Source organism: Streptomyces humicola (assembly GCF_024436035.1).
Lineage (GTDB): Bacteria > Actinomycetota > Actinomycetes > Streptomycetales > Streptomycetaceae > Streptantibioticus_B > Streptantibioticus_B humicola.
On the sequence record NZ_JANFNG010000021.1, the window covers coordinates 1 to 109,602 of the forward strand.

The following is a 109,602-nucleotide window of genomic DNA, read 5'->3' on the forward strand; positions in this document are numbered from 1 at the left end:
GGAACGGAAGCTTCCATCGAGACCGTCTCACCGGCCCCTCCGGGCTTTCCCTTCGTTTCTCCAGCTTATCAGACCTTTTCAGGACCGAATTCCACTGGCATCTCCACCGACCCCGATTTCCCGACAGGAAAACGCGACCCTGTCGGGAATCGAAGGTAATGGTTGTCCGCGATCGCAGGGGCCCCGGGCGACGTGATCGTCGCACCGTGCGGCGCCCTGTTCCAGCGGCTCGGACTACGTTAGGCGCTCGGCGGGCCGGAGTCAAACCACCGACCCGCCGAATCTGAAGTTCCGTGAACTTCCGTCGCCCGGACGGCCGTCAGGCCCGTTCGACCTCGATCGCGGCCAGGTTCTTCTTGCCCCGGCGCAGCACCAGCCACCTGCCGTGGAGCAGGTCGGACGAGCTCGGGACATCGTCCTCGCTTTCTACCTTCGCGTTGTTCACGTACGCGCCGCCCTCCTTGATGGTGCGGCGCGCCGCCGACTTGCTGGGCACGAGCCCGACCTCGGTGAAGAGGTCGACGACCGGGCCCAGCGTTGCCACCTTGGCGTAGGGCAGCTCGGAGAGCGCCGCACCGAGGGTGGACTCGTCGAGTCCGACCAGTTCGCCCTGGCCGAAGAGCGCCTTGGATGCTGCGATCACGGCGGCGCACTGGTCCGCGCCGTGCACGAGCGTGGTCAGTTCTTCGGCGAGTGCCCGCTGAGCGGCCCGTGCCTGCGGGCGCTCCGCGGTCTGCCGTTCCAGCTCCTCGATCTCCTCACGGCTCCTGAAGCTGAAGATCCGCAGGAACTGAGAGATGTCCCGGTCGTCTGCATTGATCCAGAACTGGTAGAAGGCGTAGGGCGTGGTCATCTCGGCGTCGAGCCAGACGGTGCCGCTCTCGGTCTTGCCGAACTTGGTGCCGTCCGCCTTGGTGATCAGCGGCGTGGCGAGTGCGTGTACCGACGCGCTCTCGACCCGGTGGATCAGGTCGATGCCGGCCGTCAGGTTGCCCCACTGGTCGCTGCCGCCGGTCTGCAATGTGCACCCGTACCGTCGGTAGAGCTCCAGGAAGTCCATGCCCTGGAGTACCTGGTAGCTGAACTCGGTGTAGCTGATGCCGGCGTCGGAGTTGAGGCGGCGGGCAACCGCGTCCTTGGTGATCATCTTGTTGACGCGGAAGTGCTTGCCGATGTCGCGGAGGAACTCGATCGCCGACATGCCCGACGTCCAGTCCAGGTTGTTGACCATGATGGCCGCGTTCGGTCCCTCGAAGGACAGGAACGGCTCGATCTGGCCCCGCAGTCGTTCGACCCATGCTGCGACGACACTCGGGTCGTTGAGCTTGCGTTCCGCCGTCGGCTTGGGGTCGCCGATCAGCCCTGTCGCACCGCCGACCAGGCCGAGGGGACGGTGGCCCGCCTGCTGGAGGCGGCGAAGGGTCAGGATCTGCACCAGGTTGCCCAGGTGAAGGCTGGGCGCGGTCGGGTCGAAGCCGCAATAGACCGTGACCGGGCCGTCCGCGAGAGCCTTGCGCAGTGCGTCCTCGTCGGTGGACAGGGCGATCAGCCCGCGCCACCGCAGCTCGTCGACGATGTCCGTCACGGTGTCTCGTTTCTCCTTCGTCCGTGTACGCGACCTTCGCGTACAGACAGCGTGTCCGAGAGTACGCGGTTCCGGCCAGCCGTTTGTTGCCGATGAGGCCGGGGAGGTACTAGCGGCGCTTCTTCGGAGCGTGGGCCCGGTAGGGGCTGACGGTGGGGTCGTGCTCGATCCAGAACCGCCAGGGGTGAGCGGCGCCCTCGCCGCCGACGCCGGTGCGGGGGCCGTTGCGGACGGTGGCCGGATCGGCAGGAGCGCCGGTGAGGATGCGGAAGGGGGAGGCCGCCGGGTCGGAGGGGAAGAGGTCGCTGCCGTCGAGGGAGCGGTCGACGTCGAGGGCGGTGGCGAGGCGAGCCGGTCCCTGAGCGAGGTCGGCGAGGCGGCGCGAGGTGGTCCGGCGCTTGCGGGCCAGGTCGGCTCCGGTGATGATCTCGCCGGCGCGCAGCAGGACGGCACTGGCGGTGTCCTCGGGGCCGCAGACCAGATTCATGCAGTGCCACATCCCGTAGGTGAAGTAGACGTAGACGTGGCCGGGCGGGCCGAACATCACGGCGTTCCGGTCGGTGCGTCCGCGGTAGGCGTGCGAGCCGGGGTCGGCGGGACCCGCGTAGGCCTCGACCTCGGTCAGGCGTAGCTCGATCGGGCCATGTTCGGTATGGCGGACCAAGATGCGGCCGAGGAGGTCCGGGGCGACGTCGAGGACCGGTCGGTCGAAGAACGACCGGTCGAGCGGTGCGCGTTGCGATGCGGCGATCATCGCTCTGAGCCTACTGGACGTGGCGGTGGCGTCACGGTGACCGAATACCGACCACGGGGGCCCGTGGTTCTAGGGTGACGGGGCAAGCGACAGGCGCGATGCAGGAGGTAGCCAGGTGACCGAGCAGAAGAGGCGGCCGCTCCCCCACGACTTCCACCCGCCGGTGGCGTCGTTCACCGTAGTCAGCGACGATGTGGCGCCGGATGCGGTGCTCGACGACAAGCAGGTGTACGCCAAGGGCAACACGTCGCCGCATCTGCGCTGGGAGGGCTTCCCGGCCGGTACGAAGAGCTTCGCCGTGAGCTGTTACGACCCGGACGCGCCGACCGGCAGCGGATTCTGGCACTGGATGGTGTTCGACATCCCGGCTTCGGTGACGGAGCTTCCGGCCGGTGCGGGCTCCGGTGACTTCGTCGGGCTTCCCAAGGGCGCGATTCACGTGCGGAACGACTACGGGACGCGGGATTTCGGCGGTGCGGCGCCGCCGCCCGGGGACCCGGCGCACCGGTACGTCTTCACGGTGTACGCGGTGGACACCGAGAAGCTCGGGCCGGATGCGGACGCGACACCGGCGGTGGTGGGCTTCAACCTTCGGTTCCACACGCTGGGCCGGGCGCAGCTGATCGGTCTGTACGAGGCGCCTGCGGCCGACGGCTGAGCGAGCGGTCCTGCTGACCGGGACGTCCGGAAATTCCGTTGCGCCCCGCGGCCTGCGGCCGCACAGTGGTGTCTGTCCGGTGGCTGGACCACCGTCACCGGGCAGTCGGCACCGCAGTGGCGGAGGCGGCGGGGCGTTCGCGTCTGCCGCTTGCCGGAGCCCGGTCGTCAACCGGGTGGCCGCGCCGGCTGCCGTACGCTCCGGGTGGCCCTTTGTCTTGACGGGGGAAGGGCGCCCGGAGCGATCGGCTCCCTCCATTCCGATGACACCCTCGCAGCCTTTCCGATGAGGCGTCATATCGTCGTGGAGCTGCGGATATTGCGTTGTCCGCCGGGTGGCCGAGCGGCCACAGTGGTGCCACCTCGCCGTGGGGCGGGGAGGGACCCGGGAGGTGGACGGGATGCGCGAGACGTTGGTGCTCAACGCGAGCTTCGAGCCGCTTTCGACGGTGTCGCTTCGACGCGCCGTGGTGCTGGTGATGCAGGACAAGGCCGTGGTCGAGCAGGCGCATCCTGGGCTGCGGCTGCGTGCGGCGGCGGTCGACATACCGGTGCCGCAGGTGATCAGGCTCTGCCGGTATGTGAGGGTGCCGTTCCGACAACGGGCGCCGTGGTCGCGGCGGGGTGTACTGGTGCGTGACCGTCACCGGTGCGCGTACTGCGGACGCCGGGCGACCACGGTGGATCACGTCGTACCGCGCTCGCACGGTGGTCGGGACACATGGCTGAACACGGTGGCGGCATGCGCTGCGGACAACCACCGCAAGGCGGACCGTACACCGGAGCAGGCGGGGATGCGGCTGCTGTCGCAACCGTTCGAGCCGACTCCCGCGGATGCGCTGCTGCTGGCGCTGGGGTTGGGGCCTTCGGACGGCGTGAAGCTGCCCGAGTGGCTCGCGGTTCGTGCTGCGTAAACCTCTAGTCCTTGTCGAGGCGGGGGGTCTCACGTCGAGGCCCCTCGCCTGCGCTGCCGTTGTCGCCGGTGGCCGGCGGTCCTTGCGGTGCCCGGAAGTTGCCGATGGCGCCGCCGAGGCCCTTGAGCGCCTCGCCCAGCTCGCTCGGCACGATCCAGAGCTTGTTGGAGTCGCCTTCGGCGATCTTCGGGAGCATCTGGAGGTACTGGTAGGCGAGGAGCTTTTGGTCCGGGTCGCCGGCGTGGATGGATTCGAAGACCGTGCGGATCGCTTGTGCTTCGCCCTCTGCGCGCAGTGCGGCGGCCTTGGCCTCACCTTCGGCCCTGAGCACGGCCGATGCCTTCTCGCCTTCTGCGGTGAGGATCTGGGACTGCCGGATTCCCTCGGCGGTGAGGATGGCTGCGCGCTTGTCCCGGTCGGCGCGCATCTGCTTCTCCATCGAGTCCTGGATGGAGGTCGGGGGCTCGATCGCCTTGAGCTCGACGCGGTTGACGCGAATGCCCCACTTGCCGGTGGCCTCGTCGAGGACTCCGCGCAGCGCCGCGTTGATCTCCTCGCGGGAGGTCAGAGTGCGTTCCAGGTCCATGCCACCGATGATGTTGCGCAGCGTGGTGACGGTGAGCTGCTCAATGGCCTGGATGTAGCTTGCGACTTCGTATGTTGCCGCCCGTGCGTCGGTGACCTGGTAATAGATGACGGTGTCGATGTTGACCACCAGGTTGTCCTGGGTGATCACCGGCTGCGGCGGGAAGGGAACGACCTGTTCTCGCAGGTCGATGCGGTTGCGGATGCGGTCGATGAACGGCACCACGATGTTGAGGCCCGCGCTGAGGGTGCGGGTGTAGCGGCCGAAGCGCTCCACGATGGCGGCGCTGGCCTGTGGGATGACCTGGACGGTCTTGAGAAGTGCGATGAAGACGAGCACCACCAGGATGACCAGGACGATGATGATGGGTGTCACGACCACTCCCCAGTGCCACACGCCGCTGTACGGATGTCCGATGATCAAGTCTGGCAGACGCTGGGCCCGGTACGAAGAGGGTTCGGCGAATTCCCGTCACGTCGCCACGGGCCGGTCACATCGCAGGGTCGGTCACATGACGACGGCTGTCGCCCCCTCGATGTCGACGACGTCGACGCGCTGGCCGACCTCGAAGATCTGATCGGCGTCGAGGGAGCGCGCCGACCAGATCTCGCCACCGAGTTTGATCCGTCCGTCGTGGCCGTCCACCCGTTCGAGCACGGTCGCCTGGCGTCCTTTGAGCGCCTCGACTCCGGTGGGCAGCGCCGGTCTGGTGGATCGGTGGCGTACGGCGATCGGGCGGACCACTGCGACGAGCGCGACGGAAACCGCGGCGAAGACGACGACTTGGAGAACGACACCGCCGCCGAGCGCCGCGACGACGGCCGCCACGAGGGCTCCGACCGCGAACATCCCGAATTCGGGCAGCGCCGTGATTACCAGCGGGATGCCCAGAGCGGCGGCGGCGACCAGCCACCAGACCCATGTGTCCACAACTCCCATGGTAGAGCGCGCACACCCGGGCGGGAACGGCTTTCGAGGGCGCCCGGAGCCGCGTTGACGGCGCCTCGGCGCCCCCTCCCGCGCCCTGCTACGACAGCGGCAGTCCTTGGGCCGTCCAGCGGTCGCCGCGCTGTTCGACGACGAGCGGAAGGCCGAAGCAGTGGGAGAGGTTGCGCGAGGTGAGTTCGGTCTCCAGGGGGCCGGCGGCCACCACCTTGCCCTGACTGATCATCAGGACGTGGGTGAAGCCGGGGGCGATCTCCTCGACGTGGTGGGTCACCATGATCATGGAGGGCGCGATCGGGTCACGGGCGAGGCGGCCCAGCCGGCGCACCAGGTCCTCGCGGCCTCCGAGGTCCAGTCCTGCGGCCGGCTCGTCGAGGAGCAGCAGCTCGGGGTCGATCATGATGGCCCGGGCGATGAGGGTGCGCTTGCGCTCGCCCTCGGAGAGGGTACCGAAGCGGCGCTGGGCGAGTTCTGCCATGCCGAGCCGGTCGAGGATGAACAGGGCACGCTCTTCGTCGCTGGTGTCGTAGCTCTCGCGCCAGTGGGCGGTCATGCCGTATGCGGCGGTGAGCACGGTTTCCAGCACCGTCTGGCGGCGCGGCAGCTTGTCCGCCATCGCCACGCCGGCCATGCCGATACGCGGGCGCAGGTCGAAGACGTCGACGCTGCCGAGCTTCTCGCCGAGGACCTGGACCGTTCCGGAGGTGGGGAAGAGGTAGCTGGAGGCGATGTTGAGCAGGGTGGTCTTCCCGGCGCCGTTGGGACCGAGGATCACCCATCGCTCACCCTCTGCGACCGACCAGGAGACCTGGTCCACCAGAGCGCGTCCGTCGCGGACCACGGATACGTCCACCAGCTCCAGTACATCGCTCATGAGCGCGTTGTCTCCCAAGTGCAGTGATCGCAGTTTTTGCCATCGCGTTCCGCGGTCTCGGTCGGCCGCGGGTAACAGCCCCGAGGGAAAACCTACGCCACGCGTCGGGCGGCCCAGTCCATAGGCTGGGTGGATGCTTCAGGAACCTCGCTCAGGACGCATGGCAGCATGGGGAAATGCCCTTCTTGGGGGTTTTGCATCCCCGGATGAGGCGGTGGAGGAGATCGTCGGCGGCGATTCGGTGCACCGCATCGAGGGCCTGCCCGGCGAGCAGGCCCCGGTCGGGCTCTCGCTGGGGCTCGGCCGGCTGCGGGCGCTGGGGGTGACCGGCTTCCGGGTGGCACTGCCCGCGCCCGGGCATCCGCTGGGGCTGAGCGGGCCGTCGGAGTTCAATGCGCGGGCGCTCGCCGCGCAGGAGGCGGTGATCTCGGTCGGCAGGGCGGCGCTCGGCCTGGTGCCGCAGGTGACCGAGACCGGGTCACGACAGGACCGCCACGTCGAGGTGGTGTGGCAGTGCCTCGGGGTACGGGACGCGCCCCCGGCCGATGTGCCCTCGCTGGGCGAGGCGGAGCGTGAGCTGGCCGAGGCGCTGCGGGACGCGACGGCGGCGCTGGCCAAGCTGGACGTGTCGGGCGCGGGCCCTGCCGCGCAGGCGGCGCTGGACGCCTACCGGGCCCGGGCGGAGCGCGGCCGCGAAGTGCTCGCCCCGGGGTATCCGGCGCGGGCGGCGCGCGTGCTCGAACTGGCCCAGCGGGTGGCGGCGTTGACGTCGATCGCGCAGGGCCGCGACGACAGCGCCGAGCACGGTACGGCGGTGAGCGCGTCGCAGATCGCGGCCCGGGCGGAGCTGTTGCGGCCGGTGGAGCGGACGGCGCGGCGCGCCCAGGTGGCCGCGTACAACGCATATGTCGAGGAGGCCGAGCGGCGGCGCGGATGACCGTGCGGGGACGGGACCGGCCCCGGGGCGATGCCTCCGGGGCCGGTGGTCGCGTCAGGACCGTGTCCGCGCGCGGTATGCGCGGTATGCGCGGTATGCGCGGTGTGCGTGCGCCAGCGGTCGGATCAGCGGTTGAAGGCGCTGTTGCCGAACGCGGGGTTCAGCAGGCCGATGACGTTGACGGTGTTTCCGGAGACGTTGACCGGCACGTGGACCGGGGCCTGCACGTTGTTGCCGGAGATGACACCGGGCGAGTTCACGGCGGCGCCGTGCGCACCGGCGTCGGCGGTCGCGACACCGGCAGCGGCGACGGCGAGCCCACCGGCGAGCATGGAGACGGCCGCGGCCTTCTTCAGGTTCATCACTTCTAACTTCCTCCTAGCGTGGTGCGGCAGCCGTTCGCTGCGTGCACGCCATGGAGAACGGGCAACGGCGGCGCCGGTTGCGCCAAGTGGGGGACATATACACGACGGTATGAATCTCGGCCCGGAAGACGACATTCCGCGTCCAGTTCAACCGCCCATGCCGTGCCGTACCGCCCATAGAGCGGCCTGCGTGCGATCCGCCAGGTCGAGTTTCATCAGGATGTTCGACACATGCGTCTTGACGGTCTTTTCCGACAGTACGAGTGCACGGGCGATCTCCCGGTTGGAGCGGCCGTCGGCGATCAAGCCGAGCACCTCGCGCTCCCGGTCCGTCAGCGAACCGCCGCGCCCCTGGCCCGCACCCGGTTCCTCGCGCGAGAGCAGCGCATCGGCCACCTCGGGCTGGAGCAGCACATGCCCGGCATGCACGGAACGGATGGCACCGGCCAGCGCGTCCGGGTCGACATCCTTGTACAAATAGCCGGCGGCGCCCGCCCTCAGCGCGGGCACCACGGTGCGCTGCTCGGTGAAGCTGGTGACGACCAGCACCTTCGCGGCGACGCCGAGTTCTCGCAGCTTGCGCAGACAGGCGATACCGTCCATGCCCGGCATCCTGATGTCGAGCAGGATCACATCGGGGCGCAACTCCTCGGCCCGGCACACGCCCTCGTCGCCGTCGGACGCCTCGCCGACCACCTCGATGTCGTCCTGCACCTCCAGGAAGGTCCGCAGGCCACGGCGGACCACCTGGTGGTCGTCGACGAGCAGGACCCTGATCGCACCGCCCGCCGTCGGTCCGCCCTGATCAGCCACCGGGCACCTCCATCTCGATCACGGTGCCCTTGCCGGGCGCCGAGTCCACGGTCAGCCGTCCGCCCGCTCCCGCAGCGCGGTCCCGCATCGACACCAGTCCGAGGTGCCGGCCCGCACGGCGTACCGCGGAGGGGTCGAACCCCTGGCCGTCGTCGCACACGCGCAGCACCGCGCCCTTTCCGCGGCCCTCGAGGCGCACGTCGACACCCGAGGCCCCCGAATGCCGCAGGGCGTTGTGCAGGGCTTCCTGGGCCACGCGCAGCATCGCCTCCTCCTGGGCGGCCGGAAGCGCGCGCATCCCGCGTGCCCGGAAGCCGATGCGCGCGGAGTGCGCCCGGGCCAGCACCCGGGTCTGGGTGCGCAAGGTGGCGACCAGTCCGTCCTCGTCCAGCTCCGCGGGGCGCAACTCCACCACGACGTCCCGCAGTTCGTCGGCGGCCTCGGCCGCGAGCCGGGCCACCTCCTTCAACTCGCCCTTGGCGCGGGCCGGGTCGCGGTCGACCAGCGCTGCCGCTGCCTGGGCCGTCAGCCGCAGTGAGAAGAGTTTCTGGGCGACGGCGTCATGGAGTTCGTGGGCGATGCGGGCGCGCTCGCCCGCGATGGTCAGCTCGCGGCTGCGTTCGTACAGCCGGGCGTTGGTCAGTGCGAGAGCGGCGTGCGCGGCGAGCGTGCGCAGCAGCGCCTCGTCCTCCTCGGTGAAGCCGCAGCCGCCGTCCTGTGGCTTCGGGCACTTCTTGTTCGCGAGGAAGATGGCGCCCAGGGTCTCGTCGCCGTCGACGACCGGCATGCCCAGGAAGTCGGACATCTCGGGATGCGCCTTGGGCCAGCCCCCGAAGCGCGGGTCCTTGCGGACGTCGGCGAGGCGCTGCGGGGCGGGGTCGTGGAGCATCGCGGCGAGGATGCCGTGCTGGCGGGGCAGCGGGCCGATCGCCTTCCACTCCTTGTCGCTGACGCCGTCGACCACGAACTGGGCGAAGCCACCGTGGTCGTCGGGTACGCCGAGGGCCGCATACTCGGCGTCGAGCAGTTCGCGCGCGGAGGTGACGATCGTGTGCAGCACGTCGCGCATCTCGCGGTGCCTGCTCATCGCGAGCACAGCCGCACTCACTGCTTCGATGCCGTGGCGGGGCGACCCGTCAGGAGACCGACTGGACATGTGTTCACGGTACCGGCGGGGTCGGACAACGAGGATCGGCCGCTCGGCGTGCCCGGCCTCGGCCTGGCGGCGTAGGCCGAAGCTCCCCGTGCGGCTGCGGCGCGCGGCCGAGGCCGGGCGGTTCCGGGGACGTCTCCCACCACGGGTTCCGTGATCTGCCAGGACTGCTGCGCGCCGGAGATGTGCTGGCGGCCTCCGCCGAGGCGGACGAGCCGCCGTACCCGGAGCGGTTCTCGGTGCCTGAGTCCACCGCCTGGCTGGTCAACGCGGCGCGCGCGGGCGGCGGAAGGGTGATCGCGGTGGGGACGACGGCGGTGCGCGCGCTGGAATCGGCGGCGGACGAGCACGGCACGATCCGGGCTTCGCAGGGCCGGAGCTGAGGTGCCGGCGGCGGCGCCCCTGTTCCCGGGCGCGCCGCCGTGTGCGCGTGGGTCACTTCTCGCGCATCACCTCGGGCTCGTGCCGTCGCAGCAGGCGGGCGACGGCGAAGCCGCAGATCACGCTCATCACGACGAGCGCGAAGACGTCCAGGAACCAGGTTCCGGCGTTGTGGTCCCACAGCGCGTCGGTGTTGGTGGGGTCCCAGGGCATCAGGGTGTTGAGTTGCGCGGTGGTGCCCAGGGCGGCCATGGCCCACCGGGACGGCATCAGCCAGGCCACCTGCTCGATACCGGGCTTGGCGTAGAGCTGGAAGAGCACACCGGTGAAGACGACCTGGACGATGGCGAACATCACCAGCAGCGGCATGGTCTTCTCGGCGGTCTTCACCAGCGAGGAGATGACGAGCCCGACCATCATCGAGGTGAAGCCGATCGCGATGACGGCCAACGTCATCTCGATCGCTGGGGCGTTGTGGAAGAGCACGCCCTCGGCCGGCAGGGTGCGCGGTGCGAAGCCGATCCCGCAGATGATCACGCCCTGCAGCGCGGTGATGAGGCCGAGCACGATCACCTTGGACATCAGGTAGGCGGAGCGCGACAGGCCTACGGCGCGTTCCCGCTCGTAGATGACGCGTTCCTTGATGAGTTCCCGCACCGAGTTGGCGGCGCCCGAGAAGCACGCGCCGACGGTGAGGATCATCAGGATGGTGCCGGCGTCCTTGTTGTAGAAGTGGGCCTGCGGCGGTCCGAAGCCGAGGCCGCTCTTGGCAGGGATGACGGTGCTCACCACGCCCAGCACCGCGGGCAGGACGAGCATCAGCCCCATGAAGCCCCGGTCGGAGGCGATCACCGACAGATAGCGGGCGATCAGCGTCCACAGTTGCGAGCTCCAGCTCTGCGGCTTCTGCTGACGGGCCTGCGCCGGCTGCGGGTGCGGCTTCGGGGCCATGTGCGGCTGCTGCGGTGGGTGCGGTTGGTACGGCTGCTGCTGGGGTGCCGCGTCGAAGTCGGCCGCGTACATCTGGTAGTGCTGCGAACCGCGCCAGCGGCCGGACCAGTCGTAGTCGCGGTAGTTCTCGAAGGCCTGGAAGACGTCGGCCCAGCTGTCGTAGCCGAAAAAGGTGAGCGCCTCCTCCGGCGGGCCGAAGTACGCCACCGAACCGCCGGGGGCCATCACCAGCAGCCGGTCGCAAAGGGCGAGTTCGGCGACCGAGTGGGTGACCACCAGCACCGTGCGGCCGTCGTCGGCGAGGCCGCGCAGCAGTTGCATCACGTCGCGGTCCATCCCCGGGTCGAGGCCGGACGTCGGCTCGTCGAGGAAGATCAGCGACGGCTTAGTGAGCAGTTCCAGGGCGACCGAGACGCGCTTGCGCTGGCCTCCGGAAAGGGAGGTGATGCGCTTGTCGGCGTGGATGTCGAGCTTGAGTTCTCGCAGCACCTCGTCGATGCGGGCGTTGCGCTCGGCGGCGTGGGTGTCGCCGGGGAAGCGGAGCTTGGCGGCGTACCGCAGTGCGGTGCGCACCGACAGCTCCTTGTGGAGGATGTCGTCCTGCGGCACCAGGCCGATGCGCTGGCGCAGCTCGGCGAACTGCTTGTAGAGGTTGCGGTGGTCGTAGAGAACCTCGCCGTGGTCGGCGGGGCGGTAGCCGGTGAGCGCGCGCAGCAGGGTGGACTTTCCGGAGCCGGACGGTCCGATCACGCCGACGAGCGACTTCTCCGGGACGCCGAAGGAGACGTCCTCGAGGATGGTCTTGGTGGTCCTGCCCTGCGGCACCTGGACGGTGAGCCGCCGGGCGGAGAAGGAGACCGCGCCGGTGTCAACGAACTCCTCGAGCCGGTCGCCGACGAGCCGGAACGTCGAATGGCCCACGCCGACGATGTCGCTCGGGCCGATGAGGTGGCCTTCGACGGGCTGGCCGTTGACGTACGTGCCGTTGTGGCTGCCGAGGTCGACGATCTCCATGCGGCCGTCGGGGTGCGCGTGGAACTCCGCGTGGTGGCGGGAGACCTGCAGATCGGAGACGACGAGGTCGTTGTCCAGGGCACGTCCGATGCGCATGACGCGGCCCGCGGCCAGCTGGTGGAAGGTGGTCGGGCTGCGGTCACCGCGGGCCGGGGGCTGCTCCTGCGGCCTGGCGGGCGGCGTCTGGGCGGATATCGGTGGCGGGGCCGGCCGGGGGCTCTGCTGGTACGGGGCCCAGCCGGCGGGTGCGGCTGCGGGGGCGGGTACGGGAGCGGTTTCAGGTGCTGCCGTTGCCGTCTGCCCGCTGTACGCCTCTGCGGGGGCCGGCTGCGGCGCGGCCGAGGCGGCGGAGAAGGCAAGCCGCGGGCCGTCGGTGGCATTGCCGAGATGCACGCTGGTTCCGGGGACCAGTTCGCATTGCTGGATGCGTACGCCGCCGGCGTATGTGCCGTTGGTGCTACCGAGGTCCTCCATGACCCACTGACGTCCGTTCCAACGGATCGTCGCGTGCCGCCAGGAAACCCTGGCGTCGTCGAGGGCCAGGTCCCCCTGCGGATCCCTCCCCACATTGTATGACCTGGACGCGTCAAGAATCCGGGTATGTCCGTTCAAATCCAGTACGAGTTCCGGCACTCCATGCCCCACAAAGTTGTCCCCCGACTGACCCCCGCTCCGGGGAGTCCAGGGATGGCGAACATCGGGAGGAACTATTTCAGGGACTCAGGTGCAACGGGAAACCGCCCTCCGCCGCCGACCGCACCCCGTTCGCTTTGACGCCGGCGAAACACCCGCGGAGAGTGAAAACACCCCTGGATCAGCACAGATAACAGTAATCCGGGTAACTCCTCGGGCAGGAGGCGTCATGTCCCACACCACGCTCGCTCCCGCGCCCGGTCTCGCCGGACCGCGGCGCCCGGTCCCGTGGGTCAGCGCGCTGGCCACAGCGGTCGCCTCGGTCGGGTGGGCCTTCGTGGGCATGACAGCGGTCGCGGCGCTCGGGCTCCATCTGCTGGGCGCGGACACCCAGGGGTCACTCGCGCCGATGACGGCGGCCGTCGTCACGATGGCGGTGGGCGGCAAGGTCAGCCCCTCCGGCGATCTTTCGGTCTTCGGCGTGAGCGGGGCCGGGGCGACGGCGGCCGTCGACATCATCCCGCTTGGGGTGGGCCTTGCGGGCGCACTGCTGCTCGCCTGGATCTTCCTGCGGTCGCTGCGGCAGGCGGGCCTCCGGATCGGCTGGGGTGAGCTGGCGGCCCGTGCGGTCATGCTGGTGGTGCTCTTCGCCGCCGCGCTGTGGGGGCTCGCATGGGCGGGGCATGACACGATCTCGATAAACGGAGCCACGCTCGGCAGTGGAGGAGGCGGGAGCGGCGGGATCCTCGGCTCCGTCCCCGGCCTCGGCGACCTGGGGAACCTCGATCCCGGCCTGCTCGGCGGCCTGAACGACCTGGTCAAGACGCGGACCTCGGTCGGCTTCCACGTCGAGACCGGACCCACGCTCGCCTCCGGGGTGCTGTGGGCGGTCGCCGTCCTGGCCATCGCCCTGCTCGCCTCGCGCCACACGCCGCTGCCGCACGGCTGGGAGGCCCTGCACCGCCAGGTGCGGCCGGCCGTCTCCGCACTGTGCGCGGCACTGCTGCTCACCGTGGCCGCGGGCCTCCTCGTCTCGGTGTACGCGGCGGTCACCGACGACCACCCGGGGCGGATCATCGGCACCGCCCTGGTGGGCGGCGTCAACGGGGTGTGGCTCGGCGCGGCACTCGGGCTCTTCGTCCCGTGGCACGGACGGGCGACCGGTCCGCTCGCCCAGCTGGTGCCGCATCCGCTCGACCGGCTCATCGGCGCCGGCTCCGAGCGGCCGGTGACCGTCTCCCGCCTGGCGCAGCTCGACGGCAGGGTGTGGCTGCTGGTGGTGGCGGCCGCGCTGATGATACTCACGGCCGGGGTGCTGGCCGCGGCCCGTACTCCCGTCGCAGGTGCGTCCCCGTGGCGGTACACGGCACTGTGCGCGCTGCGGCTGGGGCTCGCGACCGCGGTCGGCCTCGGTGCCGCGGTGTGGCTGACCGGCTTCTCGGTCAATGCGGATCTTTCGGTCTTCGGCTTCGATGCCGTGGGCGCAGGGGTCGATCTGCACGCCTCACTGGCAGCCGCCGTGGGGCTGGGCGCGGCATGGGGAGCGGCGGCCGGGGCGGTCGGTGCGCTGCTGGCCCGCGCCACGGGCGCAGCGGGCAGCCGGGCCTCGCCGTTGGCCTCGGCGACCAGGGGTGTTGCCGGCTGAGCGCGGTCCCGCCATACGGGACACTCCTCCAGTGTTCGAGTAACGCCAGATACGGTGGTTGCACCATGGACGACGCATCGCAGCCTTACACTGCCCCCGCCGTTCCCGAGACGGCCCCGCCGCCCGGTCCGACCCTGCTCGTCAAGATCTTCGGCAAGGACAAGCCGGGGATCACCGCCGGACTGTTCGACACCCTGGCCGCGTACGGCGTGGACGTGGTGGACATCGAGCAAGTGGTGACGCGTGGCCGCATGGTGTTGTGCGCGCTGGTCACCGTGCCCCCGGGCGGCTCGTCCGCGGAGGGTGAGCTGCGCGCCACGGTGCACAGCTGGGCCGAATCGATCAAGATGCAGGCCGAGATCATCTCCGGGGTCGGCGACAACCGGCCGCGCCGCACCGGCCGTTCGCACGTGACCGTCCTCGGCCATCCGCTCACCGCCGAGTCGACGGCCGCCATAGCGGCACGGATTACCGCCCTTGGCGGCAACATCGACCGTATTTTCCGCCTCGCGAAGTACCCCGTCACGGCGGTCGAGTTGACGATCTCGGGCGCTCCGACCGATCAGCTGCGGACCGCGCTGGCCATGGAGGCCGCGCACCGCGGGATCGACGTGGCCGTGGTCTCGGCCGGGCTGCATCGCAGGGCGCAGCGGCTCGTCGTGATGGATGTGGACTCCACCCTCATCCAGGACGAGGTGATCGAGCTGTTCGCGGCCCATGCGGGTTGCGAGGCCGAGGTCGCCGCGGTGACGGCGGCGGCAATGCGCGGTGAGCTGGACTTCGAGCAGTCCCTGCACGCCCGGGTCGCGCTGCTCGCAGGCCTCGACGAGTCGGTGGTCGACAAGGTACGCGCCGAGGTCCGGCTGACGCCGGGCGCCCGCACGCTGATCCGCACCCTCAAGCGGCTCGGCTACCAGGTGGGCGTCGTCTCGGGCGGATTCACGCAGGTCACCGACGAGCTCAAGGAACGGCTCGGCCTCGACTTCGCCTCCGCCAACACCCTGGAGATCGTGAACGGAAAGCTCACCGGCCGGGTGATCGGTGAGGTCGTCGACCGGGCGGGCAAGGCACGGTTGCTGCGCCGTTTCGCCGGGGAGGCCGGCGTCCCGCTGTCGCAGACCGTCGCCATCGGGGACGGGGCCAACGACCTGGACATGCTCAACACGGCCGGTCTCGGCGTCGCCTTCAACGCCAAGCCACTGGTACGCGAGGCGGCACACACCGCCGTCAATGTGCCGTTTCTCGACACGGTGCTGTATCTGCTCGGGATCACGCGCGAGGAGGTCGAGGCGGCCGATCTGCACGTCGAGTCCTGAGCCGGGAGCCCTCAGCCGGGAATGGTGAGCCGGGAATCTTGAGCCGCAACGACGATCGCCTCCCGGCTCTCCGGGAGGCGATCGTCGTGGGGTCTCCGACGTCCGGTTACCTCAGTCGTGCGGCGCCCAGTAGGCCACGAGGCGGCCGACACCGTGCTCGACGGACTTCCATGAGCCGGAGAAGGCGACGACGGCGGCGGCCGACGTCGGGAAGCCACGGTGCAGACGGCTGAGCACATCGCCCTCCGCCTCGCCGGCAAGGGCGTCGGCGAGGCCCTGCATCCCCGGGTTGTGGCCGACGAGCAGCAGATCGGCGACATCGTCGGGGGTCTCGTTGAGCAGCGCGATCAGGTCACCGAGCGTCGCCTCGTAGAGCCGCTCCTCGTAGACGGTCTTGGGGCGCTGCGGCAGCTCGTGGGCGACGAGCTTCCAGGTCTCGCGGGTGCGTACGGACGGTGAGCAGAGGGTGAGATCGGGAAGGATGCCCGTTCCGGCGAGCCAGCGTCCGGCAGCCGGCGCGTCCTTGCGGCCACGCTCGGCGAGCGGCCGCTCGGTGTCGGGTACGGAGGACCAGTCGGCTTTGGCGTGTCTGAGGAGGACGATCCTTCGGGGCGTTGCGTCGCTCATGCCCTTCAGCTTTCCAGAAAACCCCGCGCCAGGCGCGGGGTGCGAAGGTTCTCACCCGCAGGTGTCCATACGATCACATGATGCGCAGGAGCAGCTCGTGAAGACGGCCGGTGAACTGCGCGAGCGACTCGGCCGCCGGGGCGGAACCGCCATGTCCCGAACCGGTGACGAGGGTGAGCAGCGCGGCGAAGGCGAGCGCGGGCAACGCAACCGCCCACCACGGCAGCCGGGTCGTGGGCCGCGGCGCGGGTGCGTTGCTGTGAGCACTGGTGAGGGCGGGGCGCGGCGACATCGGGAAGTGCCTTTCGGAGTCTGGTCTGAGCTGTCCGACACCGACGACGCTACGGATTCCGAGCGATGCAACCCATCAGGCAGCCCACCCAGTTGACCCTGACACTGGCCCCCTAGGGGAGGTGGGGACAACCCCACCTCGGTCTCACCCTGCCTGGAGCGGACACTCCGCCCGGTCAGCCCATCTTGGCCGCGAAGCTGGCGACGACGGCGACGAGCGCCGGGACGCCGAGGATCAGCACCATGAGCAGCAGGAGCTTCTTGTGGGGTTGGGGCGGATTCGGTTCGAGCACTGGCATGCGCCCCAGTCTCGCACTGCTTCCTGAGCGCTCGTGACCGGGGCCGGGCCCAGGCGTGTCAGAGTTCGTCCTCGATGTGGCGGTCGCGGCCCGCATACAGGCCCGCCACGATCTGCGGCACCATGAGCCCGGCCATCAGCGCGATGGGCAAGCTCCAGCCCCCGGTGAGCTGGTAGAGCGTGCCGACGAGGATGGGACCGGGGATGGAGATCAGATAGCCGGTGCTCTGCACGAAGGCCGACAGGCGCACCACGCCCGTGCCGCTGCGCGACCGCATGCCGATCATCGTCAGGGCGAGCGGGAAGGCGCTGTTGGCCACACCGAGCAGCAGCGCCCAGGCGAGCGGCGCAGCAGCGGGCGCCAGCCACAGCCCCGCGTACCCGACGAATCCGAAGGCTGCGAGGACGACGGCGAGCGGGCCCTGGCGGCGCATCCGCCCTGCCACGGCCGGCAGGACGAACGAGAGCGGGACGCCCACGGCCATGGTCGCCGCGAGCAGCACACCGGCGGTGTCCGCCGAGACTCCGGCGTCGCGGAAGATCTGCGGCAGCCACCCCATGGTGATGTACGCGCCGGTGGCCTGGAGCCCGAAGAAGACGGCAAGCGCCCACGCGGTACGGCTGCGGGTGATCCGCCCGGAGCCCGCAGCGCCGGGCTCGGGCCCGGCGGCCGAGGGGTCCGGTGCCGGTGCCGCGCCGGGGCGATTGCGGACCAGGCCGAGCCACGGCAGCGCGGCGGCGGCGGCGAGCAGTGCCCACGCGCCGAGGCCGAGGCGCCAACTGCCGCCCAGAGCATGGGTCATGGGGACGGTGACGGCGGCTGCGATGGCGGTGCCGAGGGCTAGCGCCATCGAGTACACGCCCGTCATCGCGCCCACCCGGTCCGGGAAGTAGCGCTTGACGATCACCGGCATGAGCACGTTGGTGACCGCTATCCCAGCGAGGGCGAGCACACTGGCCACGACGAACGTCGCCGCGGCACCCGCGAACGGCCGCAGCAGCAGCCCCGCGGTGATCACCGCCATCCCGGCGCAGACGACGGCGCCCGGGCCGAAGCGCCGGGCGAGGCGGGGAGCGGCGACCCCGAAGACGGCAAAGCAGAACGCGGGCACGGAGGTGAGCAGTCCCGCGACGGTGCCGCTCATGTGGAGGCCCTGGCGCACCTCTTCGAGCAGCGGGCCGAGGCTGGTGACCGCGGGACGGAGGTTCAGCGCGGCGGCCACCATCCCGACGGTCACCAGCCGCCGCGTCCACGTGCCGGCTCTCGCGGCCCTCGTGGGACCGGCGGAGCCGGCCGACCCCGTCGCGGCCCGGGTACCGGCCGACGGGAGATCGTCGCAGGTCACGGCAGTGTCGTCGTCGCGCATGGACCTATCATAGAATGATGGGATGATTGCCTGACAAGTCCTTTGCCGATCCGCACGCACCCAGCAGGCTGCAGCCTCAACCGAGGAGAACCATGCCGCTGACCTCACCCCGGCGTTCCGCTCTCGCCGACCAGGTCATCTCCGAGCTACGGGCACAGATCACCTCCGGCGAGTGGCCGGTGGGCACCCGCATCCCGACCGAGCCGGAGCTCGTCGAGCAGCTCGGCGTCGCACGCAACACGGTGCGTGAGGCCGTCCGCGCTCTCGCACACAACGGCCTGCTGGACATCAGGCAGGGCTCGGGCACGTATGTCATCGCCACCAGTGAGCTCGCCGGCGTGATGCACCGGCGCTTCGCCGGGACCGATCCGCAGCATGTCGCCGAGGCGCGCAGCGTTCTGGAAGCCGCGGCGGCACGGCTCGCCGCCGGGCGCCGCACCGCGCGCGACCTGGCCCACCTGGACCGCGTGCTCGCCCGGCGCGAACGCGCCTGGGAATCGGGGAGCGCGCAGGCCTTCGTGGATGCGGACGCGGCCCTGCACCTGGCGGTGGTGGCGGCCGCGCACAACGACGTCCTCGCCGAGATGTACGCGGATCTCGGCCAGGTGCTGCGCGACTTCCTGCGCGCGGACGTCGGCGAGGTGCTCAGCCCCGAGGGCTATGTCGACCACTCGCGGCTCGTCGAGGCGATCCGGGACAGGGACGGTGAACGCGCCGCCGCGGAGGCGGGGGCGCATGCGCTGGGCTGCCGGTTCAGCGGCGGGTGAGGGTGACCCAGACCGCGCGGATCTCCTTCCAGCACCGGCCGCTCAGCACGATGGTCTGGGCCGGGCCGACGGTCGCCGCAGCGGTGTCCACGGAGGGGTCCCACCAGCGGGCGCACCGGATGTGCAACCTCAGCCACACCTGCTCGGGGTCGGGGTTGTGGCAGGCGGCAGCGGCCGTGCTGCCCTGCGTCGCGGTGTAGCACTGCGGGCCGGCGGCGGCCGGCCCGCCGGGCGCCGGGGCGGCCGCTGTCACGGCGACGACGACCGCCGTCACTGCGGCTGCGGCTGTCACTGTGGCTGTGGTCCTGCGGCAACGCGCGTGCATGGCGGGACCTCCACTGGGGGCCTGATGCAGCCTGGTGCACTAGTGGTGTCGCCGGTTCGGGTGCATTCATCCTGCGCGGCTTCGCTGGGCAGGCCTACTCCTGCTCACCCGTTCGGGGGATATCGGTCACCGCGGCGGAGCCCCGGTCGCGCCGTGCGGCGTGACCGGGGCTCCGGCGCATGGGTTCGGCGCGCGCTCAGGCACCGATGGCGTGCAGGCCGCCGTCGACGTGGATGATCTCGCCGGTGGTCTTGGGGAACCAGTCCGAGAGCAGGGCCACCACACCGCGGCCCGCGGGCTCCGGGTCGGTCAGGTCCCACGCCAGCGGGGCACGGGTCTCCCAGACCTGGGCGAGCTCCTCGAAGCCGGGGATGGACTTGGCCGCCATCGACTTGATCGGGCCGGCCGAGACCAGGTTCACCCGCACGTTCTGCGGGCCGAGGTCACGTGCGAGATAGCGGGAGGTGGACTCCAGCGCGGCCTTGGCGACGCCCATCCAGTCGTACTGCGGCCATGCGATCTGCGCGTCGAAGTCCATGCCGACCACCGAACCGCCGTTCTCCATGAGCGGCAGGCACGCCATGGTGAGCGACTTCAGCGAGTACGCGGAGACCTGGACGGCGGTGGCGACCGACTCCCACGGGGTGTTGAGGAAGTTGCCGCCGAGGGCGTCCTGCGGGGCGAAGCCGATGGAGTGGACGACGCCGTCGAGGCCGTCGACGTGCTCGCGCACCCGGGCGGCGAGGGAGTCGAGCTGCTCCTGGTTCTGCACGTCGAGCTCGATGACGGGGGCCGGCTTGGGCAGCCGGTTGGCGATGCGCTCGACCAGGCTGAGCCGGCCGAAGCCGGTGAGCACGACCTCGGCGCCCTGCTCCTGGGCGAGCTTGGCGGTGTGGAAGGCGATCGAGGACTCGAGCAGTACGCCCGTGACCAGGATGCGCTTACCGGTGAGAAGTCCGCTCATGATCTCAGTGACCCATGCCCAATCCGCCGTCGACGGGAACGACGGCTCCAGTGATGTATGCGGCGTCGTCGGAGGTGAGGAAGCGCACCGAGGCGGCGACCTCCTCCGGCTTCGCGTAGCGGCCGAGGGGGACTTGGCCCATGATCGACTCGCGCTGCTCGTCGGTGAGCACGCGGGTCATGTCGGTGTCGACGAATCCAGGGGCGACGACGTTGACGGTGATGTTGCGGGAGCCCAGTTCACGGGCGAGGGAGCGCGCGAACCCGACCAGGCCGGCCTTGGAGGCGGCGTAGTTGGCCTGCCCCGCCGAGCCGAGCAGCCCGACCACGGAGGAGATCAGCACGATGCGGCCCTTGCGCGCGCGGAGCATCCCGCGGGCGGCGCGCTTGACCACCCGGAAAGTGCCGGTGAGGTTGGTGTCGATGACGGAGGTGAAGTCGTCCTCCGACATCCGCAGCAGCAACTGGTCGCGGGTGACACCGGCGTTGGCCACCAGCACCTCGACCGCGCCCTGCTTCTCCTCGATCTCCTTGTAGGCCTGCTCGACCTGCTCGGGGTCGGTGATGTCGCACTTGACCGCCAGGAAGCCCTCGGGCGGCTCCCCGGAACGGTACGTGATCGCGACCTTGTCGCCTGCGTCGGCAAAGGCACGGGCGATGGCGAGGCCGATGCCCCGGTTGCCTCCGGTGACGAGAACCGAGCGGCTCAAGGGATCTCCCTTTCCGTTGTCATTCGTTCGCTGCGAACGATACGAAAACTATCGGTCCGCGGCCGGTCACCGAGAATCCAGCACGCACAGGGGCTCGCCGGAGACGCTGTGGGATCTCTACAGAAAACCGGCGGGCGGGGCCCCTGTGACCGACGCACGCGAGCAGGCGGAGGAGGCCCCCGCGGAGCAGGGGAGGGCGGAGAGATGAACGGACGGCCTCGCTGTCGGAGGGGCATGATTCACTGCGATGACAGATCGCAGGACGGACCGGAAGACAGATCGGGACGGGCGAGAAGGGGAGACAGCCGTGCCCAAAGAGATCGATCAGTCGTTCCTCGCGTTGCCGTTGCAGGCCCTGGCCGACGCGGCACTGGCCAGGGCGCGGGCGCTCGGAGCCGAGCACGCCGACTTCCGCTTCGAGCGGGTGCGCAGCGCCTCGTGGCGGCTGCGGGACGCCAAACCGGCGGGGTCCTCGGACTCCACGGACACCGGCTATGCGGTGCGGGTGGTCCACGGTGGGGCCTGGGGGTTCGCCTCCGGGGTGGACCTGACGATGGACGCGGCCGCGCGGGTGGCGGGCCAGGCGGTGGCGATGGCGAAGCTGTCGGCCCGTGTCGCCGCCGCCGCGGGTGCCGAGGACCGGGTCGAGCTGGCGGACGAGCCGGTGCACGCGGAGCAGGTGTGGGTCTCCTCCTACGCGGTCGATCCGTTCGGGGTGCCGGACCGGGAGAAGACCGAACTGCTCGCGCAGTGGAGCTCCCGGCTGCTGGCGGCCGAGGGGGTGGCTCACACGGACGCCTCGCTGCTCACCGTCCAGGAGAACAAGTTCTACGCGGACACGGCGGGCACGAGCACCACGCAGCAGCGGGTGCGGCTGCACCCGGAGCTGACGGCGTTCGCGGTGGACCAGGAGTCGGGAGAGTTCGACTCGATGCGCACGCTGGCGCCGCCCGTCGGGCGCGGCTGGGAGTATCTGACGGGCACAGGCTGGGACTGGGACGGCGAGCTGGACCGGATCCCGGAGCTGCTCGCCGAGAAGATGCGGGCGCCGAGCGTCGATCCGGGCTCCTACGATCTGGTGATCGATCCGTCCAATCTGTGGCTGACCATCCATGAGTCGATCGGGCACGCCACGGAGCTCGACCGGGCGCTGGGGTACGAGGCCGCGTACGCGGGCACGTCCTTCGCCACCTTCGACCAGTTGGGGAAGCTCAGGTACGGCTCCGAGGTCATGAATGTGACGGGCGACCGCACCGCCGAGCACGGCCTTGCCACCGTCGGCTTCGACGACGAGGGCGTGGCCGGGCAGTCCTGGGACCTGGTCAAGGACGGCACGCTCGTCGGCTACCAGTTGGACCGGCGGATCGCGCGACTGTGCGGCTTCGAGCGTTCCAACGGGTGTGCGTACGCGGACTCCCCGTCCCATGTGCCGGTGCAGCGGATGGCGAACGTGTCCTTGCAGCCCGCACCGGACGGTCCGCCGACCGAGGAACTGATCGGCGGGGTGGACCGGGGCATCTACGTGGTCGGCGACCGGTCGTGGTCCATTGACATGCAGCGCTACAACTTCCAGTTCACTGGGCAGCGTTTCTTCCGCATCGAGAACGGGCGGCTGGCCGGGCAGGTGCGCGACATCGCCTATCAGGCGACCACCACGGACTTCTGGGGCTCGATGGAGGCGGTCGGCGGCCCGCAGACCTATGTGCTGGGCGGCGCCTTCAACTGCGGCAAGGCGCAGCCGGGACAGGTCGCGTCCGTCAGTCACGGCTGTCCCTCCGCGCTGTTCCGTGGCGTCACGATCCTCAACACCACGCAGGAGGCGGGCCGATGACACGTACGACCGCAGCCCACGAAATCGTCGAGCGGGCGCTGGAGTTGTCGCAGGCGGACGGCTGTGTCGCCATCGCCGACGAGGAGTCGACCGCCAATCTGCGGTGGGCGCGCAATGCGTTGACGACCAATGGCGTGACGCGAGGCCGCACGCTGACGGTGATCGCGACCGTGGACGGCGCACAGGGCACGGCGTCCGGTGTGGTCTCGCGCTCCGCCGTGACCGCGGATGATCTCGAACCGCTGGTGCGGGCGGCGGAGGCGGCGGCGCGCGAGGCGGAGCCCGCCGAGGACGCCCAGCCGCTGGTGACGGACGTGCCGGCGTCCGCCGATTTCGCCGAGGCGCCCGACGAGACCTCCTCCGAGGTGTTCGCGGACTTCGCGCCCGCGCTCGGCGAGTGCTTCGCAGCGGCACGTGGCGGCGGCCGCGAGCTGTACGGCTTCGCCTCCCACTCGCTCACCTCCAGCTATCTGGGCACCTCGGCGGGGGTCCGGCTGCGGGCCGACCAGCCGTCGGGCACGCTCGAACTCAACGCCAAGTCGCCCGACGGCGCACGCTCGGCGTGGGCGGGCGCGTCGACCCGCGACTTCAAGGACGTGGACCCCGCGGCGATGGACGCCGGGCTGGCCCAGCGGCTGGAGTGGGCGCGCCGACGCGTGGAGCTGCCCGCGGGCCGCTACGAGACGCTGCTGCCGCCGACCGCTGTGGCGGATCTGCTGATCTACCAGATGTGGTCGTCGGGGGCGCGGGACGCGGCGGAGGGCCGCACCGTCTTCAGCCGTGCCGGTGGCGGCACGCGGGTCGGCGAGAGACTGTCGGAGCTGCCGCTGACGCTGTACAGCGATCCGCACGAACCGGGCCTGGAGACGGCCCCGTTCGTGCTCGCGCACGCCTCGGGCGACGACATGTCCGTGTTCGACAACGGGCTGCCGCTCGGCCGGACGGAGTGGGTGCGCGAGGGGGTGCTGCGCAAGCTGATCACCACCCGTCACACGGCGGGGCTGACCGGGCTGCCGGTGGCGCCCCCCGTGGACAATCTCATCCTCGACGGCGGAGGCACGAAGTCGCTGGAGGAGATGGTCGCGCAGACCGGGCGCGGGCTGCTGCTGACGTGCCTGTGGTACATCCGCGAGGTGGATCCGGCGACGCTGCTGCTCACCGGGCTCACCCGGGACGGGGTGTACCTGGTGGAGAACGGCGAGGTGACGGGCGTGGTGAACAACTTCCGCTTCAACGAGTCACCGGTGTCGCTGCTGGGCCGGGCCACGGAGGCCGGCCGTACCGAGCGGACGCTGCCGCGCGAGTGGGGCGACTGGTTCACCCGGGCCGCCTTCCCGACGGTGCGTGTCCCGGACTTCAACATGAGCTCGGTGAGCCAGGGGGTGTGACAGGCCGGTACGTCATCGGGCGTAGCGCAGACGGCACGCCGGGGACAGCACCCGGTCTCCAATGCTGCGCACCTGCGGCGTAGCGTGGAAAGTGCCGGGCCAGGGTTGGTACCGGCAGGTGGATCGGGTGGTGGGACGTGACGCGGAAGCACGGCGGTACGGAGGTCTTCCGGATCACCGGAGCCCGTTCGGGGCTGAGCGAGGATGTTCGCGGTCGGCAGCGCAGGTATGTCATCTCGATGTCGGTCCGCACGGTCTGCTTCCTGCTCGCCATCGCGCTGTGGCATGTCCAGATCGTTCTCGCCGTCATCGCGCTGGTCCTCGGCGGGGTGTTGCCGTATATCGCTGTGGTGATCGCCAATGCGGGGCGGGAGAACGCCACGGATCTGCCGTCCACGTTCGTTCCTCCGCCGGCGCGCCCGGTGCTGAACCGGGGGCCCGATGCACCGGAGGCACCTGGCGAAGAACGGCAGAGCTCAGCGCAGCCAGGTCCGGAACGCACCAAGGAGGCGAAGCGCGACGGAGTGGGCTGAGCTGAGCAGTTTGTGAAAGCTCAAGAAATGCTCAGATCAATACCGCCGTTCCGCTGCACCGGCGGGGCGTGTGCGTGACATACTGCGTAGGCGCTCCGCATCCCCCGTCGGAGCGACGGACCGACGTCGGGCGGCTCCCCCCGTGGCTGCCCGGCGTCGTTCTTTTTTTCCCGAGTGAAGGTTTCGATCCATGCAGCACGCCGAGTCCGCGAAGAACACCGCGGACGGGAAGCCGATCTGCTCGGCCAAGGGCTGTCAGGCGGCCGCGGAGTGGGTCCTGGCGTGGAACAACCCGAAGATCCACGCCCCTGAGCGGCGCAAGACGTGGCTGGCCTGCGACGAGCACCGCGAGTACCTGTCGAAGTTCCTCGGGGTGCGCGGCTTCCTCAAGGACGTGGTGACGCTGCAGGACTGGGAGTCCCGCGACACCGGCGAGTGACCGGGACGTGATGGAGGCGCGGCCGCCCGGTCAGCCGCCGATGGCGGACATCGGGCGCTGCGGTTGCAGGAACGAGGGGTCGTCGAGGCCGGAGCCCGCCTTCTTGCCCCACATCGCGGCGCGCCACAGTGCGGCGATCTCGGCGTCCGCCGCGCCGGCGCGCAGCGCCGTGCGCAGGTCGGACTCCTCGCGGGCGAACAGGCAGTTGCGCACCTGCCCGTCGGCGGTGAGCCGGGTGCGGTCGCATGCGCGGCAGAAAGGCCGGGTGACGGAGGCGATCACTCCCACCGTGGCCGGGCCGCCATCGACGAGCCAGCGCTCGGCGGGCGCCGAGCCGCGCGCGGAGGACTCCTCGGGGGTGAGGGTGAAGCGGGTGGAGAGCTTGGTGAGGATCTCCTCGGCGGTCACCATGTTCTTCCGCTGCCAGCCGTGCTGGGCATCGAGCGGCATCTGCTCGATGAAGCGCAGCTGGTAGGCGTGTTCCAGGGCCCAGGCGAGCAGTTCGGGGGCCTCGTCGTCGTTGATGCCGCGCATCAGCACGGAATTGATCTTGACCGGGGTGAGGCCGGCATCACGGGCTGCGTGCAGACCCTCGATGACATCCGTGTGCCGCTTGCGGCGGGAGAGGGTCTGGAAGACGTCGGGGCGCAGGGTGTCGAGGGAGACATTGACCCGGTCGAGCCCGGCGTCGCGCAGCGACGCCGCGATGCGGGCCAGGCCTATGCCGTTGGTGGTCAGCGAGAGCCTGGGGCGGGGTTCCAGAGCTGCGCAGCGCCCGACGATGGAAACGAGGCCGGGACGCAGCAACGGCTCGCCGCCGGTGAATCGCACCTCGGTGACGCCCAGGGTGGTGACCGCGATCCGGACGAGCCGCACGATTTCGTCGTCCGTGAGCAGATCGGGCTTCGCGAGCCACTGCAGACCCTCCTCGGGCATGCAGTACGTGCACCGCAAATTGCACCGGTCGGTCAGCGAGACCCGCAGATCGGTGGCGATCCGCCCGTAGGTGTCGATCAGCACGGGTTGCGCGCCTCCCCTCGGGGGCGCGGGACGCGCCCTTTGCATCTTGCTCCAGCGTAGATCGCGGGTCCGACATTCCCACCGGAGCCGGTGCGCGGGCAACGCCCGCATCCGTATCCGCACTCTGCCGCAGAGTACGCGATGACCTGCCCCTTGCAACAATTTGTTTAAAGCGTGGGCCGACACCGCGCCCGCCCCGGTTCGTTCTACAGGGCGTGAGCCCCCCGCCGCCCTCTCCGCCCCCAGCGTCCGGCAAGCGGCCGTACGGCAGCGTGCAGCTTGCGGTGCCCGTGACACCCCCGGCCGCCGCCCGCGCCTCCTGGCGTCCGCCCGCCGGCGTGTGGTTCGGGCCGCGGGTGCCGATACCGCCACTGAGCATCGAGGGGCTGCGCGGCGCCTAGCGGGTCAGGGCGTGACCAGCACCTTCAACGCGGTGCGCTCGTCCATCGCGCGGTAGCCGACGGGCACGCCCTCCAGGGGACCTCCAGGTCGAAGACGGGTGACGGGTCGATGGCACCGCCGAGTACGTCGCGCAGCAGCTCGGGGATGTAGGTGCGCACGGGTGCGATCCCGCCGCGCAGCGCGATGTTGCGGCCGAACATCACCCCGAGGTCGAGCCCGGTGCTGCTGCCGTGCGGGACACCGGCGCAGCCGATCGCGCTGTCCCGCACGATGTTCACCGCGGTGCGCATCGACTGCTCGGTGCCGACCGCCTCGATGACGGCGTGCGCGCCCTGCCCGCGCGTCATTGCGCGCACCGCCTCGACGGCGGCGTCACCGCGCTCCGCGACGACCTCGGTGGCGCCGAACCTGCGCGCGATGTCGGTACGGGCCTGGTGCCGGCCGAGGGCGATGATGCGATCCGCGCCGAGCCGGTGCGCCGCCAGGATCCCGCACAGGCCGACCGCACCGTCACCGACCACTACGGGGCGTGGATGACGGTGGCGCGCATGAGGGTCATCGGATGATCGGTGAGCCGTGGATCAGATGTACGTCACCAGACGCTACGCCTGCCGGTGCGTCGCCGCACGTCACCAGACGCGCGGCGCTCCGCCCACCGCGAAGGCGGGACTCGTCGCGTCCCGAGGCGGCTCTTGGAGCGGCTCGGATATCTCCTCGGCCGTGGGCCCGACCCTTGCGGCTATCGGGTCGAGCAGGTCGAGGTCGAATCCGTAGACGCGCGCCGCGTTGCCGCCGACCATCGCCGCGACCTCCCCGGGCGGCAGACCGGCGTACGCAGCCCGCAGCCCTTCCCTGGTGTACGGGTAAGTGCCTTCGTCGTGCGGGTAGTCGCTCCCCCACATGATCTTGTCCAGGCCGATGCGGTGACGCAGCGGCGCCTCGTGCGGGCGCATGAAGCTCGCGCCGACGAAGCAGTTCTCCTGCCACACCTCCTTCGGCCCGCGCCCCATCGTCTCGGCGAGCCCCGCTCCGAACTTCGCCTCGGCGGTCAGCGTCCCCGCTGTGCCGGGAGCCGCCCGCACCAGCCGCCCGTGGTAGTACTCCAGCATGTCGAGCACGCCGGGGATCCACCCCGATCCCTGCTCGGTGAGGACGAGCCGCAGCCGTGGATGGCGGTGGAAGGCGCCCCCGAAGAGCAGGTGCCACAGCGCCCGGTGCGAGAACCAGGTCGTCTCCACCATGAACACGGCGCGGGACGCCGGATCGTCACCGAGCGGCGGCGACGCGGTGCCCGCATGGTGGTTGACAGGCACCTCCAGCTCTTCGCACACCGCCCACAGCGGGTCGTAGACGCGCGAGTGCAGCTCCGGCAGGCCCGAGCCGGGGGGTGCGCCGGGAAGCGTCACTCCCCCGTGCAGCCCGGCCGACTTGGCCCATCTCACCTCCCGTACCGCCTCGTCCACGTCGCCCAGAAGGATCTGCGCGACGCCCGCGCGGCGGCCCGGCGCCTGGGCACAGAAGTCGGCAAGCCAGCGGTTGTGGGCGCGCAGCCCGGCCCAGCGCAGCTCGAATTCCTCAGCCGTCGGAGCGGGGGCGGTGAGCGAGCCGCTGGGAAAGAACGGCGGGACGGTGTTGGGGAAGACGACCTCGGCGACGATGCCGTCGGCCTCCAGCTCGGCGATCCGCCGGTCGGAGTCCCAGTTGCGGTCGGCTTCCGGCGCCATCAGGTCCTCGAACGGATTGACGTACGTGGCCGCCCACGCGTCGAAGGCCTCATGGTGCCTGGACTCCAGATACGGCCGGTAGTCCAGCAGATCGGCGCCGGCGTGGCAGTCCGCCGAGATCACCGTATAGCGGTCGTTCACGTTGCCGTCTCCCTCCCCACGTACGGAAAGTCGTGCCCCGTCAACCAGTGGCGGCCTGTCTCGCGGGCTCGTGCCCACGACGCCTCGACCGCGCTCTGGTCCTCCGGCTGGCCCAACTCCTGCGGCCGTGGCCCGATCCGGGCCGCAACCGGCCGCAACGCATCGGCGTCGAACCCGAAGACGTCGAGTGCCGCAAGACCCAGCATGCGCCTCGCCTCTGACACCGGGATGTCGTGGAAGGTGTCGCGCAGCCACTCGCGGGTCCTCGGCCAGGTGCCCTCCGGGTGCGGGAAGTCGCTGCCCCACAGGATGTTGTCGATGCCGATCTCGTAGCGCTGGGCCAGCTCACGGCGTTTGGTGTTGGTGGCGCAGATGAAGACGTTGCGGTCGAGGTAGGCGCTGGGTGGCTGCGTCAGCTCGGCGAACGGGGAGAGCTTCTTGCCGCCGTGCGCGCCCAGGTAGAGCCGGTCCATGAACCACAGCAGGTTCGGCAGCCACCAGCAGCCCGATTCGGCGACGCCGAAGCGCAGCCCGGGGAAGCGTTCGAAGACCCCGGACCACAGCAGGAACCACAGCGGACGGGCCGGCCACCAGGTGACCTCGCTGACGTAGATGCCCAAGTGGTCGCCGTACTCATGGCGCGGTGCCGCTCCCGAATGGGTGACGACGGGCATCCGCAGCGCCTCGGCCTCCGCCCACACCGGGTCGTAACGACGATCGTGGTAGGGGGCCTTGTCGTCCCACATCGCGGGGATCATCAGCGCGCCGAGTCCCGTCTCCTTCGCCCGCCTGATCTCGGCGACGACCTCCGCCACGTCCCCCGTGACCGGCAGCAGCGCGACCCCACAGCGGCGTTGGGGCTCACGGGCACAGAATTCGGCGAGCCAGCGGTTGTGAGCGCGTGCCCCCGCCATGCCCAGCTCCGGGTCCTGGTCGCCGCTCAGGCCGAGGCCGACGCCGAAGGGCGCGGCGGTTCCGCTGTCGACGGCGTCCGCGTCAGGGAAGATCACTTCCGCGGCGACTCCGTCGCCGTCGAGTTCCTTGTCACGTTGTGCGCTGTCCCAGCCCCCGCGCAGTCCCTCCTCGTTGTCGGCGAACCACCGCGCCGCGAAGGCCTCGTTGCGGACGCCGAGCCGGGTCATCGCCTCGCGCCGGGCATCACGTTCGGAGAGGAAGTCGTCGAACTCGCGGTGGAACCTGCTCTCCAGGTAGGGCCGGTACTGTTCGGTCGGCGGACCGGCATGGCAGTCGGAGGAGACGATCAGATACGGCTCCGGCATATCCGGCATACCTGCCCCCAATCATCCAGTGGTCCAGTCGTCATCGGGTCATTGGTCGAGAATGAATCGTTCGAGATAGTCCGGATTCGATCGGTCGAGCATCGATTGCGATCGCGCCCTGATCTGCGCGTCGCTGTGCTCGCTCGGCGGCAGCATCCAGAAGCGGTCTTCCCTGATGCCGCCGACCACCAGCTCCGCGACGTCCTCGGCCGGGGTGAAGCGCACCTCGTGGCCGGCGTCCCGCATCGCCGCCTCCCACTGTGCGAGCGTGCGGTAGGGGGTGCGGCGGGGACGGGACTTGGCGTACTTGTGCTGGCGGTTGCGGTGCGAGTCCCACAGACCGGTGCGCAGCATGTGGGGCCCGGGGAAGAGGACTGAGGCGCCCACACGCGCGCCTTCCGCCTTCAGATGCGCGTAGAGCGACTCGGTGATGGTGACGACGGCCGACTTGGTGACGGCGTACACGGACGCGGTCGGCAACGGCGCGATCCCGCCGTCGCCCGATGAGGTGTTGACCACATGACCCGGTTCGCCGCCGTCCAGCATCCTCGGCAGGAACGCCTGGATGCCGTGGAAGACGCCCCAGACGTTGACGGCGAAGGCCCATTGCCAGTCCTGCGGGTCGTGCTCCCACATCCGGCCTTCGGCGCCCGAGCCCACACCGGCGTTGTTGCACAGGACGTGAACAGCGCCGAAGGCCTCGTAGGCGGCGCGCGCGAGCGCGTCGACCGAGGAGCGTTCGCTCACGTCGGTCGCCACCGCCAGCGCGCGGGCGCCGCGTTCGCGCAGTCCGGCGGCGGTCTTGTCGAGCGCCGGCTCCTCGATGTCGGCGAGTACGACCCGCAGCCCTTCGGCGGCGAACCGTTCCGCCATGGCGCGCCCTATGCCGCTTCCCGCTCCGGTGACCACCGCCACCTGTCCTGCCCGAAGCTCCATCACGGCTCCTTCACGGGCGCATCGAGGATCTGCGCCGGGTCGTCGTAACGCTGGTGGATGTACGGCAGCAGCGCCTGCGCACTCACTCGTTCGGCGACACGACCGGACTGGTCGCCGGTCTTCTCCCCGATGGTGATCCCGACGAGGCGGCGCACGGCGAGGTCGGCGACCGGATCGTAGGCGGACTCGCGCAGGACGACGCGCCCGGTCACCGGCTCCAGCCTGCGCACGCGCTCGCGGCGCGTGCAGTGGACGAGCAGCGGTTCGCCGTCGAGGCCGTTGCCGTCCACCGCGGGCAGGAACTTGTAGTAGAAATCGGTCTTCTCGCTCTCCTCGGGCAGCGGAAGCGGCCCGCCGACCGCCCCGTCGATCTCGACGAATGCGATGCCGTGCCGTGCGAGCCTGGCCGTGACCACGTCGCCGTCCCGTTCGACCGTGACCTCCCCGAGCTTCTTCGGTTCGCCGAACACCTCGCGCCCGCCCGTCAGCGCGCGTTCCGTGGTCATCGGCATGACCAGCGGATACCACCCGTCGACGGCGCCGTGCCGGGCGGCGACCGCCACGGATCCCGCGCCGAGCGTGTGGCCGAACAGGTCGACACGGCTGATGTTCGCCCGCACCAGCGGCCTCTCGCCCGGTTTCAGCGGCGGTGGCAGGACCTGCGCCAGCAGCTCCGGTTCGGTCTCCCAGATCGCGACCACGCCCGTCGACCAGATGTCCGCGAGCGACGCCGCACCGCCTCTCGCCGCCTCCCGCTCCACATCGCTCCGCGGGCCGTACCTCACTCGCACCATGCCGTGGCTCCCCTCTTCCGCGCCTGTCCCCCGCATCGGTCCGCTGCAACTTTCTGATGCACCGTCACATTCTTCGCGTGAGAGGTAAAGACACGTGCACGTACGGACCTGTCAGTGGCGGCCCGTATCCTCATGGACCATGCTGGAGGACCTCACCACCGCGCCGACCGAGCCCGCCTTTCCGTGGCCCGCCGCCTACCCGGACGGCTATGCGGTGGTGGACGTGGAGACCACCGGCCTCGGCCGCGACGACCGGATAGTGTCGGCGGCGGTCTACCGGCTGGACGCCCGTGGCGACGTCGAGGACCACTGGTACTCGCCCGTCAACCCTCAGCGCGACCCAGGACCGGTGTGGATCCACGGTCTGACCAGCGAACAGCTCGCGGACGCGCCGCTGTTCGCGGAGATCGCCGACGAGCTCGCCGAACGCCTCGCCGGACGCGTGCTCGTGGCGCACAACGCGGTCTTCGACTGGTCGATGATCGCCCGCGAGTACGCCCGCGCCGACCACCGCCCGCCGGTGGAGCAGCGGTTGTGCACCATTCTCCTGTCCAAGGAGCTGCGGCTGCCGCTGCCCAACCACAAGTTGGAGTCGCTCGCCGCGCACTACGGCGTCGTCCAGCAACGTGCCCACCACGCCCTCGACGATGCGCGCGTCCTCGCCGAGGCGTTCCGCCCCAGCCTGCACATGGCCGCCACGGCAGGGCTGCGGCTGCCGCTGCACACCTGCCGTCCGCTCACCGAGTGGTCACCGGCCGGCGGCCCGCTGCGCTCGGCCGGCTACGCACCGCGAAGCTGGCGTCCCTCGCGCAAGCGACCGCCGTGCCCGTACCCCAACCCCGGGCGGCTGGAGCCGGGCGGCCCGCTGGTGCAGGGCATGCGGGTGGCCTTCTCGGGCGACACCACGGTCGACCGCGAACTGCTCGAGGACCGGGCGACCGAGGCCGGGCTGCACGTCGCATCGGCCGTGTCGCGTCTGACCAGTCTGCTGGTCACCAACGACGCACTCTCGCGGACCGGCAAGGTCGTCAACGCGCACCGCTTCGGCACGCCCATCGTGGACGAGCGGCGGTTCCGCGAGCTCCTGGACGGGGTCGTGCCCGCCCCCTCGCTGATCTGTGGGCAGCCCGCGGGGCAGGAGTGGACGGGACGGGATTAGGCCGCAGGAATAGGCCGTACGAGCGGAGTGGTCGCGACGCGTGCCGCACCCGCTTGCCGGGGCGCCCACGGCAGCGCAGGCTGGGTTGCATGGCACGATGTGAGGTCTGCGGAAACGACTACAACATGGCTTTCACTGTGGAAGCCCAAGGCGCCCGCCACACCTTCGACTGCTTCGAGTGCGCGATCCACCGCATGGCTCCCATCTGTGAGCACTGCCGCGTGCAGATCGTCGGACACGGCGTCGAGGCGGACGGCCGCATGTACTGCTGCGCGCACTGCGCGAAGGCCGAGGGAGCGACCGGCATCGTCGACCACGTCGAGACCGCCGCGTCGTTGTGACAGGCACCCCCTAGCGGCAGCCCGTGCGGGAGCGGGTTGTACCGTCGTGGGGTGTACCGCTTCCTGCTGTCCAGGCAATGGGTGATCCTCACCCTCATCGCCCTGATCCTGATGCCCGTCATGGTGGAGCTGGGCATCTGGCAGATGCACCGCCATGAGCAAGAGAACGCGACCAACGCAGTGATCAGTGCGAGCCTGGCCGCACCCGCCGTCCCGGTGGAGAAGCTGACTGCGCCGGGCGCCCGCGTGCCGTCCCACGACAACTTCCGGACCGTGACGGCCACCGGCCACTACGACACCGCGCACCAGGTTGTGGTGCGCCACCGTACCTCGGCCGACGACTCCACCATCGGCTACTACCTGGTCACGCCGCTGGTGATGACCGACGGCAGGGCGGTCCTGGTCAATCGCGGCTGGATCCCGGCGCCGCAATCCGGAAACGACGCCCAGTTCCCCGTGCTGCCGCCCACCCCCTCCGGCCAGGTCTCGATCACCGGCCGCATCCGCCCCGACGAGACGACCGCGAGCACCGGCATCGTCGACCGGCCGGGCCTGCCGCCGCACATGATCATGCTGATCAACAGCGGCAAGCTGGCGAGCCAGCTGCCCGAGCAGGTGCTCGGAGGCTACGTCGAGCTCACCGGTACCTCTCCCAGGCCGACCGGCAGCCAGCCCCAGCCCGTCCCCGCCCCCACGCCGGGCCAGAGCAACGGCGGCTACAGCCCCCCGCACCTGGCGTACGCCTGGCAATGGTGGCTGTTCGTTGCCATGGTCCCGGTCGGATGGGCCATCCTGGTACGACGGGAGCTCAAGGACCGGCGCGCCCAGCGGGCGAAGGCGACGGCGCAGCCGGGCCAGGGGCAGGACGAGAAGCCCTCGGTCCCCGCGGAGGCCTCCCTCGCGGAGTAACGTCCCCTCGCGCGCCCCGGCACACCGGCACCACCGGCACGACGTGACGACAGCTCGTTCGAGGAAGGCGGCACTGTGGCAGGACGCATCGAGGACTACGCGCTCATAGGCGATCTGCAAAGCGCCGCACTCGTCGGCAGGGACGGTTCCATCGACTGGCTCTGCCTCCCCCGGTTCGACTCACCCGCGTGCTTCGCCGCCCTGCTCGGTACCAAGGACAACGGCCACTGGCGCATCGCCCCCGCCGGCGCGGGCGATGCCCCTGGCCCTTCGGGCATGGGGAACACCGCCCGCCGCTCGTACCGTGGCGACACCCTCGTCCTGGAGTCGGTGTGGGAGACGGCCTCCGGCGCCGTCAAGGTGATCGACTTCATGCCGCAGCGCGACAAGGCGCCCGACGTGGTCCGCATCGTCGAGGGCATCTCCGGCCGGGTCGAGATGCACAGCAGGCTGCGGCTGCGTTTCGACTACGGCAGCATCGTCCCCTGGGTGCGCCGCACCGACGGCACCCGGGTCGCGATAGCCGGGCCCGACGCGGTGTGGCTGCGCAGCGAGCCCGAGGTGCACACCTACGGCAAGGACTACTGCACCCACTCGGAGTTCACCGTCTCCGCGGGCGAGCAGGTCGCCTTCGTGCTGACCTGGCATCCGTCCTACGAATCCCGCCCCAAGCTGGTCGACCCCTACAAGGCGCTTCGGGAAAGCATCGAGGGCTGGGAGCGCTGGTCCGCCCAGTTCTGCTACGAGGGCCCCTACCGTGAGGCGGTGCTGCGTTCACTGATCACGCTCAAGGCGCTCACCTACAAGCCGAGCGGCGGGATTGTGGCCGCGGCCACCACCTCGCTCCCCGAGGAGATCGGCGGGGTGCGCAACTGGGACTACCGCTACTGCTGGCTGCGCGACTCCACGCTCACCCTGAACGCGCTGGTCGAGAGCGGCTTCCGCAAGGAGGCCGCCGAGTGGCGCGACTGGCTGCTGCGCGCGGTGGCCGGTGACCCGGCGGATCTGCAGATCATGTACGGGATCGCCGGGGAGCGGCGGCTGCCGGAGGCCGAGGTGGACTGGCTGCCGGGGTACGAGGGCTCCTCGCCGGTGCGCATCGGGAACGCCGCGGTGCGCCAGCTCCAGCTTGACGTCTACGGCGAGGTCATGGACTCGCTGTTCCTCTCCCGCGAGTACGGGATGCCGCAGAAGAAGCATGCATGGAGCGTGCAGCGTGCGCTGATGGACTTCCTCGAGTCGACGTGGCAGGAGCCCGACGAGGGACTGTGGGAGGTGCGGGGGCCCCGGCGTCATTTCGTGCACTCCAAGGTGATGGCGTGGGTCGCGGCGGACCGGGCGGTACGGACGGTCGAGGCCAACCCGGAACTGCGCGGCGACGTCGACCGCTGGCGGCGGATGCGCGACGAGGTGCACCGCGAGGTGTGCGAGCGCGGGTACGACAAGGAACGCAACACCTTCACCCAGTACTTCGGCTCCAAGGAGCTGGATGCGGCGACCCTGCTCATTCCGCAGGTCGGCTTCCTGCCGGCCACCGATCCGCGGGTGATCGGCACCGTCGACGCGATCCGTGACGAGCTGAACCACGGCGGCTTTGTACGCCGCTACACGATCGACGATTCGCAGAGCTCATCGGTCGACGGTCTGCCGGGCTCCGAGGGTGCCTTCCTCGCCTGCTCGTTCTGGCTCGCCGACGCACTGAGCGCGACCGGCCGGCAGAAGGAGGCGCGCGAGCTGTTCGAGCAGCTGCTGTCGCTGCGCAACGACGTCGGGCTGCTCGCCGAGGAGTGGGACCCGGTGACCGGCCGCCAGCTCGGCAACTTCCCGCAGGCGTTCAGCCACATCGGCCTGGTCAACACGGCGATGACGCTGGGCCGGTGCGCCGAGGCCTCCGGCAGCTGAGGCAGGATGAGCCCATGGATCTCGGACTGAAGGACAGGGTCTACGTCGTCACCGGCGGAACGCGCGGCCTGGGGCATGCCGCGGCGCGCGAGCTCGTGGCCGAGGGCGCGAAGGTGGTGATCAGCGGCCGCAAGGACGACTCGGTGGCGGCGGCCGTCGAGGCGCTCGGCGGCGGAGAGTTGGCGTTCGGCGTCGTCGCGGACAACGCGGACGCGGACGCCGCCGAGCGGCTGATCGGCGCCGCGCGCGAGCGGTTCGGCGGCTTCGACGGGGTGCTGATCAGCGTGGGCGGGCCGCCCGCGGGTCCGGTCGCTGCGATCACCGACGATCAGTGGCGCGAGGCGTTCGAGTCCGTCTTCCTGGGTGGGGTGCGGCTGGCCCGCACGGCGGGCGGTGAGCTCGGCGACGGAGGCGTGATCGGCTTTGTGCTCTCCGGCTCCGTGCACGAGCCGATTCCGGGCCTGTCGGTCTCCAACGGCCTGCGGCCGGGGCTCGCGGGCGTCGCCAAGACCCTCGCCAACGAGCTCGGGCCGCGGGGCATCCGGGTGGTGGGGCTCCTCCCCGCCCGTATCGACACCGACCGGGCGCGCCGGCTCGACGCGCTCGGCGGGGACCCGGAGGGCGCCCGCGCACGCAGCTGTGCAGCGATCCCCCTGCGCCGCTACGGCACGCCGGAGGAGTTCGGCAGGGTCGCCGCCTTCGTGCTCTCCCCCGCCGCCTCCTATCTGACCGGCATCATGCTGCCGGTCGACGGCGGTCACCGGCACAGCTTCTGACCGTCCGGCTACTCGACGCGGCGGGCGCGGTGGCGCTCGGCGCGCAGCCGTACCTCGGCGGGCAGCGCGGCAAGCCCCGCCGAGCGGCGGGCCGCGTCGAGCACCCGCTCGTCGAGCCCGCGCACGACGGCCTGCGGGGCGGCGCCCGCTTCGAGTACGACCTGCATCAGCGCGGCGGGGGCGGCGCGCCGGCGGGTGAGCAGGACTCCGGCCCGCCCCACGCCGTCGAGGAACTCCGCGTCGGCCGCGATCGCCTGCTCCAGGGCGCGGCCACGCACCAGCGCCCTCCCGTCGTCACCGCTGTCGACGACGACCTGGCCGAGGCGTCGGTCGTGCAGCTGGGAGAGAAGCCACCACAGCGCGACGGCCACCAGGAGTGCGAGTACGCCGATGACCATCGGCCACCACCAGCCCTGTCCGCGGTAGCGGGTGCGGGCGTGCGCGCCGAGCAGCACGTCGTGCCGGCCCGCGTACGGCCACCACGACGGCAGCGTGAACCCCAAGCGACGGGGGAGGTCGAGCCCGCCGACCAGCACCGCGCCCCCGACGGCGAGCAGGATCAGTCCGACGACCCCGAGCAGCACCCGGTTGACCACGCCACGCACCGCCACCACCGCCCGCTCACCCCCTTCCGGCCCTGCGCACCTGCAGCGACAGCGTCAACGGCCTGGCGAGGGCGAGGTCGTGCACCGCCTCTTCGAGAACCGCGTCCAGATCCCGTCGTACGTCGTCCAGTTCACGGAAGTGCGCATCGGCCCGTACCTGGATGCGGCGGCGGCTCACGGAGACCCGCACCCATCGCACCCCCGGCACCTCGGTGGCACGGTCGCGCAGCAGCAGCGCCGCCGCGATCCGGTCCACCCCGGCGCGTACCGCAGGGGGTACCTCCTGCCGTAGGCAGGGGGATGCATGCGTCCGCATCCGCAGCACGGCACGCAGCCCCGGGGTCAGCGCGAGGACGAGCAGCCACACACCGACGAGCGAGGCGACCGCGGCGCCGAGGATCACCCAGTGGTCCTGCAACGGCCGGGTGGCCAGTTCGGCGGCGAGGCGCCTGCGCCACTGCGCGGCGGGGCGGCCCGCGCGCACCGCGGAGACGTCGTACAACAGCGCACCGGCGACGACGAGTACGAGCAGCGCGGTGATTGCAGCCGGCACGCGGCGCTCCGACCAGAAACGGCGGTCGCTGCCGGGGCCCGTCATGTCACCCGCCCCCTGACCGCTCGCCCGGTCGCCTCGGAATGGAGCCGTTCGACTTCCACGGTGACCTCCGGGACCTCCATCCCCGTCAACGCGTGCACCGTCGCCACGACATGGCGGCGCACCTTCGCGCAGACCGCGGCGATGTCGGCCGGGTACCCGATTTCGACGGAGAGCCGAACCCGGGCCTGCCCGCGCATGCCTGCGGCGGGTGCGGCCTGCCGCACCACCACTGAGGCGTGCGGGACGCTGTCGTCCGGCACCCACTCGGCCTGCGGCGCGGCGCCGAGCGCTTCGCGCGCGGCCTGGGAGGCGATCTTCGACACGACCCGGTCGGCGATCCGCGTGGCCCCGCGGTCCGCCGGCGGCGGGGCCGCCTCGGACGGAAGGGTGCTCATCGCCGCTTGTCGCGGTCGCCCCTGCGGAAGTCCCGTGTGCGGACGGCCCGCGTGCGGAAGAAGTCCCCGGGCTCCAGGTCGCCCTCGAGGAACCGCCCCACCACGAAGCCGACCGCGCCGAGCGCCGCCACCAGCAGGAAGGCCTCGAAGCCTCCGAAGTACCCGGCGAAGCCGAGCGCCATTCCGACGATCACGCCTACGACGGCCATGCTCATCGTCCGCTCCTCACTGGAGCCCGCCCGAAGCCGGCTCGGGCTCTTCGTCCTCCTCGTCGGGGAGCTTCACGTCGTCGACGGCGATGTTGACCTCGACGACGTCGAGTCCCGTCATCCGCTCGACCGCGTCGATGACGTTCTCCCGTACGGCGCGGGCGACCTCGTGGATGGCGACCCCGTAGTCCACGACGATGTCGATGTCGAGCGCGGTCTGCACCTCGCCGACCTCCGCCTTGACGCCGCGGCAGGCGGCTGCGCGGGCACCGCCCGGCACCCGCTCCCGTACCGCGCCGAGCGTGCGGGCGAAGCCGGTGCCCAGGGCGTGGACGCCGATCACCTCGCGCGCGGCGAGTCCCGCGATCTTCTCCACGACCCCGTCGGCGATGGTGGTCCGGCCTCGGGTGGCCGGATCGCCGAGCTCTCCGGTACGGGGGCGTGCTCCGGCACGTGTGGCGTGCGGTGTGCTCGCGCCCGGGGGCTGGATGCCCGGGGTTTCGATGTCCGGGGTGTCGGGCCGGTTCCGGCGTGCGCTCTCGGTCATCGCGAGTCGTCCCTTCCGGTCGCAGCAACTGTGCGGCGGATCCGCAGTCCACACTAGGCGTGCGGGCGCGACAGTGCGCCGGGGTTGCGTCCGTCCCCGGCCAATCGGGCGATGTGAGGAGCGGCGGGTGATGACGGACCGTTTGACCCAGGCGGTACGCGAGCAACTGGGCTTCGGCAGGCTGCTGCCGCTCGGCGGGGCGCAGGACCGGGCCTGGGTGATGGAGCACGCCGTGGCGGGCGTGCTGCGCGCGGAGGCTGCCGCGGTGGACACGGTGCTCATCCGGACGCTGCGGATCGAACCGTCCGGCCCGTCGCGCGAGGACGTCCCGGAGCCGTTGCCGCCCAGCGCACTGCCGCCGGGGCCGCTGCTGATCACGGCCGATGTCGAGGCGGTGCCCGACGATCCACTGCCTGCGTCCGCGCAACGGCTGCGGGGTGTGCTCGCGCGGACGGCGGTCGACCGGATCGGCCTTGACCTCACCGGCGTCGACCTGCGCGTCACGGGGCTTCTCGACCAGCCCGTGGGCCAGCCCGTGGAGGAGCCGGCCGATCAGCCGGTCGGGGAACACGGAGACGACGAGGGGCCGCCGCCCGCGGATCCCCTCGCGGTGGCGGCCGCTGCGGTGCCCGGCGTGGTGCGGCTCTCGCCGTGGGTGGGAAGCGGCGAGGGGGTCCAGATCGTGGAAGCGACGGAGCCGCCGGTCCGGCATGTGCAGGTGCAGATCACCGCCGACCACCGCCACCGCACGCTCGACGTCGCCCGCGCGGTGCGCGCCGCCGTGACGGCCGCAGCGACCGCGCAGGCGCCCGGCCCGGTAACGGCGGCCGTCGTCGTGACGGCGATCGCCTGACCTCTACTCCCCCACTATTCCCCCACGCCCGCCAGGTCACGCAGGCGGCGTGCCTGTGCGGCGCGCTCAGCGGCGCGCTGCTCCTCGTACCCCCGCGAAGCGGCCCCGCGCAGCAGCGCCTTGGTCTCGACGACCGCGTCGCGCGGCGCGGCGAGCAGCGCAGCCACCAGATCGCCGACGGCGTCGTCGAGTTCGTCGCGTGCCACCACCGCGTTGGCGAGACCGGTGCGTCCGGCCTCGTCGGCGTGGACGAAGCGGCCGGTGGCGCAGATCTCCAATGCCTGTGCATAGCCGACGAGTTCCACCAGTGGCTTGGTGCCGGTCAGATCGGGCACCAGGCCGAGGCTGGTCTCGCGCATGGCGAACTGCGCGTCGTCCGCGCAGACCCTCAGATCGCAGGCGAGCGCCAATTGGAAGCCCGCGCCGATGGCGTGGCCCTGCACGGCCGCGATGCTCACCACGTCATTGCGCCGCCACCAGGTGAACGCCTCCTGGTACTCGGCGATGGTGGAGTCCAGCTCGGCGTCGGAACCGCGCGCGAGGTCGATGAAGGACGGCTCGCCCTCGAACCCTTCAGGCGTGAACGCCTGCCGGTCGAGGCCGGCGGAGAAGGAGACGCCCTCGGCGCGCAGCACGACGACGCGCGTGGTGCCGGGCAGCAGCCGCCCCGCCTCGGCCAGTGCCCGCCACATGGCGGGCGATTGGGCGTTGCGCTTTGCGGCGTTGCACAGCGTCACGGTGGCGACGGTCGCCCCGTCGTGCCCGTCGTCCGCGTCGTGGACGGTGAGCCGTACGCCGTCGCGATCGAGCAGCGGGCCCGGGCCCGCGTCGGTGTGAGCGGTACGGGCGGCGGTGGGGTCGGACATCGGGCACCTCCGAGCAGGCCACGGACTGGATTACTGAACAGTAACCACCCGGTCGGACTCGCTGGCGACCGGGTGGTCGCCGTCCGGGTCCTCCCATGCCCGTGAGCATCTCCGCCCTCCCCCATAGCCTGCGGGCATGGGGAGTGCCCCCTCCCAGGCTCCGCGGACGGCCCCGTGCCTCGGCCGACCACTTCGCCTGCTCGCGCGCGCCGCTCACACGGCCGTCCCGGATGCCCGGTGTCGTCAGGCCGTCGCCGCTTTCTTGCCGCGGGTCGCCCCGCCGCGGCCGCGCAGAGTCACACCGGACTCGCTGAGCATGCGGTGCACGAATCCGTAGGAACGGCCGGTTTCTTCGGCCAGCGCCCGGATACTCGCACCGGCGTCGTACTTCTTCTTCAGGTCTGCCGCGAGCTTGTCGCGCGCGGCGCCGGTCACCCGGCTGCCCTTCTTCAGAGTCTCGGCCACCCGTGCCTCCTCTAGGGAAGTGCGCTCTGGACTCTCATGATCACCCCTACGGCGCTTCCTGGCCACCCATTCGACAAGGTCCGTAGAACAACATTCGTGTCACGCGAAAACCGACACGCGGTGAGTGCTCCGTCACAGCGACGGATTTCCGGCCGCCGCGTTTGCGCCGAATTCCGTGGGCGACCGAAAAGCGGCTGGTCATCACGGTGCGTAAGGAGTCTTGCACGGTTACGGAAGTGATCAGTGGACGGCCCGGGCCGGTGTGGCGCACCTCCGCCCAGGTGTACCAGCCCGTCTCACGCAATTGATGGATCACGCATCGGCCGAATGATCCAGAAGTGATCCGGACAGCTGATCACGACCGGGTCGGCACGCCGGCACGCCGCCACGCCGGCAGGGGACGGCAGGCGCCGTGCTCAGGCGAGCGAGACCAGGTCCGCGTAGTCCTCGCCCCACAGGTCCTCGACACCGTCCGGGAGCAGGATGATCCGCTCCGGCTGCAGGGCGTCCACCGCGCCCTCGTCGTGTGTGACGAGCACGACCGCGCCCGTGAAGGAGTGGAGCGCGCCGAGGATCTCCTCGCGGCTGGCCGGGTCGAGGTTGTTGGTCGGCTCGTCGAGGAGCAGGACGTTGGCGCTGGAGACCACGAGGGTGGCAAGCGCCAGACGCGTCTTCTCGCCGCCGGAGAGCACGCCCGCGGGCTTGTCGACATCGTCGCCGGAGAAGAGGAAGGAGCCGAGGATCTTGCGGATCTCGACCAGGTCCATGTCGGGAGCGGCGGAGCGCATGTTCTCCAGGACCGTGCGCTCCGGGTCGAGCGTCTCGTGCTCCTGCGCGTAGTAACCGAGCTTGAGACCGTGGCCCGGTACCACCTCGCCAGTGTCCGGCTTCTCGACGCCCGCAAGCAGCCGCAGCAGCGTCGTCTTGCCCGCACCGTTGAGGCCGAGGACGACGACGCGGGAGCCCTTGTCGATGGCGAGGTCGACGTCGGTGAAGATCTCCAGCGAGCCGTAGGACTTGGACAGGCCGCTGGCGGTGAGCGGGGTCTTGCCGCACGGCGCCGGGTCGGGGAAGCGCAGCTTGGCCACCTTGTCCGACTGGCGTACCTCGTCCAGGCCGGAGAGCAGCCGCTCGGCGCGGCGGGCCATGTTCTGCGCGGCGACGGTCTTGGTGGCCTTGGCGCGCATCTTGTCGGCCTGGGCGTTGAGGGCGGCGGCCTTCTTCTCGGCGTTGGCGCGCTCGCGCTTGCGGCGCTTCTCGTCGGCCTCGCGCTGGGCCAGGTACTGCTTCCAGCCCATGTTGTACAGGTCGATGCAGGCGCGGTTGGCGTCGAGGTAGAAGACCTTGTTGACCACCTCGTCGACGAGGTTGATGTCGTGCGAGATGACGACGAAGCCGCCCCGGTAGGTCTTGAGGAAGTCCCGCAGCCACAGGATCGAGTCGGCGTCGAGGTGGTTGGTCGGCTCGTCGAGGAGCAGGGTGTCGGCGTCGGAGAAGAGGATGCGGGCGAGCTCGACGCGGCGGCGCTGGCCGCCGGAGAGCGTCTGCAGCGGCTGGCCGAGCACCCGGTCCGGCAGGCCGAGCGCGGCGGCGATGGTGGCGGCCTCGGCCTCGGCAGCGTAGCCGCCCTTGGTGAGGAACTCGGTCTCCAGGCGCGAGTACTTCTTCATCGCGTTCTCGCGGGTGGCGCCCTTGCCGTTGGCCATCCGCTCCTCGTTCTCGCGCATCTTGCGGAGCACGGTGTCCAGGCCGCGGGCGGACAGGATGCGGTCGCGGGCGAGCACGTCGAGGTCGCCGGTGCGCGGGTCCTGCGGGAGGTAGCCGACCTCGCCGCTGCGGGTGACGGTGCCGGTGGCGGGCTGACCCTCGCCGGCGAGCACCTTGGTGAGGGTGGTCTTGCCCGCACCGTTGCGGCCGACCAGGCCGATGCGGTCGCCACGGGCGATGCGGAACGATGCGGACTCGATCAGAATGCGGGCGCCGGCGCGCAGCTCCAGGCCGGTGGCAGTGATCACGGAAAGGGCTCCAGGACGTCGTGGACGAGGGGACGGTCGGGCGGGATCGGCCGGGCGCCGTCTAATCCGTGGGATCCGTGAGCAAAACTGCCATGGGGAGAGTCTACCGGGGCCCCGCAACCGCATTTCGGCCCGCCGGGTCACCCGCCGTCGTGGACTCCCTGGTGGACCTGGAACGCCGCCCGTCGCACGGCCTTGGCCAGCACCGGGTCGGGGTGGGCCGCGGCGAGCGCCACCAGCACCTGCACGGTGCGGGGGTGGCCGGTGCCGCGCACCTCCTCCAGCAGCCGGGACAGGGACTCCTGGACCGCGCCGTCCAGATGGCCGACGAGCAGATGCCCGTCGCCGTGGTCGGCGACGGCTGCCGCGGTGTCGACCCACAACCAGGTGGCTTCCTCCCGGGTGAGCAGCGCCATCTGCTCCTCCGGCTGGCAGCCCTGCTGCTCGGCGAGCCAGAGCAGGGCGTAGGGGCGCAGCTGCGGCTCGTCGACGACGGCACGAACGGCGGGTTCGGCGGGGGCGCCGACGGTGCGCAGCGCCTCGAAGGCGAGCCCGCGCAGCAGGGCGTCGTCGCCGCGTGCGACGTCGAGGAGTTCGGCGACGGCCTGTGCGGCGGGGCGGGCGGCGAGCCAGGCGCGGTACTCGACGCGGGCGGGGCCCGGCGAGTAGTCGGCGCAGGCGCGCAGCAGGTCCTCGGCGGACTGCTCGATGTGCCCGGCGGGTGACTGGGCGGCGACGCAGATCTGTTCGAGTTTGACCCACACCGCCCAGTTGCCGAGGGCGGTGAGCGCGACCTCCTCTCCGGGGCCGGCGACGCGGGCGCCGGCGTCGCCGGATCTCAACGCGCCGGTCGACCCCAACGCTTCCAGCGTCCACTCCAGCAGTCCTGGCAGCGGGTCGCCGCCGCCGTCGGCGGGCGGCTCACGGCGCTCGGTGCGCAGCTCGGCGACGCGCTGGCGCAGCAGGTCGAGGAGGGCGGAGACCGGCACCGGGCCCGAGGACAGGTGGAGGAACGACAGCAGCTGCGGTGCCGCCTCGATGACCTCGGCGACGAGGGCGGGGTCGGCGGCCTCGGGGGCGAGACGGCCGAGGTGGGCGAGGGACCAGGCGTCGAAGAGCGCGACCCAGCCGCGCAGCACGGCGGTGTCGTCCCGGTCCCATGCGCGCAGCCGCCACCCGGGACGGGCGGCGCCGTCGCGCAGTTCGACGAGGCCGGCCAGCCGGGCACGGTCCCATGAGGCCCGCACCTGATCGGTCTTCAGCTCCAGTGCGAGCGCGGCGCGTTCCAGGTCGGCCTCGGGCAGTATCCCGCTCGGCGCCGGCCGCAGCGGCGCCCTGCGCCCGGTCTCCGCCTCCGCCCAGCGGGCCAGCTGGACGGCGTCGGCGAGGACGTGCCGTGCCTGTGCGGCGAGTGCGGTGGGGGTGGGCGTCCCGTCGGGCGGTCGCGGCGGCCCGTTCCGGCGGACGGTGGTCACCTTGCGCACGGCCGCCATCGGCCTGCTGGGTACGAGACGAAGCCTGCTGTCACGCGGGGAACGGGACGTCACGGGAGCAGTCTTACCGGCTGAGCCCCCGGAAACCCAAACGAGCGCCCCCGGGCACCCGCCGGCACGGGCTACATCAGCGGGGTCAGGAAGCGGCGCAGCGCCTCCTCGTACCTGTCCGGGTCGGCGTTCCACATCGCCTGGTGACCGGCGTTCGCCACGGTGTGGAGGGTGACCAGGTCCGGGCGGAGCTCGGCGAGTCGGCGGGAGTGCTCCCATGGGGCGATGGTGTCGTCCGGGCCGTGGAACACCAGTGCGGGAACGGCCAGTTTGGCCGGTTCCGCGGAATCCGTGAGGCGCTGCGCGTGCAGTCCGGTGCGGCCTTGTGCGGCCCGTATCGCAAGTGGCACCAGCGGAGCCGGCACGCCGTGGCCCCGGACCAGCCCGCGGAGCGCGGACTGCCAGTCGAGCACCGGCGAGTCGAGGACGAGGCCGCTGATCCGGCTGCGCTGCGGCGAGTGGTCGGCGACGCGCAGCGCCATCGTCGCCCCCACGGACCAGCCGTAGAGCACGGCCCGTTCGGCGCCGTAGCGCACCGCGTAGCGCAGTGCCGCGTCGACGTCGCGCCATTCGGTGTCGCCGAGGTGCCCTATGCCGTCGGGGGACCTCGGCGCGCCCGCGTCGTTGCGGTAAGTCATGACGAGGACGGGGAAGCGCAGACGGTGCAGGAGCGGCAGGACGGCGAGCGGCTGGCGGCGGCTGGTGCCGAGGCCATGGACGGCAATGACGCAGGTGGAGCGGTCTCCGGGCACGAACCAGGCGGGCATCGGACCGAGTTCGCCGTCGACCTCCACGTCGCGGTAGGCGATTGCGTGTGCGGTCTGCGGATCGCCGGCGTACGCCTCGGGGGTGAGGTGCACGGGCATGCCGGTGACCGGGGCGCCTTCCTGGACCCGGTCGAGACGGCGGGTGACGGAGTCGGGGGTGGTGGCGAGGACGGGGCCGAGCAGGGCGTGGCAGCCGTCGGCGGACAGTCCGTAGACGCCGGGGCGCAGCGAGGCGAGCGTGCGGGTCAGGGTGACGGCCCCGGCGGCGGTATCGTGCACGGTCAGCGGGTCGTCCTCGCGGTCCGGCGAGCCGAGGGCCGGGCCGTTCGGCCGCGGGTTGAGGGCGAGGCCGGAGACGTACCGGCCGGCCGCCACCGCGGCAGCACCGGCACCGAGACATGTGGCGGCCACGGTCGCCGCGGTACGCAGGCGCATCCGTTCCAGTGTCGGCACCCCGGGCGGATGCGGCCAGTGGGGGGAAGCGGGCGGGTGAGGGATAGGCGTGCTCAGGGCTTCGGGGCCTCAGGGCCTTTGCCCGTACCCGCGCAGTTTGGCGCCGACGCGGTCGATCTCTTCGCGGGCAAGGAGGGTGGGGGTGCCTGCGGCGGTCGCGGCGAGCCATACCTGGCACATCCACTCCAGCTGCGCGGTGTGGTCGTACGCCTGGTCGAGGCTCGCGCCGTGGACGACAGTGCCGTGGTTGCGCAGCAGGCAGCCGGTGCGGTCGCGGAGCGCTTCGAGCATGTTCGCGGCGAGCTCCTGCGATCCGTACGTGGCGTAGGGGGCGACCCGCACCGGGCCGCCGAGGGCGGCGCACATGTAGTGGACGGCGGGGAGCTCGTCGACGAGGGTGGAGACGGCCGTGGCGTGCACGGCGTGGGTGTGGACGACGGCCCGGGCACCGGTGGTGCGGTAGACGGCGAGGTGCAGGGGGAGTTCGCTGGTGGGCCGCAGGATGCCGATGCGGGGCCTGCCGTCGAGTCCGACGGCGAGCAGGTCGCCGGGACCGAGCCTGTCGTAGCGCACGCCGCTCGGCGTCACCAGCACCAGGTCGCCGACCCGGACCGAGACGTTGCCCGACGTCCCGACCACGAGGCCGTCGGCGGCCGTGCGCCGCGCGGTGGCCACGAGGTCGTCCCACGCCTCGCGCAGATCCTCGCCGCCCGTGTGCCCGTCCGTCATCTGCCGCACCTCCGGTAACTGATCCTGACACGTTGCACGTTGCCGGTCGCGACGAGGGCGCAATAGCATCCCCCACCACGACGACCAGCACTGACACCTGCAGGGGCATCCATGACCACCGTCAACGGCGGTATCTCCTTCTGGTACGCGAGCACCGGCATACCCGCTCCGCGGGAGCCGCTGCCGGGCGACGCGGCGGCGGACGTGTGCATCGTCGGCGGTGGCTTCACCGGACTGTGGACGGCGTACTACCTGAAGAAGTCCGTACCGTTCCTGCGGATCACCGTGCTGGAGCAGAAGTTCTGCGGGTACGGCGCCTCGGGGCGCAACGGCGGCTGGCTCTACAACGGCATCGCCGGCCGCGACGCCTATGCGAAGCGGCACGGCCTCGATGCGGCGGTGCGGCTGCAACAGGCGATGAACGAGACGGTCGACGAGGTGGTTCGGGTCACCGACGAGGAGGGGATCGACGCCGACGTCCACAAGGGCGGGGTGCTCGAGGTCGCCTATTCCCCTGCGCAGTTGGCGCGGTTGAAGGCCTTTCACGAGGCGGAGGTCGCCTTCGGCGAGAAGGAGCGGGTGCTGCTCGGCGCGGCCGAGGCCGCCGAGCGGATCCGGGTGGCGGGAACGGTGGGCGCCACGTGGACCCCGCACGGCGCGCGGATCCACCCGGTGAAGCTGGTGCAGGGGCTTGCGCGGGCGGTGGAGGCGCTGGGGGTGGTGGTCCACGAGTCGACGCCGGTGACCGAGATCCGGCCGAAGCACGCGGTCACCCCGTACGGCACCGTACGCGCGCCCTATGTGCTGCGCTGCACCGAGGGGTTCACTGCGGCGCTGAGGGGACAGCGGCGGGTGTGGCTGCCGATGAACTCCTCGATGATCGCCACCGAGCCGCTGCCACAGGCGGTGTGGGAGACCATCGGCTGGGAGGGGTTGGAGACCCTCGGCGACATGGCCCATGCGTACATGTACGCGCAGCGGACGGCGGACGGGCGCATCGCGCTGGGCGGCCGGGGCGTGCCGTACCGGTTCGGGTCGCGGACCGACAACGACGGCCGGACGCAGCAGTGGACGGTGGAGGCGCTGCGCGAGATCCTGGTGCGCTTCTTCCCGGCGACGGCCGGGGTCGCGATCGACCATGCCTGGTCGGGGGTGCTCGGGGTGCCGCGTGACTGGTGTGCGACGGTCACGCTCGACCGGTCGACGGGGCTCGGCTGGGCGGGCGGCTATGTGGGCAGCGGGGTCGCCACCGCGAACCTCGCGGCGCGCACGCTGCGCGACCTGGTGCGGCTCGATTCCGGACAGGACGGGCCGACGGAGCTGACGGAGCTGCCGTGGGTCGGGCACCGGGTGCGGCGCTGGGAGCCGGAGCCGCTGCGCTGGCTCGGGGTGCACGGGCTGTACGCGGCGTACCGGGCGGCGGACCGGCGCGAAAGCACCGGGCGCAGCGCGCAGACGGCTACGCTGGCGCGGCTTGCGGACCGGGTGTCCGGGCGCGGGTGATCGCCGGCGGCTGATGGTTGCCGTGGCCGGAAAGATCCCCCGGCTCCCGCAGGCCGCCTGCTGTTCACCTTCCGTTCATTCTCAGTCCCTACGGTCGCCGCGTTACTGACCGATCAAACGATTGCCTGGGTGAATGGAACACATCACGCTGCTCGTTGGAGTCGTGATCGTCACCGCTCTCGTCTTCGACTTCACGAACGGCTTCCACGACACCGCCAACGCCATGGCGACCACGATTTCCACGGGCGCCATGAAGCCCAAGATCGCGGTGGCGATGTCCGCGGTGCTCAACCTCGCCGGGGCCTTCCTCTCGGTCCAGGTCGCCAAGACGATCTCGGGCGGGATCATCGACGAGAAGTCCGGTGTCCGGCCCGAAGTGATCTTCGCTGCGCTGATCGGGGCAATCGTCTGGAACCTGGTGACCTGGCTGGCCGGGCTCCCGTCGAGTTCCTCGCATGCGCTCTTCGGGGGGCTCATCGGCGCGACCCTGGTCGCGGTGGGCCTGCACGGCATCAACGGCGACGCGATCATGATGAAGATCGTGATCCCGGCGGTCGCCTCCCCGGTCGTGGCGGGTATTGCCTCGTTCCTGGCGACCCGCGCGACGTACCGCATCGCACGTGACGCAGGACCGAAGGCCACGTCGAAGGGCTACCGCGCGGGGCAGGTCTCCTCGGCGGCTCTCGTCTCCCTCGCCCACGGCACCAGTGACGCCCAGAAGACCATGGGTGTCATCACCCTCGCCCTCGTCAGCGCCGGTCTGGTGGCGCCGCACTCCGACCCGCCGGTGTGGGTGATCCTCGTCGCGGCGACGGCGATGGGTCTCGGTACGTACATCGGCGGATGGCGGATCATCCGCACGATGGGCAAGGGCATCACCGACATCCAACCGGCGCAGGGCTTCGCCGCGCAGACCGGTGCGGCCGCCACCATCCTCGCCTCCTCGCATCTCGGCTTCGCGCTGTCGACGACGCATGTGGTCTCCGGTGCGGTGATGGGCACCGGGCTCGGCCGCAGGGGAGCCGTGGTGCGGTGGATCACCGCGAGCCGGATGGCGGCCTCGTGGATCATCACGCTGCCGGCGGCGGGTCTGGTGGCCGGAGGCGCGACGCTCCTCGTCGACGAGGGCACCTGGGGCCTGTGGGTGGTCACGCTGCTGGCACTGGCGGTCTGCGCCGGCGCGTATGGAGCGGCGCAGCGCAGGCGCATCGACCACACCAACGTCAACGACGTCGAGTACGTCGAGAACGCGGTGGGTGCCGAGCGCGCCGCAGCCGATGTGCCGGCCGGCGCGGAGCGCTTCGACGCCTTCGCCCCGCCGCTGAGCACGACGATCGCGGCGCCGGCCTCCCGTGCCGTCCAGACGCCCATGCAGACGCAGAAGGAAACGGCACTGTGAACATCGACTGGGGAGCCCTGGGCTCGGTCCTCGGCGTCAGCGTCATCAGCACGGTCGGGCTGGTGGGCCTGTTCACGCTCGGCATCGCCGCTCTGTCCAGGCAAGAGGCGGCCGAGGCGCGCGGAGCGGCGGCGCCGCTGGCGCGCGGGGGCGCTTATGCCTGTTTCGCACTGTGCGCGGCGGCCGTCGCCTATGGGATCTATCTGATCGCCCTGTAGCGGCGGGGAGTTCGGCGGGTGGGGTGCGCCCCGCCCGCGTTTGCGCTCTCATGCGCGCCGTGTGTGCCTCGGCACACTCCCCCCTCGCAGGTCAAGGGGAAGTTGACTGCCGTTCGCGGAACATGGTGGACTTCGCGGTGCCAAACGGCGACAGGAGAGGAAGCCGGTGAGAATCCGGCGCGGTCCCGCCACTGTCACCGGGGAGTGCGTCCCCACCCGAGCGTCACGGCCGAGGGATCGGCTGGAAGGCCCGGGGACGTGCCGATCCGGGAGCCAGGAGACTCTCATCGCCGGTCACGTCGAACCAGGGCGCGGACCCTGAGTGAGGACTTCTGCCATGTCCGGCATCCGCCGAACGCCTCTCAGCCCGACGGCGGTGTGAGCCCATGCATGCCGATCGCACCTTCGCGTACGGCGCGGCTCTCGGCTTCCTCGGCGACAAACTCGTGGGCGATCCACGCCGCGGGCATCCCGTCGCCGCGTTCGGCCGCGCCGCCGCCGCCCTCGAACACCGGCTGTGGAGCGACGACCGCGGCCGCGGGGCGCTGCACGCCCTCGTGTGCGCGGGCGGCGCCCTCGCCGTCGCCGGAGCGCTGGCGCGCTGCGCACGGCGCTCGGCCGCCGGTGAGGTTGCACTGACCGCGGCCGCCACCTGGGCGGTGCTGGGCGGCAGTTCGCTGGGGAGCGAGGCGCGCATGATCGGGCGCGCACTGGAGGCCGGGGACGTCGCAGCGGCCCGCAGGCGCCTGCCGCATCTGTGCGGACGCGACCCGCAGGCGCTCGACGGGCAGCAGATCGCCCGCGCGGTGGTGGAGTCGGTTGCTGAGAACACCTCGGATGCGGTGGTGGGCGCGCTGGTGTGGGGGGCCGTCGGCGGGGTGCCGGGCCTGGTCGGCTTCCGGGCGGTGAACACGCTCGACGCCATGGTGGGTCACAAATCGGCGCGTTACTGGCGGTTCGGCTGGGCTGCGGCACGCCTGGACGACGTCCTCGGCTATCCCGGGTCGCGGCTGACGGCGGCGCTGACGACGGTCGCGGGGCCCGACCCGCGCGGCGCATGGCGGGCATGGCGGGCCGACGGCCGCAAGCATCCCAGCCCCAACGCGGGCCCTGTGGAGGCGTCGTTCGCCGGCGCGCTCGGTGTGCGGCTCGGGGGGCGGCTGGCATACGGCGGGCGGGTGGAGCACCGGCCCGTGCTCGGGGCGCACCACCGGGCCGTCGAGGCGCGGGACATCGAGCGTGCAGTGCGGCTGTCGCGGCGCGTCGGGGTACTGGCGCTCGCGGCGTGCGCAGGTGCGCGGCTGGCGGCTGCCGCGGCGTGCCGGGCAGGGAGAAAGCGGTGAGCGGGCTGCTGGTCGCGGGGACGACCTCCGACGCGGGCAAGAGCGTGGTGACGGCCGGTATCTGCCGCTGGCTGGTGCGCAAGGGCATCGCCGTGGCGCCGTTCAAGGCGCAGAACATGTCGCTGAACTCGTTCGTGACGCGCGAGGGCGCCGAGATCGGCCGGGCGCAGGCGATGCAGGCGCAGGCGGCGCGGATCGAGCCGAGCGCGCTGATGAATCCCGTGCTGCTCAAGCCGGGCGGCGACAGCAGCAGTCAAGTGGTGCTGCTGGGCAAGCCGGTGGGCGAGCTGAGTGCGCGCGGCTACCACGAGGGCCGTCAGGAGGCCTTGCTCGCCACGGTGACGGACTGCTTGCGTCAGTTGCGGGACACCTACGACGTGGTGATCTGCGAGGGTGCCGGCAGCCCCGCCGAGATCAATCTGCGCCGCACCGACATCGTCAACATGGGTCTTGCGCGGGCCGCCGGGCTGCCGGTGGTGGTGGTGGGGGACATCGACCGCGGCGGGGTCTTCGCGTCGTTCTTCGGGACGACCGCGCTGCTGAGCCGTGAGGACCAGGCGCTGGTGGCCGGGTATCTGGTCAACAAGTTCCGCGGCGATGTCTCCCTGCTCGAACCGGGTCTGGGGATGCTGCGTGATCTGACCGGGCGGCCGACGCTGGGCGTGCTGCCGTACACGCACGGCCTCGGCATCGACGAGGAGGACGGTCTGAGGGTCTCGCTGCGCGGCACCGTGCGCGAGTCGGTGGTGGCGCCGCCGTACGGCGAGGACGTGCTGCGGGTGGCGGTGCCGGCGGTCCCGCTGATGTCGAACTTCACGGATGTGGACGCGCTCGCTGCCGAACCGGGCGTCGTGGTGCGCTTCGTGGACCGGCCCGAGGAGCTCGCCGACGCCGATCTCGTCGTGCTGCCGGGCACCCGCGGGACGGTGAAGGCGTTGCGCTGGCTGCGCGAGCGCGGTCTCGCGCGGGCCGTGGCCCGGCGCGCCGCCGAGGGGCGCCCGGTGCTCGGCATCTGCGGCGGGTTCCAGATGCTCGCCGAGACGATCGAGGACGAGATCGAGTCGCGGGCGGGCCTTGTGGACGGTCTCGGGCTGCTGCCGGTGCGGATCCGTTTCGCCGCGGACAAGACGCTGACCCGGCCGGCCGGCAAGGCGCTGGGCGAGCATGTCGAGGGCTACGAGATCCATCACGGGATCGCCGATGTGGCGGGCGGCGACGAATCGTTCCTGGATGGCTGCCGGGTGGGCTCGGTGTGGGGCACGCACTGGCACGGCTCGCTGGAGAGCGACGGCTTCCGCCGGGCGTTCCTGCGCCGGGTGGCGGCGGACGCGGGCCGGCGCTTCGTGCCCGCGCCCGGGACGAGATTCGGCGCGCTGCGCGAGGAGCAGCTCGACCGGCTCGGTGATCTCGTCGAAGAACACGCGGACACCGCCGCGTTGCTGCGTCTGATCGAGGACGGGATCCCGTCCGGCCTTCCCTTCGTACCCCCGGGGGCACCGTGACCACCGTACTGCTGCTGTCCACCGCCGACACCGATCTGCTGGCGGCCCGCGCCTCCGGTGCGCCGTACCGGATCGGCAATCCGGCCCGGCTGGCCGCCGACGGGCTGGCGCCGCTGCTGGAGGGTGCGGACGTCGCCGTCGTACGGCTGCTCGGCGGCAAGCGGGCGTGGGAGGAGGGCCTTGCGGCGCTGCGCGCCTCCGGGATCCCGACGGTGCTGCTGGGCGGCGAGTCGGTGCCGGATGCGGAGTTGATGGCCGAATCGTCGGTTCCGGCGGGTGTGGTCGCCGAGGCGCTGCGCTATCTCGTGGAGGGAGGTCCGGGCAATCTGGCGGAGCTGGCGCGATTCCTCTCCGACACGGTGCTGCTGACGGGCGAGGGTTTCGCGGCGCCGCGGCCGATGCCCGAGTACGGGGTGCACGGCGCGTACGAGCAGGTGGCGGGCAGGCCGACGGTCGGCGTGCTGTTCTACCGGGCGCACGAGCTGTCGGGCAACACCGCGTTCGTCGATGTGCTGTGCGAGGCGATCGAGGCGAAGGGGGCCAATGCGCTGCCGGTGTACTGCGGTTCGCTGCGGGGCGCCGATGCGGGTCTTTACGAGCTGCTGGGGCAGGCGGACGCGTTGGTGGCGACGGTGCTCGCGGCGGGCGGTACGCGGGCTTCGGATGCGTCCGCCGGCGGGGACGACGAGGCCTGGGACATCGGCGCGCTCGCGGCGCTCGACATCCCCGTGCTGCAGGGGCTGTGCCTGACCTCGTCGCGCGCCGCGTGGCAGGGCTCGGACGCGGCGCTGTCGCCGATGGACGCTGCCATGCAGGTGGCGATCCCCGAGTTCGACGGGCGGCTGGTCACCGTGCCGTTCTCGTTCAAGGAACAGGGCGAGGACGACGTTGCGGTGTATGTCGCCGATCCGGAGCGCGCGGCGCGGGTCGCCGGGATCGCCGTGCGCCATGCGGCGCTGCGCCACAAGCCGAACGCGGACAAGCGCCTGGCGCTGGTCTTCACGGCGTATCCGACCAAGCACTCGCGGGTGGGCAACGCCGTGGGCCTGGACACCCCCGCTTCGGCGGTGCGGCTGCTGGATGCGCTGCGCGACGCCGGGTACGGGGTCGACGCCTACCCGGACGACGGCGACGAGTTGATTCACCGGCTCATCGCCGCTGGCGGCCATGACGTGGAGTGGCTCACCGAGGAGCAGCTCGCCGTCGCGCCGGCCCGCGTGCCGCTCAAGGAGTACGAGCAGTGGTTCGCCACGCTCGATCCGGCGCTGCGCGAAGGGATGCTGGAGCACTGGGGCGAGCCGCCGGGCAGTCTGTATGTCGACGGCGAGGACATCGTGCTCGCGTCGCTGCAGTTCGGCAATGTCGTCGTCATGATCCAGCCGCCGCGCGGTTTCGGGGAGAACCCGATCGCGATCTATCACGATCCGGACATGCCGCCGTCGCACCACTATCTGGCGGCGTACCGCTGGCTGGAGCAGTCGTTCGGCGCCGACGCGATCGTGCATCTGGGCAAGCACGGGACGATGGAGTGGCTGCCGGGCAAGGGGCTCGGCCTGTCGGCCGGCTGCGCACCGGACGCGGTGCTCGGCGAACTGCCGTTGGTCTACCCCTTCATCGTTAACGACCCGGGTGAGGGAACGCAGGCGAAGCGCCGCGGTCACGCCACCGTCGTCGACCATCTGGTGCCGCCGATGGCGCGCGCCGACTCCTATGGCGACCTGGCGAAGCTGGAGCAACTCCTCGACGAGTACGCCCTCGTCAGCGATCTGGACCCGGCCAAGGCCCCGGCGGTGCGCAGCCAGATCTGGACGCTGGTGCGGGCCGCGGAGCTCCATCACGACCTGCATGTCGACGAGCAGCCGGGCGAGGACGCGTTCGACGAGTTCGTCATGCACGTCGACGGCTGGCTGTGCGAGATCAAGGATGTTCAGATCCGTGACGGCCTGCACATCCTGGGCGGCGGGCCGGTCGGCGAGCCGCGCGTCAACCTGGTGCTGGCCGTGCTGCGTTCGGCGCAGATCTGGGGCGGTGTCGGAGGCGCGCTGCCCGGGCTGCGGGCCGCGCTGGCGGCCGCGTTCGGCCTGGAGGAGAAGGCGCTGCTCGCCGAGCCGGGGGCGCGCGTCGAGGTGCCGCAGGAGCTCACGGCTCTGGTGGGCGGGCCTTCCCGGACCGCCTCCGATGCGGTCGACCTGCTGGAGCGGCTCGCCCGGCTGCTCGCGGAGGCGATGGAGGCACGCGGCTGGGACGGCGCCGCGGCGGGCTCGGTCGTCGCGGAGGTGCTGCGGCGCGACGTGCCGGATGCGGTGCGGGTGCTGCGGTTCTCGGCCGACGAGGTGGTGCCGCGGCTGGTCCGGACGACGGACGAGATCGATCACGTCCTGCGGGCGCTGCGCGGCGGATACGTTCCGGCGGGCCCGTCCGGCTCGCCGACCCGCGGCCTGGTCAACGTGCTTCCCACGGGTCGTAACTTCTACTCCGTCGACCCCAAGGCGATTCCCTCCCGTCTCGCCTGGGACGTGGGCTGTGCGCTCGCCGATTCACTGCTCGCCCGTCATCTCGCCGACAACGGCGTCTACCCGCGGTCGGTGGGGCTGACGGTGTGGGGAACCTCGTGCATGCGGACGCAGGGCGATGACATCGCCGAGATCCTCGCGCTGCTCGGCTGCCGCCCGGTGTGGGACGACGCGTCGCGCCGCGTGACCGGTTTCGAGGTGGTACCGCTCGAGGAGCTCGGCCGGCCGCGGATCGATGTGACGGTGCGCATCTCCGGGTTCTTCCGGGACGCGTTCCCGCATGTCGTGGCGTTGGTGGACGACGCCGTGCGGGCCGTCGCCGAGCTGGACGAGCCCGCCGACCGCAACTTCGTGCGCGCCCACGCCGACGAGGACACCGCGCACCACGGCGACCGGCGCCGGGCCACCACCCGGATCTTCGGCTCGAAGCCGGGCGCGTACGGAGCGGGGCTGCTGCCGCTGATCGACGCCCGCAACTGGCGTTCGGACGCGGACCTCGCCGAGGTCTATGCGGTGTGGGGTGGCTACGCATACGGGCGGGGCCTCGACGGGCGAGTGGCGCGCGGCGACATGGAGGCGGCGTTCCGCCGGATCCAGGTGGCGGCGAAGAACGTCGACACGCGCGAGCACGATCTCGTCGACGCCGACGACTACTTCCAGTACCACGGCGGCATGGTCGCCACGGTGCGCCATCTCACCGGCTCCTCCCCGGAGGCGTATGTGGGCGACAGCGCGCTGACCGACCAGGTGCGGACGCGGACGCTCGGCGAGGAGACGCACCGTGTCTTCCGTGCCCGGGTGGTCAACCCCCGCTGGATGGCGGCGATGCGGCGCCACGGCTACAAGGGCGCCTTCGAGATGGCGGCCACCGTCGACTACCTCTTCGGCTACGACGCGACGGCCGGTGTGGTGGACGACTGGATGTACGAGAAGCTCGCCGCCGAGTACGTCTTCTCCTCCGAGAACCGGGAGTTCATGGAGAGGTCCAACCCGTGGGCGCTGCGCGGGATCAGCGAGCGGCTGCTGGAGGCGGCGGACCGCGGTCTGTGGGCCGAGCCGGAGCAGGAGACGCTGGAGCGGTTGCGCGAGACGTATCTGCAGTTGGAGGGCGACCTCGAAGGCGACCACCTGGAAGGTGATGCATGAGTACGGCGTATCCGTTCAGCGCGATCGTCGGCATGGACGATCTGCGGCTGGCGCTGCTGCTCAACGCGGTGTCGCCGGCCGTCGGTGGCGTGCTGGTGCGCGGTGAGAAGGGCACCGCCAAGTCGACCGCGGTGCGTGCGCTGTCCGCGCTGATGCCGGAGGTCGAGGTGGTGGCCGGGTGCCGGTTCTCGTGCGATCCTGCGTCGCCGGATCCGCACTGCCCGGACGGCCCGCACGGCGAGGACACCGGCGGAGTGTCGCGGCCGGCGCGGATGGTGGAGCTGCCGGTCGGGGCGTCGGAGGACCGTCTCGTCGGTGCCCTCGACATCGAACGGGCGCTGTCGGAGGGGAAGAAGGCGTTCGAGCCGGGTCTGCTCGCCGCGGCGCATCGCGGACTGCTCTACGTCGACGAGGTCAACCTGCTCCACGACCATCTGGTGGACCTGCTGCTGGACGCCGCGGCGATGGGCGCCTCGTACGTCGAGCGGGAGGGCGTGTCGGTGCGGCACGCCTCGCGGTTCCTGCTGGTGGGGACGATGAACCCGGAGGAGGGCGAGCTGCGGCCGCAGTTGCTCGACCGTTTCGGGCTCACCGTGGAGGTGGCGGCCTCGCGCGAGCCGGACGAGCGGGTCGAGGTGGTGCGGCGCAGGCTCGCCTACGACGAGGATCCGGCCGGGTTCGCGGCGCGCTGGACGGGCGAGGAGGCTGCGCTGCGCGAGCGGATCGCGGCGGCGCGGGCGCTGCTGCCGCATGTGCGGCTCGGCGACGGCGCCCTGCGCCAGATCGCCGCGGTGTGCGCGGCGTTCGAGGTGGACGGGATGCGCGCGGACATCGTGACGGCGCGTACGGCGACGGCGATCGCCGCATGGGCGGGGCGCACCGAGGTGCTCGCCGAGGACGTACGGCAGGCGGCGCTGCTGGCGCTGCCGCATCGCCGCAGGCGCAATCCGTTCGATGCGCCAGGGCTGGACGAGGATACGCTCGACGAGACGTTGGAGCAGTCTCGTGGCGAGGACGACGACCCGGATCCGGACGGTCCCGACGGGGGCGGCGGGCGGCCACCGCAGGACGGCGACGACGGCGGGCCGCAGACCCCCGCACCGCGTGAATCGGCGGAGAACGAGCGCGTGAACGAGACGGTGGACGAGGGCGGTGCCGCCGCCCCGCGGGGGGCGGGCGAGCAGTCGGCCGTCGCGGCCGGTGAGCCGTTCAAGGCGCGGCTGCTGGACGTGCCGGGCCTGGGCGAGGGGGTCGCGGGTCGCCGTTCCCGCGCCCGTACCGCGCACGGGCGCACGACGGGCGCACACCGCCCGCAGGGTGCGCTGACCGCACTTCACCTTGCGGCCACGGTGCGGGCGGCCGCCCCGTACCAGCACGCGCGCGGCCGCAGCGGTCCCGGTCTCGTCGTGCGCCGCGACGATCTCCGGCAGGCGGTGCGGGAGGGCCGTGAGGGCAATCTCGTGCTGTTCGTGGTGGACGCGTCGGGGTCGATGGCGGCACGGCAGCGGATGAGCGCGGTGAAGGGCGCGGTGCTGTCGCTGCTGCTCGATGCCTACCAGCGCCGCGACAAGGTGGGGCTTGTCACCTTCCGCGGTACCGGCGCGGAGGTGGCGCTGCCGCCGACGTCGTCGGTGGAGGCGGGCGCTGCCCGTCTCGGGAAGCTGCCGACCGGTGGCCGTACGCCGCTGGCGGCCGGGCTGCTCAAGGCCCGTGAGGTGCTGCGGGTCGAGCGGCTTCGCGATCCGTCGCGCCGGCCGCTGCTGGTGGTGGTGACCGACGGGCGGGCGACGGGATCCGGCACAGTGGCGCGAAGCTCCCGCCCGTCGCCGGCCACCACCCTCAGCGCAGGCGGGCGACAGGGCGGGACCGAGCCGGTGCGGCTGGCGTCGCGGGCGGCGCGGTTGCTCGCCGCCGACGGCGCGGCGTCGGTGGTGGTGGACTGCGAGAGCGGTCCGGTGCGGCTGGGGCTCGCGGGCGCGCTCGCCCGTGATCTCGCCGGGACCGTGGTGACGTTGGACGAGCTGCGTGCGGACGCCGTGTCCGCGCTGGTACGGGACGTGAGGAGGGCCGCGTAATGCCGCAGGGGAAGCCGAGCGTCGTACCGGACGACGGGCTGACGACGCGTCAGCGTCGTAACCGTCCGCTGGTCGTGGTGCACACCGGGATCGGCAAGGGGAAGTCGACGGCGGCCTTCGGGCTGGCACTTCGGGCGTGGAATCAGGGTTGGCCGATCGGGGTGTTCCAGTTCGTGAAGTCCGCGAAGTGGCGCGTCGGCGAGGAGCGGGCGCTGCGGGTGCTCGGGAATTCCGGCGAGGGCGGCAGCGTGGTGTGGCACAAGATGGGTGAGGGCTGGTCGTGGGTCCAGCGTGGCCTGGAGTCGAGCGAGGAGGCGGCGCGCGAGGGCTGGGAGCAGGTCAAGCGTGATCTGGCGGCGGAGACCTACCGGCTGTACGTGCTCGACGAGTTCGCCTACCCCATGCACTGGGGATGGGTCGACACCGACGAGGTGGTCTCGGTGCTGAGCGACCGTCCCGGTGCCCAGCATGTGGTCATCACCGGGCGCAATGCTCCGCAGAAGCTGGTGGACGCAGCGGATTTGGTGACCGACATGTCCAAGGTCAAGCACCCGATGGACGTGGGCCAGAAGGGCCAGCGGGGTATCGAGTGGTGAGCAGCGTCCCCCGCCTCGTCATCGCCGCCCCGGCCTCCGGGAGCGGCAAGACGACCGTCGCCACCGGTTTGATGGCCGCGTTCGCCGAGCGCGGTCTCGCCGTCTCCCCGCACAAGGTGGGCCCCGACTACATCGATCCGGGCTATCACGCGCTGGCGACGGGGCGTGCGGGCCGCAATCTCGACTCGTACCTGTGCGGTGAGGAGCGGATCGCGCCGCTGTTCCTGCACGGGGCGCGGGGGTGCGATCTCGCCGTGGTCGAAGGTGTGATGGGGCTGTTCGACGGGGCGGCGGGGCAGGGCGAGGCCGGGTCCACGGCGCAGGTGGCGAAGGTGCTGGGCGCACCGGTGGTGCTGGTCGTGGACGCCTCGTCGCAGTCGCGCTCGGTGGCGGCGCTGGTGCACGGGTTCGCGTCGTGGGATCCGCGGGTGCGGATCGGCGGGGTGATCGTGAACAAGGTCGGCTCGGACCGCCATGAGGAGCTGCTGCGGGCCGCGTTGGACGAGTCCGGGGTTCCCGTGCTCGGTGTGCTGCGGCGCGAGGCGGATGTGCGGACGCCGAGCAGGCATCTGGGGCTTGTCCCGGTGGCGGAGCGGGGTGCGGAGGCCGTCGAGGCGGTTGCCGCCATGGCGGCGCGGGTGCGCGCGGGGTGCGATCTGGATGCCCTGCTGGCGCTGGCGCGCAGCGCTCCTCCGCTTGCGCACGCTCCGTGGGATCCGGCGACGGAGGTCGGCGGTGGTGCGGTGCCGGGACGGCGTCCGGTGGTGGCCGTGGCGGGCGGGCCGGCGTTCACCTTCTCGTATGCCGAACACGCCGAGTTGCTCGCGGCGGCCGGCGCCGAGGTCGTCCGGTTCGATCCGCTGCGGGACGAGGAACTGCCGCAGGACACAGCGGGTTTGGTGATCGGTGGTGGGTTCCCCGAGGTGTACGCGCCGGAGCTGTCGGCGAACGAGCGGCTGCGGAAAGCGGTCGCCGGCCTTGCCGCGTCGGGCGCGCCTGTCGCTGCCGAGTGCGCCGGACTGCTCTATCTGGCAGGGGAGTTGGACGGTGCGCCGATGTGCGGGGTGCTGGACGCCCGGGCCCGGATGGCGGAGCGGCTGACGCTGGGCTACCGGGAGGCGGTCGCCGTCTCGGAGAGCGTGCTGGCGCCGGCGGGGACGCGGCTGCGCGGGCACGAGTTCCATCGCACGGTGACCGATCCGGGGGCAGGCGCAGCGCCCGCCTGGGGCTGGTCGCAGCCGGAGCGCCGTGTCGAGGGTTTCGTCCACGAGGGTGTGCACGCCTCGTATCTGCATGTGCACTGGGCGGCCGAGCCGTCGCTCGCCCGCAGGTTCGTCGAGAGGTGTGCCGCATGAGCACAGGGACCAAGCGGCTGATCGGCGTCGGAGTCGGCCCCGGCGATCCGGAGCTGGTGACGGTCAAGGGCGTACGGGCGCTGCAGGCCGCCGACGTCGTTGTCGTACCCGTCATGGACACTCTGGAGCGGGGGCGCGCAGAGGCAACGATCCTGCACTACGTGGACGCCGCGAAGGTGGTCCGGGTGGTGTTCGCGCTCAACGAGCGCAGCGACCGGGCGCGTCGTGCGGCGGCGTGGGACGCGGCGGGCGAGCGCGTGGCGGAACTGCTGCGTGCGCACTCCACGGTGGCGTTCGCGACCATCGGCGACCCGAACGTGTACTCCACGTTTACCTATCTCGCGCAGACCGTCTCCGGTCTGGTCGAGGGTGTGGTGGTGGAGACGGTGCCGGGGATCACGGCGATGCAGGATCTCGCGGCGCGCAGCGGGGCGGTGCTCACCGAGGGCACCGAGCCGCTGACGCTGGTTCCGGTGACGGCTGGGGCTGCGGTGCTCAAGGAGGCGCTGCAGGGGCCGGGCACGGTGGTGGCGTACAAGTTCGGGCGGCTCGCGGAGGAGGTCGCCGCCGCGCTGCGCGAGACGGGTCGGACCGAGGGCGCCGTGTGGGGTTCGTCGCTGGGGTTGCCGGAGGAGTCGATCCGGCCGGCCGCCGAACTGTCGGAGGTTCCGTTGCCGTATTTGTCGACGTTGATCGCACCCGCTCGGCGGGACGGCGGACGTGGAGGGAAGCTGTGAGCGACGCACACGCGGGCGCCCGGCCGCAGACAGCAACAGGGGGCACCCCCGGACGGAATCCGGTGGAGGCCGCACCTCTGCGCCGCGCGAGCGGAGAAGGGGGCACCTCCCAGGCGCAGGCTCTGGGAGAGAACGGAAGGAAGCTGTGAACGGCAAAGTGAGCGGCAAGGTGACGTTCGTCGGGGCGGGGCCCGGCGCGGCCGATCTGCTGACGTTCAGGGCGGCGCGGGCGATCGCGGACGCGGACGTGGTGATCTGGGCGGCGAGCCTGGTCCAGGCCGAGGTTCTGGAACACGCCCGTGAGGGCGCGCAGATCCTCGACTCGGCGGCGATGTCGCTGGAGGACGTGCTCGTGGTGTATGAACGGGCGGCGCGCGAGGGGCTGAAGGTGGCGCGGATCCACTCCGGCGACCCGGCCCTGTGGGGCGGTACGCAGGAGCAGCTCGACCGGTGCTGTGAACTGGGCCTGGAGACGGAGGTCGTGCCGGGCGTGTCGGCGTTCTCGGCGGTGGCCGCCGTGGCGCAGCGGGAGTTGACGATCCCGGAGGTCGCGCAGTCGGTGATCCTGACTCGGCTGGGCGGAGGGAAGACGCCGATGCCGCCGGGTGAGGAGGTCCGGGAGTTCGCGCGGCACGGGACGACGATGGCGGTCTTCCTGTCGGCGGCGCGCTCCGGGCAGTTGGCCGCGGAGCTGCTGGAGGGCGGCTATCCGCAGACGACTCCGGTGGTGATCGCGTACCAGGCGACATGGCCGGAGGAGCTGGTGCTGCGCTGCACGGTCGGGACGCTGGAGGAGACCGTCAAGGAGCACAAGCTGTGGAAGCACACACTGTTCCTGGTCGGTCCGGCGCTCTCGGCCACAGGGACGCGTTCGCACCTGTACCACCCGGGTCACTTCCACGGTTACCGCCGTGCCGATCCCGCGGCGCGGCGGGCGTTGCGCGCCTCTCGCGCATAGCGCTGCATACGACGACACGCTCAAGGACTCGCTGAAACCACGGTGAAAGGAGGGACGGCCTTGGAGGACCGGGACCACGACCAGCAGCAGCCCGAGCTGCGCGAGCCGGATCTGCCGCGTACCGCCAAGGTGCGTCCCAAGGCGCTGCGCACGGGGTGGACGACCGGCACGTGTGCGTCGGCCGCCGCGCGCGCCGCCGCGTTGCATCTGGTGACCGGGGAGCCGCAGCGCTGGGTCGAGGTGGCGCTGCCGTCGGGGCAGCGGGTGACGTTCGCGGTGGAGCGGTGCGAGGAGTTGCGGCCCGGCCGTACGGAGGCGGTCGTGGTCAAGGACGCGGGTGACGATCCGGACGTCACGCATGGCGCGCACCTGACAGCGACGGTCACCTGGCGGCAGGCGCCCGGGATCGGGTTGCACGGCGGCATCGGCGTGGGCGTGGTCACCAAGCCCGGTCTCGGGCTCGACGTGGGAGGTCCCGCCATCAACGCGACGCCGCGCGCGATGATCACCCAGGCGGTGCGCGAGGCCGTGGATCTCGATGTTCGCGGCGTGGATGTGACCATCAGCGTGCCGGACGGCGAGGTGCGGGCCCGCAAGACGACCAACGCCAGGCTGGGCATCATCGGCGGGATTTCGATTCTCGGCACGACCGGGATCGTCCGGCCGTTCTCGACGGCTTCGTGGCGAGCCAGTGTCGAGCAGGCGGTGTCGGTGGCGGCGGCCCAGGGCGAGCGCACGGTCCTGCTTTGCACGGGCGGGCGCACGGAGAAGGGCGCGATGGCGCTGCTGCCGGACCTGCCGCAGGTGTGCTTCATCGAGGTCGGTGATTTCACCGGCGCCGCGCTGCGGCGCGCGGTCGAACACGGCCTGGAGCGTGTGGTGTTCGTCGGCATGGTGGGCAAGCTGACGAAGCTCGCCGCGGGCGTGCTGATGACGCACTACACGCGCTCCGCAGTGGATCCGGGTGTGCTCGCCCGGATCACGCGGGACGTCGGCGGCGACGCTGCGCTCGTCGACCGGGTCGCCTCCGCCAACACCGCGCGCCACGGATACGAGTTGTGGCAGGAGGCGGGGTTGCTGGAGAGCGCGGGGGCGGAGCTGTGCCGTCGCGTCACGGACGTGATGGGGCGGTTCGTGGATCACCGGCTCGTGGCGGAGGCCGCGATGGTGGACTTCACCGGCCGTACGCTGATCGCCTCCTCGGGTGGGGAGTTGCTGTCGTGATCACGGTTGTGGGTGCGGGTACGGGCACGGGCCTGCCCGGACCGGCGCGGGAGGCGCTGGCGGGGGCCACGCTCGTGGTGGGCGCGGCCCGTCACCTCGCGGCGGCGGAACTGCCGCCGGCCACCGAGCGGATCGCCCTGGGCCCGCTGGCCCCGGCGCTCGACGCCATCGGAGCCCGCCTGGCCACGCGCGAGCCAGGACGCGTCGTCGTCCTCGCGTCGGGCGACCCCGGTTTCTTCGGGATCGTGCGCGCTCTCTCCGAGCGGTTCGGCCCCGAACGGCTTGATGTGCATCCCGCGTCGGCATCGGTGGCCGTGGCCTTCGCCCGGCTCGGACTCGCGTGGGACGACGCCGTCGTGGTCAGCGCCCATGGCCGTGCGCTGCGCACCGCGGTCAACGTCTGCCGCGCGCATCCGAAGACCGCGGTGCTGACGGGCCCGGGGGCCGGACCGGCGGAGCTGGGCCAGGCTCTCGCCCGTACCGGACTCCCCCGAACCCTGGTCGTCGCGGGCGCCCTCGGCACCCCGGACGAGTACGTGCAACACCTCACCCCGGCCGAGGCAGCGGGCCGTGACTGGCCGCCGGGCATGGTCAGCGTCGTGGTGTGCCTGGACGAGCGTCGGCTGGCTTCCTCCCTTCGCACGGTGGCCGGTTCTCCCCCCGCCCCCGCCCGATGGGCGTTGCCGGAGGAGGAGTTCGAGCACCGCGACTCGATGGTCACCAAGTACGAGGTGCGGGCGCTGGCGCTGGCGCGTCTGGGGCCGCGCACCGGGGAGCTGGTGTGGGACATCGGCGCTGGATCGGGCTCGGTCGCGGTGGAGTGCGCGCGCTTCGGTGCCGCGTCGGTGGCCGTGGAGAAGACCCCCGACGGCGTCGAACGGATCCGGGCCAACGCCGCCGCCCATGGCGTGGACGTCGAGACCGTGCACGGCACCGCGCCCGATGTGCTCCCGGAACTGCCCGATCCCGATGCCGTGTTCATCGGCGGCGGCGGCCGGGACCTGCCCGCGATCGTGGCCGCCTGTGCCCGCAGGACGCGCCGCACAGTCGTCGTCACCGTCGCCGCCCTCGACCGCGTGCCCACCGTGCGCGCCGCTCTCACCGAGGCCGGGCTGCGTGTTGAGGGCGCCCTCATCCAGTCGTCCCGGCTCTCCCCTCTGCCGGGCGATGTGACGCGGCTCGCCGCCGCCAACCCCGTGTTCGTCCTGTGGGGAACCCGCGCAACGGCCGGCGGATCCGCCGGGGATGCGCTTGATTCACATGAAGGAGCATCACAGTGATCGGCCTGATCGCCGCCACCGCGGCAGGCACTGCCGCCCGCGACCGGCTCGCCGCGGCCTGGCCCGGGCGTACCCGGGCCTACGAGGGCCCGGTACGCGAGGCCGTGACCCGCGCCTTCGCCGAATGCGAGCAGCTGGTGTGCTTTCTGGCGGCCGGCGCCGCGGTTCGGCTGATCGCACCGCTGCTGTCGGACAAGGCCTGCGACCCCGGCGTGGTCTGCGTCGACGAGGCGCAGCAGTATGCGGTGGCCCTGCTCGGCGGCCATGCGGGCGGCTCCAACGAGCTTGCGGAGCAGGTCTGCGACGTGCTCGGCGGCCGTCCTGTGGTCACGACGGCGACCGACGCCGTCTCCATTCCCGGCCTCGACACGCTCGGTTGGCCGGTCGAGGGCGCCGTCGCGGCCGTCAGCCGCGCGATGCTCGATGGCTCCCCCGTTCACTTGGACGCCCATGACGTCCACCCCCTTCCTCCTCTGCCACCCAACGTAACGGCGACCACTGACAGTGACGTCCGGATCATGGTCACCGACCGGGCCGTCACCCCCGACGACCGGACCGCGGTGCTGCGGCCGCCGACGCTCGTCGTCGGCGTCGGCGCAAGCAAGGGCGCGCCCGCGGAGGAGGTCCGGCAGCTGATTGCCGCGGCACTGGCGGATGCCGGTCTTTCGCCGTGCTCCGTCGCCGCTCTGGCCACCGTCGACGCGAAGGCGGAGGAGCCTGGCATCGTCGCGGCGGCCGAACGGCTCGGGGTGCCCCTCGTGACGTACGACGCGCGGCGGCTGGGCGCCGTCGAGGTGCCCCATCCCTCCGACGCTCCGCTCGCCGCGGTCGGCACCGCGAGCGTCGCCGAGGCCGCGGCGCTCCTCGGCGCGGGCGCGGGTGGCGAACTCCTCGTTCCCAAGCGCAAGTCCGCCCCGCCGTCCGGTCCGGCGACGGCCACGGCGGCGGTGGCGCGCCGCCGCCCGCGCGGCCGGCTCGCCGTCGTCGGCCTCGGTCCGGGCGCGCGCGATCTGCTCACGCCACGCGCCCGCGCCGAGTTGCGGCGCGCCTCGGTCGTCGTCGGCCTCGACCAGTACGTCGGCCAGATCCGTGATCTGCTGCGCCCCGGCACCCGGGTGCTCGAGTCGGGCCTGGGAGCCGAGGAGGAGCGGGCCCGCACCGCGGTCGCCGAGGCCCGCGCCGGGCATGCGGTGGCGCTGATCGGCAGCGGCGACGCCGGCGTGTACGCGATGGCCTCGCCCGCACTCGCCGAGGCGGCCGACGACATCGATGTGATCGGGGTGCCCGGTGTGACGGCCGCGCTCGCCGCCGCGGCGATCCTCGGCGCGCCGCTCGGCCACGACCATGTCTCGATCAGCCTCTCCGATCTGCACACGCCGTGGGAGGTGATCGAGCGACGGGTGCGGGCGGCGGCCGAGTCGGATCTGGTGGTGACCTTCTACAACCCGCGCAGCCGTGGCCGGGACTGGCAGCTGCCGAAGGCGCTCGCCGTGCTGGCGGAACACCGTTCGCCGCAGACGCCGGTGGGTGTGGTGCATGCCGCGTCCCGGCCGGACGAGCGCAGCGAGGTCACGACGCTGGCGGGTCTCGATGTGACGACGGTGGACATGGTCACCGTCGTCACCGTCGGCAACTCCGCCACTCGGCAGGTCGCCGGACGCATGGTCACACCGCGCGGTTACCGGTGGCAGCGGTGACGGCCGGCGCAGGGGCGGCGGCGGTCCGCGTGACGTCGCGCTGCGCGGGCTGCGGTTCATGCCTGCTGACCTGCCCGACCCATGCCATACGGCCGGACGGCGGCCAACTGCTGGTCCGCGCCGACCTGTGCACCGGCTGCGTCGAGTGCATCGACGTCTGCCCGGTCGACGCCATCGAAGAGACGACTGCCTCGGCACGTGCCGAGACGACTGCCGGAGGAGCCCGGTGACCCGCACCATTCACCCCATCGAGCAGGAGTCGTACCGCATCCTGCGCTCGCGCCTGGACCTGTCCGGGCTGCCGCCGCTCAGTCGGGCCGTCGTCGAACGCGTCATCCATGCGAGCGCCGACCTCGACTACGCCACCGACCTCGTCGTCGACGAGCCGGCGCTGACGGCCGCCCACCGGACACTGCACGCCGGCGCGCCCGTCGTCACGGACGTGGAGATGGTGGCGTCCGGCATCACGGCCGTGAAGGCCGTGTGCCGGCTGCGCGATGCCACGTCGGGCCGCGGGCTGACGCGTTCCGCGCACGCCGTCCGCCTTGCTCATGAGCAGGTGGGGCCGGGAGCGGTGTGGGTGATCGGCTGTGCGCCCACCGCGCTCGAGGAGCTGCTGCTGCTCGATGCCGCTCCCGCTCTCGTCATCGGGCTGCCCGTCGGCTTCGTCGGTGCCGCCGAGTCCAAGGCCGCCCTGCGTGCGAGCGGTCTTCCGGCCGTCAGTAACGTCTCGGAGAAGGGCGGCTCCGCGGTCGCGGCTGCCGCGCTCAACGCGTTGCTCTACACCCCGGCCCCTGCCCCAGCGCACGCACAACCCCTCAGCACCCGCAAGGAGAACCACCAGTGACCCCGCCGCCCGCTCTTCTGCTCGTCGGCCACGGCACGCGCGACGAGGCCGGAGCCGAAGCCTTCCGTTCCTTCGTCCGCGAGCTCGATGAGCGCAACCCCGAACTGCCCGTGGGCGGCGGCTTCATCGAGCTGTCCCCGCCGCCGCTCGCCGACGCCGTGGCGGAGCTCATCGAGAGCCGCGGCGTGCGGCAGTTCGCCGCCGTGCCGCTGGTCCTGGTGTCGGCCGGACACGCCAAGGGCGACATCCCAGCGGCGCTCGCCCGCGAGGAGAAGCGCCATCCCGGCACCGCCTACGCGTACGGGCGGCCGCTCGGCCCGCACCCTGCGCTGCTCGAGGTGCTGGAGCGGCGGCTCGACGAGGCGCTCGGCGAGGACGGCCACCGCTCCCCCTCCGACCGGGCGACGACCACCGTGCTGCTCGTCGGCCGCGGCTCGACCGACCCGGACGCCAACTCCGAGGTGTTCAAGGTCGCCCGGTTGCTGTGGGAGGGGCGCGGATACGCAGGGGTGGAGACGGCGTTCGTCTCGCTCGCCGCGCCCGATGTGCCGTCGGGGCTCGACCGCTGTGCCCGGCTCGGGGCGCGCCGCATCGTCGTCCTGCCGTACTTCCTGTTCGAGGGGGTGCTCCCGGAGCGCGTACGCCAGCAGACCGAGGGCTGGGCGGCCGCGCACCCCGAGATCGATGTGCGCAGCGCCGATGTCATCGGCCCCACGCAGGAGCTGGCCGATCTCGTCATGGAGCGCTACCGCGAGACCCTCGAAGGCGATCTTCGGATGAACTGCGACAGTTGCGTCTACCGCATCGCCCTTCCCGGTTTCGAGGACCGCGTCGGCCTGCCGCAGCAGCCGCACCACCACCCCGAGGACCCCGCGCACAGCCACGGACACCACCACGGCGGCCATGCCCACACCCGCTGACCGGCACGATCTGCGCCATCACGGCGACGCGGAGGTACGGGACGAGGGCGCGGCGCTCGTCGACCTCGCCGTCAATGTCCGGACCGGAACGCCCCCTTCGTGGCTGAAGGAGCGGATAGCCGCGTCGCTGGACGACCTTGCCCGCTACCCGGACGGGCGGGCGGCGCGGCGTGCCGTGGCGGCACGCCACGGGCGGCCGGCTGACGAGGTGCTGCTCACGGCGGGCGCGGCGGAGGCCTTCGTCCTGCTGGCGCGAACGGTCGCGCCGCGCCGTGCGGTGGTGGTGCACCCGCAGTTCACGGAGCCGGAGGCGGCCCTCCGTGACGCGGGGCACGCCGTCGAGCGGGTGCTGCTCGACGGCTCAAGGGGCTTCCGGCTCGATCCGGCGGCGGTCCCCGAGGACGCCGATCTCGTCGTGATCGGCAATCCGACCAATCCGACGTCCGTACTGCACCCGGCCGACGCCGTGGCGCGACTCGCCCGTCCCGGGCGGCTGTTGGTGGTGGACGAGGCATTCATGGACGCGGTGCCCGGGGAGGCCGAGTCGCTCGCGGGGCGACGCGACGTGCCGGGCCTCGTCGTGCTGCGCAGCCTCACCAAGACGTGGGGTCTCGCCGGGCTGCGCATCGGCTATGTGCTCACCGCGCCGGAGACGGTGGCCTCACTGCAGCGCTCCCAGCCGCTGTGGCCGGTCTCGGCTCCGGCGCTCGCCGCGGCCGAGGCGTGCTCCGCGCCCGAGGCGCTCGCCGAGGCGGAGGCGGCGGCGGTGCGGATCGCCGAGGACCGGGCCCACCTGCTGGGGCGGCTCGCCGAGTCGGATCGTATCGAGGTGGTGGCCCCGGCTGCCGGACCGTTCCTGCTGCTGCGCACGGCGGGCGCGGCTGCGGTGCGGGTTCGTCTGCGGGCGTGCGGCTTCGCCGTGCGCCGCGCGGACACCTTCCCGGGGCTCGGACCGGACTGGCTGCGGGTCGCGGTGCGCGACCGGGCCGTCTCGGACGCCTTCGTCGAGGCTCTGGCGAAGGCACTGCCCGAGCCGGACGGGCTATTGGATTAACCTCCAACCCCCGTGGCGTCCGGGGCGGTACGGATCGGGCCAAACGCCGGTACCCGGCACGCGATCGGCTGTGATCACATGGATGCGGTTCGTGACACGGCGATCACTGCACGTCGGAGCAGATCGGAGCAGCGCTTATGTCCGCGCGCGCGACCACGCCCGGCGCCCCGCCCGACGCCGCACCCGACGCCCGGGACCACGCCGGGGGTGGCGCCGCTCCCGCAGGCTTCCGCGCGATCTTCCGCCTCGCAGGCACCGGCCTGCCTTTGGCGGCGTTCCTGGCGCGGCTGCCCGCCGCGCTCTGCCCCACCGGCACGTTGCTGATGGTGACCGCCGCTTCAGGCATCGGACGCGCCGGCATCGTCGCCGGAGCGCTGTGGATGGGGCAGGCGGTGGGCGGGCCGCTGATCGGACGGCTGGCGGACCGGCGCGGGCACCGCCCGGTCCTGCTCGTCACCTCGCTGCTCAACGCCGTAGCGATCGCGGCCATGGTGGCCGCCGTCCTCGGCCATGGCCCGCTCACGCTGCAGACGGGCCTTTCCGCCGTCGGTGGTCTGACCATCCCGCAGATCGGACCGCTGGCCCGTACCCGCTGGTCCGCGCTGGCGATGCGGCACCCGCGCGGCCGTGAACTCATCGGCCCGGCCTTGTCGCTCGACGCCACCACCGACGAGCTGAGTTTCGTCGCGGGCCCGGCGGTCGTGGGGATTCTCGCCGCAGCGATCGATCCGACGGCGGGTCTGGTGTGTGCCGCCGTCCTCATCGCCGTCTTCGGTGTGGTCTTCGCCGTCCACCCGACGGCTCCCGCAGGAGTGCGGGCCCGGTCCGCCCGCCGTTCGGTCCCGTTGATGTCGCCGGCGCTGATCGTGCTGTTCGCGATGGCCACCTGCCAGGGGCTCGTCTTCGGCGCCGCCAACGCCGGGATCAACGCGATGGCCAAGGGGGACCTGGGACTTGCCGGTCTGGTGTGGGCGGCAACGGGTGCGACGAGCGTGGTGGCCGGTCTGCTCACCACGGCGCATCCCGGCCCCTGGGACCTGACGGTCCGGCTGCGTCTGGCGGTGCTCGCGCAGAGCCTGGTGGTGCCGCTCCTGCTGCTGACCGGCTCGGTCGTCGGCGCGGCCGCGGTCTTCGCCGCGCTCGGGCTCACGGTCGCTCCGCATCTCATTGCGAACTTCACTCTCGTCGAGCGGATCGCTCCGGCGGAACGCATGGGCGAGGCCATGACGCTGGTGGGTACGGGGCTGATCATCGGTCAGGCGATCGCCGCCCCGGTCGGCGGGCAGTTGGCGGCGGCTCACGGGTTCAAGGGGTCGTTCGCCCTGGGCGTAGCGGCCGCCGTGGCCTCGGCGCTCGTCGCCGTAACGCTGGTGCGTGAGCGGCGCTACCGGTGCCGGACCGTCCCCGTGCCGTCGTAGGCGGACGACGGCACGGGGACGGTGGCGTTCAGCTCTGGCCCGACGACGACCTGCGGCGCCGTGTCACGAAGACGACGGCCGCGCCCGTGACGAGCAGGGCGCCCGCACCGGTGGCGATGTACGGCGTGCTCGAACTGGCGCCGGTCTCGGCGAGGTTCTTGCCGGTGCCCGCGGTCTGTGTGCCCGTGCTGGAGCCGGCGGATCCGCCGCTGCCCCCGCTGCTCCCGGTGCCCTGCGTTCCTCCGCCGGTGCTGCCGCCGCCGCTCGTCGAACCACCGCCGGTCGAACCGCCGGTCGTTGATCCGCCACTCGTCGAACCGCCGCTCGTCGAGCCGCCGGTGGACGAGCCCCCGCCCTGCGGCGTCTCGCACGTCGCCCGTGCCAGGGTGACGTCACCCTCCACATCGGCGACGCCCAGCTTCAGCGGGTTCACCGAGACGTGCAGGTCGAGGGCGGTGGCGGCCGCGGTGTGGGAGGTGGTCTCGGTCTTCGACAGGTCGAGCCTGACCTCGCCGACCCCGGGCACGTCCACCTTCGTCGTACCGGCTGTCGTGACGTTGATCTTCTTTCCGAGCACGACGACGTCGCCGAGCAGATCGGCGTACGCGGTCGGTTGCCTGCCCGCCTCGCAGGTCGCCCGTGCGGTCACCTCATGGGCCTCGATCAGGGAGAGCAACGGCAGGCCGGGCAGGTGCACCTTGGCGTTGACGATGTTCACATACCCCTGCGCCTGGTGCTGATCGGCGGTGGCGCGGGCGGTGGCGACATCGGCGCTCAGCACGCTGAACGGACGGCCGTTGTCGACCCCGGCCAACTGGGCGCTGAGCGCGGTCTCGTGAGCGTCCGCGGGCGCGTGCACGTCATTGAGCACGACGTTCAGCGGAACGTTGACGGTCTTGTTCACCAGTGAGACGTCGAGGCTGGTGCGCAGCACGGTCGCGGTGGCCTGGCCTCCACCGGAACCGCTCGCCGTGGCCGCCTGGGCGGACGGCGCGAGGGCGAGGGCGCCCGCGGCGAGAGCGACGGCAGCGCCGATCGCTGCGGCGGAACGGCGCGCGGGCATGTTGAGGACAGAGTTGTACAAGTGGAAAACCCCCACAGTGGCATGGAGCCGCCGGCGCCGCTGAAGGGGACAGCGCGTTCGCCGACGACTGTGACCCCGCCATATTTACGTACTGACTGTGAACGGGAAGCCACCCGGCGCCATTTCACTCCAAAGGATGGTTTCGGAACATCAGTACAACCCTTTCACTGTGGCCACAGAACGGGACCACAACTCGAGTCAACCATCGATTGACGAAACCCGATCGTCAACCTAAGGTTGTCATATGGATACGGAGCCCGTGCGACTGGACGACCTGATCGCCCACGTCACCAACCAGCACCCGGACGGCGACCCGCTGCAGCACCTCGCCGACGCGGTCGAGACCTCCGCCCACCTCGGGGAGGTCGCCGACCATCTCATCGGTCACTTCGTGGACCAGGCCCGCCGATCCGGCGCGTCCTGGACGGAGATCGGCCAGTACATGGGGGTGAGCAAGCAGGCCGCACAGAAGCGCTTCGTCCCCAAGGAGTCCGACGATCCCGACTTCCAGGCCTCCGGCGGACGGTTCAGCCGGTTCACCCCGCGGGCCCGCAACGCCGTGGAGGACGCCCGCAAGGAGGCCGCCGAGCTCGGTCACGACCACATCGGTTCCGAGCACATCGTCCTCGGCCTGCTCACCGAGCCGGAGGGCGTGGCCGCCAAGGCGATGGAGGCCCTGGGCGCGCCGCTCGGCAAGGTCCGCGAGGCCACGATCGCGGTCCTGGGGCCCGGGGTGGAGAACCCGCCCAAGCGGCCCCGCTTCGGCCGTGGCGCGAAGAAGACCCTGGAGCTCTCGTTGCGGGAGGCCCTGCACCTGGGCCACAACTACATCGGCACCGAGCACCTGTTGCTCGGAGTACTGCGCAACGACAAGGAACTGGCCGCCGCGGTGCTGATCGGCCTCGGCGTCACGAGGGAGCGGGCCGAGGAGAACGTCCGCGCACAGATCGCGGAGATCCAGGCCGCCCGTGCCAAGGGCCAGGCCTGACCGGCCGGCCTGAGCAGGCGGCCCGTCAGCCGACGATCTGTCCGCGCAGCACGACGCACCGCGGGTCGGCGAGCACCCGCACGTCGGCACGCGGATCGGCGTCGAAAACCACCAGGTCGGCCGGTGCACCCTCCTCAAGCGCCGGCCGGCCCAGCCACGTATGCGCCGCCCAGGTCGCGGCGGACAGCGCGTCCACCGCCGGGATGCCCGCCCGGACCAGCTCGGCGACCTCGTCGGCGACGAGACCGTGCGGGAGCGAACCGCCCGCGTCCGTACCGACGAAGACGGGGATCCCGGCGTCGTACGCCGAGCGCACGGTCTCGTAACGCCGGGCGTGCAGCCGCCGCATATGCGCGGACCAGCCGGGGAACTTCGACTCGGCGCCGGCCGCCAGGTCGGGGAAGGTGGCGATGTTGACCAGGGTCGGGACGATCGCCACGCCACGCTCCGCGAAGAGCGGGATGGTCTCCTCGGTGAGCCCGGTGGCGTGCTCGATGCAGTCGATGCCGGCCTCGACGAGATCGCGCAGCGAGTCCTCGGCGAAGCAGTGCGCCGTCACCCGGGCGCCCTCCTCGTGCGCAGCGGCGATCGCGGCCTGCACCGCGTCACGCGGCCAGCAGGGCGCGAGGTCCCCCACCCCGCGGTCGATCCAGTCGCCGACGAGTTTGACCCAGCCGTCCCCGCGCCGCGCCTCCTGGCGCACATGGGCGACGAGCTGGTCGGGTTCGATCTCGTGGGCGTAGTTGCGGATGTAGCGGCGGGTGCGGGCGATGTGCCGGCCCGCCCTGATGATCTTCGGCAGGTCCTCGCGGTCGTCGATCCAGCGGGTGTCGGACGGCGATCCGGCGTCGCGGACGAGCAGCGTCCCGGCGTCGCGGTCGGCGAGAGCCTGCTTCTCACTGGTGGCATCGTCGACCGGGCCGTGCCTGTCGAGTCCCACGTGGCAGTGGGCGTCGACCAGTCCTGGCAGCGCCCAGCCGTTCACCGTCCGCACGTCGCGGGCGGTCGCCGGGCGCCGGTAGGTCACGCGGCCGCCGACGACCCACAGCTCGTCCCTGGCCTTGTCGGGTCCGGTGAGCACCCGGCCCTTGATGTGCAGCACCGCTCCATCCGTCATGGACAGGACTCTACGACCCTCCGCGCAGGGCAACGACGGCGGAGATCACGGCGGTCAGCTGATTTCACGGATTCGCGTCTGCCCCAATAGCATCCGGGTAAACCACACGCCGCGCATGCCGTGCTTTTCCTGGGTAATTCCGGGATCATTTCCTGCCGGTAATCCCCCGCAAGCTTCTGCCCAGACGTCCCGCGGCTAAACACAAAGTTTTCGTTAACGCGGATCCGGCGTGAGTCCAGCAGATCTCGACGCTGTTACGTAGTTGTTATCTACTCTGCACAACTGTCCGTAATGCCCGGTTATATCCGGACAGAACGCCACGCACTGCGGGTGCCGCACAGCGGTCCTCACGTGCGCGCGATAACACATCCAGGCCCTTAGCGTAACCCCGCCCGGCGATGCAATTCGCTTTCCGGCTCGGTAAATTTGTTTCGCATGACCGCCGCACAAGAAGACCTTGTACGCGAAGAGACGAATTCCCCGGCTTTCCCCGCCCGCCTCGACACCCCCACGGTCGAGGACGGCGCCGCGATCTGGCGCATAGCCCGCGACTCGCAGGCCCTCGACCTGAACTCCTCCTACAGCTACCTGCTCTGGTGCCGGGACTTCGCCCGCACCTCCGTGGTGGCCAGGGACGACAGCGGCGAACCTGTCGGCTTCGTGACCGGCTATGTGCGCCCGGAGCGCCCGGAAACGCTGGTCGTCTGGCAGGTCGCGGTGGACTACGCATACCGCGGCCGCGGTCTGGCCGCGTTCATGCTCGACGGGCTGACCGAGCGGGTCGCCTCTCTCGGCGTGCGTCAGGTCGAGACCACGATCACACCGAGCAACGAGGCGTCCAACCGGCTGTTCACCTCGTACGGCAAACGCCACGGCGCCGACGTCTCCCGGGAAGTGCTGTTCCACGGCGGGCTGTTCCCCGACGGCCACGACCCGGAGGTCCTGTACCGCATAGGACCACTCGCCGCCGCAGCAGCCGCCTGAGCCCGCGGCCCGACCAGCCGTCAAAGACAGCCCACCCACCCCCCGTAGGAGCCAACGGTGACCATCACCCCGCCCGAGCTGAGCGTTTTCGAGTCCCTGGAGTCCGAGGTCCGCAGCTACTGCCGCGGCTGGCCCGCGGTCTTCGACCGTGCGCAGGGCAGCCGCATGCACGACGAGGACGGACACACCTACCTCGACTTCTTCTCCGGAGCCGGGGCCCTCAACTACGGCCACAACAACCCCGTACTCAAACGCGCCCTGCTGGACTACCTGGAACGCGACGGAATCACGCACGGCCTGGACATGTCCACCACGGCCAAGCGCGCCTTCCTGTCCACCTTCCAGGACGTGATCCTTCGCCCGCGCAACCTCGACTACAAGGTCATGTTCCCGGGCCCGACCGGTACCAACGCCGTCGAGGCCGCGCTGAAACTCGCCCGCAAGGTCAAGGGCCGCGAGTCGATCATCTCGTTCACCAACGCCTTCCACGGCATGTCGCTGGGCTCGCTCGCCGTGACCGGCAACGCCTTCAAGCGGGCAGGCGCCGGAATCCCGCTGGTGCACGGCACGCCCATGCCCTTCGACCACTACCTCGACGGCCGGGTCCCGGACTTCCTGTGGTTCGAGCGGCTGCTGGAGGACCAGGGCTCCGGGCTCAACCAGCCCGCCGCAGTGATCGTGGAGACCATCCAGGGCGAGGGCGGCATCAACGTCGCACGCCCGGAGTGGCTGCGCGGCCTCGCCGACCTGTGCAGGCGCCGCGACATGCTGCTGATCGTCGACGACATCCAGATGGGCTGCGGCCGCACCGGCCCGTTCTTCTCCTTCGAGGAGGCCGGGATCGTCCCGGACATCGTCACGCTGTCCAAGTCGATCGGCGGCTACGGCCTGCCGATGTCGCTGACGCTCTTCAAGCCGGAGCTCGACCTGTGGGAGCCCGGCGAGCACAACGGCACCTTCCGCGGCAACAACCCGGCCTTCGTCACCGCCACCGCCGCACTCGACGCCTACTGGGCCGACGGGCAGATGGAGAAGCAGACAATCGCCCGCGGTGAGCAGGTCGAGGCCGCGCTGTGCGAGATCGTCTCCGAACATCCCGCCTCCGGCGCCGAGTTCCGCGGCCGTGGCCTGGTCTGGGGCCTTCAGTTCGCCGACAAGGAGCGCGCGGCCAAGGTGTGCGCGCGCGCCTTCGAGCTCGGACTGCTGCTGGAGACCTCCGGCCCGGAGAGCGAGGTCGTCAAACTCCTGCCCGCGCTGACCATCAGCCCGGAGGAGCTGGACGAGGGGCTGCGCATCATCGCCCGGGCCGTCCGCGAGACGGCCTGAGACAGAGAGAACAGAAAGGCTCAACACACCGTGATCGTCCTTTCCTTCAAGGACATCGAAGGCACCGACCGCGATGTCACCGCAGCGAGCGGCACGTGGCGCAGCAAGCGCATCATCCTCGCCAAGGAACGTGTCGGGTTCTCGCTGCACGAGACCACGCTCTACGCCGGCACCGAGACGTCGATGTGGTACGCCAACCACATCGAGGCCGTGCTGTGCGTCGAGGGCGAGGCCGAGCTCACCAACGACGAGACCGGCGAGAAGCACTGGATCACGCCCGGCACGATGTACCTGCTGGACGGGCACGAGCGCCACACCATGCGCCCGAAGACCGACTTCCGCTGCGTCTGCGTCTTCAACCCGCCGGTCACCGGCCGGGAGGACCACGACGAGAACGGCGTGTATCCGCTGCTCACCGAGGACGCGGACGGCTGATCCCGGCGCCGGCACGGCGCCGCAGCCGGACCGCTGAAGCCCCCGCCGACGGGGCTTGCATCCCGATCAGGGCCGTACGAGAGGAGAGGAAGGCAACACCATGACAACCGCACCCGAGCGCACCACCGACCTGTACCCGACCCGAGGGGCCACCGAGGTGGCCACCCCGCGTCAGGAGCCGGTGGTGTGGTCCGAGCCGGGCGCCGCGGGACCGATCCAGCCGTCCGAACTCCAGGCGTTCGAACGTGACGGCTTCCTCACGGTCAACCCGCTGATCAGCCCGGACGAGGTGGCGGTCTACCGGGCCGAACTCGACCGACTGATCTGCGACCCGGCCGTGCGGGCGGACGAGCGCTCCATCGTCGAGCCGACGTCGCAGGACGTGCGGTCGGTCTTCGAGGTGCACAAGATCAGCGAGGTGTTCGCAGGTCTGGTGCGCGATCCGCGCGTGCTGGACCGCGCCCGGCAGATCCTCGGGTCCGACGTCTACGTCCACCAGAGCCGCATCAACGTCAAGCCGGGCTTCGGCGCCAGCGGCTTCTACTGGCACTCGGACTTCGAGACCTGGCACGCCGAGGACGGCCTGCCGCGGATGCGCACGGTGTCCGTCTCGATCGCGCTCACCGAGAACTACGACACCAACGGCGGCCTGATGATCATGCCGGGGTCGCACAAGACGTTCCTCGGCTGCGCGGGTGCGACGCCAAAGGACAACTACAAGAAGTCGCTGCAGATGCAGGATGCGGGAACGCCCTCGAACGAGGCGCTCACCGAGATGGCGAGCCGGTACGGCATCAAGCTGTTCACCGGCCCGGCCGGCTCGGCCACCTGGTTCGACTGCAACTGCATGCACGGGTCCGGCGACAACATCACGCCGTTCCCGCGCAGCAACGTCTTCATCGTCTTCAACAGCGTGGAGAACGCCGCGGTCGAGCCGTTCGCGGCGCCGGTCCGGCGCCCGGAGTTCATCGGGGCGCGGGCCCCGTTTGTTCCGATTAAGTAGGGCACTGCGGTGCGCTGATCCGCCGGTCGGTCACAGGCCGGCGGGGAAGGTGAAGGTGGCGGGCACCTTCACGTTCTGGTGCTCCGGCCCGTAGACAAGGGCGATCTCGTCGTGAGCGTGGAGCACGATCGCGGCGGGGTCGCCCTTGATCTGCTTGCCGTTGACGTAGGCGCGCAGCACATTGCCGCCGCCCGCCTTCATCCCGCCGATGCGGTCGGCGTCGAGCGCGACGTTCCACTCGGTCATGAACTGGCCGAGGGTGAAGGTCGCCTTGACGGGCGACTCGATGTGGATGACACCTGACGGGTCGTGGGTGTGCAGTGGGCTGATCTGCTGCGCCTTGTCGTCGATCCCGATGTACGCGGGGACGGTTACCGGGTTGCCGTCGACGAGGACGTCGAGGTGCGCGTGAATGTGCATCACGGTTCCCTCGGCGCTCATCATCGGCAGGCCTGCGACGACGGCACGCGCCGAGGGGTCGGCCGGCGTGTCCCACGGCGGCGCGGTGGTGCGTCCCACGGCAGTGGTGCGCGGCGTGCTCGGCACGGCCTTCACCACGGGCTGCGTGTTCTTCGCGTCGCTGCCCGCCGCGGAGGATCCGGAACCCGGACCGGACGCAGCCGATCCAGACGGTCCACTGGAGCTGCAGCCTGCGAGCGCGGTTGCTGCGACGACGGCGATCGCGGTGACGGCCGTACGGAATGTGAGGCGGTGAGACACGGCAGACGGTGGCCCTTCTCATTGTGGCGTGACGTGGCAGGTGCCCGAGCCGCGCCCACGATAACCGCACTCCGCTCCGCAATCGTGCGACCGTTCAGCCCTGCGCGCGTCCGTTGACGCGACGCGGGATGCCCATCGGATTGTCGTCCCGCAGCTCCGGCGGCAGCAGTGCCGGCGGGGTGTCCTGGTAGGTCACCGGGCGCAGCCAGCGCTCGATGGCGGTGGCTCCCACCGATGTCGAGGTGGAGGTGGTGGCCGGGTACGGGCCGCCGTGGTGCTGGGCGGGGGCGACGGCGACGCCGGTGGGCCAGCCGTTGACCAGGACGCGTCCGGCGAGCGGGGTGAGCCGGGCGACGAGGGCGGCGGCGCTCGCGTCGGACGCCTCGGCGTCGCCGATGTGCACGGTGGCGGTGAGGTTGCCGGCCAGCCGCCCCAGGACGCAGACGACCTCCTCGTCAGTGTCGTACCGGACGACGACGGTGACCGGGCCGAAGCACTCCTCGGTGAGCAGGTCGTGCGGGCCCCGCTCGGTCAGGCGTGCGGCGGCCACCGTGAGGAAGCCGGCCCGCACCGCGTTCTCGCCGCCGTCGCCGGGCTCGACGGGGGCCGTGACGCCGGGCAGCGCGGCCCGCTCCCGTACCCCGGCGACGAAGCGCTCGCGCATGCGGGCGTCCAGCAGTACCCCGGCCGGGGCAGCCGTGGTGGCCTCGGCGAGCGCGGTGACGAGGCGGTCGCCCGGTTCACCCGCGGGGGCGAGGACGAGGCCCGGCTTGGTGCAGAACTGGCCGCTGCTGAGGGTGAAGGAGGCGGCGAGCCCGGCGCCGATCTGCTCGGCGCGCTCGGCCGCCGCAGCGGGGGTGACGACGACCGGGTTGAGGCTGCCCAACTCGCCGTGGAACGGGATGGGGCGCGGGCGTGCGGCTGCCGCGTCGTACAGCGCCCGCCCGCCGGAAATCGACCCGGTGAATCCCGCAGCATTCACCAGCGGGTGCGAGACGAGCCGGACGCCTGCGTCGAAGCCGTGCACGACCGAGACCACGTCCTCGGGCAGGCCTGCCTGCGCGGCGGCGCGGCGCAGGATCGCGGCGCACAACTGGGAGGTGGCCGGGTGGCCGGGGTGTGCCTTGACGACCACGGGGCAGCCGGCCGCAAGCGCGCTCGCGGTGTCGCCGCCGGGCACGGAGAAGGCGAGCGGGAAGTTGCTGGCGGCGTAGACGGCGACGACGCCCAAGGGGATCTTGTAGCGGCGCAGGTCGGGCCGGGGGACAGGGCCGGCCCCCGGGTCGGCGTGGTCGATGATCACGTCAAGGAAGGCGCCTTCGTCGACGACGTCCGCGAAGGCACGCAACTGGTAGGCGGTGCGGGCGAGTTCACCGTTCAGCCGCGGAGCGCCGAGGGCGGTCTCGGCGTCCGCGGTCTCGACGATGTGCGGGGCGTCCTCCTCCAGCAGGGCGGCGGCGGTGCGCAGCAGAGCCGAGCGGGCACCGCGGTCGGTGAGTGCGGGGGCGGCGGCCGCGGCGGCCCGCACCGCGCGGTCGACGTCCTCGGCGGTGGCCTCGGTCACCACCTGCTCCCGCTGCTTCCCGGTTCGGGGGTCGACGCTCCAGACTGGTACGGCTGGTACGGCTGGTACGGCTGGTACGGCTGGTCCGGCCACGCGGAAACCTCCAGGTTTGCCTCGTACAAACAAGGTGTCGTTCGGTATACTGAACGACATCTCAGGTTGTGAATAGAATGCTGCCGGGAGCCTACTTGCGGCGCACCGGCCGAACAAGAGGGGTCAGGTCATGGCTGGCGTCGGCGAGGGTGGCGGGTCCCAGGTCAAGTCGGCGGTCCGCACCGTTGAGCTGCTGGAGTTCTTCGCCGGCAGCCCGGGGATGCACTCTCTCGCCGCGGTCCAGGAGGCGGTGGGCTACCCCAAGTCCAGTCTCTACATGCTGCTGCGCACGCTCGTCGAGCTCGGCTGGATCGAGACCGACGCGACCGGGACCCGGTACGGCATCGGAGTGCGGGCGCTGCTGGTCGGCACCTCGTACATCGACGGCGACGAGGTGGTGGCCGCGGCGCGCCCGACGCTGGACCGGCTCTCCGACGACACCACGGAGACCATCCACCTCGCCCGTCTCGACGGCACCAATGTGGTCTATCTGGCGACGCGCCAGTCACAGCACTATCTGCGGCCGTTCACCCGGGTCGGCCGCCGACTCCCGGCGCACTCCACGTCGTTGGGCAAGGCACTGCTCGCCACCTACACCGACGAGCAGGTGCGCAAGATGCTGCCGGAGACGATGGAGGCGCTCACCGAGCACACCATCACCGACCGGGAGAAGCTCATCGAGGAACTGCACACCGTGCGCGAACAGGGCTATGCGGTGGACCGCGAGGAGAACACTCTCGGCCTGCGCTGCTTCGGCGTCGCGATCCCCTACCGCGACCCGGCGCGTGACGCGGTCAGCTGCTCGGTGCCGGTGGCCAGGCTCACCCCGGCCCACGAGCAGATGATCAAGGATGCGCTCTTCGATGCGCGGGACCGGCTCACCCTGGCGACGCGACGGCTGTGACTGAAGCTTCGCGCGGGCGCTGCCCGAGATTGCGCGCGTGCTGCGGCCCCGCGGTGTGCTCGGGGCGCTGTGGAACTCGGACGACGACCGCGTGGAGTGGGTGCGGGGGCTCGCCGAGGTGGCACGCAGCCGCGTCTCCTACGTCCGGTACGCCAACTCCTCGATGGGCGGACTGTGTGAGCACCCGTCGTTCGAGGCGGTAAAAGAAGGCGTCGTTCGAGCATGTGCAGGCGAGGGCGGCGGGTTCGCTGACCGGCACGGTCGGTACCCACGCGCTCGTGCTCCCCGACGACGAACGCGCGGCTCTGCTCGCGCGAGTACGCGAGTATCTGGCCTCCCGTCCGGAGACGGCGACGGGCCGGTTCGACCTGCCGATCGTCACCCTGGCGGAACGGATGGTCCTACGACCGCGCGTTCAAGCCGTGAAGTCATGACGCCGGGCCGAGCGGCCCGACGTTTCACGTGTTGACGCACGGATATTGACGCGCGCATGTCCAGACCAGCAAAGTGTCGAGCGCTGTCCGAGGCACCACTCCCCCCACGGAGGCACGCCATGATCTCCCGCCGAGGCCTGCTCACCGCGTCGGCCGCCGCGCTCGCCACTCCGGCCGTCCTCACCTCCCTGCCGCGCACGGCGACCGCATCGGGCACTACGCCCGCAACTCTCCCGGTCGACCTGGTCAACACCACCGGCTCCGACACCGTCTACGCCTACGTCAGCGGGCAGGACCCCGACAACGGCAATGCCTGGATGTTCCTGCAGGCCGACGGCCGCACCCCCTACTACCCGCCGTCGCCCACCGCGCCCGGCGCACCGCTCGGCGCGGACTGCGCCATCCCGCTCGCCGCGTCCGGCGGCGGACACACCACGATCACGCTGCCGCATCTCGCCGGCGGACGCATCTGGTTCTCCGTCGGCGACAAGCTCGTCTTCCTCGTCAATCCCGGCCCGGGCATCGTCATGCCGTCCGCCGCCAACCCGTCCGACCCCAACGCCGCAACCCAATGGGGCTTTTGCGAGCTGACCTACGACGACAGCCAGCTGTACGGCAACATCACCTTCGTCGACTTCGTCTCGCTGCCGATCGCCCTGCAACTTGCCACCGGTTCCGGGCAGCAGACCGTTGGGGGGCTGCCCGCGGGCGGTCTGGACACGGTGTGTTCGGCGTTGCGGGCCCAGGCGGCGAGCGACGGAAGCGACTGGGCGCGGCTGATCGTCACCGGCTCCGACGGCCGCAATCTGCGTGCGCTCAGCCCCAACACCGCCGCCACCGGGGACCAGAGCCTCTTCTCCGGCTACCTCGACGCCTACATCGACCAGGTGTGGCAGAAGTACCAGTCCACCGACCTGACCGTCGACACCCAGGCCGGGTGGGGCACGGTCACCGGGAGGGTCGGCAACGGGTTGCTCACCTTCCCCTCCGTGGGCAGCTTCGCCAAGCCGTCGACGTATGCGGTGTTCAACTGCAGCACCGCGCCGTTCACCACCGGCAACGACGAGATGGGCAATCTCAGCGCCCGGCTCGCCGCCGCGCTGAACCGCACGACGCTGCTCGACGACGCCGACCAGCCGGACGGCGAGAACCCCGCGTCCTACTACGCCCAGCCGCGCACCAACCACTACGCCCGCATCGTGCACGCCACCACGGCCGACGGGCTCGGCTACGCCTTCCCGTACGACGACGTCCACCCGGCGAACGGCGACGTCGAGGGCAAGGTCCAGGCCGCCCACCCGACCCGGCTCACGGTGACCGTCGGCGCCCCCACCTCGGGGTGAGGGCGAGGGTCACAACCGGGCGAGCGCGTCGCGCACCGCCGAAAGGTCGGTGTCGGAAGCGAGACCCGCGTGGTAGAGGCGGAGCTGGCCGGCGCCGAGGGCGGCGGCGTGGGCGGCGTCCGCGGCGAGGGTGCCGGGGCTGCCGCCCATCCCCGCCACGACGGTGAGGTTGGCGGCGAGCACGGCGCCCGGCCACCGCTCACTGCGCTCGGCGAACGGACGCCACACGGCGGCGCGTTCCGTCTCGTCGCCGGTGCTGGGCAGGATGAGCCCGTCGGCGTGCGCGAGGACGTCCTCCGGGTCGACGCCCGCGTTGGCACCGCAGCGATGCGCCGCGGGGTCGGCGTGGAGCAGCACCTGGAAGTCAGGCGGAGCCTCGGCACGTACCGCCGCGACCGTCGCCCGCTGGAACTCGCGCGCGACACCGCCGCGCCAGGCCATGGTGAGCGCCGCACGATCGGGGCCGAGCAGTCCGACCACCTCGTCCCATTCTCCGTCCCGGTCGCAGGCCTCCGGTCCTGCCGTGCGCTCCCCGGCCCACACCGGTGCGAGGGCCGTGCGTATCGCACCGCTCAACTCGTCGGGATCCGCACCGAGTCCGGCGTATCCGGCCCGGCAGCTGTCGCAGAAGCAGACCGACATCAGGTACTGCGCGGCGCCGCCGAGCGCGACCCCGGCGGTCTTGTCGTGAGCGTGGAGGTGGGCCAGGCCGTACCAGCCGCACGACTCCAGTTCGGTCCCGGCCGCGCCCGGTCGCGAGGCGGCCTCCGCCGCCAGCTCCACCGCGTAGCGGAGCACCTCGGGTTGTGCGATGCAGGGCGCCCACGGGTACCGGTCGCCGTAGGCGTTGCGCACGCAGATCCGCGGGAACTCCTCCCCGAGGCGCGAGTTGTGCGCCAGGACCACCCATGAGTGGACCTCCAGGCCGGCGTCGGCAAGCGCCGTGGCCGCCTCGCCCCACGCGTCGGCGGCGGGTGACCACCGGTGCCGGTAGGGGCGCAACTCCCGGTCACACCAGCGCCGTTCGGATGGCGTGTAGAGGACGGCGGAGTGGAGAGCGGTGACGACGCGGTGCGCCGGATGACGCGGCGTCAGCGCACGCGTGGAGTGGTAGGCGGAGGCGAGGGTGGCCTGTTCGACGCCGAGGTCGGCGATCCGGCGGGCCGCATCCGGATCACCGATGACGTCCCAGGGGTAGAGAAAGGCCGATGCGCGCAACGGAGCTCCCGGGAAGGGCCGCAGGGATGGTCATTCGCCGCCGAGCAGGGCGAGGCCGCGGTCGATCAGCTCGCTCAGCTCCTTGACGTGCGCGGGCGACGGCTCGGAAAGCGGCGGACGCACCTCCCCCACGTCCTGGCCGCGCAGCCGGACCCCGGCCTTGACCAGCGATACCGCGTATCCCTTTCCCTGGTTGCGCAGCTCGACGAGCGGCCGGTAGAAGCCGTCGAGCAGCAGGTCGACCGTGACGTCGTCGCCGGTGGTGAGCGCGCGGTGGAAGGCGAGGGCGATCTCGGGGGCGAAGCAGAAGACGGCCGAGGAGTAGAGCCGGATGCCGATGCCTCGGTAGGCGAGCGCGGTGAGTTCGGCGGTGGGCAGTCCGTTGAAGAAGCGGAAGCCGGAATCGGGGAGCTCCTGGCGTACGGCGGAGACGATCCGCTGCATCAGGTCGAGGTCGCCGATGCCGTCCTTGAGGCCGATGATGTTGGGCACCTTGGCGAGTTCGACGACGGCGCGCGGGGTGAACACGGCGTTGTCGCGCTGATAGACGATGACGTCGAGCGGTGTGCCCGCGGCGAGCTGCGCGTAGTGGCGCAGCAGTCCCTCCTGGTCGGCGACGACCAGGTAGGGCGGCATGGCGAGCAGCCCGTCGGCGCCCGCCTCCTCGGCGAGGCGCGCGAAGCGCAGCGCGAGCGCGGTGCCGTAGCCCGCGCCTGCGATCACCGGCACCCGGCCTGCGGCCTCTTCGACGGCGGCGGCGACGCAGTCGTGGAACTCCTCGGGGGTCAGTGCGTGGAACTCGCCGGTGCCGCAGCACGCGAAGACCGCGCCCGCTCCGGCCTCGATCCCGGCGCGGACATGGGCTCGGCAGGCACCAAGGTCCAGGCTGCCGTCCGGGCCGAAGGCGGTCACCGGGAAGAAGAGCACGCCGTCCAGGCGCCCAATCGGCGGGACTGCGGTCATCGAGGTACCCCCACGTTCTGAAGTCTGATTCACGTCCATATTCGTGAACATCGTCGACGCGGCAACGCTAGGCCAGCACCGTCGGCCCGGTCAAGCGCGGAGAGCTGTCGCCCCAGATACCTTGAACCGGGCAACGAGCATTCCTTGCTCTGCCCACGTACGTGAACAATATGGATGCGACCGATTCGGCGAGGAGACCCCGCCCATGCCCGCTCCCCGCACTCTCCTGCTCACCGGCGCCGCCGGCGGCCTGGGCACGCTGATGCGCGAGCTACTGCCCGGCGTGTACGGGTACGAACTGCGGTTGTTCGACGTCAACCCGGTGCCGGGCGCACCGGATGCGATCACGGCAGACCTCTCCGACACCGGCGCGCTGCGGGAGGCCGCGCGCGGCGTCGACGCGATCCTGCACCTCGCCGGCATCTCCCTCGAAGCACCGTTCGAGAAGATCCTGCGCGCCAACATCGAAGGCACCTACAACCTCTACGAGGCCGCGCGCGAGGCCGACGTCAAACGCGTCGTCTTCGCGTCGAGCAACCACGCGGTCGGATTCACACCGCGCCCGCTCGACGGCGACCCGGTCGTCCCCGTGGACACCCCGCACCGCCCGGACACCTTCTACGGCCTGTCGAAGTGCTTCGGCGAGGACCTCGCCTCGCTCTACTGGGACCGGCACGGCATCGAGACGGTCTCGGTGCGCATCGGTTCCTGCTTCCCTGAGCCCACCACCGTGCGCATGCTCTCGATCTGGATGAGTCCGGCCGACGGGGCGCGGCTCTTCCACGCCGCTCTCACTGCGGAGAACGTCGGCCACACCGTCGTCTACGGCAGCTCCGCCAACACCCGGCTGTGGTGGGATCTCGGTCCTGCCCGGGCGCTCGGCTACCGGCCCCAGGACAACGCCGAGGTCTACGCAGACAAGCTCATCGCCGAGCAGGGCGAGCTCGACGCGGCCAACCCCGAACACGCCCACCTGGGCGGGCAGTTCTGTACCAATCCGCCCATCTGGCCGCACTGACGCCATGGCGGGACACCGGTGGCGGCGCGGGACCGGCTACGCGTCCCGGCTCAGGCGCCCGCTCCCGAGCGCGCCTTGAAGGCGGCCTTGCGCGCCTCCTTCGCCGTCTTCCTGTCCGGATGCAGCCGTCCCATGGCCTCCAGCACGTCGGCGGTAGCGGGGTGGTCCACTCGCCACGCCTCGTCGAAGAACCTGTCATGCCGGGCGACCAGGTCGCTCACGAGCTCGCGCAGCAGCTCCGCGTCGTCGTCGACGTCCAGCTGCGCGGCGAGCGTGTCGATGGTCAGCCAGAAGACCATCGCTGCGTCCGGTGCAGGGACGTCCGCGGCTCCGCGCTCGGTGAGCCAGACCCGGGCGAGCCCGCCGAGCTCCCGGTCGTCGAGGACCTCGCGCAGCGCCGGCTCCGCCTCCATGCCGAGCCGACCCAGGGTCTGCTGGCAGGCGAGACGCCGCGCGGGCGCCTCCGGATCCGCGCCGCGCGCCGCCGCGAGCAGCTCGCGCGCCGCCTCGACGGACTGCCGTCCCGCGAGCCACAGGGCGCTCTCCTCGGCCGCGGCCGCCTCCGGATAGACGACGAGCGCAGCGAGCAGCGCGTCGGCGTCCTGCCCGGCGAGGTCACCGACGACAGGGACGCGCACCCCGGCCTCACGCAGGCGTTCGCGCACGCCGGCCACGCCGAGCGGCGTCAGCAGCACCATGCCGTAACGGGCGACTTCCTCCTCGCCGAGTTCGCTGACGTCGCCGAGCTCACCCATGTCCTCGAAGTCGGCGGGCCCGCCGAGCCCCCTCGGCAGGGCGGCAGGATCCGTCGCGGCGGGCGGTGCGTCGTCCTCCGTGATCAGCGCGTCGTCCACCGGCCGGTACTCGACCAGGCCGGTCGGTGCGAGCATCCGGAAGTGGTCGTCGAGGCGCATCATCGCCTCCGACACCTCTTCGAGCACCGCGTCGGTCGGCACCTCCATCTCATCCGGCACCACCATGGACGCGGCGAGCACCGGCAGCGGCACCCCGGCCGACGAGACGTCACCGTCACGGCGGCCGTCGAGCTCCTCCAGGGCGCTGAGCAGATAGAGGTTGACGAGCGCCCCGTCGAGGAACGCCGCTTCCTCCTCCGGGTCCCATTCGAGACCCTCGGGGGCGAATCCGCGGCCGCCGTCCTCCGGGCCCTCGGCCACCGCCTCGTCGATGAAGTCGGCGAGCCCCGAGGTCGCGGCCTCGTCGAGGACCGCCTCCAGACCGGAGCGCCACAGGCCGATCACGTCGCCCGGATCACCGGAGTCCAGCAGCTCGAGCCCCTTGCCCGGTGCTGCTGTGCCCGCCGGCTCGTCGAGATCCGCTGCCTTCGCGGCGTCCTCCGGAAGCTCGACCTCGACCAGGCCGGTATCCACAGCGAGCGCCCACGCATCGGCGGTGTCGGCGGTCCCCTCCGGCTCGTCGGTGAGCCCCAACTCAGCGGTTGCGCACGTCAGGTCGTCGGCGACGAGCTCCGCAGCCGCGTTGATGCGTACGTTCGGCACCGCCCAGCGGGCGAGGCGCACCGCACGCTCGAAGAGCGGCGCGCCGAGAGCGAGCCGCGCGAGGTCGGTGTCGGGAAGCAGCCGCACCGGCGGCATGTCGTGGCTGTCAGCAGCCATGTGAGGCGTTCTCCTCGTGGGGTTCGGTACCGGGCGGGGGCCTTGGTCCAGCGTAGACGCAACGAGGCGCCGACCGCCGGGGTCACCGGACCGCGGTAACCGAAAATCGCCAATGAACGGTCGGGGACGAGAGGCCGGCCGGGCTGCTCGACGCCCACGAGGCGGCCGCACGCGCGACCGCTCGTGGCCGAGGTGCAGGGCTGACGCGCAGTGCGCGGCACGGCTGCGGCGCCGGTTCCCACGTGGGGAGGGACCGGCGCCGCAGCCGTGCGTGAAAAGCGGATCAGTTGTGCGTGATCAGTTATGGCTGTGCAGAGCCGCGTTGAGGCCACCCCACGAGCCGCTGCGCTGTAGCACCTCGACGGTGCCCGTCACCGAGTTGCGGCGGAAGAGCAGGTTGGTGGCGCCGGAGAGTTCGAGCGCCTTGACGACCTGGCCGTCGGGGAGGGTGACCCGGGTGCCCGCGGTCACGTACAGACCCGCCTCGACCACGCAGTCGTTGCCCAGGCAGATGCCGATCCCGGCCTGGGCGCCGAGCAGGCAGCCCTCGCCGATCGAGACGATCTGCTTACCGCCGCCGGAGAGCGTTCCCATGATCGACGCGCCGCCGCCGATGTCGGAGCCGTCGCCGACCACGACGCCCTGGCTGATACGGCCCTCGACCATCGACGTGCCGAGGGTGCCGGCGTTGAAGTTGCAGAAGCCCTCGTGCATGACGGTGGTGCCCGACGCGAGGTGCGCGCCGAGCCGCACCCGGTCGGCGTCGCCGATCCGCACGCCGGAAGGCGCCACGTAGTCCGTCATCCGCGGGAACTTGTCGATGCCGTAGACGGCCAGGTGCAGCCCCTCGGCGCGGGCCGCGAGCCGGGCACGCTCGACGTTGGCCACCGGGACCGGGCCGATCGACGTCCACGCCACATTCGCCAGTAGCCCGAAGATGCCCTCCAGATTCTGGCCATTGGGCTTGACCAGGCGGTGGCTGAGCAGGTGGAGGCGCAGGTAGGCGTCGTGCGCGTCGAGCGGCTTGTCGTCGAGGGAGGCGATGACCGTCCGTACCGCCACGACCTCGACCCCGCGCCGTGCGTCGGGCCCGGTGGCCTTCGGCGCGGCGTCGCCCAGCAGCTCGGCGGCCTGCTCCGCGGTGAGCCGCTCCGTGCCGGCCGGCCCGGCCTGGGCGACGAGCTCGGGCGCGGGGAACCAGGTGTCGAGAACGGTTCCGTCGTCGGCGATGGTGGCAAGACCGGCGGCGACGGCGCCCGTGGCGCGGGTATCGGTCGTGGCAGTCGAATCAGTCATGCTCGAACGCTAACCGCTCCGTGCGCAGCTTGCCCAACCCGCTCGTATAGCGGAATCGGGATTCCGGATCCATGCCGCGCCCCCGGCCACTCGGAGGTGGCCGGGGACGCGGAACGAAGCACGGACCGGCTCAGCGGCGGCCGGCCGCAATCACCCGCTCCACTGGAACTGGGTGTCTGCCCAGTCGCCGTGATCGTTGCCGTTGCCGTCGCCGCCGTCGCTGGTCTGCAGCTCCACCTTCTGTACGCCGGTCAGTGGCACATTGATCTTCTGCGCGGTGCTGCCCACACGAAGGTCGGCCTCGACGATGTTCAAAGCTGCGCGAATGAGCGTTTTTCCTAGCATCATCGCGCAGACATAGATAGGCATTGCGCAAAGCTAAACAGCCGCGCCCGCCGGCAAAGCGCCGGCGGGGACGGCTGTTGGCCGGTATATCAGACGTTGAAGCCCAGTGCGCGAAGCTGCTCGCGCCCTTCGTCGGTAATCTTGTCGGGGCCCCACGGCGGCATCCAGACCCAGTTGATCTTCAGGTCGTTCACGACGCCCTCAGTGGCCGCCTTCGCCTGGTCCTCGATGACGTCGGTGAGCGGGCACGCCGCCGAGGTGAGCGTCATGTCCAGGGTGGCGACGTTCGACTCGTCGATGTGGATGCCGTAGATCAGGCCGAGGTTGACGACGTCGATCCCCAACTCGGGGTCGACCACGTCGTACAGTGCCTCGCGGATCTCGTCCTCGGTGGCGAGCTTGGTGGTGGCGGATTCCTCGCTCATGCTGTCTCCCTCTCGGCCAGCGCCTGCGCCGTCGCGTCCTTCCACGCCATCCAGCTCAGCAGAGCGCACTTCACGCGCGCCGGGTACTTCGAGACGCCGGCGAACGCGACCGCGTCCTCCAGCACCTCCTCCATCGCGTCGTCCGGCTCGACCTTGCCCTTCGACTGCATCAGCTCCAGGAACAGCTCCTGCACCTTCTGCGCCTCGGTGAGCTCCTTGCCGACGAGCAGGTCGTTGAGGACGGACGCGCTGGCCTGGCTGATCGAGCAGCCCTGGCCCTCGTACGACACGTCCGCGATCGTCGTCCCGTTGAGCTTCACACGCAGGGTGATCTCGTCACCGCACGTCGGGTTGACATGGTGCACCTCGGCGTCGCCGTCCCGCAGGCCGCGCCCGTGGGGGTGCTTGTAGTGGTCCAGGATCACGTCCTGGTACATCGAATCGAGCTTCACAGCAAAAGCGCCCTCGTCGTCAGCCGAAGAAGTTCCGTACGTGCTCGAGCCCCTCGACCAGGGCGTCGACCTCGGCCGGGGTTGAGTACAGATAGAACGACGCCCGCGTGGTCGCAGGAATTCCGTACCGCAGGCAGACCGGCCGCGCGCAGTGGTGCCCGACGCGCACCGCGATCCCGAGCTCGTCGAGGACCTGGCCCACATCGTGCGGGTGGATGTCGCCGAGGGTGAACGAGATCGCCGCGCCGCGGTCCTCGGCCGTCACCGGGCCGACGATACGCAGATCCGGCACCGCGCTCAGGCGCTCCAGCGCGTATGCGGTGATCGCGTGCTCGTGAGCGGCGATGTTCTCCATGCCGATCGAGGAGAGGTAGTCGACGGCGGCGCCGAGACCGATCGCCTGCGCGATCGGCGGCGTGCCCGCCTCGAACTTGTGCGGCGCCGGGGCGTACGTGGAGGAGTGCATCGAGACGGTCTCGATCATCTCGCCGCCGCCCAGGAACGGCGGGAGGTCCTCCAGCAGCTCCTGACGGCCCCACAGCACGCCGATGCCGGTCGGACCGCACATCTTGTGGCCGGTGAAGGCCACGAAGTCCGCCTGCAGCGCCTGCACGTCCAGCGGCATGTGCGGCGCTGCCTGCGAGGCGTCGACGACCACCAGCGCGCCGACCTCCTGGGCGCGGCGCACGATCGCCTCGACCGGGTTGACGGTGCCGAGGATGTTGGAAACCAGCACGAACGAGACGACCTTGGTCTGCTCGGTGATGACCTCGTCGATGTTCGACAGATCCAGCCGGCCCTCGTCGGTCAGGCCGAACCACTTCAGCTTCGCGCCGGTGCGCTGCGAAAGCAGCTGCCACGGAACGATGTTGGAGTGGTGCTCCATCTCCGTGATGACGACTTCGGTGCCGCGCTCGACACGGTAGGGCTCGTCGGCGAAGCCGAGCATGTTCGCCACCAGGTTGAGCGACTCCGAGGCGTTCTTGGTGAATATCACCTCGTTGCGGCTTGGCGCGTTGATGAACTCCGCGACCTTGTCGCGAGCGCTCTCGTAGGCAGCCGTGGCTTCCTCGGCGAGGACGTGGACACCGCGGTGGACGTTGGAGTTGTAGCGCTCGTAGTAGTCGCTGAGCACATCGAGCACCTGACGCGGCTTCTGCGAGGTCGCCGCGTTGTCCAGGTACACGAGTTTCTTCCCGTCGTGGACCAGGCGGTCCAGGATGGGGAAGTCCTTGCGGATCGCCTCGGTGTCGAGGAGTCCCGGCAGCTGTGTCACTCTGATGCACCTCCGTTCGCCGCGCCGCGCCAGCGGCTGATGTCGCGCCCGCCCGCGAGGCGAAGCTGCGGGTTGAGTGTCGAGGGCAGGCCGGCGGCCTCGCGTGCGTCACTCACCTGATGCGCCGCCCTTCACGTATGCGGCGTAGCCCTCGTTCTCCAGCTTGTCCGCGAGTTCGGCGCCGCCGGACTCCACGATCCGGCCGGCCGCGAAGACGTGGACGTAGTCGGGCTTGATGTAGCGCAGGATGCGCGTGTAGTGGGTGATCAGAAGGGTGCCGACCTGGCCCGTCTCCCGCACCCGGTTGACGCCCTCGGAGACCACGCGCAGCGCATCCACGTCGAGGCCGGAGTCGGTCTCGTCCAGGATCGCGATGGCCGGCTTGAGCAGCTCGAGCTGGAGGATCTCGTGGCGCTTCTTCTCACCGCCGGAGAAGCCCTCGTTGACGTTGCGCTCGGCGAAGGACGGGTCGATCTGGAGATGCTCCATGGCCTCCTTGACCTCCTTCACCCAGGTCCGCAGCTTCGGGGCCTCACCGCGCACCGCCGTGGCGGAGGTGCGCAGGAAGTTGGAGACCGACACACCCGGAACCTCGACCGGGTACTGCATGGCGAGGAAGACACCGGCCCGCGCCCGCTCGTCGACGCTCATCGCGAGCACGTCCTCGCCGTCGAGGGTGACGGTGCCGCCGGTGACCGTGTACTTCGGGTGGCCGGCGAGCGAGTACGCGAGCGTGGACTTGCCGGAGCCGTTGGGGCCCATGATGGCGTGCGTCTCGCCCTGCTTCACGGTCAGGTCGACCCCGCGGAGGATCTCGCGGGGGCCGTTCTCGGCCTCGACGGAGACGTGCAGGTCGTGGATCTCAAGCGTTGCCATGGGTGCCTCAGGACTCCTGGGTGACGGAGACGAGTACGTCGTCCCCTTCGATCTTGACGGGGTATACGGGGACAGGCTGGGTGGCGGGCAGCCCGGACGGCTTGCCGGTGCGCAGGTCGAAGCTGGAGCCGTGCAGCCAGCACTCGATCTGGCAGTCCTCCACCTCGCCCTCCGACAGCGACACGTTCGCGTGCGAGCAGACGTCGTTGATCGCGAACACCTCACCCTCGGTGCGGACGATCGAAATCGGCGTGGAGCCGACCTCGACGCGCTTGGGCGTGTCCTCTTCGAGCTCGCTCAGTGCGCAGACGCGGACGAAGCCATTGGCCGTGGTCATGAGACGGATGCCTCCAGCTCCTGCTCGATCTTCGCCAGCAGCCGCTCCTCCAGATCGGCCATGCCGATCTGCTGGACCAGTTCGGCGAAGAAGCCGCGCACCACCAAGCGGCGCGCCTCGTCGTGCGGGATTCCTCGCGCCATCAGGTAGAACAGCTGCTCGTCGTCGAAGCGGCCGGTCGCCGAGGCGTGGCCCGCGCCGACGATCTCACCGGTCTCGATCTCCAGGTTGGGGACCGAGTCGACGCGCGCGCCATCGGTGAGCACGAGGTTGCGGTTGAGCTCGTAGGTGTCCGTGCCCTCGGCCACCGCGCGGATGAGAACATCGCCGATCCACACCGCGTGCGCGTCCTTGCCCTGCAGCGCGCCCTTGTAGGCGACGTTGGAGCGGCAGTGCGGCGTGTCGTGGTCGATGAACAGCCGGTGCTCCTGGTGCTGGCCGTTGTCGGTGAAGTACAGGCCGTACAGCTCTGCCTCACCGCCCGGGCCGCCGTAGATCACCCGCGGGTGCAGACGCACCACGTCGCCGCCGAAGGTGACCACCACCGACTTGAAGGTGGCATCCCGGCCGACCAGCGCGGTGTGCTGGGCGACGTGCACCGCGTCACGGTCCCAGTCCTGGACCGAGACCACGGTGAGCTTGGCGCCGTCACCGAGCACGTACTCGACGTTGGCGGCGAGCGTCGCGTCGCCGGTGTGGTCGATGACCACCACGGCCTCGGCGAACGCGCCGACCTCGATCTGGGTGTGCCCGTAGGCGACGCCGCCCTCGCCGTGCACCGCGATCCGCACCGGCTCGGTGAGCACCGCGTCCTTCGGGACCGTCACCACGGACGCCTTCTCGAACGAGCTGTACGCCTGGGCCGCGACCCGGTCCACCGGCTTGCCCGCCCGGCCGAGCCGCGCATCGCCGCGGTCGACGGTCTCGACGATGACGCCCTCCGGGGCGGTCACGTCGACCCGCAGGCCGCCGGTCGCCTCCGCGGTGCCGTCGTGCAGACCGCGCAGCCGCTCCAGCGGCGTGAACCGCCAGTCCTCCTCGCGCCCGTGGGGCACGGGGAAGTCGGCCACGTCGTACGAGGCGGGGGCGCTCACCCGCGCATCGGCGGGCTGCTGCGCCTGCTGGCCAACCTGGATGGCACCTTCGGTGGTGCTGCCGGCCGGGATGTTGTCAGCCATGGCTGTCGTACTGCTCTCTTTCTCGTTCAGCGAAAGGTTCGCGCGATGGGGCGGGGTGGTTGCGGCACTAGCCGACCGCGCCCTCCATCTGCAGCTCGATCAGCCGGTTGAGCTCCAACGCGTACTCCATCGGCAGCTCGCGGGCGATGGGCTCGACGAAGCCGCGGACGATCATCGCCATGGCCTCCTGCTCGGTGAGTCCCCGGCTCATCAGGTAGAACAGCTGGTCCTCGCTGACCTTGGAGACCGTCGCCTCGTGGCCCATCGACACGTCGTCCTCGCGGACGTCGACGTACGGGTAGGTGTCCGACCGGGAGATCGTGTCCACCAGCAGCGCGTCGCACAGCACGTTGGACTTCGCGCCCTTGGAGCCCTCGCCGATCTCGATCAGACCCCGGTACGAGGTGCGGCCGCCGCCACGCGCGACGGACTTCGAAACGATGTTGGACGAGGTGTTCGGCGCCAGGTGGACCATCTTGGCGCCGGCGTCCTGGTGCTGGCCGGAGCCGGCGAAGGCGATCGAGAGGGTCTCGCCCTTGGCGTGCTCGCCCATCAGGTAGACGGCCGGGTACTTCATCGTCACCTTGGAGCCGATGTTGCCGTCGACCCACTCCATGGTCGCGCCCTCGTAGGCGACGGCACGCTTGGTCACCAGGTTGTACACGTTGTTCGACCAGTTCTGGATGGTCGTGTACCGGCAGCGGGCGCCCTTCTTGACGATGATCTCGACCACCGCGCTGTGCAGTGAGTCGGACTTGTAGATCGGCGCGGTGCAGCCCTCGACGTAATGGACGTACGCGTCCTCGTCGACGATGATCAGCGTTCGCTCGAACTGGCCCATGTTCTCGGTGTTGATCCGGAAGTAGGCCTGCAGCGGGATCTCCACGTGCACGCCCTTCGGCACGTAGATGAACGATCCGCCGGACCACACCGCGGTGTTCAGCGAGGCGAACTTGTTGTCACCTGCCGGGATGACGGTGGCGAAGTACTCCTTGAACAGCTCCGGGTGCTCACGCAGCCCGGTGTCGGTGTCCAGGAAGATGACGCCCTGCTCCTCGAGGTCCTCACGGATCTTGTGGTAGACGACCTCGGACTCGTACTGGGCGGCCACACCCGCGACCAGCCGCTGCTTCTCCGCCTCCGGGATGCCCAGCTTGTCGTAGGTGTTCTTGATGTCCTCGGGCAGTTCCTCCCAGGACTCCGCCTGCTTCTCCGTCGAGCGCACGAAGTACTTGATGTTGTCGAAGTCGATCTCCGACAAGTCCGAGCCCCAGGTGGGCATCGGCTTCTTCTCGAACAGCTTCAGGCCCTTCAGCCGCAGCTTCAGCATCCACTCGGGCTCACGCTTCTTCGCCGAGATGTCGCGGACGACATCCTCGGACAGCCCGCGCCGGGCCGAGGCGCCCGCCACGTCGGAGTCGGCCCAGCCGTACTCGTAGGTGCCCAGGCCCTCGAGCTCCGGGTGAGTGGTCTCCGTGGGAGCAGTCATGCGGGGTTCCTCCCGGACGTGCGTGCAGATGCAGGGTTGGCTTGCGGAAGTGTTTGCGGTACGAACGTCGTGCAGACGCCGTCGCCGTGGGCGATGGTGGCAAGACGCTGTACGTGCGTTCCGAGCAGGCGGGAGAAGACCTCGGCCTCCGCCTCGCACAGCTGCGGGAATCGCTCGGCGACATGGGCCACCGGGCAGTGGTGCTGGCAGAGCTGCTCACCGGCCAGCCGCTGCGCGCGGCCGGCGATCGCCGGCGCGCCACGCGTAGTAGCAGCGTACCCGTCCTCCGTCAGCGCCCGGGCGAGCGCCTGGGTGCGTTCCTCGGGAGCGGCGGCCTCGACCGTGGCGCGGTAACGCTCGGCCTGCGCGGCGATCCGGGCGCGGGCGAACGCGGCCACCGCGGCCTCGCCCTTCTCCCCGCCGCCCGCCGACTCGGCGATCCAGCGCAGCGCATCGACCGCGAGCTCGTCGTAGGCCTGGTAGAAGGCGTCCCGGCCGCAGTCGGTGAGCGCGAAGAGCTTCGCCGGACGGCCACGGGAGCGCGATCCGTAGACACGCTTCTCGCGGGGTTCGACGATGCCCTCCGCGACGAGCGCGTCCAGATGGCGGCGTACGGCCGCGGGGGTGAGTGCGAGGCGCTCGGCGAGATCGGCAGCGGTGGACGGGCCGTGGTCGAGGATGGAGCGGGCAACCCGGTTGCGGGTGCCGCGGTGGCCCTCGGCCTCACCCTGGTCGAAGGCAGGCAGCACAGAGGCGGCGGTCGGTCCGACCGCCTGCTCCCGGGAAGCCTCGCCCGCGTATTTCACAACGCCATTGTTGCGTAATTCTCCGGCCGCGTACAAGCGGGGTCCGGATCATGGACGGTGTGCTCCATCACGTAAGGCACACCTAACCGGACATCGTGCCAACCCGCCGACGGAGTCGGCTGACGTCCGAGCGCAGGCCCCCTGCCGCGGCTCCAGGCGGCCTCCCTAGACTCTGGGCCATGCAGAGCACCCCCGCGGTCGAGGTCACAGGCCTGGTCAAGCGGTACGGGGCGAAGACCGCGGTGAACGGGCTCGACCTCTCCGTACCGCGCGGCTGTGTGGCCGCCGTCCTCGGCCCCAATGGCGCCGGGAAGACCACCACCGTCGAGACCTGCGAGGGCTACCGCCGCCCCGACGCCGGTCACGTCCGCGTCCTCGGACTCGACCCGGTCGCCGAGGCGGCCGCGCTGCGGCCCAGGATCGGGGTGATGCTGCAGTCCGGCGGCGTCTACCCCGGCGCCCGGGCTGCCGAGATGCTGCGGCACACCGCGAAGCTCCACCGTGACCCGCTGGATCCGGACGCCCTTATCGAGCGCCTCGGCCTCGCTTCCTGCGGCCGCACCCCGTACCGGCGGCTCTCCGGCGGCCAGCAGCAGCGCCTGGCTCTCGCCATGGCCGTGATCGGCCGTCCCGAGCTGGTCTTCCTGGACGAGCCGACGGCGGGACTCGACCCGCAGGCGCGCCGGGCCACCTGGGACCTGGTGCGCGAGCTGCGCGCCGACGGGGTCACCGTCGTGCTGACCACCCACTTCATGGACGAGGCGGAGCAGCTCGCCGACACCGTCGCGATCATCGACGGCGGCAAGGTGATCGCCCACGGCGCCCCCGAGGAGCTGGCCCGCGGCGGCGCCGAGGACACCCTGCGCTTCTCCGGCCGTCCGGGCCTCGATCTCGCCTCACTGCTCAAGGCGCTGCCCGCCGACACCGCCGCCGCCGAGCTGACACCGGGCAGCTACCGGGTCGAGGGCAAGGTCGACCCGCAGATGCTGGCCACCGTCACCTCCTGGTGCGCACAGCACGGCGTGATGCCCGACCGGATAGCGGTGGAACGGCGCACGCTGGAGGACGTCTTCCTCGAGCTCACCGGCAAGGAGCTGCGTTCATGACCGCGACCACCGAAACGACCAGCGGTGCCTTCACCCCGCAGCCGGGAGCCGCTCCGCTGCCGCGCATGATCGCCGCGCAGACCTCGCTGGAGACGCGGATGCTGCTGCGCAACGGCGAGCAGCTTCTGCTGACGATCGTCATCCCCGCCCTGCTGCTCGTGGTCTTCAGCGCCGTGCCCATCATCGACACGGGAGCGGGCAAGCGCGTGGACTTCCTGGCACCCGGGCTGCTGGCGCTCGCCGTGATGTCGACGGCGTTCACCGGGCAGGCGATCGCCACCGGATTCGAGAGGCGGTACGGGGTGCTCAAGCGGCTGGGCGCCTCCCCGCTGCCGCGCTGGGCGCTGATGACCGCGAAGACGGGTTCGGTGCTGGTCACCGAGGTGCTGCAGGTCGTCCTGCTGACGGTGATCGCGTTGGCGATGGGCTGGTCGCCGACGGGCGATCCGCTCTCCGTCGTGCTGCTGCTGGTTCTGGGGACGGCGGCGTTCTCCGGGCTCGGGCTGCTGATGGCGGGGACCTTGAAGGCAGAGGCGACGCTCGCCGCGGCCAATCTCGTCTTCCTGCTGCTGCTCGTGGGCGGCGGGGTCGTCGTACCGCTGGGGAAGTTCCCGCACGCCGCACAGAGCGTGCTCCAGCTGCTGCCGATCTCGGCGCTCTCCGACGGGCTGCGCGGTGTGCTGCAGCACGGCGGCGGGATGCCGTGGTCGGATCTGGGGATCCTGGCGGTCTGGGCGGTGCTCGGACTGGGCGCGGCGGCCCGCTTCTTCAAGTGGGAGTAGGACCGCACACCGCGGTCGCACCCGCTCGTGAAGGATAGAGTGCCCCCGCGGTGCAGGGGCCGCGCAAGCGCAGTTCTACGATGAGCGGGTGCCGAACACGCTCAATCCCCTCGCGCTGATCGCGCGTCACTGGCAGCCCTCCGCGAAGTTCGTGGAGCGGGCGGCGCTGGCTTCCGTGGTGATGGCCGTCGTCATCGTGGTCACCGGCGGAGCCGTGCGGCTTACCGAGTCCGGGCTCGGCTGCCCCACGTGGCCGACCTGCACGGCGCAGAGCCTGACGCCCACCCCGGCGATGGGCATCAACGGCGTGATCGAGTTCACCAACCGCATGCTGACGTACGTCTGCTGCGCAGTCGTGGGCCTCGCGATCATCGCCGCGCGGTCCCGCTCGCCGTGGCGGCGCGACCTCACCCGGTTCGGCTGGGCCCAGTTCTGGGTGGTGATGGGCAATGCCGTGCTCGGCGGCATCGTCGTCCTCACCGGTCTCAACCCCTACCTCGTCGGCTCGCACTTCCTGCTGGCCGCGGCGCTGCTCACCGTCGCCCTGCTGATGTGGCAGCGGACCCGTGAGGGGAGCGGGGCCGCACGCGACCTCGTGGTGCGACCGGTACGCCAGCTCGCCTGGGTGCTGGTCGCGGCGGCGACGGCGCTGATCGTGATCGGCACGGTGGTCACCGGCGCCGGGCCGCACGCGGGCGACGCCCGTCACGTGGCCCGCATCCCCGTCGACTGGCGGGAGATCACCCAGCTGCACGTGGACTTCGTGTACATCGTGATCGGGCTGACCGTGGCGCTGTGGTTCGTGCTGCGCGCGGTCGACGGTCCCGGCGCCGCGCGGCGGCGGGTGGTCGAGCTGTTCGTCGTACTGATGGCGCAGGGCGTGATCGGCTACGTGCAGTACTTCACGCATCTGCCGGTCTTCGTCGTCGGCCTGCACATGTTCGGCGCGTGCCTGGTGTGGATCGCGGTGCTGCGGGTGCCGCTCGCGCTGCGCGAACGCCCGTACCGTGCGCAGGACGGAGAGGAGGCCGGGCAGGCGGCCGCCATCCCGGCCCAGGACCCGGCCGTCACCGCCGCCACCGTCTGACCCGGGCTTCACCCCCCGTCCGGCAGCCGGTAGATCCGGCGGGCGTTGCCGGCCGCGATCATCGAGGCGACGCGCTCCGCGTCGGCCGCCGACCACGCGCCCTCGGCGACCCACTCGTCGAGCAGCCGCCCGAGTGCGTGGGTGAACAGCCGCGCGCCGAGGACGTAGAGCTCGGGCAGCCCGTAGGCGTCGGTGGAGAAGAGCACCTTGCCGAAGGGCGCGAGTTCGAGGAACTCGGCCAGCACCGCGGACGCGCGTGCCCCGGTGTGCGTCAGCGCGAGTCCGACGTCGGTGTGGACGTGCGGGAAGACGTTGGCGAGGTAGGCCGCCTGCCGGTGGTACGGGTAGCCGTGCAGCAGGACGAGTTCGGTGCCGAGTCCGGCGGTCGCCCGTACGAACTCCGTCAGCAGTGCGGGATCTGCCTGGTCCAGGCGCAGATCGGGATCGCCGAACCCGGTGTGCAGTTGCAGCGGCAGCCCGGTGGCGACGGCGCTCCACAACAGGTGGCGCAGCAGGACGGGATCAGTGAGCCGGCCTCCGCTCTCCCGGCCGGCGAGCCACCGTCCGGCGGCGTACCGCACCTCGCCGGGCCCCGGGGGCTCGGGTGCGAGGGCGAGGCCGTGCCGGTAGGCGGCGACGGACTTGAAGGCGATCGCCGTGGCCGCGGCGGAGTGGACGGCCTCGCCGAGGTTGGCGAGCAAGCCCTCGACCGTCCCCGAGGTGTCGGCGACCTGCTCGGCGAGCGATTCCAGGCGCACGATCTCGTGAGCGGTCCCACCCGCCGCCGACGCGAGTTCACCGGGTCCGGTGAGATCGCCGGGCAGACCGGTGTCCACCAGGAAGGTGCCGATGCCGGCGCCCCGCAGCAGCCGCCGGCAGCTCTCGTATGCGCCCAACTCCCGCCGTCTGGCGAGGTAGTGGGCGCTCGGGCAGTGCGCGTCGAGGCCGAGCAGCGGGGGGCACAGGCGCCGTACGGCGAACCCGGTCTGGGTGTCGAAGAAGGTGGTGCCGGGCGCGGCGGGCGCGTTGGACTCGGTCAGGTACGGCTCGAAGGAGCCGAGGCCGAGGTCGCCACGGACGACGCCGTGGCAGTGGTGGTCGACGAGTGGCGGGAGGTCGAGCATCAGTAGCGCCCGCGCGTGGCCGAGGTGATCTCCTCCGGGCCGGCCGCGGCGAATCTCTCGTCCTCCGCCCTGCGGACGGCGAGCACCGCACCGTGCAGCACCTCGCCGAGTGCGTCGCGCAGCATCGCGCTGTGCTCGAACCGGTCGGCGGCTTCGGTGAGCGTGGAGGGCAGCCGTTCCACGGGTGGGCTCTGGCCGGCCGGGTCGCCCTGGACGGGTGCGGGCAGCCGCAGCCCCGCGTCCAGTCCTGCGAGCCCGGCGGCGATGACCGAGCCGACCGTCAGATACGGGTTGGCGGTCGCGTCGAAGCACTTGATCTCGGCGTTGGCGGCGTCCGACTCCCCGGGCGCACCGGTGATGAAACGCACCGCCGCTTCGCGGTTCTCCAGCCCCCAGCAGCGGAACGGCCCTGCCCAGCGGGACGGTTGCAGCCGCAGATATCCCGCGGGTGAGGGCGCTCCGACGGCGAGCAGCGCCGGCAGCGCGTCGAGCACACCGGCGAGGAAGGACTCGCCGGTGTGGGTCATGCCGTGCGGTCCGCTGCCTCCCTGGTACAGGTTCACCCCCTCGCGGGCGAGGCTCAGGTGGAGATGGCAGCCGTTGCCGACCTGGCCCGCCACCACGCTCGGCGCGAAGACGGCCTGCAGGCCATGGCGTGCGCTCACCGCGCGGATCGTCTCGCGGACGAGGACGAGGTCGTCGGCGGCGCGGACGGGATCGCCTGCGGCCGTGGAGACCTCGAACTGCCCCGGGGAGTACTCCGGATGGATCTGGAGGACCGACAACTCCTCGGCGCGCAGGGCCTGCACGATGTCGCGCAGGTAGTCGGAGGCTTCGACGACGCGGGTCATGCCGTAGGCGGGGCCGCGGTACTCGGCGTCGAGTCCGCCGTCCGGGCCCGGACGCATCACGACCCACTCGGTCTCGAACCCCATCCGCAGCTCCAGGCCGCGTTCCGCGGCACGGGCCGCCATGCGGCGGGCGAACTGCCGCTGACAGGCCGGGTGCGGTTCGCCTTGCTGCGTAAGGCGGTCGACGGGCGCCCAGGCCCAGCCGGGCTGGGCGGCAAGTGGCGTGATCCGGTCGAGGTCGGGGAAGAGCCGCAGGTCGCCGTCGGGGCCCGCGATATGCGGGGAGGCGGTGATGGCGTCGTCGAAGGTGAAGACGTCGAAAACGGGCGACATGCCGACGCCGTGGGTGGCGGCATGCGGCAGCCGGTCGGTGGGCACCGCCTTGACGCGAGTGATTCCGGCGTTGTCGACCCAGGCCAGGGCGATGACATGGATGCCGTCGGCACCGAGCCTTGCCGCTTCCTGGCGGGCGAGCGCCACGTCTTCCCGTCCCGCGCTCCGCGGACGGCCTCGGCCCTCCGCCGGCCTCCCCCTGCCCGGCGGGAAGACCCCCTCCGCCTGCTCGCGTGCGCCGCTCACCAGTGCCTCCTCGCGCCGCCGGACGAGACCTTCCGCGGTCCCTCAACAGTCCTAACGGGCAAGGACGCTGTCAGGTGTTGGCCGGTCCGCCAAGCTGGATTCCCGCCATCCGCGTCCACTCGTACGGGCCGGTGCGGACCTTGGCCGCGATCTCGCCGCCGAACTCGTCGTGGACGGTGATCCCGGCGAGTTCGACGGCGCGGCGCGCGGTCTCGTAGGTGGGCGCCACCAGGTCGCCCCACTCGCCGTTCTCGCCCACCAGGACGATGCGGGTGCCGATCTCCCCTATGTAGGCGATCTGGCCCTCCGCGCTGCCGCCGTGCGAGCGGGCGAAGGCGTCGATCTGCTTGGCGAGCCGCCGCGCGCGGCGCTCGGTGCGGGCGTCGTGCGCCTCAGGAGCGGCGGCGGATTCGTCAACCGTGGTCTGTCCCATGGACCGAATGCTACCCGCGAGTAGCAAATGACGGAAGCCGCACCAGCGGCATCGGCGGCATCAGCGTCAGCGTCAGCGGAGGAAGGGATCCACGGCCACCGCGACGAACAGCAGCGTCGCGTAGGTGATCGACCAGTGGAAGAGCCGCATCTCCTTGAGCTTGGAGCCCGTCACTCCGGCCTTGGCACGCCCGTACAGCGCGTGCGCCTCCTTCAGCCAGAACCCGCCGAGCACCGCCGCAGCCGCCGGGTAGAGCCAGCCGGTCGCGCCCAGCGGCCACCACAGGGTCAGTGACACCAGCACCATCACCCAGCTGTAGACGACGATCTGCTTGGCGACGGCCAGATTGCCGGCCACGACCGGCAGCATGGGCACACCCACGCGCTCGTAGTCGTCCTTGACCTTCATCGACAGCGGCCAGTAGTGCGGCGGCGTCCAGAAGAAGAGGACGAGGAAGAGGACCAAAGGCGCCCAGCCCAGGTCGTTACGGACAGCCGACCATCCGATGAACACTTGCATGCACCCGGCGATACCGCCCCACACGATGTTCTGCGCGGTGCGACGCTTGAGGCCCATCGTGTAGACGAAGACGTAGTAGAGGATGGCCGCCAGCGACAGCGCCGCCGAGAGCGGGTTGACCAGGAGTGCGAACCACACGGTGGAGACGGCCGAGAGCGCGATGCCGAAGACCAGGCACTCGCGCGGCGAGACCATGCCGGTGACGAGCGGCCGCTGCTCGGTGCGGTGCATGAGCGCGTCGATGTCCCGGTCGATGTACATGTTCAGCGCGTTGGCGCCCCCCGCGGACATGTATCCGCCGAGCATCGTCGCAACCACCAGCCACAGGTTCGGGACGCCGCCGGCGGCCAGGAACATCACCGGGACGGTGGTGATCAGCAGCAGTTCGATGATGCGCGGTTTGGTCAGCGCCACGAACGCCTTGACACGGGCCCCGAACGGCCGGTGCGGGGGGCTCGTCCCGACGACCCCGGAAGGTCGGGTTTCGACGGCCGTCACGAACACCTCTGTGGGAGGGAGAAAGTCCAGCAAGACCCTCCCAGTTGTGAACACTGGGTAAGTCCTTGCGCGTACCACGCCACTGTAGACGTTGCACCTGGCCGCCCCGCCGCCGGGGGCACCCCGTGTTGGTGCACGCTGCTCAGGCCGGGATGGGAGTATGTACCGGGAATGAACAAACCCGTCGGACCGTTGCACGAGAGGCCGACAGAGCCCCTCCCCCTACCGGGGTAGGCTCAAAGCGACATCAGCCGCTGTCGCGGCGGGGGCCGGTCCGCAGTCGATCGACCGGCATCACATACACGTGTGTGAGACATGTGGAGAGGAGCCCTGACTCAGGGTGAGCACGCAGCCGACCACCACAGACGACCTCCAGTGGACCGATCTGGACAAGCGCGCAGTCGACACCGCCCGGGTCCTGGCCATGGATTCCGTTCAGAAGGTCGGCAACGGCCATCCTGGCACGGCCATGAGCCTGGCGCCCGCGGCCTACCTGCTCTTCCAGAAGCTGATGCGGCACGACCCGGCCGACCCGGACTGGACCGGACGCGACCGCTTCGTCCTCTCCCCCGGGCACACCAGCCTCACCCTCTACATCCAGCTGTTCCTGTCGGGGTACGGACTCGAACTTGACGATCTGAAGTCCTTCCGCACCTGGGGCAGCCGCACCCCCGGCCACCCCGAACACGGCCACACCGTCGGCGTGGAGACCACGACCGGCCCGCTCGGCCAGGGCATCGCCAACGCCGTGGGCATGGCCATGGCCGCCCGGTACGAGCGCGGCCTGTTCGACCCCGAGGCGCCTGCCGGCGAGTCGGTCTTCGACCACACGATCTGGGCGATCGTCTCCGACGGCGACCTGGAGGAGGGCATCTCCGCCGAGGCGTCCTCGCTCGCCGGCCACCAGAAGCTCGGCAACCTGATCGCGCTCTACGACGACAACCACATCTCGATCGAGGGCGACACCGAGACCGCGTTCAGCGAGGACGTGCTGAAGCGGTACGAGGCCTACGGCTGGCACGTCCAGCGCATCGAGCAGTCCCCGGACGGGGACTTCGACGTACACGCCCTGTACGCGGCGCTGAAGACCGCGCAGGCCGAGACCGAGCGCCCGTCGATCATCGCCGCGCGTACGATCATCGCCTGGCCCGCCCCGAACGCGCAGAACACCGAGGCCGCGCACGGCTCGGCGCTGGGTGCGGCCGAGGTCGCCGCCACCAAGAAGGTGCTGGGCTTCGACCCCGAGCAGCACTTCGAGGTCGAGGACGCGGTGCTGGCACACGCCCGCGAGGTCGCCGACCGCGGCCGCGCCGCGCACGCCGAGTGGGACAAGCACTTCCAGGAGTGGCGCACCGCCAACCCGCAGCGCGCCGCCGAGTTCGACCGCATTGCCGAGGGCGAGCTGCCCGACGGCTGGGAGAAGGCGCTTCCGGTCTTCGAGGCCGGCAAGGACGTGGCGACCCGCAAGGCCTCCGGTGAGGTGCTGAAGGCGCTCGGCGCGGTGATGCCCGAGCTGTGGGGCGGCTCCGCCGACCTCGCGGGCTCCAACAACACCACCATCGACAAGAACTCCTCCTTCCTGCCGGAGGGCAACCCGCTGCCTTCAGGCTCGCCGTACGGCCGCACGATCCACTTCGGCATCCGCGAGCACGCCATGGGCTCGACGATGAACGGCATCGCGCTGCACGGCAACACCCGTGTCTACGGCGGCACCTTCCTCGTCTTCTCCGACTACATGCGCCCCGCCGTCCGGCTCGCCGCGCTGATGAAGCTGCCCGTCACCTACGTGTGGACGCACGACTCCATCGGCCTGGGCGAGGACGGCCCGACCCACCAGCCGGTCGAACACCTCGCCGCGCTGCGCGCCATCCCGGGCCTGAACGTCGTCCGTCCCGCCGACGCCAACGAGACCGCGGTCGCCTGGCGGGAGATCCTGCGCCGCCATGCCGACAAGCCGGCGCCGCACGGCCTGGCCCTCACCCGGCAGAACGTCCCGACCTACGAGCCGAATCATGACGCGGCCAAGGGTGGGTATGTGCTGTTCGAGGCCGAGGGCGGCCAGCCGCAGGTGATCATCGTTGCCACCGGCTCCGAGGTTCAGCTGGCCGTCGCGGCCCGGGAGGAGCTGCAGGCCGACGGCATCCCCACCCGTGTGGTCTCGATGCCGTGCATCGAGTGGTTCGAGGAGCAGGACCAGGCCTACCGCGATCACGTCCTGCCGCCGAACGTCAAGGCGCGCGTCGCCGTCGAGGCCGGTGTCGGCCTGACCTGGCACCGCTTCGTCGGGGACAGCGGCCGGATCGTCTCGCTCGAGCACTTCGGCGCCTCCGCCGACTACAAGGTGCTCTACCGCGAGTTCGGCCTCACCCCCGAGGCCGTGGCCGCCGCCGCACGCGACTCCATCGCCGCGGCGTCCCGGTGACCCGCTGACGCCCATACCGACTCCGAGGAGATGCAACTACTCATGACCGACGCACTCAAGCGCCTCTCCGACGAAGGCGTCGCGATCTGGCTCGACGACCTGAGCAGGCGCCGGATCACCTCCGGCAACCTTGCGGAACTCATCGACGAGAGCCATGTCGTCGGCGTCACCACCAACCCGACGATCTTCCAGAAGGCGATCTCCGGTGGCGACGGGTACGAGCAGCAGCTCGCCGACCTGGCCGCCCGCAAGCTGACCGTCGAAGAAGCGCTGCGCATGATCACCACGGCCGACGTGCGCGACGCCGCCGACATCCTGCGCCCCGTCTTCGACGCCACCGACGGCCAGGACGGCCGGGTCTCCATCGAGGTGGATCCGCGCCTGGCCCACAACACCACCGCCACGATCGCCGAAGCGAAGCAGCTGGCGTGGCTGGTGGACCGGCCGAACACCTTCATCAAGATCCCGGCGACCAAGGCGGGCCTGCCGGCCATCTCCGAGGTGATCGGCAAGGGCATCAGCGTCAACGTCACGCTGATCTTCTCGCTGGAGCGCTACCGCGCCGTCATGGACGCGTACATGACCGGCCTGGAGAAGGCCAAGGCGGCCGGTCTCGACCTGTCGAAGATCCGCTCCGTCGCGTCGTTCTTCGTCTCCCGCGTGGACACCGAGGTCGACAAGCGCCTCGACAAGATCGGCGGCGACGAGGCCAAGGCCCTGCGCGGCAAGGCTGCGGTGGCCAACGCCCGCCTCGCCTACCAGGCATACGAGCAGGTCTTCGCCTCCGACCGCTGGGCGGAGCTCGAGAGGGCGGGTGCGCACAAGCAGCGCCCGCTGTGGGCCTCGACCGGCGTCAAGGACCCGGCCTACCCCGACACGCTCTACGTCACCGAGCTGGTCGCCCCCAACACCGTGAACACCATGCCGGAGGCGACCCTGCAGGCGACCGGTGACCACGGCGAGATCACCGGTGACACCATCCACGGCACCTACGAGCAGGCCAAGGCCGAGCTCGATGCACTGGCCGCAGTGGGCATCTCGTACGACGATGTGGTTCAGGTGCTGGAGGACGAGGGCGTGGAGAAGTTCGCGACCTCGTGGAACGACCTGCTCCAGTCCACCGAGGCGGAGCTGAAGCGCCTCGCTCCCACGGAGGCATGACAGAAGTGACCACAAGCAGCAATCCGCTGCGTGACGCCCTGGACCGGCGGCTCCCGCGCATCGCGGGGCCGTCCGGCCTGGTCATTTTCGGCGTCACGGGCGACCTGTCGCGCAAGAAGCTGATGCCTGCGATTTACGACCTCGCCAACCGCGGGTTGCTGCCCCCGGGCTTTTCGCTCGTCGGCTTCGCACGCCGCGACTGGGAGCACGAGGACTTCGCGCAGGTCGTACACGACGCGGTGAAGGAACACGCGCGGACCCCGTTCCGCGAGGAGGTCTGGGCGCAGCTCGCCGAGGGCTTCCGGTTCGTCCCCGGTGACTTCGGCGACGATGCGGCGTTCGAGACCCTCAGGACCACCATCGAGGACCTGGACAAGGCGCGCGGTACCGGCGGCAACTTCGCCTTCTACCTCTCCGTGCCGCCGAAGTTCTTCCCGCTCGTCGTAGAGCAGCTGAAGAAGCACGGGCTCTCCGAGGGCCCGAGCGACTCCTGGCGCCGCGCGGTCATCGAGAAGCCCTTCGGCCACGACCTGAAGAGCGCGGAAGAGCTCAACCAGGTCGTCCACAAGGTCTTCTCCCCCGACCAGGTCTTCCGGATCGACCACTACCTGGGCAAGGAGACCGTCCAGAACATCCTGGCGCTGCGCTTCGCCAACACCATGTTCGAGCCGTTGTGGAACCGCTCGTACGTCGACCACGTGCAGATCACCATGGCCGAGGACATCGGCATCGGCGGCCGGGCCGGCTACTACGACGGCATCGGCGCCGCCCGTGACGTCATCCAGAACCACCTGCTGCAGCTGCTGGCGCTCACCGCGATGGAGGAGCCCGGCTCCTTCCACCCCAAGGCGCTGGTGACCGAGAAGCTCAAGGTTCTGGCCGCGGTCCAGCTGCCGGACGACCTGGGCGCCCACACCGTGCGCGGCCAGTACGCGCACGCGTGGCAGGGCGGCGAGGAGGTGCTGGGCTACCTCGAGGAGGAGGGCATCAGTCCCGACTCGAAGACCGACACCTACGCCGCGGTCAGACTGACGATCAACAACCGCCGCTGGGCCGGGGTGCCGTTCTACCTGCGCACCGGCAAGCGGCTGGGACGACGGGTCACCGAGATCGCAGTGGTCTTCAAGCGCGCCCCTTATCTGCCGTTCGAGTCCGGCGCCACCGAGGAGCTCGGGGAGAACGCCCTGGTCATCCGGGTACAGCCGGACGAAGGCGTCACGGTGCGGTTCGGTTCGAAGGTACCGGGCACCTCGATGGAGGTCCGGGACGTATCGATGGACTTCGCTTACGGCGAGTCCTTCACCGAGTCCAGCCCCGAGGCGTACGAGCGCCTCATCCTCGACGTCCTGCTCGGCGACGCCAACCTCTTCCCGCGCCACCAGGAGGTCGAACTCTCCTGGAACATCCTCGACCCGATCGAGGAGTACTGGGCGAGCAACGGCAAGCCGGCCGAGTACGCGGCCGGGACCTGGGGCCCGGTAGAGGCGGACGAGATGCTCGCACGAGACGGTAGGAGCTGGCGCCGGCCATGAAGATCGACCTGACGGAGACCACCTCGTCCCGCATCAACTCCGCCCTCATCGAGGGCCGGCGCGCCATAGGCGCCCCGGCGATCGGCATGGTGCTCACCCTCGTCATCGTCACCGACGAGGGCAGCGCCTACGACGCCATGCGCGCCGCGAGCGATGCCTCCCGCGAGCACCCCTCCCGGATCCTCGCCGTCATCAAGCGGCCCGGCCGCACCCCGCGCGACCGCGCCAGGACCCGGCTCGACGCCGAGGTGCTGGTCGGCTCGGACTCCAGCGCGGGCGAGACGGTACTGCTCCGGCTCCACGGCGAGCTGGTCAACCACGCCGAGTCGGTGGTGCTGCCGCTGCTGCTGCCGGACGCCCCCGTGGTCGTCTGGTGGCCGGCCGACGCCCCCGACAACCCCGCCCAGCACCCGCTCGGCCGGCTCGGGCAGCGCAGGATCACGGACGCATCGGCCGCCGAGGACCCGGTCGCGGCGCTCGGCCTGCGGGCCGCCTCGTACACCCCGGGCGACACCGACCTGGCCTGGACCCGCATAACCCCGTGGCGCTCCATGCTCGCGGCCGCGCTCGACCAGAAGCACTCGAAGATCAGCAGTGCCGTGGTCGAGGGCGAGGCGTACAACCCGAGCGCCGAGCTGCTCGCCATGTGGCTTGCGGACCGGCTGGACGTCCCGGTGGAACGCACCGTCTCGGACGGGCCCGGGCTCACCGCGGTGCGGCTCACCACCGCCGACGGCGTGATCTGCCTGGACCGGGCGGACGGTGCGCTCGCCGAGCTGGCCATGCCCGGCCAGCCGGACCGGCATGTGGCGCTGAAGCGACGGGAGACTTCGGAGCTGATCGCCGAGGAGCTGCGGCGTCTGGACCCGGACGAGATCTACAGGTCGGCGGTGCAGTTCGGCGTCGAACGCATCATGACGGGCGAGCGGGCCAAGGCGGCGAAGCCGGAGCAACGGCCCGAGCCGGAGCAGGAGCAGGAGTCCGGGCAGCAGCAGGATCAGCCCCGGCAGGATCCGGCATCGGCGGCGGCGCCCAAGCCGGCCCGGAAGCGCACGGCGGAGAGTAAGAAGTGACAGCACCTCAGGTCGTGGTGCACCGCGACAAGGAGCTGATGGCGAAGGCCGCGGCGGCCCGGCTGATCACCAGGATCGTCGACGCCCAGTCGGCGCGCGGCTCGGCCTCGGTGGTGCTCACCGGCGGGCGCAACGGCAATGCGCTGCTCGCGGCGCTCAACGAGGCGCCCGCGCGCGACGCGGTGGACTGGTCGCGGCTGGATCTGTGGTGGGGCGACGAACGGTTCCTTCCCGAGGGCGACCCGGAGCGCAACGTCACACAGGCCCGCGAGGCGCTGCTCGACGCCGTGCCGCTCGACCCGTCCAGGGTGCACGCCATGCCTGCCTACGACGGTCCGTACGGCGGTGACGCCGACGCGGCGGCCGAGGGGTATGCGGCCGAGCTCGCCAAGGCGGCGGGGCCCCAGGACCACGGTCCGGTGCCGACGTTCGATGTGCTGCTGCTCGGCGTCGGCCCGGACACCCATGTCGCCTCTCTCTTCCCCGAGCACCCGGGCGTACGGGAGACGGAGCGGACCGTCGTGGGCGTGCACGGCGCGCCGAAGCCGCCGCCCACCCGCATTTCGCTCACCCTCCCCGCGATCCGGGCGGCGCGTGAGGTGTGGCTGCTGGCGGCGGGCGAGGACAAGGCGAACGCGGTCGCCATCGCCCTGTCGGGCGCGGGTGAGATCCAGGCCCCTGCGGCCGGGGCCTACGGCCGCAGCCGCACCCTGTGGCTGCTGGACCGCGCGGCCGCAGCGCAGCTGCCCAAACAGCTGTATCCGCCGGCCTCGGCCTGAAAAGACGCCTGAGAAGACAGCTGAGGGGTGGGGGGGCGGGGGCCCCAAACCCACAAAACATGAGAACAAGG

At 71.2% G+C, this 109,602-nt stretch carries 107 protein-coding genes, 1 pseudogene and 1 riboswitch; of the genes and pseudogenes, 54 read left to right on the forward strand and 54 right to left on the reverse strand.

What is annotated here, in order from left to right:
• Window positions 1-319: 319 nt before the first annotated feature.
• Both tyrS and NGB36_RS22905 read right to left on the reverse strand, forming a co-directional pair.
• Entirely contained in the window at window positions 320-1,585 is a 1,266-nt protein-coding gene (tyrS, locus tag NGB36_RS22900) for a tyrosine--tRNA ligase (RefSeq protein WP_255922305.1), read from the reverse strand.
• 109 nt (window positions 1,586-1,694) lie between these two features.
• Window positions 1,695-2,339, reverse strand: a complete 645-nt coding sequence (locus tag NGB36_RS22905) for a DNA-3-methyladenine glycosylase (protein ID WP_255922306.1) — start codon at window positions 2,337-2,339, stop codon at window positions 1,695-1,697.
• A gap of 115 nt (window positions 2,340-2,454) precedes the next feature.
• Here NGB36_RS22905 and NGB36_RS22910 point away from each other — a divergent pair, with 115 nt between their 5' ends.
• The gene (locus NGB36_RS22910) at window positions 2,455-2,997 is read left to right on the forward strand and encodes a YbhB/YbcL family Raf kinase inhibitor-like protein (RefSeq protein WP_255922307.1); all 543 of its coding nucleotides are present in this window, start codon (window positions 2,455-2,457) and stop codon (window positions 2,995-2,997) included.
• 400 nt (window positions 2,998-3,397) lie between these two features.
• Window positions 3,398-3,910, forward strand: coding sequence for an HNH endonuclease (locus NGB36_RS22915; protein WP_255922308.1), 513 nt, complete (start codon window positions 3,398-3,400; stop codon window positions 3,908-3,910).
• A 4-nt stretch (window positions 3,911-3,914) separates the two neighbouring features.
• Here NGB36_RS22915 and NGB36_RS22920 read toward each other — a convergent pair whose 3' ends face one another.
• The 3 genes from NGB36_RS22920 to NGB36_RS22930 all read right to left on the reverse strand — a co-directional run bounded on the left by NGB36_RS22920 (window position 3,915) and on the right by NGB36_RS22930 (window position 6,315).
• A complete protein-coding gene (locus NGB36_RS22920) occupies window positions 3,915-4,871 on the reverse strand; it encodes an SPFH domain-containing protein (protein ID WP_255922309.1) in 957 nt (318 codons plus the stop codon).
• A 132-nt stretch (window positions 4,872-5,003) separates the two neighbouring features.
• Window positions 5,004-5,435 (reverse strand): NfeD family protein, encoded by a 432-nt coding sequence (locus tag NGB36_RS22925; RefSeq protein WP_255922310.1) that lies wholly within the window; start codon window positions 5,433-5,435, stop codon window positions 5,004-5,006.
• Between the two features lie 88 nt (window positions 5,436-5,523).
• On the reverse strand, window positions 5,524-6,315 hold the full coding sequence (locus NGB36_RS22930; protein ID WP_255922311.1) for an ABC transporter ATP-binding protein: 792 nt from the start codon (window positions 6,313-6,315) through the stop codon (window positions 5,524-5,526).
• Between the two features lie 133 nt (window positions 6,316-6,448).
• Here NGB36_RS22930 and NGB36_RS22935 point away from each other — a divergent pair, with 133 nt between their 5' ends.
• Entirely contained in the window at window positions 6,449-7,252 is an 804-nt protein-coding gene (locus NGB36_RS22935) for an Rv1486c family protein (RefSeq protein ID WP_255922312.1), read from the forward strand.
• Between the two features lie 125 nt (window positions 7,253-7,377).
• On the opposite strand, the gene NGB36_RS22940 is transcribed toward NGB36_RS22935, so the two are convergent.
• From NGB36_RS22940 to NGB36_RS22950, 3 genes are all read right to left on the reverse strand, one after another.
• The gene (locus NGB36_RS22940) at window positions 7,378-7,617 is read right to left on the reverse strand and encodes a chaplin (protein ID WP_308288911.1); all 240 of its coding nucleotides are present in this window, start codon (window positions 7,615-7,617) and stop codon (window positions 7,378-7,380) included.
• A gap of 147 nt (window positions 7,618-7,764) precedes the next feature.
• Window positions 7,765-8,430, reverse strand: a complete 666-nt coding sequence (locus NGB36_RS22945) for a response regulator (protein ID WP_255922314.1) — start codon at window positions 8,428-8,430, stop codon at window positions 7,765-7,767.
• Complete coding sequence (locus NGB36_RS22950; RefSeq protein WP_255922315.1) at window positions 8,423-9,586, reverse strand: GAF domain-containing sensor histidine kinase; 1,164 nt, start codon at window positions 9,584-9,586, stop codon at window positions 8,423-8,425. The genes NGB36_RS22945 and NGB36_RS22950 overlap by 8 nt, the downstream gene beginning before the upstream one ends.
• 182 nt (window positions 9,587-9,768) lie before the next feature.
• Here NGB36_RS22950 and NGB36_RS22955 point away from each other — a divergent pair, with 182 nt between their 5' ends.
• Window positions 9,769-9,966 carry an S-adenosylmethionine:tRNA ribosyltransferase-isomerase gene (locus tag NGB36_RS22955; RefSeq protein WP_372509507.1) on the forward strand — a complete coding sequence of 66 codons (198 nt, stop codon included), beginning with the start codon at window positions 9,769-9,771 and terminating at the stop codon, window positions 9,964-9,966.
• Window positions 9,967-10,018: 52 nt separating this feature from the next.
• Here the strand turns inward: NGB36_RS22955 and NGB36_RS22960 are convergent, their stop codons facing one another.
• Window positions 10,019-12,574 (reverse strand): FHA domain-containing protein, encoded by a 2,556-nt coding sequence (locus NGB36_RS22960; protein WP_255922317.1) that lies wholly within the window; start codon window positions 12,572-12,574, stop codon window positions 10,019-10,021.
• A 217-nt stretch (window positions 12,575-12,791) separates the two neighbouring features.
• Here NGB36_RS22960 and NGB36_RS22965 point away from each other — a divergent pair, with 217 nt between their 5' ends.
• Both NGB36_RS22965 and serB read left to right on the forward strand, forming a co-directional pair.
• Entirely contained in the window at window positions 12,792-14,207 is a 1,416-nt protein-coding gene (locus NGB36_RS22965) for a streptophobe family protein (protein WP_308288912.1), read from the forward strand.
• A 65-nt stretch (window positions 14,208-14,272) separates the two neighbouring features.
• Window positions 14,273-15,523, forward strand: a complete 1,251-nt coding sequence (gene serB / locus NGB36_RS22970) for a phosphoserine phosphatase SerB (RefSeq protein WP_255922318.1) — start codon at window positions 14,273-14,275, stop codon at window positions 15,521-15,523.
• A gap of 111 nt (window positions 15,524-15,634) precedes the next feature.
• Here the strand turns inward: serB and NGB36_RS22975 are convergent, their stop codons facing one another.
• The 4 genes from NGB36_RS22975 to NGB36_RS22990 form a co-directional block, all read right to left on the reverse strand.
• Entirely contained in the window at window positions 15,635-16,150 is a 516-nt protein-coding gene (locus NGB36_RS22975; RefSeq protein ID WP_255922319.1) for a SixA phosphatase family protein, read from the reverse strand.
• Window positions 16,151-16,223: 73 nt separating this feature from the next.
• Window positions 16,224-16,442 carry a hypothetical protein gene (locus NGB36_RS22980; protein WP_255922320.1) on the reverse strand — a complete coding sequence of 73 codons (219 nt, stop codon included), beginning with the start codon at window positions 16,440-16,442 and terminating at the stop codon, window positions 16,224-16,226.
• A gap of 175 nt (window positions 16,443-16,617) precedes the next feature.
• Window positions 16,618-16,740 (reverse strand): SGM_5486 family transporter-associated protein, encoded by a 123-nt coding sequence (locus tag NGB36_RS22985; protein WP_255922321.1) that lies wholly within the window; start codon window positions 16,738-16,740, stop codon window positions 16,618-16,620.
• Between the two features lie 58 nt (window positions 16,741-16,798).
• A complete protein-coding gene (locus tag NGB36_RS22990) occupies window positions 16,799-18,106 on the reverse strand; it encodes a CynX/NimT family MFS transporter (RefSeq protein ID WP_255922322.1) in 1,308 nt (435 codons plus the stop codon).
• 92 nt (window positions 18,107-18,198) lie between these two features.
• Here NGB36_RS22990 and NGB36_RS22995 point away from each other — a divergent pair, with 92 nt between their 5' ends.
• Window positions 18,199-18,873: a FadR/GntR family transcriptional regulator gene (locus NGB36_RS22995; protein ID WP_255922323.1), complete on the forward strand. Its 675-nt coding sequence runs from the start codon at window positions 18,199-18,201 to the stop codon at window positions 18,871-18,873.
• Here NGB36_RS22995 and NGB36_RS23000 read toward each other — a convergent pair.
• From NGB36_RS23000 to fabG, 3 genes are all read right to left on the reverse strand, one after another.
• The gene (locus NGB36_RS23000) at window positions 18,860-19,165 is read right to left on the reverse strand and encodes a hypothetical protein (protein WP_255922324.1); all 306 of its coding nucleotides are present in this window, start codon (window positions 19,163-19,165) and stop codon (window positions 18,860-18,862) included. The genes NGB36_RS22995 and NGB36_RS23000 overlap by 14 nt on opposite strands.
• Window positions 19,166-19,394: 229 nt before the next feature.
• Window positions 19,395-20,162: an enoyl-ACP reductase FabI gene (gene fabI, locus NGB36_RS23005; RefSeq protein WP_255922325.1), complete on the reverse strand. Its 768-nt coding sequence runs from the start codon at window positions 20,160-20,162 to the stop codon at window positions 19,395-19,397.
• A gap of 4 nt (window positions 20,163-20,166) precedes the next feature.
• Window positions 20,167-20,871: a 3-oxoacyl-[acyl-carrier-protein] reductase gene (gene fabG / locus NGB36_RS23010; protein ID WP_255922326.1), complete on the reverse strand. Its 705-nt coding sequence runs from the start codon at window positions 20,869-20,871 to the stop codon at window positions 20,167-20,169.
• 307 nt (window positions 20,872-21,178) lie between these two features.
• Between fabG and NGB36_RS23015 the strand changes: the two genes are divergently transcribed.
• The 4 genes from NGB36_RS23015 (at window position 21,179) to NGB36_RS23030 (ending at window position 25,062) form a co-directional block, all read left to right on the forward strand.
• Entirely contained in the window at window positions 21,179-22,702 is a 1,524-nt protein-coding gene (locus NGB36_RS23015; RefSeq protein ID WP_255922327.1) for a TldD/PmbA family protein, read from the forward strand.
• Window positions 22,699-24,090: a metallopeptidase TldD-related protein gene (locus NGB36_RS23020; protein ID WP_255922328.1), complete on the forward strand. Its 1,392-nt coding sequence runs from the start codon at window positions 22,699-22,701 to the stop codon at window positions 24,088-24,090. The genes NGB36_RS23015 and NGB36_RS23020 overlap by 4 nt, the downstream gene beginning before the upstream one ends.
• A 137-nt stretch (window positions 24,091-24,227) precedes the next feature.
• On the forward strand, window positions 24,228-24,623 hold the full coding sequence (locus NGB36_RS23025; RefSeq protein ID WP_255922329.1) for a DUF3099 domain-containing protein: 396 nt from the start codon (window positions 24,228-24,230) through the stop codon (window positions 24,621-24,623).
• 190 nt (window positions 24,624-24,813) lie between these two features.
• Window positions 24,814-25,062, forward strand: coding sequence for a hypothetical protein (locus NGB36_RS23030; RefSeq protein ID WP_255922330.1), 249 nt, complete (start codon window positions 24,814-24,816; stop codon window positions 25,060-25,062).
• 30 nt (window positions 25,063-25,092) lie between these two features.
• Here NGB36_RS23030 and moaA read toward each other — a convergent pair whose 3' ends face one another.
• From moaA to NGB36_RS23060, 6 genes and pseudogenes are all read right to left on the reverse strand, one after another.
• Entirely contained in the window at window positions 25,093-26,082 is a 990-nt protein-coding gene (moaA, locus tag NGB36_RS23035; RefSeq protein ID WP_255922331.1) for a GTP 3',8-cyclase MoaA, read from the reverse strand.
• Between the two features lie 405 nt (window positions 26,083-26,487).
• A pseudogene (locus tag NGB36_RS23040) lies at window positions 26,488-27,005 on the reverse strand (zinc-binding dehydrogenase); the annotation flags it as partial.
• 108 nt (window positions 27,006-27,113) lie between these two features.
• Complete coding sequence (locus tag NGB36_RS23045) at window positions 27,114-28,349, reverse strand: amidohydrolase family protein (protein WP_255922332.1); 1,236 nt, start codon at window positions 28,347-28,349, stop codon at window positions 27,114-27,116.
• Window positions 28,346-29,638 carry an amidohydrolase family protein gene (locus NGB36_RS23050; RefSeq protein WP_255922334.1) on the reverse strand — a complete coding sequence of 431 codons (1,293 nt, stop codon included), beginning with the start codon at window positions 29,636-29,638 and terminating at the stop codon, window positions 28,346-28,348. The genes NGB36_RS23045 and NGB36_RS23050 overlap by 4 nt, the downstream gene beginning before the upstream one ends.
• Before the next feature lie 39 nt (window positions 29,639-29,677).
• Window positions 29,678-30,565, reverse strand: coding sequence for an SDR family NAD(P)-dependent oxidoreductase (locus NGB36_RS23055; RefSeq protein ID WP_255922335.1), 888 nt, complete (start codon window positions 30,563-30,565; stop codon window positions 29,678-29,680).
• Window positions 30,565-31,359, reverse strand: a complete 795-nt coding sequence (locus NGB36_RS23060; protein WP_255922336.1) for an acetoacetate decarboxylase family protein — start codon at window positions 31,357-31,359, stop codon at window positions 30,565-30,567. Before NGB36_RS23060 ends, NGB36_RS23055 begins: the two co-directional genes overlap by 1 nt.
• A gap of 139 nt (window positions 31,360-31,498) precedes the next feature.
• On the opposite strand from NGB36_RS23060, the gene NGB36_RS23065 reads away from it, so the two are divergent.
• The 5 genes from NGB36_RS23065 to NGB36_RS23085 all read left to right on the forward strand — a co-directional run bounded on the left by NGB36_RS23065 (window position 31,499) and on the right by NGB36_RS23085 (window position 36,446).
• Window positions 31,499-32,518, forward strand: coding sequence for a DEDDh family exonuclease (locus tag NGB36_RS23065; RefSeq protein ID WP_255922337.1), 1,020 nt, complete (start codon window positions 31,499-31,501; stop codon window positions 32,516-32,518).
• A gap of 89 nt (window positions 32,519-32,607) precedes the next feature.
• Window positions 32,608-32,859 carry a metallothionein gene (locus NGB36_RS23070; RefSeq protein WP_255922338.1) on the forward strand — a complete coding sequence of 84 codons (252 nt, stop codon included), beginning with the start codon at window positions 32,608-32,610 and terminating at the stop codon, window positions 32,857-32,859.
• A 51-nt stretch (window positions 32,860-32,910) separates the two neighbouring features.
• On the forward strand, window positions 32,911-33,768 hold the full coding sequence (locus tag NGB36_RS23075) for an SURF1 family cytochrome oxidase biogenesis protein (protein ID WP_255922339.1): 858 nt from the start codon (window positions 32,911-32,913) through the stop codon (window positions 33,766-33,768).
• A gap of 75 nt (window positions 33,769-33,843) precedes the next feature.
• Window positions 33,844-35,670 carry a glycoside hydrolase family 15 protein gene (locus tag NGB36_RS23080; protein WP_255922340.1) on the forward strand — a complete coding sequence of 609 codons (1,827 nt, stop codon included), beginning with the start codon at window positions 33,844-33,846 and terminating at the stop codon, window positions 35,668-35,670.
• A gap of 14 nt (window positions 35,671-35,684) precedes the next feature.
• The gene (locus NGB36_RS23085) at window positions 35,685-36,446 is read left to right on the forward strand and encodes an SDR family oxidoreductase (RefSeq protein ID WP_255922341.1); all 762 of its coding nucleotides are present in this window, start codon (window positions 35,685-35,687) and stop codon (window positions 36,444-36,446) included.
• Window positions 36,447-36,454: 8 nt separating this feature from the next.
• On the opposite strand, the gene amaP is transcribed toward NGB36_RS23085, so the two are convergent.
• The 5 genes from amaP to NGB36_RS23110 are packed head-to-tail and all read right to left on the reverse strand — an operon-like array spanning window position 36,455 to window position 38,800.
• Window positions 36,455-37,060 (reverse strand): alkaline shock response membrane anchor protein AmaP, encoded by a 606-nt coding sequence (gene amaP, locus NGB36_RS23090; protein WP_255922342.1) that lies wholly within the window; start codon window positions 37,058-37,060, stop codon window positions 36,455-36,457.
• A gap of 7 nt (window positions 37,061-37,067) precedes the next feature.
• Window positions 37,068-37,604, reverse strand: coding sequence for a DUF6286 domain-containing protein (locus NGB36_RS23095; RefSeq protein ID WP_372509508.1), 537 nt, complete (start codon window positions 37,602-37,604; stop codon window positions 37,068-37,070).
• 41 nt (window positions 37,605-37,645) lie between these two features.
• Window positions 37,646-38,044 (reverse strand): Asp23/Gls24 family envelope stress response protein, encoded by a 399-nt coding sequence (locus NGB36_RS23100; protein WP_255922343.1) that lies wholly within the window; start codon window positions 38,042-38,044, stop codon window positions 37,646-37,648.
• On the reverse strand, window positions 38,041-38,259 hold the full coding sequence (locus tag NGB36_RS23105) for a hypothetical protein (protein WP_255922344.1): 219 nt from the start codon (window positions 38,257-38,259) through the stop codon (window positions 38,041-38,043). Before NGB36_RS23105 ends, NGB36_RS23100 begins: the two co-directional genes overlap by 4 nt.
• 10 nt (window positions 38,260-38,269) lie before the next feature.
• Window positions 38,270-38,800: an Asp23/Gls24 family envelope stress response protein gene (locus NGB36_RS23110; protein WP_255922345.1), complete on the reverse strand. Its 531-nt coding sequence runs from the start codon at window positions 38,798-38,800 to the stop codon at window positions 38,270-38,272.
• A gap of 130 nt (window positions 38,801-38,930) precedes the next feature.
• Here NGB36_RS23110 and NGB36_RS23115 point away from each other — a divergent pair, with 130 nt between their 5' ends.
• Window positions 38,931-39,653, forward strand: a complete 723-nt coding sequence (locus tag NGB36_RS23115; protein WP_255922346.1) for a nucleopolyhedrovirus P10 family protein — start codon at window positions 38,931-38,933, stop codon at window positions 39,651-39,653.
• Between the two features lie 14 nt (window positions 39,654-39,667).
• Here the strand turns inward: NGB36_RS23115 and NGB36_RS23120 are convergent, their stop codons facing one another.
• The 6 genes from NGB36_RS23120 to NGB36_RS23145 form a co-directional block, all read right to left on the reverse strand.
• Window positions 39,668-40,519, reverse strand: coding sequence for an enoyl-CoA hydratase/isomerase family protein (locus tag NGB36_RS23120; protein ID WP_255922347.1), 852 nt, complete (start codon window positions 40,517-40,519; stop codon window positions 39,668-39,670).
• 243 nt (window positions 40,520-40,762) lie between these two features.
• Window positions 40,763-40,984 (reverse strand): helix-turn-helix domain-containing protein, encoded by a 222-nt coding sequence (locus tag NGB36_RS23125; RefSeq protein ID WP_053759592.1) that lies wholly within the window; start codon window positions 40,982-40,984, stop codon window positions 40,763-40,765.
• Window positions 40,985-41,400: 416 nt separating this feature from the next.
• On the reverse strand, window positions 41,401-42,999 hold the full coding sequence (locus tag NGB36_RS23130) for an ABC-F family ATP-binding cassette domain-containing protein (protein WP_255922348.1): 1,599 nt from the start codon (window positions 42,997-42,999) through the stop codon (window positions 41,401-41,403).
• A gap of 140 nt (window positions 43,000-43,139) precedes the next feature.
• Entirely contained in the window at window positions 43,140-44,546 is a 1,407-nt protein-coding gene (locus tag NGB36_RS23135; protein WP_255922349.1) for a hypothetical protein, read from the reverse strand.
• Between the two features lie 68 nt (window positions 44,547-44,614).
• Window positions 44,615-45,745: an alpha/beta hydrolase gene (locus tag NGB36_RS23140; protein ID WP_255922350.1), complete on the reverse strand. Its 1,131-nt coding sequence runs from the start codon at window positions 45,743-45,745 to the stop codon at window positions 44,615-44,617.
• 87 nt (window positions 45,746-45,832) lie between these two features.
• Window positions 45,833-46,492 carry a class II aldolase/adducin family protein gene (locus NGB36_RS23145; RefSeq protein ID WP_255922351.1) on the reverse strand — a complete coding sequence of 220 codons (660 nt, stop codon included), beginning with the start codon at window positions 46,490-46,492 and terminating at the stop codon, window positions 45,833-45,835.
• Window positions 46,493-46,603: 111 nt separating this feature from the next.
• On the opposite strand from NGB36_RS23145, the gene NGB36_RS23150 reads away from it, so the two are divergent.
• The 19 genes from NGB36_RS23150 (at window position 46,604) to NGB36_RS23240 (ending at window position 70,277) form a co-directional block, all read left to right on the forward strand.
• Window positions 46,604-47,995, forward strand: coding sequence for an NAD(P)/FAD-dependent oxidoreductase (locus NGB36_RS23150; protein ID WP_255922352.1), 1,392 nt, complete (start codon window positions 46,604-46,606; stop codon window positions 47,993-47,995).
• A 133-nt stretch (window positions 47,996-48,128) separates the two neighbouring features.
• Entirely contained in the window at window positions 48,129-49,394 is a 1,266-nt protein-coding gene (locus NGB36_RS23155) for an inorganic phosphate transporter (protein ID WP_255922353.1), read from the forward strand.
• A complete protein-coding gene (locus tag NGB36_RS23160; RefSeq protein ID WP_255922354.1) occupies window positions 49,391-49,612 on the forward strand; it encodes a hypothetical protein in 222 nt (73 codons plus the stop codon). Before NGB36_RS23155 ends, NGB36_RS23160 begins: the two co-directional genes overlap by 4 nt.
• Before the next feature lie 157 nt (window positions 49,613-49,769).
• Window positions 49,770-49,895: riboswitch (cobalamin riboswitch) on the forward strand.
• 103 nt (window positions 49,896-49,998) lie between these two features.
• Window positions 49,999-50,955: a cobalamin biosynthesis protein gene (locus NGB36_RS23165; RefSeq protein ID WP_255922355.1), complete on the forward strand. Its 957-nt coding sequence runs from the start codon at window positions 49,999-50,001 to the stop codon at window positions 50,953-50,955.
• Window positions 50,952-52,457, forward strand: coding sequence for a cobyric acid synthase (locus NGB36_RS23170; protein WP_255922356.1), 1,506 nt, complete (start codon window positions 50,952-50,954; stop codon window positions 52,455-52,457). Before NGB36_RS23165 ends, NGB36_RS23170 begins: the two co-directional genes overlap by 4 nt.
• Window positions 52,454-56,116, forward strand: a complete 3,663-nt coding sequence (gene cobN / locus NGB36_RS23175) for a cobaltochelatase subunit CobN (RefSeq protein WP_255922357.1) — start codon at window positions 52,454-52,456, stop codon at window positions 56,114-56,116. The genes NGB36_RS23170 and cobN overlap by 4 nt, the downstream gene beginning before the upstream one ends.
• The gene (locus NGB36_RS23180; RefSeq protein WP_255922358.1) at window positions 56,113-58,191 is read left to right on the forward strand and encodes a putative cobaltochelatase; all 2,079 of its coding nucleotides are present in this window, start codon (window positions 56,113-56,115) and stop codon (window positions 58,189-58,191) included. Before cobN ends, NGB36_RS23180 begins: the two co-directional genes overlap by 4 nt.
• Window positions 58,191-58,787: a cob(I)yrinic acid a,c-diamide adenosyltransferase gene (gene cobO / locus NGB36_RS23185; protein ID WP_255922359.1), complete on the forward strand. Its 597-nt coding sequence runs from the start codon at window positions 58,191-58,193 to the stop codon at window positions 58,785-58,787. Before NGB36_RS23180 ends, cobO begins: the two co-directional genes overlap by 1 nt.
• The gene (locus NGB36_RS23190; RefSeq protein ID WP_255922360.1) at window positions 58,784-60,142 is read left to right on the forward strand and encodes a cobyrinic acid a,c-diamide synthase CobB; all 1,359 of its coding nucleotides are present in this window, start codon (window positions 58,784-58,786) and stop codon (window positions 60,140-60,142) included. Before cobO ends, NGB36_RS23190 begins: the two co-directional genes overlap by 4 nt.
• On the forward strand, window positions 60,139-60,879 hold the full coding sequence (gene cobI, locus NGB36_RS23195) for a precorrin-2 C(20)-methyltransferase (RefSeq protein ID WP_255922361.1): 741 nt from the start codon (window positions 60,139-60,141) through the stop codon (window positions 60,877-60,879). The genes NGB36_RS23190 and cobI overlap by 4 nt, the downstream gene beginning before the upstream one ends.
• 145 nt (window positions 60,880-61,024) lie before the next feature.
• Entirely contained in the window at window positions 61,025-61,837 is an 813-nt protein-coding gene (gene cobM, locus NGB36_RS23200; protein WP_255922362.1) for a precorrin-4 C(11)-methyltransferase, read from the forward strand.
• Between the two features lie 60 nt (window positions 61,838-61,897).
• Window positions 61,898-63,061: a cobalt-precorrin-5B (C(1))-methyltransferase gene (locus tag NGB36_RS23205; protein WP_255922363.1), complete on the forward strand. Its 1,164-nt coding sequence runs from the start codon at window positions 61,898-61,900 to the stop codon at window positions 63,059-63,061.
• Window positions 63,058-64,341, forward strand: coding sequence for a precorrin-6y C5,15-methyltransferase (decarboxylating) subunit CbiE (cbiE, locus tag NGB36_RS23210; RefSeq protein ID WP_255922364.1), 1,284 nt, complete (start codon window positions 63,058-63,060; stop codon window positions 64,339-64,341). Before NGB36_RS23205 ends, cbiE begins: the two co-directional genes overlap by 4 nt.
• Window positions 64,338-66,038, forward strand: a complete 1,701-nt coding sequence (gene cobJ / locus NGB36_RS23215) for a precorrin-3B C(17)-methyltransferase (RefSeq protein WP_255922365.1) — start codon at window positions 64,338-64,340, stop codon at window positions 66,036-66,038. Before cbiE ends, cobJ begins: the two co-directional genes overlap by 4 nt.
• A complete protein-coding gene (locus NGB36_RS23220; RefSeq protein ID WP_255922366.1) occupies window positions 66,035-66,268 on the forward strand; it encodes an ATP-binding protein in 234 nt (77 codons plus the stop codon). Before cobJ ends, NGB36_RS23220 begins: the two co-directional genes overlap by 4 nt.
• Window positions 66,265-66,885, forward strand: coding sequence for a precorrin-8X methylmutase (locus NGB36_RS23225; protein WP_255922367.1), 621 nt, complete (start codon window positions 66,265-66,267; stop codon window positions 66,883-66,885). Before NGB36_RS23220 ends, NGB36_RS23225 begins: the two co-directional genes overlap by 4 nt.
• Window positions 66,882-67,805 carry a sirohydrochlorin chelatase gene (locus NGB36_RS23230; RefSeq protein WP_255922368.1) on the forward strand — a complete coding sequence of 308 codons (924 nt, stop codon included), beginning with the start codon at window positions 66,882-66,884 and terminating at the stop codon, window positions 67,803-67,805. Before NGB36_RS23225 ends, NGB36_RS23230 begins: the two co-directional genes overlap by 4 nt.
• Complete coding sequence (cobC, locus tag NGB36_RS23235) at window positions 67,789-68,859, forward strand: Rv2231c family histidinol phosphate aminotransferase CobC (protein ID WP_255922369.1); 1,071 nt, start codon at window positions 67,789-67,791, stop codon at window positions 68,857-68,859. The genes NGB36_RS23230 and cobC overlap by 17 nt, the downstream gene beginning before the upstream one ends.
• Before the next feature lie 137 nt (window positions 68,860-68,996).
• Window positions 68,997-70,277 carry an MFS transporter gene (locus NGB36_RS23240; RefSeq protein ID WP_255922370.1) on the forward strand — a complete coding sequence of 427 codons (1,281 nt, stop codon included), beginning with the start codon at window positions 68,997-68,999 and terminating at the stop codon, window positions 70,275-70,277.
• A 28-nt stretch (window positions 70,278-70,305) separates the two neighbouring features.
• On the opposite strand, the gene NGB36_RS23245 is transcribed toward NGB36_RS23240, so the two are convergent.
• Window positions 70,306-71,340: an SCO1860 family LAETG-anchored protein gene (locus NGB36_RS23245; RefSeq protein WP_372509510.1), complete on the reverse strand. Its 1,035-nt coding sequence runs from the start codon at window positions 71,338-71,340 to the stop codon at window positions 70,306-70,308.
• A 265-nt stretch (window positions 71,341-71,605) separates the two neighbouring features.
• On the opposite strand from NGB36_RS23245, the gene NGB36_RS23250 reads away from it, so the two are divergent.
• Complete coding sequence (locus NGB36_RS23250; protein WP_255922372.1) at window positions 71,606-72,349, forward strand: Clp protease N-terminal domain-containing protein; 744 nt, start codon at window positions 71,606-71,608, stop codon at window positions 72,347-72,349.
• 25 nt (window positions 72,350-72,374) lie between these two features.
• On the opposite strand, the gene NGB36_RS23255 is transcribed toward NGB36_RS23250, so the two are convergent.
• A complete protein-coding gene (locus NGB36_RS23255; protein WP_255922373.1) occupies window positions 72,375-73,466 on the reverse strand; it encodes an amidohydrolase family protein in 1,092 nt (363 codons plus the stop codon).
• A gap of 435 nt (window positions 73,467-73,901) precedes the next feature.
• Between NGB36_RS23255 and ectA the strand changes: the two genes are divergently transcribed.
• The 4 genes from ectA (at window position 73,902) to thpD (ending at window position 77,214) form a co-directional block, all read left to right on the forward strand.
• The gene (gene ectA / locus NGB36_RS23260; protein WP_255922374.1) at window positions 73,902-74,450 is read left to right on the forward strand and encodes a diaminobutyrate acetyltransferase; all 549 of its coding nucleotides are present in this window, start codon (window positions 73,902-73,904) and stop codon (window positions 74,448-74,450) included.
• A 57-nt stretch (window positions 74,451-74,507) separates the two neighbouring features.
• Complete coding sequence (ectB, locus tag NGB36_RS23265) at window positions 74,508-75,776, forward strand: diaminobutyrate--2-oxoglutarate transaminase (protein ID WP_255922375.1); 1,269 nt, start codon at window positions 74,508-74,510, stop codon at window positions 75,774-75,776.
• A 30-nt stretch (window positions 75,777-75,806) separates the two neighbouring features.
• Window positions 75,807-76,211 (forward strand): ectoine synthase, encoded by a 405-nt coding sequence (locus tag NGB36_RS23270; RefSeq protein ID WP_255922376.1) that lies wholly within the window; start codon window positions 75,807-75,809, stop codon window positions 76,209-76,211.
• Window positions 76,212-76,311: 100 nt separating this feature from the next.
• Window positions 76,312-77,214 (forward strand): ectoine hydroxylase, encoded by a 903-nt coding sequence (gene thpD, locus NGB36_RS23275; protein WP_255922378.1) that lies wholly within the window; start codon window positions 76,312-76,314, stop codon window positions 77,212-77,214.
• Between the two features lie 30 nt (window positions 77,215-77,244).
• Here the strand turns inward: thpD and NGB36_RS23280 are convergent, their stop codons facing one another.
• Window positions 77,245-77,634 (reverse strand): hypothetical protein, encoded by a 390-nt coding sequence (locus NGB36_RS23280; RefSeq protein WP_255922379.1) that lies wholly within the window; start codon window positions 77,632-77,634, stop codon window positions 77,245-77,247.
• Here NGB36_RS23280 and NGB36_RS23285 point away from each other — a divergent pair.
• Entirely contained in the window at window positions 77,627-77,929 is a 303-nt protein-coding gene (locus NGB36_RS23285; RefSeq protein WP_255922380.1) for a hypothetical protein, read from the forward strand. The genes NGB36_RS23280 and NGB36_RS23285 overlap by 8 nt on opposite strands.
• A gap of 99 nt (window positions 77,930-78,028) precedes the next feature.
• On the opposite strand, the gene NGB36_RS23290 is transcribed toward NGB36_RS23285, so the two are convergent.
• Window positions 78,029-79,591, reverse strand: coding sequence for an aldehyde dehydrogenase (NADP(+)) (locus tag NGB36_RS23290; protein WP_308288913.1), 1,563 nt, complete (start codon window positions 79,589-79,591; stop codon window positions 78,029-78,031).
• A 130-nt stretch (window positions 79,592-79,721) separates the two neighbouring features.
• On the opposite strand from NGB36_RS23290, the gene NGB36_RS23295 reads away from it, so the two are divergent.
• The 3 genes from NGB36_RS23295 (at window position 79,722) to NGB36_RS23305 (ending at window position 82,272) form a co-directional block, all read left to right on the forward strand.
• The gene (locus tag NGB36_RS23295) at window positions 79,722-80,495 is read left to right on the forward strand and encodes an IclR family transcriptional regulator (protein ID WP_255922381.1); all 774 of its coding nucleotides are present in this window, start codon (window positions 79,722-79,724) and stop codon (window positions 80,493-80,495) included.
• A gap of 224 nt (window positions 80,496-80,719) precedes the next feature.
• Window positions 80,720-80,929, forward strand: a complete 210-nt coding sequence (locus NGB36_RS23300) for a hypothetical protein (RefSeq protein WP_255922383.1) — start codon at window positions 80,720-80,722, stop codon at window positions 80,927-80,929.
• Window positions 80,930-81,048: 119 nt separating this feature from the next.
• A complete protein-coding gene (locus tag NGB36_RS23305; protein ID WP_255922384.1) occupies window positions 81,049-82,272 on the forward strand; it encodes a glycoside hydrolase family 64 protein in 1,224 nt (407 codons plus the stop codon).
• Window positions 82,273-82,281: 9 nt separating this feature from the next.
• Here NGB36_RS23305 and NGB36_RS23310 read toward each other — a convergent pair whose 3' ends face one another.
• Complete coding sequence (locus NGB36_RS23310; protein ID WP_255922385.1) at window positions 82,282-83,490, reverse strand: hypothetical protein; 1,209 nt, start codon at window positions 83,488-83,490, stop codon at window positions 82,282-82,284.
• 30 nt (window positions 83,491-83,520) lie between these two features.
• Window positions 83,521-84,453 (reverse strand): 5-dehydro-4-deoxyglucarate dehydratase, encoded by a 933-nt coding sequence (locus NGB36_RS23315; protein ID WP_255922386.1) that lies wholly within the window; start codon window positions 84,451-84,453, stop codon window positions 83,521-83,523.
• A 205-nt stretch (window positions 84,454-84,658) separates the two neighbouring features.
• Between NGB36_RS23315 and NGB36_RS23320 the strand changes: the two genes are divergently transcribed.
• Window positions 84,659-85,471, forward strand: a complete 813-nt coding sequence (locus NGB36_RS23320) for an NAD-dependent epimerase/dehydratase family protein (RefSeq protein ID WP_255922387.1) — start codon at window positions 84,659-84,661, stop codon at window positions 85,469-85,471.
• A gap of 50 nt (window positions 85,472-85,521) precedes the next feature.
• On the opposite strand, the gene NGB36_RS23325 is transcribed toward NGB36_RS23320, so the two are convergent.
• The 11 genes from NGB36_RS23325 to NGB36_RS23375 form a co-directional block, all read right to left on the reverse strand.
• Window positions 85,522-87,105 (reverse strand): hypothetical protein, encoded by a 1,584-nt coding sequence (locus NGB36_RS23325; RefSeq protein WP_255922388.1) that lies wholly within the window; start codon window positions 87,103-87,105, stop codon window positions 85,522-85,524.
• 297 nt (window positions 87,106-87,402) lie between these two features.
• Window positions 87,403-88,401, reverse strand: coding sequence for a 2,3,4,5-tetrahydropyridine-2,6-dicarboxylate N-succinyltransferase (gene dapD / locus NGB36_RS23330; RefSeq protein ID WP_255922389.1), 999 nt, complete (start codon window positions 88,399-88,401; stop codon window positions 87,403-87,405).
• A 150-nt stretch (window positions 88,402-88,551) separates the two neighbouring features.
• Window positions 88,552-88,770, reverse strand: coding sequence for an NPCBM/NEW2 domain-containing protein (locus NGB36_RS23335; RefSeq protein WP_255922390.1), 219 nt, complete (start codon window positions 88,768-88,770; stop codon window positions 88,552-88,554).
• 65 nt (window positions 88,771-88,835) lie between these two features.
• Window positions 88,836-89,171, reverse strand: coding sequence for a metal-sulfur cluster assembly factor (locus NGB36_RS23340; protein WP_255922391.1), 336 nt, complete (start codon window positions 89,169-89,171; stop codon window positions 88,836-88,838).
• Window positions 89,168-89,623, reverse strand: coding sequence for a Fe-S cluster assembly sulfur transfer protein SufU (sufU, locus tag NGB36_RS23345; RefSeq protein WP_255922392.1), 456 nt, complete (start codon window positions 89,621-89,623; stop codon window positions 89,168-89,170). Before sufU ends, NGB36_RS23340 begins: the two co-directional genes overlap by 4 nt.
• 19 nt (window positions 89,624-89,642) lie before the next feature.
• Complete coding sequence (locus NGB36_RS23350; RefSeq protein ID WP_255922393.1) at window positions 89,643-90,899, reverse strand: cysteine desulfurase; 1,257 nt, start codon at window positions 90,897-90,899, stop codon at window positions 89,643-89,645.
• Window positions 90,900-91,007: 108 nt separating this feature from the next.
• Window positions 91,008-91,775: a Fe-S cluster assembly ATPase SufC gene (gene sufC, locus NGB36_RS23355; RefSeq protein ID WP_255922394.1), complete on the reverse strand. Its 768-nt coding sequence runs from the start codon at window positions 91,773-91,775 to the stop codon at window positions 91,008-91,010.
• Window positions 91,776-91,782: 7 nt separating this feature from the next.
• Entirely contained in the window at window positions 91,783-92,112 is a 330-nt protein-coding gene (locus NGB36_RS23360; RefSeq protein WP_255922395.1) for a bifunctional 3-phenylpropionate/cinnamic acid dioxygenase ferredoxin subunit, read from the reverse strand.
• A complete protein-coding gene (sufD, locus tag NGB36_RS23365) occupies window positions 92,109-93,290 on the reverse strand; it encodes a Fe-S cluster assembly protein SufD (RefSeq protein ID WP_255922396.1) in 1,182 nt (393 codons plus the stop codon). The genes NGB36_RS23360 and sufD overlap by 4 nt, the downstream gene beginning before the upstream one ends.
• Window positions 93,291-93,357: 67 nt before the next feature.
• Window positions 93,358-94,779, reverse strand: coding sequence for a Fe-S cluster assembly protein SufB (gene sufB, locus NGB36_RS23370; protein ID WP_255922397.1), 1,422 nt, complete (start codon window positions 94,777-94,779; stop codon window positions 93,358-93,360).
• Window positions 94,776-95,585, reverse strand: a complete 810-nt coding sequence (locus NGB36_RS23375) for a helix-turn-helix transcriptional regulator (protein WP_372509509.1) — start codon at window positions 95,583-95,585, stop codon at window positions 94,776-94,778. The genes sufB and NGB36_RS23375 overlap by 4 nt, the downstream gene beginning before the upstream one ends.
• Before the next feature lie 179 nt (window positions 95,586-95,764).
• On the opposite strand from NGB36_RS23375, the gene NGB36_RS23380 reads away from it, so the two are divergent.
• From NGB36_RS23380 to NGB36_RS23390, 3 genes are all read left to right on the forward strand, one after another.
• Window positions 95,765-96,691, forward strand: a complete 927-nt coding sequence (locus NGB36_RS23380; RefSeq protein WP_255922398.1) for an ABC transporter ATP-binding protein — start codon at window positions 95,765-95,767, stop codon at window positions 96,689-96,691.
• The gene (locus NGB36_RS23385; RefSeq protein ID WP_255922399.1) at window positions 96,688-97,473 is read left to right on the forward strand and encodes an ABC transporter permease; all 786 of its coding nucleotides are present in this window, start codon (window positions 96,688-96,690) and stop codon (window positions 97,471-97,473) included. The genes NGB36_RS23380 and NGB36_RS23385 overlap by 4 nt, the downstream gene beginning before the upstream one ends.
• A gap of 88 nt (window positions 97,474-97,561) precedes the next feature.
• The gene (locus NGB36_RS23390; RefSeq protein ID WP_255922400.1) at window positions 97,562-98,560 is read left to right on the forward strand and encodes a COX15/CtaA family protein; all 999 of its coding nucleotides are present in this window, start codon (window positions 97,562-97,564) and stop codon (window positions 98,558-98,560) included.
• An 8-nt stretch (window positions 98,561-98,568) separates the two neighbouring features.
• On the opposite strand, the gene NGB36_RS23395 is transcribed toward NGB36_RS23390, so the two are convergent.
• The 4 genes from NGB36_RS23395 to NGB36_RS23410 form a co-directional block, all read right to left on the reverse strand.
• Window positions 98,569-99,684: an amidohydrolase family protein gene (locus NGB36_RS23395; protein ID WP_255922401.1), complete on the reverse strand. Its 1,116-nt coding sequence runs from the start codon at window positions 99,682-99,684 to the stop codon at window positions 98,569-98,571.
• Complete coding sequence (locus NGB36_RS23400; protein WP_255922411.1) at window positions 99,684-101,015, reverse strand: type I glutamate--ammonia ligase; 1,332 nt, start codon at window positions 101,013-101,015, stop codon at window positions 99,684-99,686. Before NGB36_RS23400 ends, NGB36_RS23395 begins: the two co-directional genes overlap by 1 nt.
• A gap of 169 nt (window positions 101,016-101,184) precedes the next feature.
• Entirely contained in the window at window positions 101,185-101,547 is a 363-nt protein-coding gene (locus NGB36_RS23405; protein ID WP_255922402.1) for a hypothetical protein, read from the reverse strand.
• Window positions 101,548-101,619: 72 nt separating this feature from the next.
• A complete protein-coding gene (locus NGB36_RS23410; RefSeq protein ID WP_255922403.1) occupies window positions 101,620-102,564 on the reverse strand; it encodes a heme o synthase in 945 nt (314 codons plus the stop codon).
• Between the two features lie 340 nt (window positions 102,565-102,904).
• Between NGB36_RS23410 and tkt the strand changes: the two genes are divergently transcribed.
• Genes tkt through pgl form a run of 5 tightly spaced genes read left to right on the forward strand, consistent with a single transcriptional unit; the run spans window position 102,905 to window position 109,531 of the window.
• Entirely contained in the window at window positions 102,905-104,986 is a 2,082-nt protein-coding gene (gene tkt, locus NGB36_RS23415) for a transketolase (RefSeq protein WP_255922404.1), read from the forward strand.
• A 42-nt stretch (window positions 104,987-105,028) separates the two neighbouring features.
• Window positions 105,029-106,147 carry a transaldolase gene (gene tal / locus NGB36_RS23420; protein WP_255922405.1) on the forward strand — a complete coding sequence of 373 codons (1,119 nt, stop codon included), beginning with the start codon at window positions 105,029-105,031 and terminating at the stop codon, window positions 106,145-106,147.
• On the forward strand, window positions 106,144-107,679 hold the full coding sequence (zwf, locus tag NGB36_RS23425; RefSeq protein WP_255922406.1) for a glucose-6-phosphate dehydrogenase: 1,536 nt from the start codon (window positions 106,144-106,146) through the stop codon (window positions 107,677-107,679). Before tal ends, zwf begins: the two co-directional genes overlap by 4 nt.
• A complete protein-coding gene (gene opcA, locus NGB36_RS23430) occupies window positions 107,676-108,752 on the forward strand; it encodes a glucose-6-phosphate dehydrogenase assembly protein OpcA (protein ID WP_255922407.1) in 1,077 nt (358 codons plus the stop codon). The genes zwf and opcA overlap by 4 nt, the downstream gene beginning before the upstream one ends.
• Complete coding sequence (gene pgl / locus NGB36_RS23435; RefSeq protein WP_255922408.1) at window positions 108,749-109,531, forward strand: 6-phosphogluconolactonase; 783 nt, start codon at window positions 108,749-108,751, stop codon at window positions 109,529-109,531. The genes opcA and pgl overlap by 4 nt, the downstream gene beginning before the upstream one ends.
• Window positions 109,532-109,602 lie beyond the last annotated feature (71 nt).

Coding starts and splice junctions, on each gene's coding strand:
- NGB36_RS23285 (WP_255922380.1), top strand. CDS start 77,627: ATGTGCATCACGGTTCCCTCGGCGCTCATCATCGGCAGGCCTGCGACG.
- sufB (WP_255922397.1), bottom strand. CDS start 94,779: ATGACTGCTCCCACGGAGACCACTCACCCGGAGCTCGAGGGCCTGGGC.
- NGB36_RS22990 (WP_255922322.1), bottom strand. CDS start 18,106: ATGCGCGACGACGACACTGCCGTGACCTGCGACGATCTCCCGTCGGCC.
- NGB36_RS23070 (WP_255922338.1), top strand. CDS start 32,608: ATGGCACGATGTGAGGTCTGCGGAAACGACTACAACATGGCTTTCACT.
- NGB36_RS23305 (WP_255922384.1), top strand. CDS start 81,049: ATGATCTCCCGCCGAGGCCTGCTCACCGCGTCGGCCGCCGCGCTCGCC.
- serB (WP_255922318.1), top strand. CDS start 14,273: ATGGACGACGCATCGCAGCCTTACACTGCCCCCGCCGTTCCCGAGACG.
- NGB36_RS22950 (WP_255922315.1), bottom strand. CDS start 9,586: ATGTCCAGTCGGTCTCCTGACGGGTCGCCCCGCCACGGCATCGAAGCA.
- NGB36_RS22985 (WP_255922321.1), bottom strand. CDS start 16,740: ATGCCAGTGCTCGAACCGAATCCGCCCCAACCCCACAAGAAGCTCCTG.
- ectA (WP_255922374.1), top strand. CDS start 73,902: ATGACCGCCGCACAAGAAGACCTTGTACGCGAAGAGACGAATTCCCCG.
- NGB36_RS23050 (WP_255922334.1), bottom strand. CDS start 29,638: ATGCCGGATATGCCGGAGCCGTATCTGATCGTCTCCTCCGACTGCCAT.
- NGB36_RS23030 (WP_255922330.1), top strand. CDS start 24,814: ATGCAGCACGCCGAGTCCGCGAAGAACACCGCGGACGGGAAGCCGATC.
- NGB36_RS22975 (WP_255922319.1), bottom strand. CDS start 16,150: ATGAGCGACGCAACGCCCCGAAGGATCGTCCTCCTCAGACACGCCAAA.
- dapD (WP_255922389.1), bottom strand. CDS start 88,401: ATGACTGATTCGACTGCCACGACCGATACCCGCGCCACGGGCGCCGTC.
- NGB36_RS22930 (WP_255922311.1), bottom strand. CDS start 6,315: ATGAGCGATGTACTGGAGCTGGTGGACGTATCCGTGGTCCGCGACGGA.
- NGB36_RS23110 (WP_255922345.1), bottom strand. CDS start 38,800: ATGACCGAGAGCGCACGCCGGAACCGGCCCGACACCCCGGACATCGAA.
- NGB36_RS23380 (WP_255922398.1), top strand. CDS start 95,765: ATGCAGAGCACCCCCGCGGTCGAGGTCACAGGCCTGGTCAAGCGGTAC.
- NGB36_RS23315 (WP_255922386.1), bottom strand. CDS start 84,453: ATGACCGCAGTCCCGCCGATTGGGCGCCTGGACGGCGTGCTCTTCTTC.
- NGB36_RS23405 (WP_255922402.1), bottom strand. CDS start 101,547: ATGGGACAGACCACGGTTGACGAATCCGCCGCCGCTCCTGAGGCGCAC.
- NGB36_RS23145 (WP_255922351.1), bottom strand. CDS start 46,492: ATGACGGACGGGCACACGGGCGGCGAGGATCTGCGCGAGGCGTGGGAC.
- NGB36_RS23180 (WP_255922358.1), top strand. CDS start 56,113: ATGAGTACGGCGTATCCGTTCAGCGCGATCGTCGGCATGGACGATCTG.
- NGB36_RS23155 (WP_255922353.1), top strand. CDS start 48,129: ATGGAACACATCACGCTGCTCGTTGGAGTCGTGATCGTCACCGCTCTC.
- NGB36_RS23020 (WP_255922328.1), top strand. CDS start 22,699: ATGACACGTACGACCGCAGCCCACGAAATCGTCGAGCGGGCGCTGGAG.
- NGB36_RS23335 (WP_255922390.1), bottom strand. CDS start 88,770: ATGCCTATCTATGTCTGCGCGATGATGCTAGGAAAAACGCTCATTCGC.
- NGB36_RS23085 (WP_255922341.1), top strand. CDS start 35,685: ATGGATCTCGGACTGAAGGACAGGGTCTACGTCGTCACCGGCGGAACG.
- thpD (WP_255922378.1), top strand. CDS start 76,312: ATGACAACCGCACCCGAGCGCACCACCGACCTGTACCCGACCCGAGGG.
- NGB36_RS23240 (WP_255922370.1), top strand. CDS start 68,997: ATGTCCGCGCGCGCGACCACGCCCGGCGCCCCGCCCGACGCCGCACCC.
- NGB36_RS23150 (WP_255922352.1), top strand. CDS start 46,604: ATGACCACCGTCAACGGCGGTATCTCCTTCTGGTACGCGAGCACCGGC.
- NGB36_RS23340 (WP_255922391.1), bottom strand. CDS start 89,171: ATGAGCGAGGAATCCGCCACCACCAAGCTCGCCACCGAGGACGAGATC.
- sufD (WP_255922396.1), bottom strand. CDS start 93,290: ATGGCTGACAACATCCCGGCCGGCAGCACCACCGAAGGTGCCATCCAG.
- NGB36_RS22905 (WP_255922306.1), bottom strand. CDS start 2,339: ATGATCGCCGCATCGCAACGCGCACCGCTCGACCGGTCGTTCTTCGAC.
- cobO (WP_255922359.1), top strand. CDS start 58,191: ATGCCGCAGGGGAAGCCGAGCGTCGTACCGGACGACGGGCTGACGACG.
- NGB36_RS23395 (WP_255922401.1), bottom strand. CDS start 99,684: ATGCTCGACCTCCCGCCACTCGTCGACCACCACTGCCACGGCGTCGTC.
- NGB36_RS23245 (WP_372509510.1), bottom strand. CDS start 71,340: ATGCCCGCGCGCCGTTCCGCCGCAGCGATCGGCGCTGCCGTCGCTCTC.
- opcA (WP_255922407.1), top strand. CDS start 107,676: ATGAAGATCGACCTGACGGAGACCACCTCGTCCCGCATCAACTCCGCC.
- NGB36_RS22915 (WP_255922308.1), top strand. CDS start 3,398: ATGCGCGAGACGTTGGTGCTCAACGCGAGCTTCGAGCCGCTTTCGACG.
- NGB36_RS23325 (WP_255922388.1), bottom strand. CDS start 87,105: ATGGCTGCTGACAGCCACGACATGCCGCCGGTGCGGCTGCTTCCCGAC.
- NGB36_RS23065 (WP_255922337.1), top strand. CDS start 31,499: ATGCTGGAGGACCTCACCACCGCGCCGACCGAGCCCGCCTTTCCGTGG.
- NGB36_RS23060 (WP_255922336.1), bottom strand. CDS start 31,359: ATGGTGCGAGTGAGGTACGGCCCGCGGAGCGATGTGGAGCGGGAGGCG.
- NGB36_RS23105 (WP_255922344.1), bottom strand. CDS start 38,259: ATGAGCATGGCCGTCGTAGGCGTGATCGTCGGAATGGCGCTCGGCTTC.
- NGB36_RS23280 (WP_255922379.1), bottom strand. CDS start 77,634: ATGCACATTCACGCGCACCTCGACGTCCTCGTCGACGGCAACCCGGTA.
- NGB36_RS22935 (WP_255922312.1), top strand. CDS start 6,449: ATGCTTCAGGAACCTCGCTCAGGACGCATGGCAGCATGGGGAAATGCC.
- NGB36_RS23140 (WP_255922350.1), bottom strand. CDS start 45,745: ATGCGCCTGCGTACCGCGGCGACCGTGGCCGCCACATGTCTCGGTGCC.
- tal (WP_255922405.1), top strand. CDS start 105,029: ATGACCGACGCACTCAAGCGCCTCTCCGACGAAGGCGTCGCGATCTGG.
- NGB36_RS23115 (WP_255922346.1), top strand. CDS start 38,931: ATGACGGACCGTTTGACCCAGGCGGTACGCGAGCAACTGGGCTTCGGC.
- NGB36_RS23360 (WP_255922395.1), bottom strand. CDS start 92,112: ATGACCACGGCCAATGGCTTCGTCCGCGTCTGCGCACTGAGCGAGCTC.
- sufC (WP_255922394.1), bottom strand. CDS start 91,775: ATGGCAACGCTTGAGATCCACGACCTGCACGTCTCCGTCGAGGCCGAG.
- NGB36_RS23055 (WP_255922335.1), bottom strand. CDS start 30,565: ATGGAGCTTCGGGCAGGACAGGTGGCGGTGGTCACCGGAGCGGGAAGC.
- NGB36_RS22980 (WP_255922320.1), bottom strand. CDS start 16,442: ATGTCGCCGCGCCCCGCCCTCACCAGTGCTCACAGCAACGCACCCGCG.
- NGB36_RS23295 (WP_255922381.1), top strand. CDS start 79,722: ATGGCTGGCGTCGGCGAGGGTGGCGGGTCCCAGGTCAAGTCGGCGGTC.
- NGB36_RS23165 (WP_255922355.1), top strand. CDS start 49,999: ATGCATGCCGATCGCACCTTCGCGTACGGCGCGGCTCTCGGCTTCCTC.
- zwf (WP_255922406.1), top strand. CDS start 106,144: ATGACAGAAGTGACCACAAGCAGCAATCCGCTGCGTGACGCCCTGGAC.
- cobC (WP_255922369.1), top strand. CDS start 67,789: ATGCCCACACCCGCTGACCGGCACGATCTGCGCCATCACGGCGACGCG.
- NGB36_RS22925 (WP_255922310.1), bottom strand. CDS start 5,435: ATGGGAGTTGTGGACACATGGGTCTGGTGGCTGGTCGCCGCCGCCGCT.
- NGB36_RS22995 (WP_255922323.1), top strand. CDS start 18,199: ATGCCGCTGACCTCACCCCGGCGTTCCGCTCTCGCCGACCAGGTCATC.
- fabI (WP_255922325.1), bottom strand. CDS start 20,162: ATGAGCGGACTTCTCACCGGTAAGCGCATCCTGGTCACGGGCGTACTG.
- NGB36_RS23385 (WP_255922399.1), top strand. CDS start 96,688: ATGACCGCGACCACCGAAACGACCAGCGGTGCCTTCACCCCGCAGCCG.
- NGB36_RS23120 (WP_255922347.1), bottom strand. CDS start 40,519: ATGTCCGACCCCACCGCCGCCCGTACCGCTCACACCGACGCGGGCCCG.
- NGB36_RS23250 (WP_255922372.1), top strand. CDS start 71,606: ATGGATACGGAGCCCGTGCGACTGGACGACCTGATCGCCCACGTCACC.
- NGB36_RS23100 (WP_255922343.1), bottom strand. CDS start 38,044: ATGAGCACCCTTCCGTCCGAGGCGGCCCCGCCGCCGGCGGACCGCGGG.
- NGB36_RS22965 (WP_308288912.1), top strand. CDS start 12,792: ATGTCCCACACCACGCTCGCTCCCGCGCCCGGTCTCGCCGGACCGCGG.
- NGB36_RS23320 (WP_255922387.1), top strand. CDS start 84,659: ATGCCCGCTCCCCGCACTCTCCTGCTCACCGGCGCCGCCGGCGGCCTG.
- NGB36_RS23255 (WP_255922373.1), bottom strand. CDS start 73,466: ATGACGGATGGAGCGGTGCTGCACATCAAGGGCCGGGTGCTCACCGGA.
- cobI (WP_255922361.1), top strand. CDS start 60,139: ATGAGCACAGGGACCAAGCGGCTGATCGGCGTCGGAGTCGGCCCCGGC.